Below are 100,769 nucleotides of genomic sequence, written 5' to 3'. Positions count from 1 at the left end.
GTCTTGTCTTGTCTTGTCTTGTCTTGTCTTGTCTTGTCTTGTCTTGTCTTGTCTTGTCTTGTCTTGTAAATTATTTAACATTTTCTTAATACCCAATTATTACTAAAAATTATTATAATATATATAATAAAAAACACAAGTTATTTAAGATAAATAAAACATATTAATGATAAAAAAGGAATACCAAAAATCAGCTTTTTAGTTCTACAGTAAAAAATGCTATATGTATTAATACAATGCATACATAAATAATTTTTTTATAGATAATTATTCCATTTCAGTATATAATCTGTAATATTTTTCATTTTTTTTACGAATTTAAAATTTTGATTAAAATATCATAATTTTATAATGATAAATAAATAATAAATAAAAGGAAAGTTTTTTAGTTATGTATAGTTTTAGTAATGATGATAAAGAATTTAGAAGTTTAACAAATGAAGAAATTGAATTCCTAAAATCTCAGGGATGTTCTTCTCAATCTTGGGATAAAATATTCATAAGAAATGTAGATTTAAACAGGATAAAAGATGTTCAGTTTCACGGCAGGGTTAAAATAAATGCACTTAATGGAATGGTAAAATATCATAATAAAGTAAAAGTACCCGCATCTATAAACAGAGCCACATTAATAGATGTAGCAATTAACGGAAATGTTTACATTAATAATGTAGGAAGATTTATTGCTAATTACAAAATAGAAAACGGAGCAATAATAGAAAATGCAGGCTCTATATATATGGAAGGAGAAAGCAGCTTTGGAAACGGAGTAGAAACTTCTCCTATAATGGAAGGAGATGGAAGAAGCGTAAAAATATTCAATAGACTTAATTCTCATATAGCATATATGGTAGCAATGTACAGACATAGATTTTTAATGCGAGCAAGAATAAATGCTATGATAGATGATTATACGGCAAAAAAGACTAGAAGATTCGGTAAAATAAAAGAACATGCAAAAATAATAAATGCAAGGCTTATAGTAAACTCTCATATAGACCCTTATACAACAATAGAAAATACGGACGAAATTAATAATACAACAATAATAAGTACAAAAGAATGTCCTTCATATATAGGAACATCTGTAATATTAAAAGACGCAATAGTATTAAAAGGTGCACATATAGTTGACAGCACGGTGATAAAAAAGGCATTTATAGGTGAAGGTGTTAAACTAGGAAGACAATTTTCATGCGAGGATTCTCTTCTATTTGCAAACTGCGAGGGAGAGCATGGAGAAATGTTTTCTATATTTGCAGGTCCTTATACAGTTACACATCATAAGGCAACACTTTTAATAGCAAGTCATTTTTCTTTCTTTAATGCAGGAAGCGGAACAAATCAAAGCAATCATATGTACAAACTAGGACCTTATCATCATGGATTTATGGAAAGAGGATGCAAAACAGGAAGTAATTCATATATATTATGGCCTTCTCATATAGGAGCTTTTTCTACAGTTATAGGTGCTCATTATGATAATGTTGATACCTCTGATTTTCCTTTCTCATATATAACTGAACATGGATATCATCAAACAAGACTTATACCTGCTTTAAATTTATTCGGCGTAGGACTTTGCCGCGATGAAAATAAATGGAAAGACAGAGATAGAAGGGTTGGTGATAAAAAAGATTTGATTATATTTGATGTATTTAGTCCCTATACTGTTTCTAAAATGATTAATTCTGAAAATATATTAAAAGAAATAAGAAAAGAGATAGAGAATATTGATAAATACGGAGATTATATATTATACAAAAACATGATAATAAAAAAATCATCTTTAGATAAATATTCTCAAAGATATTCAATAGCAATAGATTTATATTTGCATGATAAAGTACTTTCATATATAAAATCATCAAAAAGTATGGATGAAATAATAAAAAGATTAGAATATAATGAAGAGAGAGTATTTGAAAAATGGGCTGATGTCGGAGGGCTTATATGTGCCAAATCAAGAATAGACGGAATTATAAAAGATATAGAATTTAATAAAATAAATAGTCTTGAATTATTAATTAAATCTTTTGAACGTTTATATAATGATTATTCATTAGATGAAAAGGCTTGGGTTATCAATACTCTAAAAACTAGATATGCAGTTGATAATATAGACAAAGATACAATTATAAAATTACTAAAGGAACATGTTTTGCTTTTAAAAGAGGCATATAAAATATTTTATAGAGATGTAAAAAAAGAATATGATCTGTCAAAAATGGTAAGCTGCGGAGTTGATGATAAGAGCATTATGGAAAGAGATTTTGAGGCTATAAGAGGAACTGTAAAAGATAATTCTTTTGTTGTTAAATATAAGAATGATATAGAAGAAAAAATTAATGATATAAACAATATTATGAATATACTTTAATAAAAAACTGGAGTGATTATGCTGATACATTCATTATCTATAACATTAGAGAGAGGATTTGAGGATATAATAGAGGCTGTAATAGAAAACGGGGATTTAAATATACTTGGATTTAATATTGAGTTTCCAATAAATGATGATAAAATCGCAATAGTAAATATATATAATGAAAATAATAATATATTAAAAAGTAACTTATCAATTATAGAAAAAAACATTAATGATATTGCAAAATATACTTATGATATTAAAGAATTAGAATCAGAAGAGTATTTAACATCATATATGGAATTCTTAAAACCATTTGATATAGGCAGCGTAACAATAGTGCCTAACCTAAAAAATGATAATGAAAAATCAGATGATAGTATTTTATATATAGCAAAACAGTATGCATTTGGAACTGGTACTCATGAAACTACTTCTCTTGCTCTTGAGATGATTAGTGAATATTCTGATAATAATGATATGGCTTCAAAGAGTATTGCAGATATAGGATGCGGAAGCGGTATATTATCATTATTTGCATACAAGCTTGGTGCTAGAAATATTGCTTCAATAGATATAGACAATGACGCTGTTAATTGTACTCTTGATAATGCTTCATATAATGATATAAAAATAGATAATGTTATGCTTGGAAGTGCTAAAGATTTAATTAATATGAATTTTAAATTTGATTTGGTTATTGCCAATATAGAAACTGATATATTAATAGAAATACTTACAGACTTAAAGGCATTATTAAAACAAGATTCTGCTTTAATATTATCAGGTATTTTATTAGAAAAAGAATCATTTATGAAAAATGCTATAAGAGAAAATAAACTCAATATTATTTTAAGAAAATCAAAAAATGATTGGGTATCTTTGATGCTTAAACAATAAAGCATTAAACAATAAAATAAAAAATTTACGGAGTATATTATGGAATTAATAGATTTAGTAAAAAATGCAAAAGAAGCTACATATATATTACAATCGCTTGATACTGATATAAAAAATAAAGCCTTGCTTGAAATAGCAAACAAAATAGAAGAAAATAAAGATAAAATATTTGAAGCTAATAAAAAGGATTTAGAATATGCTCAAAAACTTCTTGATGAAAATAAAATTTCTAAATCAATGTTTAACAGATTAAAACTAGATGAAAATAAATTAATAGATGTTGTATCTGGTATAAGAGATGTTGTGAAACTTGAAGACCCTATTAATAAAGTATTATTAGAAACTGAGCTTGACGACAATTTATTATTAAAAAAAATATCCTGCCCTATTGGTTTAATTGCTGTAATATTTGAAGCTCGTCCTGATGTTATATCTCAAATATCTTCTTTATGCATAAAATCTTCTAATGCTGTTATACTTAAAGGAGGAAGCGAAGGCGAAAATACAAATAAAGCAATATTTAACATAATAGAAGAAACTCTAAATAGTATAAAGGAATTTCCAAAGCACTCTGTTAATTTAGTATTTACAAGAGAGGATATAAAAGAATTATTGTCAATGGACAAATATATTGATCTTATAATACCAAGAGGAGGCAACAGTTTAGTACAGTATATAAAGTCAAATACCAATATACCTGTATTAGGTCATGCTGACGGTATATGTCATTTATATATAGATGAATCTGCAAATCAAGAAAAAGCTTTAAAAATATGTTTGGACTCAAAGGCTCAGTATCCAAGTGCATGCAATGCTGTTGAAACTATACTTGTAAACAAAAATATAGCTTCAGAATATTTGCCAAAACTTTATAAGCTGTTCAAAGAAAATGATATAAAAATGAACGGCTGTGAAAAGGTAAAAAAAATACTAGATATAGGCGAAGTAAAAGAGTGGCATTTTGAATACGGAGATAAGGAAGTTTCATTAAAAATAGTATCAGACACAGAAGAAGCATACAATCATATAAACAAATACGGCTCTCATCATACAGACTCAATCATATCCGAAGATAAAAATAATATAGAAAAATTTATGACATTCGTTGATTCTGCTAATGTATACTGTAATGCTTCAACAAGATTTTCTGACGGATTCAGATACGGTTTCGGTGCGGAAGTAGGAATATCTACAAACAAAACTCATGCAAGAGGTCCTGTAGGTTTGGAAGGCTTAACAATATACAAATACAAAATTTTCGGGAACTATCAGATAGTTAATGATTACGTTACTCATAAATCTAGCTTCAAGCATAAGAGAATAAAATAAAATATAAAAATTGTTAGTACATGCTATTCGTTAGAATGGCAGGAGATATTTAACTAACAATTTTTATTAGCAATAATAAAAGATTATGTAAGCCATAGAATTAGTTTTAAGCATAAGAGAATAAAATAATACATAAGAAATTAAATATAAAAAAATAAGCCGATAACTTAAAAATTATCAGCTTATTTTTAAATATTATATTTAGTTTACTTTTTCATAATGATAAGTTATACCTGATATGCTTCCATAGCTTATTTCACATTCACTGTCGCTCATAAAATAAAACGTAATGTTTCCTAAAATTGGAAGATTAGGTATAACTAACTCATAATAACTTTTTTCATTATATTTCTCCCTATCCCAATTCTCAATATAATGACTGCTAGATGTACCATCAGCATTATAAAAAGTTAATACTCCATAAGAAGAAATAGTAAATCTTTCTCTGTAATTATCCATATTTCTCCAAGTAACTCTTAAATCATAGGGTCTGAATTTTGAAGCTGAGTTAAATAATGATGAGCATCCAGACAAGAATAAAGATGTTAATGAAAGAATCCCCATTAACAATATAAATTTTAGAATCCTTTTATTATTCATATAAACCTCCTATATATTGTTATAATACAATATACCCCTATAATATATGTTATAAAAATTTTGTCAATACAGTAAAAAAAATATATAATCTAAAATAATTATATTATTTAACATAAAAGCAAATATATATAATGTAAATATTTTATATATAAAACTTGATGAAAGTAATGATTTATATATATTAAGTTTGTAATTTTTTTATTCTTTTTTTTGTTAAAAGTCCTAATGACTAAAGTTAAACTATTGCATAATAATACTAACTATATAAGAACATAAAATAGCAGTATACATAATATAAAAACTATTAAAGGCAGAAGATTATTATTAAAACCCCTGCCTTTTTATTTTTTAACTTAAAAAGAATTATTTAAAAAACTTACCTATACCCTTAACTATACCAGAAACTATATCACTTCCTGAATTACAATTTTGAAGATTATTCCTAGCTAATTCATAATCTGGGTCTAACTCCAATGCTTTTCTATATGCTTCTTTTTCATCTTCTTTTCTTCCAACTCTTCCAAGAGCAACACCATAATCATTCCACAAATAAGGATTATCGTAATACCTGTCAATAGCTTTCTCATAAAAATATATTGCATTATCATAATCTTCTACATTTAAATAAGATGATGCTAAAAAACCATAATCATAAAAATCATCTTCATTCATCTCCATAGATTTATTAAATACTTCTATAGCATCATAATATCTATCATTAAAACAATATAGCTCTCCTAATCTTTCCATTCTATATGCTGTAATATATTCACTATCTTCTTTTTCTAAAGCTAGTTCATAAATTTCCAACGCCTCATCATATCTATATTGATCAGCTAAACGATCAGATAAAGTATATAAAGTATAAATACCATAATAATCAGTTTCCCTATATATTTTTAAAACTTTATATAATTCATCTATAGCTTCATCATATCTTTCTAATTTCCAAAGAATATCAGATAAAGAGATGTATAAATTAGTATTATTATCATCAATATCTATTCCTCTATAAGCATATTCTAATGCTTTATCATAATTTTCCATATAATAATAAGTATTTGCAATATCACATAAAACGCCTGAATTATTTGGATCTATTTCTAACATTTTATTTAATGTTTGAATTTTTTTATTATATTCATCAGCCATTCCGTAATTATGGGCTATACTTGATAATATATCTAAACTATCTTTATCTAAATCTAAAGCCTTTTTAAATGCCTCTATGGCTTTATAATATTTTTCATTTCCTTCCTCATCTGAATAGCTATATGAATTTCCAAGATAATACCAATCCATAGCATATTGATCATCGATTTTTATCACATCTTTAAAAACTTTAATTGCTTCTGTATATTCTGAACAATCATAATAATAAAATCCAAGTAAACGAATAGAGGCAGCACTGCCATTAAATTCTTTAATACATTTTTGGCATATATCAATAGCTTTATCTTTTTCACCTTTATACCTGTAAAAATCAACTAAAAAACCATAAAATCTATAATCTGATTTAAATAAATTATGTCCTTTTAATCCTATTCTCAATGCCTCATCATCTATATCATTATTATAATAAGCATAAGCAAGATTTAATAATAATTCAGGGTTATCAACATTAATTTTTAATAACTCTTTACATTTCTGTATTACTTTATCATATTCAGAATTTTCCATTAATGAATTAATTTCTTTTAACTCTAATTCTAAATTATTGCTACTACTATCATTATTAATACCCTTTACACTTTTTATATAATCCTCAAATTCTTTAGCTCTTTCATCTGATATACCGTATTTAGATTTTCTTTTATTCAATAAACTTCTTCCGCTTTCATCTATAGCACCATCTTCAAGCATATCTTCCAAAAGCTCATAATATTCTTCTTCGCCTTCTGTGTTAAACTTAGGTTTATTTTTATTTTGTATTTCTTGAAGTGCAAAATCTTCTATCTCTTTTGCTCTTGAATCGGATAATCCGTATCTACCCTTTTTCTTATCTAATAGATTCCTCTCGCTATCGTCTATAACACCGTCATCTAACATGTCAATTATAAGCTCATAATAGTTTTGTTCTTGCTGTGTTAAATTCATAATTATACTCCTTAATTATAATTGTCTTGAAATGCCAAAAGAAAGGCATTAATATGTTTTTAATTAAATATTGAAACTTTAACTTTAAATTGAAAGAATGATTAATAAAGTTTATTAAAATTCTTATTTGATTTGATTTGATTTGATTTTTAACATAAAATAAACCTTAAATTAATGTTTCATTATATTAGTATATATGATAATACTTGTTTGTCAAATATTTTATACATATAATAATAAAAAAACACATACCAATAATAATTAGTATGTGTTAATATTATAATATTATTTTTTAGTTCGCAGCTACTTTGAATACCAAAACAGCCAAAAGAACAACTATTAAAATACCTATTACCCCTACTATTAAAAGCCCCCATTTTATGAACTTAATTATTTTTCTTATGGAACTATTAGCTTCTACAACACCATTCTGTATGCCGTTAAGCCCTCCTACTAAAAGAAATAATGCATCCTCAAACCAGCCTATAACAGGCAATACATCAGGCACTAAATCTACAGGAGAAACTGTATATATAATCGCCAATATCAATGGTATCCAAGGAACTATTCCAGATTGAGCAGGCTTATTAGAATTATCATTGTATCCATTATATTCACTCATAAAAAACTCCTATTTAATTTATATATTTAGCAATATTTAATAACATAATTTAAAAAATATTAAATTAATATATCATTAAATTAGTATATATAATAATATACATTTGTCAATATTTTGATATAGAATTTAGATAATAAAAACTTGATAAAATACCCGATTTTGATATAATAATCTAATTTCATGAGATTTTTAGTTTTAAGGAAATAGAGATGTCTAAAGTTATAGCTATAGTCAATCAGAAAGGCGGAGTTGGAAAAACAACCACAGCCGTTAATTTAAGTGCCGTAATTGCATCAATGGGACATAAAACTCTTTTGATAGACGTAGACCCTCAGGCTAATGCTTGTTTAGGTGTCGGAGTTACAAGAGATAAAATGGAAAAAAGCGTATACGATCTGTTAATAGGTGAAGCTGAAACTAAAGAAGTAATAATGCCTACATATCAGGAAAACTTATTTCTAATACCTGCTGATTCCGATTTGGTAGGTGCTCAGATAGAATTGGTTAATGAAATAGCCAGAGAATACAAATTAAAAAAGGCTATAGAGGCTGTAAAAGATGATTATGAATATATTATTATTGACTGTCCGCCTACTTTGGGTATATTAACTCTTAATGCATTAACTGCTGCTGATTCTGTACTTATACCTATACAATGCGAGTTTTATGCTTTAGATGGTGTAGCTGAACTTAATAATACAATATCTCTTGTGAAAGAAAATCTTAATAAAGAATTAAAAATAGAGGGCGTGCTTCTTACAATGTATGATGCCAGAACGAAATTAAGTGCTGATGTTGTGCGTGAGGTTGTAAATTTCTTTAAAGAAAAAACATATAAAACTATGATACCTAGAAATGTACGTTTAAGCGAAGCTCCTTCATACGGCAAAGCTATAAGTGATTATGATAAAGACTGCATAGGAGCAAGAAGCTATAGGGAATTTGCTAAAGAGTTTCTTGAAAAATCTAAATAACTTGTAATATTTTAATACTTGGAGATTATTATATGAATAATATAATTTTAGAAAATGTTAAAAAAGATGATATTTCTATTTTTAAAAATAAATTAATAGAATCATTTGTATTTGCTGCAAAACATTATTTTAAAGATGATATTACGGATAAAGTACCAGAAGAAAAAGATATTGAAGAATCTTTAAATACAGAAGAAATATATTCATATCATTTAGTTCTAAATAATGAAAAAATAGGCGGAGCAATAGTAGAAATAAATGATAAAACAAAACATAATGAACTTCATTTCTTTTTTATTTATCCTGAATATCAAAATAAAAAAATGGGATATTTATCTTGGAAATCAATAGAAAATAAATATCCTCAAACTGAACTTTGGACATGTTATACACCTTATTTTGAAAAGCGTAATATAAATTTTTATGTGAATAAATGCGGTTTCCATATCGTTGCTTTTTATAATAAATATAATAAACTTGAAGGTATGAAGAGTTTTTTAAATTTGAAAAAGTTATGAATAAATAATATAATTGGCTATTGAATAATGAATTTTAATATATAAGAGGATTTTTATGAGCAGAAAAGGCGGTCTTGGCGGGCAAGGTATGAATGCCTTAATCAAATCTGGAGATAAAGAAATAAAAAGAGCTGTTGAAGAAGCAGAAAAAAACGGAGTATTAGAAATAGATGTTTCACTTATAGATGTAAACCCAGATCAGCCTAGAAAAATTTTTAATGAAGAAGAAATACAAGGGCTTGCAGAATCTATTAAAGAAAATGGTCTTATCAATCCAATTACTTTAAGAGAGAAAGACGGAAAATATCAGATAATATCTGGAGAGAGAAGATTCAGAGCTTTTAAATTTTTAAACAGAGATAAAGTACCTGCATTAGTTTTGCAAAATATTGCAGATTCAAAAATGCTTGAACTTACTTTAGTAGAAAATATACAAAGAGCCGATTTAAACCCAATAGAAATAGCGAGAAGCTATAAAAAATTAATATATGATTTAAATATTAAGCAGGAAGAATTAGCAAACCGAGTAGGAAAAAGCAGAAGCACAATATCAAATTCAATGCGTATATTAGAGTTAAGTGAAAATATACAGAATTTAATATTGGAATCAAAAATTACAGAAGGACATGCAAGGGCTATATTATCATTAACTGATGAAAATGAGAGAGAAGCATTTGCAAAAGAAATAGCAGAAAATGGATATTCTGTAAGAGAATGCGAAAGGATAGTTAAAGAAAAAAAAGGAAATGAAAGCAGTAAAAAAGAAGAAAATATCAGCGAAGTAAAAAAAGAAAATAAAAAAGACCCTAATATAAAAAAGTTAGAAAATGATTTAGAAAAAATATTCTCTACAAAGGTTAATGTTATAGATAAAAATGGAAAAGAAGGAAAAATAGTAATAGAGTATTACAATGCGGATGATTTATCGAGAATTATGGATATGCTTGAAAAAATACATGAAAAAGAAAACAGCATAAAACCAGCCCTTGAATATTAGGAGTAACTTTGAAAATAAAAACTTTCTCTCTATATATATTCATTATTATAATGTTTTTATCAGTTAATCTCTATTCAAGAGAAAGAATGTCTATAGCAACTATAGATGTAGATCATAGCCTAAGGGCAAATGAACCTTTAAGAAAGGAAATGGTGAGAGCTGTAAACAGATTCGTATATTTAAAACAAAAAACTTCAATATCAGTAGACAGACAAAAGAAAAAACTATTCGGAACTAATGAATTAAATTTAGAACAGGCTTTAACTGTTGCTTCTAATTTGAATGTAAAAATAGCTATAGTAATGAAAAGCGAAAAAATACTAAAAAATACTAATAACAATCAAAATAAAATAGAAAATTTAACAATAGAATCAAATGAAATAAACAATATAATGAGTAATTACAATATTACTAATGCTATATTAAGCAATGATATTGTACTTACAAATGAAACAAAAGATTTGGGAGATTTAATAGAATACGGAATAGGGAAGAAAACAGAAAATATGGATAAAGCAGGAGAAGAGAAAAAAGATGAAGAGCTTTATGATATAAAATATAGTTTTAAAGTCATTGATATAGAAACAGAAGAAACATTAAAAGAATATGATAAAAAGACATCTTCGGAAGCTTTGCTTGCTATGCAGGAAATATGCTTATATTTGGAATTTTATTTCTCAAATATTTTATTAAAAAATATAGAACATCAAATAAACGGCATTAATTTAAATTTAAGAATAGAAAGAACAACATTAGAAAATAAAACTAATGCCATATATGACAGCGGAGAAATAATAGAAGGAGAATCATTTACTTTAAATTTCAGATGCAATATGGACGGATATGTATATATATTTGCCTTTCAAAATGACGGAAGTGTTATATTGATGCATCCTAATGATTTTAATAACTTCATAAATAATGAATATCAAAATAAAACAGAAGGAAAGAAAAACTATATAATACCTCCAGAAAACTCAATATTTAGAATAAGAATAAGACCGCCGTTTGGAGAAGATTCATTTTATGCAGTTTATACCAAAAAAGAACAAAAATGGATTACAGGATTATACTTCAAAGGTGATGGATTTAAAATATGCGATAAAATTAAAATAGCCGAGTTTACAGCTAAATTAAAATCAACATTAAAATTTATGAATAATAATAATTGGCAGATATCAAAAATATACCTTAAGACTATATCAGAATCAGAAAATTAAAAAAGGCTTATAAATATTTTCTATTTATAAGCCTTTAGTTTTTATTTGATTATATTTTATTTATTATATGAAGCAACTGACTCCATAATATCTTTTTCTTCAGGAACCATTATAGTATTCATACTGTCTTTAGCAGAACGTACGAAGAACTCTAAACGGTTTACAGTGTTAACTTCACTAGCACCAGCATCCATATCCAAATAAAGAAGATTCAAATTAGGATATCTAGTTTTAAGTCTAGTTTCAATACCGCGTGCTATAATGTGATTAGCAATACATCCGAAAGGCTGAAGACAAAGTACATTATTAACACCCTCTTCAGCAAAAGTAGCTATTTCACCAGGTAAAAGCCAAGCCTCTCCGAATTGGTTAGTCATAGCAGTAACTTTAGCAGCATTTTCAGCTATTTGACGTATATGATGAGCAGGTCTGAAACCTTTGAATTTTGACATTATCTGATTTATAGCATCCACTCTTACATCAATAACTTTTTCTGAAAGTTTAGATCCATAATAGCCCAAGAATGAAACTTGTCTAGCATGAGTTTCTTTATTTACCTGTTCGCTTATAACTTTCTGTACAAAGAAGTCGAATACAGGAGGCACTATTACTTCAACCCCTTTAGCCATTAACCAATCGCAAACATCTCCATTAGCAAAGTTATTATATTTTACGTAAATCTCACCTACTAAACCAGCTTTAGGCATATCCAAATCATTAGTTTCAATAGCATTAAACTCAGCAACCGCCTGTTTTAATAATTTATCAGTAGGTTTAAGAGCAAAATCTTTAGGGTGTAATGCTATATATTTATTAGCAAGAGCTAAAGCCTCTCCTTTTCTAACCTCACGGGCTGCAATATAATAGTACATTGTAGATATAGCATCAGCATAAGGCATAGCTACAATACCTTCTTTCATCAAATCCATTTTTGATACTTCAAAACCAGGCTGATCATTAGCTACAGTAAGACCTACAGTTACTACTGGAACATCAGGATAACCAGCATTGATTAAACCTCTTTTTATAAGAGAAGCATAGTTACTAGCACGGCATTGACCTCCAGTTTGAGTAATACCAGCAGCTATTTCATTAGGATCATACTGTCCGCTTTGAACTGCTCTTATAATATCACCAACTACAATAGTAGCAGGGTAACATATATCCTGATTTGCATATCTTAAGCCTAATTCTACAGATTCAATATCTGGATCAGGCAAAGCTATAGGCTCATATCCGCTTCTTTCTAAAAGAGTCTGTATCATAGCATCATAGAATTGAGCGAATTTAGGAACAAGTATTTTACGTTTATCATTTTTCTCGTATCTTTTAATGATAGTTCTTTCTGGTTTTTCTTTAGGTATGAAATCACCTTTCATTTTCATACTTTCTATCATAGAACGTATTCTTAAACGTATACTTCCTGGACTTGATATTTCATCAACTTTTACCAAAGTAGGACTCTTACCATAAGCATTAAGTATAGATTTTATTTCATCTGAAGTAGTAGCATCAGGACCGCATCCAAAACTATTAATTTGAACAACTTCAAGCTTCATATCATTTTGTTTAGCAGCCCATAAAGCAGCTTTAAACATTTTATTAGGATAAGACCATTGAGTTAATACTTGTACATCAGCAAGAGATTCATCTATATCAAGACCGTCTTCTGTAATAACGTTAATACCAAATGAAGCAATAGTTTCAGGTATTTTATGGTTAATTAATGGGTCAATATGATAAGGTCTGCTTACTATAAGTATAGTAGGTGTCTGAGTTTCTTTAGCATGCTCAATTATTTTTTTGCCCTCAGCTTTTAACTCATCTTTTATTCTTACCTGTTCTTTTAAAGCCATTTTGAAAGCTCTGTCAAAATCTTTTTTATCTATTCCAAGTACTTTTACAAAATAAGCCTTACAGCCTTTGTATAATAAATCTTCATTTAAGAAAGAAATAGTCGGAGCATCAAAAGGTATGCCGTATTTACTTAAAGGACTAATAGAACTATCTATTACATCTGGATATCCTGTTACTACAGGACAGTTATAACTATTAAAACTTCCGTCATCTTCTGTTTTTTCAAGTACTACTGAAGGATAGAATATTCTGTCTACTTTAGATTCTATCAAATCATATATATGTCCGTTAGCTATTTTAGCAGGGAAACATATATTATCACTCATAACAGTACCAGAACCTTTTTCAGCTATAGCCATACTAGAAGGAGATGATAATTGTACTCTGTATCCGCATTCTACAAGTATAGTAGCCCAGAATGGGAAGTTTTGGTACATATTAAGTACCCTAGGTATTCCGATAGTACCTTTTATTTCATCTGAAGCAGGTGCTAAAGGTCTGTCAAAAAGAAGAGAAAGTTTTTTCTGTGTAATATCCATACCGTATTTCTTTTCGCCTGTACCTTTATTTGAGAATATTCTTTCGCATTTATTTCCTGTATAGAATGATTTTAAATCTTTGAATTTTAATCTTGTAACAGTACAAAGGTTTTCGCAGCCTTTACAAGTAAGCTGTTTTCTTTCATAATCATTAGCTTCTTGTAAATTATCCAAACCTACAAATGTTGTATCTTCTTTTTTAGTATTGAAAGTATCTAAAGCTAACAATGCACATCCGTAAGCTCCCATAAGTTCGGATATATCAGGACGTATAACTTTTCTATTTAAGAATTTTTCTACAGAGCGAAGTACAGCAGAGTTTTTGAAAGTACCGCCTTGAACTACTATATGATCTCCCAAGATAGAAGTGTCTGTAATTTTTAATACTTTAGTAAAACAGTTTAATGTAACACTCTTAGCAAGTCCTGCAGAAATATCAGAAACAGAAGAGCCTTCTCTTAAAGATTGTTTAACTTTACTATTCATAAATACTGTACAACGGCTTCCCAAATCACAAGGACTTGCAGATTCACATGCTATATTAGCAAAATCAGCAACTTTATAACCCATTCCGCGTGCAAATGTTTCTATAAATGAACCGCATCCTGAAGAACATGCCTCATTAATTTCGATATTTTCTATAATACCGTCTTTAATGAAGATAGCCTTCATATCCTGTCCGCCTATATCAAGTATGAAGCTTACATCTTTATCGAAAGCCTTAGCACCTCTATAATGAGCCATAGTTTCTACTATACCCTCGTCCATATTAAATGCTGCTTTTATCAAGTCTTCGCCGTATCCTGTAACAGCAGTTCTTGCTATATTTATCTTAATATTTTTTTCATCTAATTCTTTTTTAATCTCTGTAAGTCCTTCAGTAACAGCACCTACAGGATTACCATTATTATTTCTGTAATGTCTTAATACAACTTTTCCTTCATCATCAATGATAACAATTTTTGTAGTAGTAGAACCAGAGTCTATACCTAAGAATGTATTTTTACCATTTACTGTTGATACATCAGCTGATTTTACTTTATCTTTAGAATGTTCTTCTTTCCAAGATTCATATTCTTCCTGAGTATTAAACAATGCTTCTCTTGTTTTAGAATTAGTTATTTTTACTTCAGCCGAAATATTTTGAACTAATTTAGTAAACTCAGAAACTGTTATTATAGTTTTATCCTCTTTCTCTCCGAAAGCCGCTCCTATTGCAGCAGTTAATTCAGGATGGTCAACCGTATACATATCATCTTCTGTAGCATCTAATAAAGTTAAGAATGTCTTTCTCAATTCTGGGAGGAATGTTAAAGGACCGCCTGTAAATAATATTTTAGGCTTAATTTCAAAACCTTTTGCCAAAGTATTAACAGTTTGAACAGCAACTGCTTGGAATATACTTTTAGCAATATCAGCTTTAGGTATATCACGGCTTATAAGAGTTTGAACATCTGTTTTAGCAAATACACCGCATCTGCTTGCCATTGGATAAATAGATGTTGATTTTTCAGCTAATACAGAAAGATCGGAAGGCTGTACATTAAGAAGAGTAGCCATTTGATCTATAAAAGCTCCTGTTCCTCCAGCACAGTTTCCATTCATCCTTATATCAGCTTTGAAATTGTCATCAAAAACTATGATCTTTGCATCTTCACCGCCTATATCAATCAATGTTCTTCCATAAGGATAAATTTTTCTAATAGCCGTTGAAGAAGCAATAACTTCCTGTACAAAGCTAATTCCAGTTTTCTCGCATACCCCCATGCCTGCTGTTCCAGTCATAGCCAAAGAAAGTTTTAAATCTCCATGCATAGCTTGAAGATTTTCTAATATAGACAATAATGTATCTTTTATGTCAGCATTATGCCTAACATAAGTTTTAAATATCATATTATCTTTATCATCATATACAACCATTTTTGCTGTAGTTGAACCTATGTCAATTCCAGCTTTTAAGATTTTTTCCATAATATCTCTCCTTCATCATAATAAAAAATCAAATTTATTCAATTATCATATTATTCATATTTACAAATACTATTTTAGTTTTATGTTTTTTTATATTTTCTTCAGCTATATGTCCGTAAGAAAGTATAATTATAGTATCATCTTTCTTTGCATGATGAACATTATGCCCATTAATACCAATAATACCCGTATCACGTATACCTTTAATTGCAATGGTTTCAAATCTATCATTATTACTTAAATTAATAACTGATACACGCTCTCCTTCCATTATATCTGATTTATCCATTAAAGATTCATCTATTGTAATTGAATCTTTAAAATTCAAATCAGTTCTAGTTACTGTTAATCTGTGTATTTTAGATTTTATGATTTCCCTCATCATAAATGTATAAAATCCATAAAAAACTAAAAATTTTCTTTACATAAATATTTACAAATATTCTACTTATCTAACAAAAAATGTCAATATTATAATTTGAAATATTTATTAATAATAGTTATTATTAACCATATACTATATATACAATACGCTACATTTACTACATAATATGGGTTTAATTTATTAAAAAAAACTACAAAAATTAAAATCTGCCTACAAATGCATTAATAAAATTACCGCTTAAATCACCTTCTATAATAACATCAATATGAAAAACTTTTTTATTTCCTAACCTATAATTCACATAATTATCTATTTCATGAACTATAATCTCTATAAGATCAATTTTATTCATAAACTCTTTAATAAATGCATCTTCATCTACAATACTGCCTCCATTTTTTGCCGATAATTCATTGCCATCTTTTATTATTTTTCTAGCAGCATAATCTTTAATTCTTATATCCCAATCTTCTTTATCAGAAAATATATTTCTAAAAAAATTAATAGCTTTATTATTATTATATTCAGAAGAATCATCAAAAGCTATAAGAATATTTTTATTATTAGTCCAAGCAATATTTTTATCAAAAGAACCTAAAGCCCTATTATATAAAAAATCTCCAAGTGTTTCATCGTTATATATTATAGGCTTTAAATATTCTCTAAGCATTGGGGTTAAATCTTCATCTTCATAATTATTTTCTATAATATCAGAAAGCAAAAACTCAGCCAGCTCTTCACCCTGTTCTTTTTCATATCTAACCTTAAATTTAACAACTGATTCTCTTTTAATTATAGATTTATAATAATCCAAATCTTTTTCATCAATTTTCATTCTGACAACTATTTTTTTATTCTTTTCAATATAATTAGTTTCAATATCCTTATATGCTATACACATCATAAGAACATTAATTCTATCATCATCCTCACTCTTAGCCCCAAAAAACTCTGGAGAACCTATTATAAATGCCACATCTTTATATTCATCTAAAAATTCACTTTCTTTTTGCAAATAAAACATATTAACATCCGTAAGTAATATTTTGTTAATTGTAAAATAAATGAGAATAATTGTCAAAATAAAAATTATTTTATTAATATTGATAATTAATATTTTTTATTATAAAATCAATTATAAAATACATTAAAGGAGTTGAAAATGAAAAAAAACATTTTCACAAGCTCTATAGGCATTATAATAATTGGTGCTATTATAGGTGCCATAGCAGCTTGGCTCTCTGTAATGGGAAACCCTGCTAATATGGGAATATGTATAGCATGCTTCACCAGAGATTTAGCAGGAGGACTCGGTTTACATAGAGCAGCCGCGGTACAATATATAAGACCTGAATTAATAGGTCTTGTTATCGGTGCTACAGTTTCGGCAATGCTCTCTAAGGAATTCATTCCTAAGGGAGGAAGTTCACCTATTATAAGGTTCTGTTTAGGATTCTTTGCTATGATTGGTGCTTTAGTTTTCTTGGGATGCCCTTGGAGAACTTTACTTAGAGTAGCAGGAGGAGATATTAATGGGATATTCGGATTAATAGGTATCATTATAGGCGGAGGAATAGGTGTTTTCTTTTGGAAACAAAATTTCTCTTTAGGTCAGCCAAGAGCTTATAAAAATAAACTAGTCGGCTTCCTGCCTCTTGTTATATCAATAATACTTTTAATATTGTTATTACAGCATCCTAAATTTTCTGAAGGCGGGCCAATATTTTTCTCTGAATCAGGTCCTGGAAGTATGAGAGCTCCTATAGCTGTAGCATTAATTGCTTCAATAGTAATAGGATTTGTAGCTCAGAAATCAAGATTCTGTACTGTAGGCGGACTTAGAGATGGAATATTTATGAAAGATTTTCACATGACTAAAGGTGTTATTGCATTTATAGTTGCTGCTTTTATAGTTAATATAGCAACAAGCAGATTCAACTTATCTATGGAAAATCAGCCAATCGCCCATACAAATATTTTATGGAATACAGTATCAATGATTCTTACAGGTTTAGCTTTTACTTTAGGTACAGGCTGTCCCGGAAGACAAGTGATACAATCTGCGGAAGGCAACATGGACAGTTTCATTTTCGTTATAGGAATGCTTGTAGGTGCTGGATTTGCTCATAATTTTAATTTGGCTAGTTCTACTGCAGGTCCTACGGTATATGGAATGGGTGCCGTTGTTTTAGGTTTAGTATTTTGTATAATCATTGGATTTACAATGAAAGAAAATACTGCAAGCTGATATATTTCTTGTACAGCCGGGTGTTGTCATTATATAAAAAGAAATATACCGTATAAAATTTTTGGAAGTTATATAATGAACTCTGCCGTTACGCTATATTATTAGAACCAAATATGGTTATGGTAATATAAAGTAATGGCAGAGGTTATAATAAAAATATTTAGATATAAACTAATGCTTATTATAATAATTAATGCTTCTAAATAAATTTTTAATTATGCTGGCAATCTTAATGCCTTATAAAAATATTATTAGTATTAACTATAAAAGGAAATTCATTATGTCGGAAACTATTAAAGTAGATACAAGAGGAATGTCATGTTCTCAGTCATCATTTCATGCTAAAGCTGCCGCTATTAATAATACTGAATTAAATACTATAATAGAGGTTCTAGTAAGCGGACATTCCAGCTGTGAAAGCGTAATAAGAGGGTGTAAAAAATATGGATATGAAGGTACTTTTGAACATATAGAAAATGAAGATATACTTGTAACTTTAAAAAAAGTAAGATAATAACATATTAAATTATAATTAAGAATTATTATAAACCTTCAAAAGATTAGGCAAAATTTCTTCTGGTGTCAATTTTTTCAAACAATCTATAGTCTTGCATCCGCGTTTCATATACTCACAATGAAAACTTTTTAATGCTGTGCAGTATTTTTTCCTAGCTTCTATATTAATAGCTTTATCTCCCCTAGCCCCATAAATCAATGGCAAAGTATCGCCGAATATTCCTATAGAATATATATTGCAGGCATTAGCTATATGAAGAGGTGCACTATCTCCTCCTATAAGAGCATAAGAATGCTTAATTACCGATATAAGTTCTCTAATATTTAATTTTCCTGTAAAATCATCGCTTATTATATTTCCTAATCTATTTTTCATTTCATTAGAGAACTCCTCATCATCCTTTGAACCTATTAATATTATAGGAACTTGATACTCTTTATAAAACATCTCTATTAATCTTGAAAAATTATCAGCACCGTATCTTTTACTTATCCTTGTAGCTCCGCCATGCACAAGCAAAGCATTTTTATAATCTTTCATTTTATTAAAGCCAAAATTATTTTCTTCTTCGTTTAAAAATATTTCAGTATTAATACCGTCCTCTTTTATATTAAGAGGCTTTAAAATTGATAATATTGTATCAACTATATGTCTGCTGTGTTTTTTCCAAGAAGTTTTTTTAGTAAGCAAAAAACCTCTGCATTCGCTATTAACACCAACTCTAACAGGTATTTTTGCCTTATATAAAAGCGAAGCTCCGTAAAATGCTGTTGTTGCTGTAAAACCTATATCATAATTTTTATGCTTTATGCTTTCTATAATATTCTCATCTCTTATTATTACATTATTGATATAAGGGTTTTCCTTTAATATATCAAATCCTCTCACTCCATTCGCTACATCTATAATACATTCTTTATAATGTTTTTTAATAGCTCTTATGAGAGGAGTTATAAATATTGTATCTCCTATATAATTCATTCCTATAATTAATATTTTTGTCATATATAAAACCTATCAAAAATATATTACTGCTGTCTTCTTCTCTTTAAAAATCTTTCTTTTTTAGCTTCAAGTATTCTCTCTTCATTGTATATTTTCATTATTTCAAAGAATAATATAAAAGTTAAAGGACCAAGTAAAATTCCTGAAAGCCCAAAAAATAAAACACCTCCAAGTATAGAAAAGAATATAAACAGAGGATGAAGTTCTATTCTGTTTCCAAGAAGAAGAGGACGAACAAAGTTATCAGGTATAGTAATAAATAACCAAGAACAAACTATAAATATTATAGCTTTCACCAATTCTCCATTAATAACAAATAATATGCCTAAAGGAATCCATATAATAGTAGTACCTATTATAGGCATGAAAGAAGCAATAATAGTTAAAAATGCAAATGTGAACGAATTAGATACTCCGAATACTGTATATACTATAAATGCACAAAAACCTTGAAATATACCTGTAAAAAGATTTCCAAATACAATACCCTTTATTCCTTCAGATACCTGCTTAATCAATCTGTCAAGATACTTTCTGTCTATAGGAACCAAAGTTCTAACTTGATCTATCAAATAATCTCCGTCTACAAAAAAGAAAAATAGAGAAAACATCATAAATATGAATGAACTTACAAATCCGCCTGTACTTTTAAGCAATCCTGCCACATTCTGTGTAAGATATGAACTGAAAAAAGTTAAATTAGAAAGCGATGAGTCCTGTATTCTCTTCAATATTGTTTCCATAGAAACATCTAAAGGCAAAGATTTAAGAATATCATTAATACGGGAATTACTTAAAACCTCATTAACATCAAGATTCATAAAGTACTTTATACCTATATTAGAAATATCTATTAACTGCACTATTATAGTATATATTAAAATACTTGTAGGAACCAAGAATATAATCAATGATATCAAAGAAAATAATAACGCCAAAGTATTTCTCTTTATAATGGCTAATTTATTATTCTGCTTATAGCTTTTACCCATAGCCTTTATAAATAAAGGATTTAATACCACATAGAAAACCACAGCGAAAAATATAATCATTCCAAATGGTTTTAATAATTGATACATTATAAATATAGCTAGAAATATAAAAGCTATAAAGAAAATATAAGCAATATTATTTTTATTCATAAACTTCCTATTAAAAAATACTAAATATTATTAGAGTTTTTATCATAATATATATATAATATTTTTCAAGCATTTTAAATTTGAATTATTATTTTTTCATGTTATTATATAGTAATGGAATTCTCTTTAAATGCTAAACAAAAAGAAATATTAAACTGTTTCTTTAACAATGGAGTATGTTTCGTTAACGCCTCAGCTGGTACTGGAAAAACTAGTACTATAACAGAATTATATTTAGAATTATTAAGAAAAAAAGAAAAAGTATCCAGTATAGTAGTAATAACTTTTACAAAAGCTGCGGCTAATGAAATGCTTATAAGGATAAGGCTTAAAATCAGAAATGAAATAAAAAAAGCTCAATCTGAAAATGATAAAAAATACTGGCAGAATATTTACAGAGATATATTGACAAATGCTAAGATTTCAACTATAAACTCATTTGCTAATTCAATAGTACTTGAACATTCAATGGCTTTATCAATGCCGCCTAATATATCTATACTTGAAGACAGTTCGGAATTTAATAACCGCTTAAAAGATGAAATACTTAATGTACTAAAAGAGGCTGTATACACAGAAAAACTTAGAAAATTATACAGAATATACACTGAAGAGTCCAAAAGCGAATTTGCTGATAAAATATTAAAATTTCTAATAAAAATAAAGCCTAGATTAGAAAATATAGAAAACTTTGAAAAAAAAGCATTAGAAATAATAAATATAGATAAAAAAGAATATGATAAACTATACAATAATATATATAATTATAGTATAGATTTGCTCGATGATAAATCAAAAAGCGGAAAATATATAAATGAATGTCATAGCAGATTATCTATTTTAATAAATAAGCTAGATTTAATAAAAGATAAAGAAAAAGTAAAGAACTTACAAATAGAAGAATATGAATATATAATAAATGCTCTATATAATGTATCTCAGGCAAAATTAGGAAATACAAAGCATGATGATTTTAGAGCTTTACTGTCAGAATTACAGCCGTTTTGCGAAACTATGATTAATTATGTTAATATATTATATAATAAAGAAAATTACATAACAGTAGTAAATTTTATAAAAGATACTTATCTTAGATTTGAAGAGGTAAAAAAAATTATAGGTGCTTACTCTTATGAGGATATAATGCATAAGGCTATAGAGGCTTTGGAAAATGAAAACATTTCAAAAGAGATAAGAGAAAATATAAGCACATTAATATTGGATGAAGCACAGGATACAAGTTTACTGCAGTTTGGATTCATTAATTTAATAGCATTCGGAAAAAGAGAAATAAAAAGCGAAGAGAGAACAAATAAAAAAATAATGATAGTAGGAGATAGGAAGCAGTCTATATACAGATTTAGAAATGCAGATTTAAATGCATTTATGAAAACTCAGAAGATATTTGAAAAAAATGTAAGATATTTAAAAGACAATTATAGAAGCAATTCTATGCTTATAGACTTTTTTAATGAGTTTTTTCAGCAAACGGTATTTATAGATGATAAAATAGGATACATAAACGAAGATAATTTGGTACATAATAAAAAAACTAATGATAAATCTGTATCTATATTAGTATTAAATAATAATGTAAAAGAAGAAAATAAGGCATTAATAGGCGGCATAGAATACAAAACTGAATTGGAAGCATACAGCATAGCAAAATACATAAAAAAATATTATGATAATGATTATAAAAATGTTGTTATACTTCTACAGGCAACTAAAAGATTAAATATATATTTAAAAGCATTATCAGATTTTAATATACCATACTATATAGACGGCGGAAACGGATTTTATGAAAGAGAAGAGATAATTCTAATAAAAACATTTTTGGAATATTTAATACTAAGAGATCATGCTAAATTAACTATTCTTTTAAGAAGCGATTTCTTTGATATAGATATAAGCAGTTTATCAGATTTTCTATTCACGCTTCTTATTAATAATTTGGATATAAATGATTATTTCCCATTAAATGTAATAAATAAAAATAATTATAATAAAATACTGGAAATGGCAAAATCAAAAAGCTATTACAATCAATTAGAAAAAGCTAAAAATCTATTGAATACTATAGAAAATAAAATAATTACTATGAATACAGCAGAAGCAATAGAAACTATATGCACTGAAACAAATTATTATAATTATCTAATGACAAAAGAAGATGCTGAACTTGCTTATGCTAATATAGAAAAATTTAAAAATATAGCTTATGAATTTGAAAATCAAACAGGAAACAGCATATATGATTTTGTTTTATCTATAAAAAATGTAAGCAATGATATACCTTATTCATCAATACCAAAATTATCAGTGGAAGCAGTAAAAATAATGACTATACATAAATCTAAAGGATTGGAATTTGATAATGTATTCGTTGCTGGAATAGGACATGCAAGAAATCCGATAACTAATGATTTTGATTTTATAGAGGATGCTCCTTTAATAAAACTTCCTATATACGGACAAAATCATTATAAAACTTTGGAGTTCTGTTCATTTAATAAAGAAAACAATAAACAAAGTGACTCATCAGAGAAAAAAAGGCTTTTATATGTAGCTTTAACAAGAGCTTCAAATAATTTAATACTATCAGGAGAATGTTCAAAACAGTCTAAAAATAACAGCTATAGAACATATATAAACAATTACTGCAATGAAATAACTGATTATAAATCAGAAGTTCTAAGCGAAGAAAGTTATGATATAGAAGAAGTAAAAGATATAGATAATAAATTTATAAATATTTACACTTATGGATTGGCAATAAAACCTGATGATAAAATAAACAATCACAGCATAGATATAGAAATCATAAAAAAGAAAATAAAAAATAAAAAAAATAATACAAATATAAAAGAAAGCAAAACCAGATTAAATATTAACCCTTCTTTAATAAATAATAATGAAAGAAATTTTAATGATATTTCTGCAATACTCGATAAAAAAATATCAGAATTGGAAAATAATATTAATAATGATGCAGATTATGATGAAGAAATAGCATATATATCATATAAAGATATGGGTACTATAATACATAAAATATTAGAACATTTTGATTTTGAAAGATACAAAAAAGAAAAAGAAATATATTTAGATAAAATAAAAACGGATGTAGTAAAAAGTTATAATCATTATAATGAAAAGCAATTAACAAAGAACTTAAATACAGCATTCTCAAAATTATTTGAAAATCAGCATATACAAAATATAATGAACGGTAATGAAATAATAATATCCAGAGAACATACTTTTCAGCAATATAATAATGAAGAGAAAACTATAACGGGAAATATAGACCTTATCACTAAAAATGTTCAAAGCAATGAATATTTTGTATTGGATTATAAAACTTCAAAATACAGTAAAGAAAAGGAAGATTATTATAAACCTCAGCTGGATACTTATAAAAATATGGTTAAAAATGTGTTTAATATAGAAGATGAAAGCAAAATTAGTACTGGACTTATATTCTTAAAATAAATCAATAATTATTATAAATAAATAACAACATATAAAAAAACACTGTATATTAATATAAAACATTATATTTTTTATTAATTATATACTATATATATTAATAATTTCCTTTACTTTTTTCATAATATGTATATATTATAAAATGTAAGGAATATATAATGAAAATAATTTTAAAATATTTAATATTTACTCTATGCTTTTTGTCTTTAATATCATGCAATACCCAAGTTTTCAGCAATAGATTTAATTTAAATAGAGCCTACAACTTATATGAAAAAGGCAAAAATGAGGATGATGATAAAGCACTGCTTGAAATAACATCAATATATAATGATATTATCAATCAAAAAATATATGCTCAGGATAGATTGGCATCCGTTTATAGAGTATTAGGAGAAAGAAGTTTAGCTAAACAGCAGTACGCATACTCTGCAAAATATTTTACAGAAGCCTTAAAAATACTTCCAAACAGTCCATATTTAAGATACGGATTAGGAATATCTTATGCAAATCTAGCCGACAGTGCAGATACTCCAGAAAAGAAAACAGAGTTCATAAATAGAGCAGAAACGAATATAAATTTTGCCATAGGAAAAGACCCTAATAATGCAAATTATTATGCCGCATTGGCATCATTAAAAGGAATACAGCAGGATAAATATGAAGAAGCATTTGAAAATATAAAAAAAGCTGTAGAAATGAGCCCTGATAATATAGACTACTTATTTATACTAGCTAGAATACAATACAGCAGAGAAAATTATAATGAAGCTGTAGCAGCTTATAGAAAAATATCAAATCTTGCTACAGAAACTTCTATAAAACAAACTGCATTAAATAATATTAATCAAATTATAGGAAATCAAAATTGAGCAGCAATAATGATATAAAAACGTATTTGATTGCCCTGAATCAAATTGATAAAGTCGGCGATAGAAGAATATCCGAACTTATTAATCATTATGAATCTGTAGAAAATATTTTTGAAGATAAAGAAGAAAATATAAAATTATTAATAGAAAAGAAATTCAAATCTCAAATAGGAAAATTTGATAAAAATGAGATATTAGATAGAGCAAAAACCATAATAGAAAAATCAAACGATTATGGTATAGGAATACTTACACTATTTGATGATGAATATCCTTTTAATTTAAAGCAAATAGATAATCCTCCATATATACTTTATTATAAAGGGGATTTAAAAAAATTAAGACGTAATTCTATAGCTATAGTAGGTACAAGGAACCCTTCCAAAGAAAGCTGCAAATATTCTTTTGAACTTGCAAGCAAATTATCATCTTTAAATATAACAGTAGTATCAGGGATGGCTAAAGGTGTAGATAGAGAGGCTCATCTTGGTGCTATATCATCTCTTGTTAATACTGCTGCTGTTTTGGGCAATGGAATAGATACAGTTTATCCGTCTGAAAACTTAAAAATATATAATAGATTAGTAGAAAAAGGTATAATTGTAAGCGAATTTGAAATAGGAAGAAAACCAGACAGAACAAACTTTCCTAGAAGAAACAGAATAATATCAGGGCTTTCTTATGCTGTTGTTATGGTAGAAGCGGCAAGCAAATCTGGAGCATTGATTACTGTTGATTATGCTCTTAATCAGGGAAGAGATGTTTATATTGCACCTTATGATGAAAAAAATAGTTCATACTTTGGAAATCATAAATTATACAAAGATGGGGCAAAAATAGCTTATAATGTAATGGATATACTAGAAGATTTTGACTCTATATTCTCAAATGATGATGATTATGTAAAAATGAAATTAAAATATTTTGAAGGCGGAGATATAAGAAAAAATAATAAAAGAGCATCGGATGATTATATAGAAATAAATATCAAAGAAAATGAAAAAGAAACAAAAAAAGACAAGAAAGAAAAAAAGATTAAAGAATCAAAAAATAATGAAATCATAAGCAGTTTAAAAGAAGATGAATCTGCTCTTTATAATATAATAAGCGAATCTGACAAAATACATATTGATGATATTATAGAAAAAAGTAATATAAAAGTTCAAATTGCAACTTCAATATTAATGCAGTTAGAAATTAGAGGGATTATAAAACAATTAGCTGGAAAATATTATACTATAGAAAAATAAAATTATAACTTAATTAGGATATTAAAAGGAGATTTTTATTTATGGCTGATACAACTATAGAAGAAAAGGCAAAAAATACAAAGACAAAAAAATCTAAAAGTAAAAAAGAATCTAAAAAGAAAAAACTTGTTATAGTGGAGTCTCCTGCAAAGGCAAAAACGATTAACAGATATTTAGGCTCTGATTATTTAGTATTATCATCTATGGGGCATTTGATAGATTTGCCTAGAAGCAGACTGGCTATAGATGTTGATAATGGATTTGAACCAGAATATATCACAATAAGAGGAAGAGCCAAAATATTAAATGATTTAAAAAAAGAAGCTAAAAAAGCAGAAGAAGTATTGCTTGCAGCAGACGATGACAGAGAGGGAGAAAGCATTGCTTGGCATATAGGTAACAAAATAAGAGGGGTAAACTCTGCTGTACCTATAAAAAGAATAGTATTCCATGAAATTACAAAAGATGCCTTAAAAGAAGCTATTGATCAGCCTAGAGATATAGATATTTCTAAAGTTAATGCCCAAAAGGCAAGAAGAGTATTAGACAGACTTATTGGCTATAATCTAAGTCCTTTACTTTGGGAAAAGATTAAAAGAGGACTTTCTGCAGGACGCGTACAAAATGTTGCTTTACTTATAATATGCAACAGAGAAGATGAAATTGAAACGTTTGTACCTGTAGAATATTGGACATTCGGAGTATTTTTAAAGCATAAAAATAAAGAGTTTTTAGCAGAACTTCAAAAGTATAAAGGCGAAAAACCAGATTTAAAAACTAAACAAGATGTTGATGATATAATGGAGCATCTTAAGGATAAAACTTATACTGTTTCAAATATAGAAGTAAAAGACAGATTAAGAAATCCTACAGCTCCGTATACAACAAGTAAATTACAGCAGGCGGCAAGCAGTGCATTAGGATACAGTGCCTCAAAAACTATGCAGGTAGCTCAGTCGCTTTATGAAGGTGTTGATATAGCAGGGGACGCTACAGGTTTAATAACTTATATGCGTACTGACAGTGTGAGAATATCTCCAGTAGCTCAGGAACAGGCAAGAGAGTTTATAGGAAAAGAATATGGAAGTAATTATCTGCCTTCAGAACCTCCTGTATATTCTGTAAAAAAGAATGCTCAGGATGCTCACGAAGCTATAAGACCTACTAATGTATTTTTAACTCCAGATAGCATCAAAGAATATTTAAAAACGGATCAATATAAACTGTATAAACTTATATGGGAGAGATTCGTATCTTCTCAAATGCTTCCTGCAAAAATGAAAAATACAAGAGCTATCATAACAGCAGGCGACTGCGAGTTTTCATTATCTTCATCAAAAATAGAGTTTGACGGATTTATGAAAGTTCTTACAATAGATAAAGAAGATAAAGAAAAGGCTTCAAAAATGCCTAATTTATCAAAAGATGATGTATGCGATTTTGTTGAAAATAACCCTCAGCAGCATTTTACAACACCTCCTCCTAGATATACAGATGCTTCACTCGTTAAAATATTAGAGGAATCAGGCATAGGCAGACCTTCTACTTATGCTCCTACAATAAAAACTATTATATCAAGGCATTATGTACAGAGAAAAGGTAAGCAGTTAGTACCTACAGAATTAGGTAAATTGGTTAATGAACTTATAAGCGAAAATTTCCCTGAGCTTGTTAATATTAACTTTACAGCTGATATGGAAAGTAAACTTGATAAAATAGAAGACGATAATATAGAATGGAATAATTTATTAAAAGAATTCTATCCTCATTTTTTGGATACATTGAAAACAGCTACTGAAAATATTAACAATATGAAAGACTTTTTCAATGAAGAAACTGATTTTGTATGTGAGAAATGCGGTAAGAAAATGATTAAGCGTTTGGGAAGATACGGATATTTTATAGCTTGTTCTGGATTTCCTGAATGTAAAAATACAAAAGGTATATCTTTTGGTGTTTGTCCTAAATGCGGCGGTGATATAACTTTAAAACGTTCAAAAAGAGGAAGAGAATTCTACGGTTGTTCCAATTATCCTAAATGCGATTTTGTAAGCTGGGATAAACCTCTTCAAGAGCCTTGTCCTAAATGCGGCGGGCTTATGGTGGAAAGAAACATCAAAAACAAAGGATTGTTTAAAGTTTGTATCAAGGAAGATTGTGGTTATTCAGAGGAAATAAAAGAGGACGAAGAATAACATTATTTTTCATAGTAGTATTAATTCTATTTAATACATGCTTATTGTATAGTCAAAATAATGATAAGGTAAAGTTAAATAATTTAAATATAAAAATAGAAGACTTAAAAAAAGCTTTTAATCCAGCCGTTAATAAATTTAATGAAAAGACCATATCCACAATAATAATAGACCCAGGACATGGAGGAAAAGACCCAGGAGCCATTGGAGTAAACAGATTATTTGAAAAAGATATCGTTTTAGCTTTTTCATTAGAATTAAAAGAAGAATTGGAAGAAATACTGCCTAATGTGAAAATAGTAATGACAAGAACAGGAGATACCTACCCTACTCTTGAAAAGCGTTTTGAGATAGCCAATAATGCTGCCAAAATAAATACGGACAAAGCAAAAAATGCCCTATTTGTAAGCGTACATGCAAATGCTTCATTCAGTCCTAATGCTAGAGGTTTTGAGGCATATTTTGTAAGTGCTCAGGAATCAAGCGAATATGCTAGAGCAGTATCAATGTTTGAAAATGAGGCTTTAGTAAAATTTGATAATATAGACACTTCAAAATACGAAAATTATTCCAGTCAAATAACTCATAATTATATGCTTATAGAACAGTATCAAAAAGAAAGCAGGCTGCTTGCAGAGTCAATAACAAAAGAAGTGCATAAAGTTTCTGGTGTTGCAAGAAGAACTAAGCCTGTTCAAAATGCGTTATTTTATGTATTAAAAGGTGCTATAATGCCTTCAACTTTAATAGAATTAGGTTTTATTACAAATCCAGAAGATGCCAAACTTATGAGCACAAAAGAAACTAGACTAAAAATGGTAAAAGCAACTGCTGACGGTATAAAAAAATATATAGAAGTTTTTGAAGAAACTAAGAGTTTTACAAAATAAAATATTAACATTTCTCAAAGTCTTCAAGAACTTTTTTAAACTTTTCTAAATCTATAGAAAAATTATATCTATTCTTATCTTTTATATTATAAAAGTAATGTATATTTTTAGGGTTATCTTCTATATACTCAAAGTATTTCATGCCTTTTGTATTACATATATATTTATGACAATCCTCATAACTGATATTAGATACTATACCAAGAGGAAGTATTCTCATCACAGCATACTATATTAGTTAAACCGCTTCCCAAAACAGATATTATTTTTTTAGCTTTATAAAATAAACAAAATTGCTCTGTTATAGAATATTCTTCTGGATAAATAACTTTATATCCCAAAGGTATAAGTATATCAAGTAATTCTTTTTCATTAACTATATTTCTAGTTTTTACTTTTTTACGGCTAATGTATATTTTATCATAAAAATCAATACTGCATTTATTTAATAATTCTTTAGCAAACTCTAAAAACTTATCACATTCCCACTTAAAAGGTTTTGAAGGAACTAAACATGGGAAAGAACTGAAAAATAAATGTTCGCATTCTATCTTTTTCTCATCAGAAACATTTATAATATTTTTTGCTCCAAATAGTTCAAGAGATTCTCTATAAAATTTAGCTTTACATCCCTCACTTATAATAAAAGTATCTATTTTATCAAATAATCCTGAATCTTTTAATATAAATAATCTTGATAATATATCATGTATCCAATGTCCATAATAATTTTGCCATTAAGATTTTAATACAAAAACATTTCCTCCAATTTTTACTTTTCTTATAAACTTATAAAAAAAGAATCTACCAGTAAGTTCATTATGAAAATCTAAAATATTATCAGGTAAGTTATCCTTTACCAATTTGCCGTCTTTAGTAAATATAAATCCCCAATCTGAATAAACTACAGCATTATTTATAGAACATATATAATCAATTTTTTAGATGATTCATATTTTATAGGTATATAATTTACATATTCTGTATTTTTAGCTTCAATCTCTATTTTTTTTAAATTATCATATATATTCTTTGATAATTTAACTCTTATACTGGAATGAAGTAGTTTATTGAATATAGGCATTATTGCTCCCGCTTATAATAAAAATTAATTAATATTTCTATGATTAGATAATTAATACTTTTTGAATAAAAATATACATAAATTTTTCCGTTTGTCAATATATACATTTAATAGTTTATTTATTTTACTTTTATATAAAAAAACATAAAATATTTAATGGAGCTAAAGATATTACTTTAATATTTTTAATTCTTTCTATGATTTTAATATATACATAAGCATCAATAAATTTAGTTTAATATAATGCTTATAAAAAATTAACTGCCTAATTTTTCTTTAATTTTATCTAAAAATATTTTTGAGGCTTTAGAAAATACCTGATTTTTTTTCCATATTATGCTTGACTCTACATATAGCTTTGGTTTGAGAGGTATAAAGCATAAATCACTTTCACTTACAGTATTTATAAGTTTATCCATGGTAATAACGTATCCTATACCCTCTTCAACCATAATAGCAGCATTATAAATAAGATTATAAGTTAAAACGATATTTAATTTATCAATATCTTCACCTATCCACTCATAAAATTTATTGCTTTTGGATTTATTATTAAAAAACCTTTTTGGACATATTATTGGAATATTTAATAAATCATCTTTAGTTATAAACTTCTTTTTTGATAAATGAGAATCTTTTTTCATTAATAATCCGTATAATTCTTTATAAGGCATTTTTATATAATCGTATTTAGTTTCATCAAAACTTCCTATTAATAATCCAAAATCAGCAAGTCCTCTGTCTAATTTTTCTGTAATATCAGAATATACACTGCTATGAATATGATATATTATATTAGGATATAATTCTCTTATTTCTTTTATTATATTTGCTATAATTTTCATATAATACGTTTCTCCGCTTCCTATATAAATATCACCTGATACTAAATCTTCCGAAGACTTGAACTCCATTTTAGTTTTTTCCATTAAATCAATTATCTCTTCAGCCCTCTTTTTTAAAAGCACTCCGTCAGAAGTAAGTTTTATACTGTAATTACTTCTGACAAAAAGTTTCTTACCTATTTCTTTTTCCAAATTATTTATTTGCCTTGAAAGATTAGGCTGTGTAAGATTTAGAGTATTTGCTGCTTTTGTAATACTGCCTTCCCTAGCTGAAGTAAGAAAATATTTTAATGATTTTATATCCATATATTCCAATTGTTATTTTATGCTTATCATATCATAGATAACGATATTTAGTAATACTTTTTTATTATAACTAATTATAAGATATAAGTATTTGATATATTTAAATTAATACATTAATATAACAACATAATTAATAATAAGGAGTACATCATGACTATATCAGAAGTAAGCCAATTAACAGGATTAACTAAAGACACTTTAAGATATTATGAAAAAATAGGAATAATACCTGAAATAGGAAGAAACAAAAGCGGTATTAGAAACTATAATGAATATAATTTAAAATGCATAGAATTCTCAAAATCAATGCGTGATTTAGGCATATCAATAGAATCTATCATAAAATATATTAAACTTTCAAAAAAGGGAAAAAATACTCTAAACGAAAGAAAATCAATATTAATAAATGAAAGAGATTTGATGCAGAAGCATTTTAATGAAATGAAAATAAGATTAGAAAAATTAAATAAAAAATTAGAAGAAAAAGACTTCTTTAATTAAAAAATATTTTTTTATATTGAAGTTAGAGTTAACTTCAATGTTATAATTATAATTTATAAAAGGAGAATATTAATTATGAATATAAAAGAATTTTTAAAAGACTATAGTTCAGGTAAATCAATAGATATGTTTTCTGAGGAATTTATAAATATAGCAAATAAAATGCAGGAAACAGAAAAACTATTATGGCAGTATAATAATACTTTTCAAGCATATAAAAATAATAGAGAAATTTTAAATCAAATTTTTGAAACTAATTTAGATGAATCTGTAATTATAATGCCTAATTTTCATGTCGATATAGGAAATATAGAATTTGGAAAGAATGTATTTATAAATAAGAACTGCACTATAATGGATATAGGAGGAGTTATTATAGAAGATAATGTACAGATAGCACATAATGTAAGCATAATAACTCCTAATCATGATTTTAATAATAGAAATATACTTATTCCAAAACAAATTATAATAAAGAAAAATGTATGGATAGGAACTGGAGCTATTATACTTCCAGGTGTTACTATAGGAGAAAACTCAATAGTTGCTGCTGGAGCTATTGTAAATAAAGATGTGCCAGGCAATACTATAGTCGCAGGTAATCCAGCTAAAGTTATAAAAGAAATATAAACTTTATTTTAAATTCATATTGCATTATATAAAACACATAATGCAATATAAATTATTTTGCTATATAATTGTTATATAAAAATAAAATATTATTTCTTCACTACACTGGACAATCCATAACATACTAAATTTACGGCTAAATCTGTCACTTCATCTAAAGACAATTTCTTACCATCAGCAACCCATTGTCTATATATAACTGTTGAATTTGCACCATAATAAGCAAATATAATATTTTCATAAGCATCATCATCAGAAAAAGCCCCTTTATTAGTTTTTTTTCTATGAGTCATAATCTTTTTATTTATTTGATCACTTATATTTCTATAACTTCCGCTGCATAATATTTTCTCATAAACAGGTATATTCTTACTTGCACTTTCAAAAAACAATCTAATCAAATATTTCATATCCTCCAATTTTGTATATGATACCTGCTTCTCAATAAAATTATTTGCTATACTATTTTGAAGTTCTAAAAGCAAATCATCCAAACTTTTATAATGCAAATAAAAAGTTTTCCTGTTAATTTTAGCCCTATTTGTAAGCTCTTTTATAGTAATTTCTTCATAATCCATTTCAGAAATCATATCTTTAAATGTGTTTTTTATGATTTCTTTTGTTTTAACAACTCTTAAATCTTCTTTTTTTTCTACATTCATAATAAAAAATCTCCTTTTTTCAGCATTTATACCACACAAAAATACAATATGTGTAATAAACAACTTTAACCTATTTTAAAACCATTGATTTAATCAGGTTAAAAACTATAATATATACAAAAAGAATAAGCAACATAAGAGTAATAAAATACATTAATATAATAATCTACTATAGTAGAAAAAACAAGTATAAAAAGTTAAAAAGGAGAAATAAAATGAAAAAAATTAAATATCTAATTTTTATAATAATAATATGTGCCTCATGCAATGCTCAGGAAAGTTATATTCAAAACAAAGGAAAAATATTAATAACTTACTTTTCAATTCCAGAAGGAGATGGAATAGATACTGTTACAGGGGCAAGCAGAATAAATGATAACAACAGAATAATAGGGAACACTGAATTTTTTGCAGAAACTATAAAAGAGTATACAAAAGGAGAGTTATTTAAAATAGAAACAGAAAATAAATATCCAAATACCCATCAGGAATTATTAGAAATTGTACAAAATGAAATCGCCAATAAAAAATTACCTAAACTATCCCAAAAAATAAATAATTTTAATGAGTATGATATTGTTTTTGTAGGCTATCCTATATGGTATTATGATCTTCCTATGGCTATGTATAGTTTTTTTGAGGAGTATGATTTTTCCAATAAAATAATTATACCTTTTTCAACACATGGAGGAAGCAGATTTTCAGGAACTATAGAAAAAATAAAACAATTAGAACCAAATGCCAAAATCATAGAAGACGGTCTAACAATATCAAGAAATGATATTCTTAATTCAAGAAAAATTATAGAAAATTGGTTAAAAAATTTAAAATTATAATAATTAACTATTGACATTGGAGTCAACTCCAATGATACAATCAAAATACAATTTGTTAATATAAACGAAAAAAGGAGAAAAAATGAGAAATATTTTATTAATTTTATTTGTTTTGATTGCATCAATATCATGCAATTCAAATAACACAAATAATACTACTAATACTTATGAATACACTGCAGCACCAACAAATACAATTTTAATAAAAAATGGAGAAGGACAAAAATCAAAAGGTTCATCAGATTATTTTACAGGTGACGTTGAAGTAGAATATATCACTTCCCCAAATGAAACTTCAAAATTTTCTGTAGCTTATGTTACATTTCAGGCAGGTGCAAGAAGTGCTTGGCATACCCACCCTAAAGGACAACATTTAATAGTTATTGAAGGTATAGGACTTACTCAGGAAGAAGGAAAGCCTATACAAGAGTTTAGAGCTGGTGATACTTTATATTGTCCTTCTAATATAAAGCATTGGCATGGTGCTTCTCCTAATTCACCTATGAAGCATATTGCCATAATAGGAGATTCAAATGGAAACAGTGTTACTTGGATGGAACATGTTACTGACGAAGAATATTACAGCTACACAAATCAATAATTAGGAGGATTATTATTTATGAAAAAAACTATTATAACTTTTATACTATTTATAGGATTATTCACTATGAATGCATTTGCTCAAAACACAAGAATAAAATTAACTTTTGGAAGCAATGAAATCTATGCTTTAATAACAAATTCAAAAGCAGGAAATGATTTTTTATCACTTCTTCCTTTAAATATTAAAGCAGAAGATTTCAATAACACAGAAAAAATATTTTATTTAAGTAAAAAACTTAATACTCAAAATGAACCAGACGGAATAAATCCTAAAGCAGGAGATATTACTTACTATGCTCCTTGGGGCAACATTGCTATATTTTATAAAAATTTTAGGTATTCAAATAATTTAATTTATTTAGGAAAATTTGAAAATGCATCAGATATATCAAAACTTTCAAATATGAAAGGAGATTTTGATATACGCATTGAAAAAGCAAATTGATAATTTATTTAATGATTCGGAGATACTATGAATACTATAAAATTAAATAATAATGTTGAAATGCCTATTCTAGGATTTGGAGTATACAGAGTAGAAGATTATGAGGAATGCAAAAAAGCATGTCTTTATGCCATTGAAGCAGGATACAGACATATAGACACAGCATCAATATATATTAATGAAAAAGCTGTCGGAGATGCCATAAAAGAAAGCGGAATAAACAGAAAAGAAATGTTTATCACTACCAAATTATGGATACAGGATGCTGATTATGATAAGGCTAAGAAAGCATTTCAAATGTCTATGGAAAAATTAGGGTTGGACTATTTAGATTTATATTTGCTTCATATGCCTTTCGGTAATTATTATGCAGCTTGGAAGGCAATGGAAGAATTATATGAAGCGGGATATATAAAAGCTATAGGATGCTGCAACTTTTATAAAGAAAGATTAATTGATTTTGCAGCACATACTAAAATAATGCCTGCAATTAATCAAATAGAAACTCATCCATTTTTTCAAAGATGGGAAGATCAGGACTTAATGAAAGAATATAATATCACATTAGAATCTTGGGGACCTTTAGCAGAAGGAAAAAATAATATTTTCAATAATGAAATATTAAAAACTATAGGCAAAAAATACAATAAAACTATAGCTCAAGTTATTTTAAGGTGGCTTACTCAAAGAAATATACCTATTATTCCAAAGAGTATAAACAAAGAGAGAATAATAGAAAACTCTAAAATATTCGATTTCTCATTAGATGATAATGATATGAATCTTATAAAAACTTTGGATAATAATAAAAACATAATATTTCTTAATGATGATGCTGACTTTATAAAGCAATTATTAAAATTGAAATATTAAAAATTAAGGAGATTATTAAATGAAAAAACATATAAAAAATTTTATTTTAATTATTTCTTTTGCATTAATATTGTCTTGCAATAATCAAAGTAATAATAATACACAAGAAAGCAATACTTCAAACATTCAAAATAATAATAAAGTATATGTTACAAATAATTATGAAGGAAAAATACCGTCAAAAGGTTTTGCTGCATTTTCAGAAAATGGAGTGTTTGAACCTTATGAGTTTACAAGGCATGCAGTAGGAAGCAACGATATATTAATAGATATATTATACTCTGGAATATGTCACAGTGATATACATTCAGCAAAAAGTGATTGGGGAACTCCAAACTATCCTATAGTACCGGGACATGAAATAGTAGGCATTGTAACTCAAGTAGGAGAAAATGTTACTAAATTTAAAGTAGGAGATTATGCTGGCGTTGGCTGCATGGTTAATTCCTGTGGGGAATGTGAAAATTGTCTGAACAATCAGGAACAATATTGTTTAAACTCTTTTGTAGGCACCTATGATAACCCAGATAGATTCCATAATAATGAAATAACAAGAGGAGGATATTCTGATAATATAGTAGTATATGATAAATTTGCTGTAAAAATACCAGATAATGCAGATATTAAAAAAGTTGCTCCATTATTATGTGCCGGAGTAACAACATATTCTCCTATAAAAGTTATGAATGTATCTAAAGGAGATAAAATTGGAATAGCAGGTTTCGGAGGATTAGGACATTTAGCTGTAAAATATGCTGTTAATTTAGGAGCAGAAGTTACAGTATTTGATATCACAGAAGAAAAAAGAGAAGATGCTTTAAATATGGGAGCTGTTAAATATGTAAATGTTAATAATGCTAATGAACTTACAAATTTAAATAATACATTAGATTATATAATAAGTACAATACCTGCCAACTATGATATTTCAATGTATATGAATATGCTAAAAAGAGGCGGAGAAATGGCTATTTTAGGAATACCTGCAATAGAAAATATGCCTAGTGTAAATGTAGGAACTTTAATACTAGGAAATGGAAGCAGAAAATTATTTGGTTCTTTAATAGGAGGAATGAAAGAAACTCAAGAAGCTTTAGATTATTCTGTAGCCAATAACATATATCCAGATGTTGAAATAATCAATGCTGATGCTCAGGCTATTACAGAAGCATACAATAAAGTGATTAACGGTGAAGTAAAATTCAGATATGTAATAGATATGAAAACTATAGATAATCAATAAAAAAACTAAAAAGCGAGGTTATTAAGAAATGAAAAAAACTTTAAAAACTATTTTATCTTTATCTATCTTAGTTATAGTATTTTCATGCATAGCAAATTCACAAAGTAAAGGAGGAAATTTAACTATGACAGAAAAAGCAAAAAACAAATATAATGAATTACTCAAAAGAGATGCAAGTCTAACTAAACCTAATGATCCAGATTTAGAAAGCATATTTAATAATTTCTTATATGGAGAAGTTTATAATCATGGAACATTGGATCCTAAATTAAGAGAACTTGTAGCATTAGTTTCTTTAACTGCCTCACAAGGTACTGACATGATAAAACCTCATGTAGAAACAGCTTTAAATATTGGAGTTAGTCCTATAGAGATAAAAGAAGCATTGTATCAATGTTCGCCTTATGTAGGATTTCCTAGAGTATTTGCTGCATTAGAAAAAGCAAATGAAGTGTTCAAAGAAAAAAATATTTCTCTTCCTATAGAATCTCAATCAACAGTTACAGAAGAAACTAGATTCGATAAAGGACTTGAAATACAAACTAATACATTTGGCACAAGAATATTAGACGCTCATAATAATGCCCCAGCAAATCAAAAACATATTCAAAATTTCTTATCAGCTAATTGTTTTGGAGATTTTTATACAAGAAATGGACTTAATATGAAAGAGAGAGAGTTATTAACTTTCATAATGATAGTATCTTTAGGAGGAGCTGAGCCTCAGGCAGCTTCTCATGCAAGTGCTAATATATCTATAGGAAACAGTAAAGATATGTTAATAGAAGCTGTAACTCAATGCATACCTTACATAGGTTATCCAAGAACATTGAATGCTATAGCTATAATTAACAATCTAAAATAATTAAGATTAAAAATTTACATTAATTATACTCTATCATAATAAAAATATAATGAAAATTAAAAATGCAAGATAGGTATATATTTTTCAAAATAAAACTTTAAGAATAATAAAATAGGAGGATCAAAAATGAAAAAAATAATTAAAAGAATATTAATGTCATTGCTTCTTTCAAGTACATTATTGATCGGAGGTTTAAATGCTCAAAGTTCTAAAACTTTAATAGTATATTTCTCTTGGGGCGGAAATACGAGAACAGCTGCCAATATGATAAAGAACATGACGCAGGCAGATATATTTGAAGTAAAAACCGTTGAAGCATATCCAAGTTCTTATAATGATACTGTAAATCAGGCAAGAAAAGAACAAAATGATGATTTTTTACCAAAGTTAAGTGCTAATATAAATAATTTAGCTAACTATGATACTATAATATTATGTTACCCTAATTGGTGGGGCACTATTCCTCAGGCAGTGAAACAATTATTATCAACTCATAATTTCAGCGGTAAAAAAATTGCTCCTTTATGTACTCATGGAGGAAGCAGAATGGGAAGAAGTGTTACTGATATAACTTCATTATGTCCTAATTCAACTATACTAGAAGGTTTGAGTATATCTGGAGGAAGCGTTAATAATTCAGAAAATAATATAAAAACATGGCTTCAAAATATAAATATATTATAAAATTTTATTATTATCTTGCCATTGATTATTTTAATTAATGGCAGATAAATAAAATAGGAGAAATATAAATGAATAAAATTAAACTATTATGTATATTAGCTATTATTGGTCTATTAAATTCATGCAATGTAAATCAAACAGAAAAGGAGAATAAAATGAATGCAGAAGAAAAATATATAGTAAATCCAAGTGAAGAAGCAAAAAGAAACGCAGAAAAAAATCCGTTTGGTCTAGTTTATGATGGAGCTATAGAAAAAAATGAACAAGGTAAAGTAAATATACAAACCGTTTCATATAATATAGGAGGAAATAAAGCTGTTGCCAATGTATATACACCTGCAAATTTTGATTCTAATAAAAAATATCCTACTATAGTAGTAGCCCACCCTAATGGAGGAGTTAAAGAACAAGTATCTGGTCTTTATGCACAAAGATTAGCAGAACTTGGATATATTACAATAGCTTTTGATGCTTTATATCAAGGAGGAAGCGAAGGTTTTCCAAGAAATATTGATACACCAAATAACCGTGTAAATGATATAAGAGCTGCAGCTGATTTTATATCAACTTTTAAAGGTGCTGATATAAATCGCTTAGGAGTATTAGGAATATGCGGAGGCGGTGGATATACTATAAAAGCTGTACAAACAGATAAAAGATTTAAAGCTGTGGCAACTTTAAGTATGTTTGACAGCGGACTTGTAAGGAGGAACGGATTTTTAGATTCTCAAATTGATTCTATAGAAGAACGTTTAAAAGAAGCGAGTCTAGCTAGACAAAAAGAAGCATTAACTGGAGAAGTAACATATACAAGTTCAGCACCTGTGAAATTGAGTGATGAAGAATTGGCAAAAATACCTACAGATTTATACAGAGAAGGAGCAATATATTATGGTGATACTTATGCCCATCCTCATTCAAGCTTTGCCTATACAACAAGTTCATTATTAGATCTTATGAGTTTTGATGTAATAAATAATATAGAACTTCTAAATCAGCCGCTTTTAATGTTAGTCGGAGACAAAGCAGATACAGCATATATGAGCAGAAGAATTTTTGAAAATGCTTCAGGAACAAAAAATAAAGAACTATATGAACTTAAAGATGCCACACATATACAAACATATTTTAAACAGGATGCTGTAAATGAAGCTGTTAGTAAATTAGATGAATTTTATAAAAATAATTTAAAATAATATTAATTATCAAATATAAATATATTAGAAAACTTTTTTTATTCTCCTGTTTTCCTGCTGCTTATTATAATTAATAGGCAGTAGGAAATAAAAAATATTTTAAGGATTATATAATGAAAAAATTATTATTAGTGTTTTTAACAATATCTTCTATTTTAACTATATCATGCAGCAATATATCTAATAATACACAAAGTAAAATTATTATAGATAAACAAGGAAGTTTCACATTTGGCGGTAAAGTATCATCTGCAGATGGAGAATTTGAAAAAGATACTTTATTTCCAAGTTCAAACGGACAAACATATCATAGCGACCACGGATATACATTTTATCAAATACCTGTTAATGCTAAAAAATACCCTATAGTATTTTTGCATGGAGGCGGACAATCTGCTAAAAGTTTTGAAACTACTCCAGATGGCAGAGAAGGTTTTCAAAATATTTTCTTAAAAAAAGGATATAGTGTATATTTGGTAGATCAGCCAAGGAGAGGAAGAGCTGGAAGAAGTTCTGTACCTATAACTATTAATCCTACTCCTGACGAACAATCTTTATTTAATTGGTTTAGAATAGGTTCTTGGCCTGATTTTTTTGAAAATGTGCAATTTAAAAATGATGAAGAAACTTTAACTCAATACTTTCAGCAAGTTACTCCTAATACAGGCAGTTTTGATGAGGAAGTAGTATCTGATAGTTTATCTGCATTATTTGATAGAATAGGAGAAGGAATTTTACTAGCACATTCTCAAGGAGCTGGTCCTGCATTTTTTACAGCAATAAAAAATCAAAATGTTAAAGCATTAGTTTTATATGAGCCTGGCGGATGCAGTTTACCTTTTCCTGAGAATACTTCACCTACTAATATTACTATGCCTGCATATTTTCCTATAAAAGAAATACCTGAAGATGATTTCAAAAAATTAGCAAGTATACCTATAGTAATTTATTATGGGGATAATATACCAAAAGAAAAATCTGATAATCCTTATTTGGAAGAATGGAGATTAAGAGTAGAATTAGTAAAAAAATGGGAAGAAACTTTAAAATCTTATAATGCTGATGTCAATGTTGTAATTCTTCCAGAAATTGGAATATATGGAAATACTCATTTTCCTTTTTCAGATTTAAACAACTTAGAAATAGCAGATTTGCTTGAAAAATATTTAAAAGAAAAAAATTTAGAATAATATAAAAATAATATTCAAAAGGATTTATAAATGAAATACGTAAAATTAAATAATGGTTTAGAAATGCCTATTTTAGGTTTTGGAGTTTATCAAATTCAAGATTATGATGAATGTAAAAAAGCAGTATTAAATGCTATTGAAACAGGATACAGACTAATAGACACTGCAGCCTCATATAAAAATGAAAAAGCTGTTGGAGATGCTATAAAAGAAAGCGGTATAAACAGAAAAGAATTATTTATAACAACAAAATTATGGATACAAAAAAACGGTTATGAAGATACAAAAAAAGCATTTAATAATTCTCTTGAAAAACTTCAATTAGATTATTTAGATTTATATTTAATACATCAGCCTTTTGGGGATTATTACGGAGAATGGCGTTGTATGGAAGAGCTATACAAAAATGGAAAAATTAAAGCTATTGGAGTATGCAATTTCTTTGCTGATAGATTGGTTGATTTAATAATGCACAATAAAATAGTACCTGCAGTAAATCAAGTGGAAGTAAATCCATTTTATCAAAAAAATGATTATCAAACTATTATGCAGGAATATAATGTACAAATGCAGTCTTGGGCTCCTTTTGCAGAAGGAAGAAACAATATGTTTAATAATGAAATATTATTAGGTATAGCTAAAAAATATAATAAATCAGTAGCACAAATAATTTTAAATTGGCTTGTAAAAAGAAATATTGTAGTAATACCTAAAACTATTAGAAAAGAAAGAATGGAAGAAAATTTCAATATTTTTGATTTTGAATTAGATGAGAGTGATATAAAATTAATTTCATCCCTTGACAAAAATGAAAGTTCTTTCTTCTCTCATCAGGATCATAAAATTGTAAAACTCTTATCAGAAAGGGTTCTTGAATAATTTAATAAATATGAGGATAATAGAAATGAATAATAGTAAAGATGTTCTAGTTTTAACAGGGGCTGGTTCCATAGGAATTGCCATAGCAAGAAGAATAGGTATAGGAAAACATATTGTACTTGCCGATTTCAATATAAAAAATGCTGAAAGAGAATCTAAAACATTATACAATGCAGGATTTCAAACTTCTGTATGTGAAACAGATATTTCTTCAAGAGAATCAATTTTAAAACTTATAGATTTCTCAAAAAGCTTAGGAAAAATAAAATATTTTGTTAATGCTGCTGGAGTTTCACCTTCTCAAGCACCTATTCAAGATATTTTAAAAGTTGATTTATATGGAACTGCCGTACTTCTTGAGGAATTCGGTAAAGTAATAGAAGAAGGCGGAAGCGGAGTAATAATATCCTCTCAATCTGGATATCGTTTAGGCTCTTTGACTGATGAAGAAAATAAAATACTCGCAACTACTCCTACTGAAAAATTATTATCTTTGCCTATACTTGATAAAGCAGCAGATACTTTAAAAGCATATCAATTATCAAAAAGATGCAATTGCTTAAGGGTAATGTATGAATCTGGTAATTGGGGTAAAAGAGGAGCAAGATTAAATTCAATAAGCCCAGGTATAATAATTACGCCTTTAGCAAATGATGAATTAAACGGACCAAGAGGAGAAAGCTACAGAAAAATGCTTGAACTTTGCCCTTCAAAAAGAGCAGGAACTCCAGATGATGTAGCAAATGTGGCTGAGCTTTTAATGAGTGATAGAGGTTCTTTCATTTCTGGAAGCGATTTTCTTATGGACGGAGGCGTAACAGCTTCTTGGTGGTACGGAGAATTATCAAATAATAAATAATATTTTAAGCCGCTTATTAAACTAAATACTTACCAAAAATAATAAGCGGCATAAAAATAATATCAAATATCAAAGGAGATTATATTATATGAAAAATTTAATATTAATTTTTTTACTATTATCAATAATTATATCATGCAGTAACAATAATACTTCTAATATAGAAAGTACAAATGATAATAATTATAATACTCAAAATAATTATGTTAATATTAATTATACTCAAAGCAATTCAAAAATATTAATAGCATATTTTACTTGGGCAGACAATACTGTAGTAGAAAATCATTCATCTATAGACCCAGATGCTGAAACTTCTGCAAGCGTGCTTCCTCCCGGTAATGCAGCATTAATTGCTGAATGGATACAAGAAGAAACAGGAGGAGATTTATTCAGCATAAAAACACAAAATAAATATTCAAGCGATTATAATGAATGTCTTAATCAAGCTAGAAAAGAAAGAGATAATAATGAAAGACCAATACTTACTGAAAAAATTAATAATATAGATGATTATGATGTTATATTTTTAGGCTTTCCTAATTGGTGGTATACTTGTCCTATGGCTATTTTTACATTCGTTGAAAGCTATGATTTATCTGGAAAAACTATAATACCATTTTGTACGCATGGAACAGGAGGACTTTCAAGAACTATAAGAGATTTGAGAAACTTACTCCCAGATGACTGCAAAGTATTAGAGCCTATAGGAATATACAGACCAGAGGTAAAAACATCAAAAAATAAGGTTTTAGACTGGCTTAGAAAGTTGGATTATTAAAAAATTATGATGAATATAAATAATACAAAAGGAGCAAAAATATATATGACTAAAAAAATAATAAAAATAATCGTTGACATAATAATGACTTTACTATTTTTTATTTTGATGGCTTATCATTTCACAGGAGATGCCGTACATGAATATTTGGGTTTTCTTCTATTTGTATTTTTCATACTTCATCATATACTTAATTTTAATTGGTACAAAAACCTGCCTAAAGGAAAATATAGCTTTAATAGAATTTTAAGTACATTTATTAATACTATGCTTTTTTTATGTATGATAGGATTAATGATAAGTGGAATACTCTTTTCTCAAAGGGTGTTGGGATTTTTAAATATTCATAACAGCGGAATGTTTACAAGACGCCTTCACATGATTTCAAACTCTTGGGGATTTATATTTATGTCAGCACATTTGGGAATGCATTGGGGTATGTTTATCAATATGAGTAAGAAGTTTATCAATATAAAAAAACAAATAGCATTAATAATAGCTTCATTAATTGCCGTATATGGTATTATTGCATTCATTAAAAGAGAATTATATAATAAAATGTTTTTGCTTGTAGAGTTTGCTTTTTTTAATTATGAAGAGCCTGTAATACTTTTCTTTATGGATTATTTATCTATAATGGGTTTATTTATATTCATAAGCTACTATTTACCAAAAATAAAAATTAGAAAAAATAATAATATTTAAAAAATAATATAATAAAAATTAATATATCAAAAGGAGCAAAATAAAATGAAAACACTTATAATTTTTTCACATACCTATTGGAATGATTCAAAAGTTAATCGTAAATTATTAGAATCAATAAAAGATTTCAAAGATATTACAATTCATAATTTAAATGAAAAATATAAGGATAATAAAATAACTAAAGATAATGTAAAGTCAGAAATATCTTTATTAAAAGAGCATGATAAAATAATATTTCAGTTCCCATTATTTTGGTTCAGCACTCCAAGTCTATTAAAAGAATGGCAGGATACTGTTTTAACTGATATACTTTATGGAAGTGAAAGCAAATGTTTAGAAGGCAAAACTTTTCAAATAGTTACTACAGCAGGAGGAGAAAAATCTTTTTATGATTCTTTAGAGTTCGGTATTAATACTCTTCTATCTCCTATAACAACAAGTTTTAAATATTTAGGATTAAAAATAGAAAATCCTTTCTGTATATATCAGGCTAATGCTGATAATTTGGATTTGAATGAATATCATAAGCATTTGCAGCAAAATTAATATAAGAACACTTAATCAATATCACTTTTGATAATATTCTTTATTATCAAATTATATGTTTCAGCATTTTAAATATTAATTATTTTTTAATGCTGAAACATTATATTATTATATAAATATAAATAAAACTAATAATGTTAATAATATAGTAAAAAATACCGTTACTTATAGTATTGATAAAAATTTTTTGTTAGTATAATATTACTTATATTAATAATAATTCTTAGAAGGTAAAAGGTTTATACATGAATTTTTTAGAAATAGAATTAAATAAAGATAAAAAAATCATAAGTGAAGATTTTAAATATAGAAAAAAATTAATAGTAGTTTTTGCAATTTCAATATTAGTATCAGTGCTTTTGCTGATAAGATTATTTTATTTGCAGATAATACAAAATGAACATTATGATAGTTTGGCAAGGAATAATAAAGAACAAATAATACCAATAGATGCATACAGAGGAGAAATCTATGATAGAAACGGTATTATAGTTGCTGAAAATATAAAAACATACACAATGTATATGATACCTGTTTATTTACCTAAGAATTATTTTGAAAGAGAAGAATTATTGTACAGAGTTTCAAAAGTATTTAATATAGATTTGGGACATATAAAATCAAGTTTAGAGAAAGTATCAAAAAACAGCTATGAATCTGTAGAAATATCAGAAAGTATAACAATGCCGCAAATGAGCTATTTGGCTGAAAGGTCTGAAGAATATCCAGGGGTATATTATGGAAGCAAATCCATAAGACATTATCCTCTAGGCGAAACTATGACTCATATATTGGGGTATATAGGAAACATATCTCAGGAAGAATTTGAAAGCAAACAAGCAGAAGGCTACAGAAGAAACAGTATGATAGGTAAAGAAGGTGTAGAACAATTCTATGATAAAGAATTACGCGGTATAGACGGCTATGTTCAATGGATAGTAGATTCAAGAAACAGGGTAAAAGAAACTATAAGCCCAGCAATAGGAAAACCTATACCTGGTAAAAAACTTATATTAAGTATAGATTCAAAAATACAAAAGGATGCTGAGGATTTAATAAAAGGACAAGTTGGTACTGTAATAGTATCAAAACCTACAACAGGAGAGATACTTGCTATGGTTAGTTCTCCTTGGTATGATCCTAATATATTTATAGGTAAAATAGACAGAGAAAAATATGCTGAACTTATAAATAATCCAGCAAATCCATTCTGGAATAAAGCCATAAGGGGAAGATATCCTCCAGGTTCTACATTCAAATTAGTAACTGCTGTAGGAGCATTGGCTGAAAAAAGAATAGGAGTTAATACAACAAGATACTGCGGCGGCGGTATGCTTCTTGAAAATAGATTCTACAGATGTACTGGACAGCATGGATTTGTAAATATGTATAGGGCTATTCAGTTTTCATGTAATACATATTTTTATAACTTAGCTTATGAACTTGGTCCTAATTTCATAAAAAGATATGCAGAAATGCTGGGATTTGGAGATATTACTGGAATAGATTTACCGGGTGAAAAAGTTGGAGTAGTTCCTAGTGCCGATTGGAAAAGAAGAAAAATCGGAGAATATTGGTGGGACGGAGACACTATTCAATATGTTATGGGACAAGGTTATATGTCCGCTACACCTATTGCTGTACACATGTCTACTTCTGCTATAATAAATGACGGTATCATGTACAGACCGCATGTTGTAAAAGAAATAAGAAGCTCTCAAACTGATGAGGTTATATACAATAATGATAAGGTAATAATAAAAAAATTGGATATAGATAAAAATATATTTACAGTAGTAAAAGAAGGTATGAGAATGGCTGTAACTGGAGGTACTGCTAGAAATGGTGCTTGGTCGCCTAATATAAAATTGGCAGCTAAAACAGGTACAGCCCAAAACGCACAAGGTAAAGACCATACTTGGGTTACAATATTCGGACCTTATGATCAAAGACCGTCAGATGATATGATAGCTGTTACTGTTATGTTAGAACACAGCGGAGGCGGAGGCGGTACTACTGCAGGACCTATTGCTACTGCTATGCTTCGTTCTATATTAGGCGGAGAAAATGTTATGGAAGCTAGAAATGCTATATATAATAGAATGCAGTATATTTATCAGCAAATAAGGCTTGCAAGAGAACAGGCTGCCTTAGAAAATGGAGAAGCTAGTATTGATGCTGATGAAAATCAAAAAGAAGAGAAAAAATCCAATGAAGATGAAAGGATAAAATATGAATGAAAAAAAAGAATTAAAAAAGCTATTTATATTCGATTGGAAAATATTAGCAGCTATTATATTCTTAATGATTGCAGGGGCTATAGCTGTTTATTCATCTACATATTCTCCTGAATCGGGTAAAACCAGCTGGATGTTTTTGAAATTCTTATTTTTCTGTGCAACTGGTTTGGTGTTAATATTTATTAGTATGTTCATAAACTATACTAAATTAGCTGAGCATAGAATGTCTTTATATATACCTATGCTTGGAGTTCTTATACTTGTTTTAATTCCTGGTGTAGGTACAACTGTTAATGGAAGCAGCAGCTGGTTATTTGGTATGCAGCCTTCCGAATTTGGAAAAATAGTTGTTATAATATTCCTTGCAGGATATTTAGATCAAATAGGAGATAAAATAAAAGAGGTTAAATATTTTGCATTAGCTGGTTTTTTTATTGCTATACCTATAGGATTAGTACTTCTTCAGCCAGACTTAGGTACTGTATTAGTATACTGTTTTATAGTATTTATAATGCTTTTTGTAGGAGGTGTTCCTACCAGATATATTATAGCTTTAATAAGTATAGGGGTAATAGGATTGTCTATACCAATGTTTTTAGAGTATAAAAGAATGTCTGATGATATAGATAATATACTTTTTAACTTTTTATCACAAAGAATATATATAGGATATTTAGCTGGAATATTTTTATTTATAGCAGCACTTCTTCTCACACTAAATTTCTATATGAATAGTAAATATGTGAGTTTATTATCATTCTCATTCTTTGTATTATTTTTATGTATGGGAGCTGCCTTAGTATTTGATATAGGATTAAAAGAGTATCAGAAACAAAGGCTTCTTGTATTTATGAATCCTCAATTAACCAGATTAAGTTCAGGATACAATATCATACAATCGCTTATAGCGGTAGGAAGCGGAGGACTATTTGGAGAAGGTTTCTTAAATGGAAGCCAATCACAATTAAACTTCATACCGCAGCAGGTTAATGACTTCATTTTTTCTAATATATGTGAAGAATGGGGATTTATAGGAAGTGCATTAGTGGTTTTGGCATATACAACTATATTTATTAGAGGAACTATGGTAGCATATTTTGCTAAAGACAGACTTGGTGCTTTAATAGTATCAGGCGTTATTGCTATGTTTTTATGCCATGTAATAATAAATATTGGTATGGTTGTTGGAATGATGCCTATTACTGGTTTAACATTGCCTTTTATAAGCAGCGGAGGTTCATCTATATGGACTTTTTCTATATCCATAGGGCTTATATTTAATGTAGAAGCCAGAAGATATGTTCATTAGATAAAGATATTGATATGAAAAGTAATATTTTAACAGAAAAAGTTTTAATAGTAGATTCAAATATAGATTATGCTAAATTTATACAAAATTTATTAAAAGAATCTGGATATTTATCATATATAGCAACATCCTATGAAGAAGCTATACAAATGTCTTATGATAAAATACCAGACTGCATACTTGTTGATTATATGCTTCCTAATGCAGGTGCATGCAGACTTTCGCAGCATATAAAAAAAGATAATATACTAAAAAATATAGCTGTATTATTTTTAACTGCCACTGATAATAAAAATGAATGCTTAAAATCTTATGAATGCGGTGCTGACGGATTCTTTTTAAAATCTATAGATACAGATATATTCCTATCAAAAATGAAGGCATATATAAGATTAAAAAAAGCCATAGAGTCTAACATAATGTACATGAATATTTTAAAAAAAGATATAGAGTATGCATCTAGGCTTCAAAAAAGTATACTCTCTTATGGCAATACCTCTATTCCTAAAAATGACATATCAATATACCATTATGCCCCAAATGAAGTATCTGGAGATTACAGCGGTATAAAAGCAATCAATGACGGATGGTATGCCATACTTCTTGCGGATGTTTCAGGACATGGAGTGGCAGCAAGCATGCTTACCATACTTATAAAATCTTTCTTTGATTCTCATGTTATTATTGATAATCAAAATACTTCCCCTTCTCAATTTTTAAAAGAATTAAATAACTTCTTTATAGAAGAAAATTTTGATAAAAATTTATTTGCTTCTGTGTTTTATGCTGTATACAATAATGATACAGGAGATTTTATATGTTCATCAGGCGGATCACCAAAACCTTTCTATTATTCTAAAGACAATATAGAAGAGTTAGAAACCGAAGGTCCTTTAATTGGAATGACAGAAGAAAGTGAATATTATGAATCAAAAATAAAATTAAATCATAATGATATGCTGTTTATATTTACAGATGGTGCTTATGAAATATTTAATGAAGAAGGAAAAATGCTTGGGGATGATGAATTAAAAAATATATTTTCAAAGCATGTAAAAAAAGATATTAAAGTGATAAAAGAGAATATTATAAAAGAATTGAAAACATTTTCCAATAATAATTTGCAGGATGATATAAGCATGATAATGCTTAGAAGGACAGAATAATAGTATAAATTAATATTTGTATTTTGTAATAAAAATTCAAATATATCACAATATATTAAATTTTTTGTAAAAAAATCGTAATTTTATTTGACATATAGGAATTTTTTACTATACTCTATAATAAATACAGTATAGGAGTATATATGAATAATGAAGTAAAAGTAACACAAACACTTGCAGATCCTTCACCTTTTGGTTTATTCGGACTTGCAGTAATAACATTTGTAGCTTCAACGCAAAAATTAGGACTTACATCAGGATTTGCAGGTCTTATTCCTTGGGCTATATTTCTTGGATGCATCACTCAATTTGTTGCCGCTATTATTGACTTCAAAAAAGACAATGTTTTTGGTGCTACTGTTTTTGGTTCTTTTGGATTATTCTGGATAGCTGTTGGTTTTATTTGGCTTACTACTTTAGGAGTTTTTGGAGAAGAGATGAAAAATACAATTGACTTTAAACAATTTGGCGTTGTATGTATAGCTTATCTATTCCTTGTAGGACCTTTAACTTTTGGTGCTGCTGAAGCTCATAAAGTTTTATTCTTCATATTTGTTGCTGTTGATGTATTATTAGTAGCTATGGCGTTAAATTATTTAGGAATAGCTCAAAAAGAAACTCAAATTGTATCTGGTATTTCTGAACTTATTGCTGGATTATTAGGTTTCTATGGAGCTGCTGCTGGAGTATTAAATAAAAATTTAGGAAGAGTTGTACTTCCTGTTGGAAAACCATTGGGGATATTTAAAAAAACATCATAATTAAAACATAATAATTTTCTGAAGGGACTATATATAGTCCCTTTTTATTTGCATAAATAAAAAAAATATGATAACTAAATATTTGATTATTACGATAATAATTATGATAACAAAATTTAGTTGACATATTACAGTTTTTTCTATATTATGTTATAATAATATTATAAGGTGATAAAAAGTTATGAGATTAAAAATAGCAATTTTAACTATAGTAAATTTAATAGCATTTATAGCATTGCTCTATATGTTTGATATATTCGGAGTTGTAAATTACTATACATTAATGCGTACTAAAATAGCTCCTAATGTTCCCGGATTTTTAACTAGGTTCACACAAAAACCTAGAGTTGAAGATATGTCTCTTTTAGCTAGAGATGATTTAAATAAAATGAGGGAATCATTTAATTTAAGAGAAAAAGATATACAGGCTCAGGAATCTCTAATAGCAAGCAAAGCTATAGAATTAAATACTCAGTCTGAATTAATAGAACAAGACAGACAAAATCTATTGAATGCATGGTCAAATTATCAGGCAACTATGGATGAATCATCACAGTATCAGTTGGTTCTTGCTGATTTAGCAAATAAAGTTAATAGCATGCCTCCGCAAAACTCTGTGGCATTACTTAATCAATTAGCAGCAAATGGTTCTGATGATTTAGTTATAGATGTATTATTAGAAATGGATTCGATTGCTGCTGCTGAGGGAAGAAACAGTACTACTTCTTACCTATTAAGTTTGATGGATCCTACTGTGGCTGCTAGAATATTAGAGAAGTATGAAGCAAGGTCCAACCCAGGTAATAATACAGTACCTTCTTCACCTAATGATTTCCCTAATTATTTACCTGACAACAATGACGCTATGTTAAATGAAGGCATAATGGATATGGGAGCATAAAAATATAAATTAATATTATTATATACAATATAAAAGCCCTTCTTAAATTTTTAAGTTGGGCTTTTTTATTATAATTATTGACAAATAAAGAGTTATAGGGTATAAATTAATTTATCATAAATTGGAGTTTTATATATGCTAAGAATAATAGCAATATTTTTTATTTTATTTTCTTTTAATCTTTATTCTCAAAATATTAATGATAAGCCTATAAAAATAAATAAAAATTATTTCACTGATGACGGCAATTTAAAAAATAAAAAAGATTTATCAGTTTATGCTATTAGAAAAATAAGATTTACGGATAACTCAGCCTATGAGATGATAATATTAAAAAATAATTATTGGTATTACTATTCTCTATTTCAAATAGAACAAAATAATGAATACAATTACATTGGAACTATTGCTTTAAAAAGTTTCAATAATAATATAGAAGGACTTATAGGTAATATAGTTTATAAAGATAATTTTTTCACTATAGAACATAGTGTTATGTCAACTTTAAAGATGTATGTAACATTTAAATATAATGACGATAAAAAAATATATTTAGATAAGGCTAGTATGATTATAGAATTTATTGATAACAGCACAGTAATAAATACTAATGAGGCGAAAACAAATACTAAACAAGTTAATGGCAATGTAGTGCCTAATAAAATTTTATATGAAAATGTTACAATGGATATGATATCTAAATTATTAAGTCTTGATATATAAAATTTAAGATTATTAAATATGAAAAAATTTGTATTGATATTTATTATTATATTTTCTTTTAATCTTTATTCTCAAAATATTGATGATAAGCCTATAAAAATAAATAAAAATTATTTCACTGATGACGGTAATTTAAAAGAAAAAGCAGATCTAAAAATTAATATTATAAGAAAAATGAGATTTAAAGATAATAGTGCTTATGAAATGATAATATTAAAAAACAAATATTGGTATTACTATTCTCTATTTCAAATAGAGAAAAATAATCAATATAAATATATAGGAAATATATCATTAAATACTGCTATATTTAATATTGACGGACTTACTGCAAATGTGGTTTATAAAGATGATTATTTTACTTTAGAACATCATATAAGAAATAACCGTAAATTGTATATAACATTTAAATACAATGATGATAAAAAAATATATTTATACAAAATCAGTATGCTTGAAATAAGCAATATAGAAAATGAAACATATACAAATCAATATAACGGAAATGTAATACAAAATAAAATTCTCTATAAAGATGTTACAATGGATACAATATATAAATCATTAAATATAGAACTATAAATATTATGAGAGCATTTTTAGCATTAAACTTAAATAAAGAAATAAAAAATAAATATTCTGATATTTTGAGAATAAATGAAAATACTGCTGAATTAAAAAAGGTATCAAAAAATAAAATGCATATAACATTGGTATTTTTTGATAATATAAAAGAAGAACAAATAGAGTTAATAAAAGAAAAAGTAATAAACTCCTCCCCTGCTCCATTTAATATAAACTTTGAGAATATTTCCTATTTCACGAATAAATTCAAAGATATAAATGTGATATTTGTAAAAGCTGTAAGTGAAGAATTAGAAAGCTATGTAAAAACCTTAAGAGAAAATCTAAACAATATAGAGAATCTTAAATATGATAAAAAAGATTTTAAATCTCATATCACATTAGCAAGAGTAAAAAGAGTTTATGATAATAAAAAATTAAAAGAAAAAATTGAAGAGATAAATGATTTAGATTTTACTCCATTATCATTTACTGCTCATTCAATAACACTATATTCAAGCGATTTTGTTAATTATACAGAAATTGTTACTATTAATTTTTAATAATAATTTTTATTTAATAAGCCGCAATAGCAGAATCAGTCCTTCCATCGCACCCTGCAAAATAAACATCATTATCATTTTTTAATATCACCTGTCCGCGTCCGAAATATCCAAAGTATGTAATATGATCTTTTTTTGTTATATTATGCCCAAGTGATGAAAGCTCTTTATAGATATTATTGTCAAAATTATATTCCAACTCTATATTTTTATCACCCACCCATTGCCATCTAGGTTTATCTAATGCCGCCTGAGGATTTAAATCATAATCTATCAAATTGCTTATAACCTGAACATGTCCCTGAGGCTGCATAAAAGCTCCCATTACTCCTAAAGCTCCGTAAGGTTTTGAATCTTTGCATATAAAGGCTGGTATTATAGTGTGATAAGGCTTCTTATGAGGTGCTATAAAATTGTCAGAATTAGGGTCTAATGAAAAATTAGCTCCTCTGTTTTGCAAAGCTATGCCTGTTTCTGGAATTACTATGCCAGAACCAAATGCTGTATAATTACTTTGTATATATGAAACCATATTTCCGTAACTATCTGAAGAAGCCAAATAAACTGTATCTCCTGACGAGAATATATGATTTATAGGCTCTAATGATTTATTTTTATTTATAAGTGAAGCTCTTTTTTTAGCATAATCTTTTGAAAGCATTTCTTCAATAGATGTTTTCATGCAATTGATATCGGCTACATATTTTTTTGTATCTGTAAAAGCTAATTTTAAAGCCTCTATTTGATAATGTACTTTTTCTAATTCGCTTAAATTATTAAAATCAAAATTAGATAAAATATTTAAAGCCATAAGCACGGTAATGCCATGTCCGTTTGGAGGAATTTCATAAATATCATAGCCCCTGTAATTAGCAGTTATAGGAGTAACAAACTCGGGATAATATTCATTTAAATCTTCTTTAGATAAATAACCTCCGTATTTTTTCATAAATGCATCTATCTTTTCAGCATATTCTCCTCTGTAAATGCACTCCGCATCTGTTTTTCCTATATCATATAAAGTCTTTGCATGATATGGAAGTTTTACTATTTCACCAAGTTCAGGAGTTTTACCATTAAAAGTAAAAGTATCAAACCAATATTTAAACTCTTCTTTTTTTAAATTATCAGAAGCATTCAAATACATATTATAAGCCTCTTTCCAATCGAGAACTACTTGAGGCTGAACCGCATAACCTTCTTTTGCATATCTAATAGCAGGTTCTAGCACATCAATAAGTTTTAATTTACCGAATTTTTTTATAAGAGCAGCCCAAACTGATGGAATGCCTCCAACAGTTACAGGCAGAACTCCGTATAAAGGCATTTTATCAAAATTATATGATAATACTTTATCAACATCCAAACTTTTAGGAGAAAACCCGCTTCCATTAATAGCGTATATTTTATTCTCAAAATTTATTACAGCAAAAGCATCGCCTCCAAGTCCGTTTGAAGCAGGCTCAACAACGGTAAGTGCAGCAGCAGAAGCAATTGCCGCATCCACTGCATTACCGCCTTTTTTTAGAATCTCTATCCCTGCCTCAGAAGCAAGTATATTGCTTGTAGAAACTATATTCCTTCCAAAAACCACATTGCGTTTAGATGTGTAAGTATTATCATAAAAATTCATAATAAAATCCAATACTTTATTTTTATTTAATCAGTTAATTATACTAGCAAAAATATAATTGTCAAAATATTTTGTATCAATCATTCAAGTTTTTAAAATAATCTGCAGCCTCATCATCATAAGGGTTAATCTCTAAAATTTTTCTATAGCATTCTTTAGCATTTTCTTTATCATCAATTTTTAAATATAATTCAGCAATATGTTTTAGAATATCACATCTGTATGGACGATCTTCAAAATATTTTTTATTAATATCTATAGCCTTTTGATAATATTCTTTTGCTAACTCTTTTTCATTCATACCATCATAAACTTCAGCAATAGAAACATAATACTCTTTACTGTTAGGCTCTAATGAAACGGCATGTTTATAGCACTTTAATGCCTTATTTTTATTGCCTATTTTTATATATAAATCACCTATCTCTTTTGAATAAAAACCTTCAAACTCTTCTCTATCAAATCTTTTTTCTCTGCTGAACATACAACTAGCACTTTTTATTTCAAGTTTTATAGCTTTTTTATATGCTTCAATAGCTTTGTTTTTATTACCTATAGAATTATATAAATCACCTATCATATCTAAATCCCAATAATTTTTATCTTTTTCATTTTCATAAACCTCTATTGCTTTTTTATAATATTCTTCTGCGTTTTCCTTTTCTCCTAAACTCTCATAAATCTCTGCAATACCTGCAAAATTATATCTATAATTTTTATTATCATCTAAATTGACATATTTTTTATAATATTCAATAGCCTTATATTTTTCGCCTATATGCAAATATAAATCAGATAATTTTTTATAATCATTCTTATCAATGTAATAATTAACAGCTTTATCAATAAGTAAATTTCTTTTTTCATGTTTTGAAAGTTTATCATACAAATCTAATAATTTTATGATATTATAACAAGTCTTTTCATTATCTTTATCTTTGTTTTTAAATTTATAATCCAAATATTTTTCGTACATATCCAAAGCCTTATCATAATTTTTAATTTTTTTATAAATATCACCTAAAAAACAATAATCATAATTGTCAAAATGATTAATTTCTATAAGTTTATTATACATTTCAATAGCTTTATCATATCTGTAAATATTTTTATATAAATAAGCCAAAGTTTTATAAACTCTATGATTAATATTCTCTGTATTATTCAGTAAATATTTGTCAAGTACATTAGCCGCTTTATCATATATATTCAAATCATAAGAATATATAGTTTCTAATCCGTCATAATATTCAAAATTATTAGGCTCTTCCTCTATAAGCTGATTAAATGCTTCTATCAAATATTTATAGTCTTCAATATCTTTATTATATAGATCTCTTATCCAACGCCACTCATGTTTTTTAATATATTCTTTATATGCATCAATACCTTTCTGATACTCTCCTAAAGCCATATAAGATTTAGCTAATGCATTTATTGCACTGGTATTTTCTATATAATCAAAAGAAGGATGAATTTCTAATACCTTCTCATAATTTTCTATAGCCTTATCATATTCTTTTTTCTCAAAATATGATAACCCTAAATACATAAAATCGCTTTCATCATGACGAGGAAGTTTTATTATTTCTTTGAATATATTTATTGCTTCATCATATTTACCCAATTTAAAATATGATTCTCCTATCACAGTAAGATAATATTCCATATAATTACTACCATCAACAACATAGCTTTTATTTAACTTAACTGCTTTTTGAGAATACTCTATTGCCGCATAATAATTTTTATTTTTCTGATTAATATATCCTAAAAGATGCCAATATGCTGAATCATTTTCATTTAATTCTATAGCTTTTTTAATAAGTTTTAATGCTTCATTATATTTTTCATTTCCTCTAAAATTATATATATAATTGACTGCTGTATAGTATAATACTTTATCATCATTAGGATTTAGCAGCAAAACTTTTTTAAATAGCTTTTCTGCTTTTTTATTATCATGAGTAGAATAATATCCCCTATAATAATATGCCCTTCCTAATAAAGTTAAAGCTTTTACATTATTTCTATATTTTTTAATATACTCTTTTAATACTTCTATAACTTGATAAATTATATTTTCATTATTATTCTCATAATTATTTTGATAATCTTCATCATTTTCTTTATTATCTGATTGATTATCAAATTCATCGGGTTCATAAGAACACTCTTTGTTTATTATATTTTCGATTTCTTCTAAACTGTATGATTTTTTCATAGTGTAGCTCCTATATTTTTATTTTTTTTAATTATATAGAGGAACAAAAAACGGCTTCACGGTAGGTTTTTAAATAATAAATCAGTATAAATAATTACAGCTTATATAAAAATCTCTTATCACCTTTAAAATACTTTTCTATAAGTTTATCCCTGTCTAAATGTCTTGTATAATTCATAATGTATCGAAGTGACAAATCAATATACTCTTTGTAATTGTCTTTGTAATTCTCTTTGATGTATTCTTTTAATACATAAAGAGCTTTATTAGGAGCAAATCTATGATTAGTACTGTATCCTAATATATAATCATATAAAAGCCTGTCGCATTTCTCTTTTATGTCATCATTTATAGAATTATTAACTTCTTCTCTGTCATTCATTAGTTTTTTATAAAAATGTTCAAATAATTCATTGTATCCTGTTATAAAAAAAGGAAATGAAAATAAATCTCTATTTTCAAAATAATAATCAATATCTTCTTCGTCGTATACAATATAACTTTTCATACAGTCATCATCATCTGTAATATTATATTTATCCAATTCTCTCTGGTATTCTTCTTCCCAATGTTTATCAATCCTTTCTTTAAAATATTTCATCGCTTCATTCTTATTTTCGCTCCCCCATTCTCTAAACCAAGTTCTTGAATCAACTTCCCCGCTTTCAAAAAACTCATCAACCAATTCTTTAGTTTCAAAATATATATAACCGTTCTTTCTATACTTTTCAGAAATAATTTCTTTTTTATCTTCTTCATCATACTCTTTTCTTTCTTTTTCTATAAAATCTCTGTACTCTCCGTCATCATATTCATAATACCAAGAAGGAATTAATAGTTCATACATTCCGTCATCTTCTTCATATACATGCAATTCTGAAAACTCATCATCTAGTATAGGAAATTTATCATTATGATACTTTTCATAAATATCTGGAAATTTATCCTTTTCTAATAAACATTTATATTCACCCCAATCCAATAAATCTTTCTGAGTTTCAGGGTCTGGATGCACAAACTGTTCAAAATTAATTCTTATTAAATATTTTTCTAATACTCTTATAAAAGTATATACTGAACAATTATGATGATCATTTATTATGAGTTTATCTGCTTCTTCTATTTTTATATTATTTTTTTCTATAAGTTTATCAAGTTCTTTTAAAAAATAATTTAATGAATGTTTGCTATAATAGTAATCGTTTTTATCTTGTATAATATATTTTTTATTTTGTCTGCCTAATTCTTCCATAAGATTATGTCCTTTAAAATTTTTAATTTAATTATAATATGCATGTATGACAAATTCTGACGCTTTTTTGGCATATATACTAAAAATTTTTAAGTTTATAATTTTTTCATTAGTAGCTATAAATAAAATAATAGACATATCATTTTAGTTTTAAAAAACTTCTATTTTTAATTTTTTAATATATAATAGCTTTCACAAATAAAGCAAAAGGTTTATTAAATGATACTCAAAGAACTTACAATCCGTTCTTTTAGAAATTATAATGAAAATGTGTTTGAATTTTCTGATAAAATCAATGTACTTTACGGACATAATGGATGCGGCAAAACTAATATACTTGAGGCAATATACATGCTCGGAAACGGCGTATCATTTAGGACAAGACTTGACAGAGAGCTTGTAAAAAATGGAAATGATAACTATTTTTTAAGAGGCGTTTTCAGAGAAGATGAATTAAATTATGACACAAATATAGAAATAGCATATCAAAAAAAATTAAAAAAAGTATTTATAGATAAAAAAGAAGTTTCATCAAGAAAAGATTTAATAGGAAGAATACTTTATGTTATATTTATGCCTAATGATACAGACTTAGTAATATCTGAGCCAAAATTAAGACGAGATTATTTTAATATGCTTATATCAACAATATCATTGGAATATTTAACAGCATTAATAAAATATAATAAACTATTAAAAATGAGAAATATTTGCTTAAGCACAAAACCCAATGAAGCGTATATTTATAATAATGATATAGCCAAATTATCACTATATATAGCAAATGAAAATAAAAAATATTCTTCTATTTTAGAAGATAAAATGAATGAAATATACAAAAATATTTTTAATGATGAAAACCCTTATGCAATAAAGTATCAGTCAACTATAGAAGATATTTTAAATGAAAATGAATACGTAAAAAAACTAGAAAGCACTTTAAACGAGCAAATAAGAATGCGTACAACATATTTTGGAATACACAGAGCAGAGTATCAATTTTTTTATAAAGATTCACTTTCAAAAAAATTCTCCTCTCAAGGCGAGAAAAGAATGTTTACCCTTATAATGAAACTTGCAAGCGAAAAGATATTATCAGAATACAGAAAAAAATCACCTATTTTACTCATTGATGATGCTATGCTTGAACTTGATAATACAAGACGCGATAATATACTTGAATACATAAAAACATTAGGGCAGGTATTTATTACTGTTACAGAAAAAGAAAAAGTGAAAAACTTTGAAAACGGAAAAGTTTTTGATATACCAAATATAAGAGTTTAAAAAATCAAAATAAAGAAAACTATAAAATGAATAAAAAATACATAGTAAAATATAAATATGCCTTGCTTGATTTACTAAAAGATGAAAATATAAATCTCTCTGAGATAGATACAAGCAGTATGATTGACATGTCATACTTATTTCAAGATAGTAAAAGAAAAAATTTTGACGGTATTGAAACTTGGGATGTATCTAATGTTGTAAATATGGAAAGTATGTTTGAAGGAGCTATTAATTTTGATAGTGCTTTGGACAAATGGAATGTATCTAATGTAAAAGATATGTCATTAATGTTCTGCTTTACTAAAAGTTTTAATCAGCCTCTTAATAATTGGAATGTTTCTAATGTTACGAGTATTAGTCAGATATTTCATTATGCTTCATCATTTAATCATCCTTTGGATAATTGGGACGTTTCTAATGTAGAATATATGAATGCTATATTTTATGAAGCTGAAAGTTTTAATCAGAATTTAGAATTTTGGAATGTATCTAATCGTATGAGAGATGTATTTAATAATTCAGCAATGAAAAATAATACGCCTTCTTTGGTATAAAAATTAATTACATAGTTTATATAATTACAATATATAATTGTGAAACTTTATTCGCATAGCATGCAATTTACATTTTTATGAATTAAATATAATATTAATTGCTGATAAAACAAAGTGAATTAAAGGAAATTTTATGAAAAGATATTTAACAATTAAAAATTTTAGAAATATTAATCCAATAATAATCAATGAAAATTCCTCAAATAAAAAAGAGCATGAACTTAAATACGGAAGATTATATCTCAATGGAGATATGGATCAGGGGACATTGATAAGTATTATAGGCGCCAATGGAACAGGCAAAACAAATGTGCTTTCTGCTATTGAAAAAACATTTACTGGTAATATAGATTATAAAAAAGATAGCCCAAAAATAGATGGATTTATAAACTGTCAAACTGAATTAAATGTATTTATTGAATCTTATAATGGTATCATATATAAAGGAAAAGCTGAAGATAATGATATTATATGGGATATATCAGAAACTAATAATATAATGGATATTATAATAAATAAAAATTATATATACAAAATATTAGATAATATTTTTAAGTTTAGAAATAATAATGATAATTACTATAATCAGCTTTTTTATGTTTATGAAAATAATTATAAAATGGATAGCGATAATCTATTAATTGAAAATAATGATATTATAGAGAATAAATATAACAATGAAGATAAAAAAGAAAATATGCATTATGATATAATATTAAATTATGCAGTATCAAAAACCATGCATATAATTGATAAATATAAAGAATACGATGATATAAATAAATTAAAATTAATAGCATCTATTATCGACTCTAAATTCTATGAAATAGATAAAGACAATAATTATTATAATTTAATTTTAGATGAAAATGAAATCAATAATAATAATTTAAGGCACTTATCAAGTATATTAGCTAAAATTGACGGTATAAAAAATACAAAAATATACGTTCACAGAAAAAATATAAAAAGCGATGAACTTACAATATCCTGCTACTCAAAAAAAGCAAGTTATAATGTTAATACCCGCAGAGATAATAATAATAGTTTTAATTTTATTAGAGAATCCAATTTTTTATACTCATTATTCAAATCAACTAATAATATGGAAATTTATGAATATTTAATAAACATATATAGAAACTCTCCATTAGATGTAGCTTTTGTAAAACAAATAGAAAAAGAAATAAATAAACTTTTTGAAAATACCATATCAAAGAAATTTAATAAATTATACAGATCAAATAATGAATACATTTTTAAAATATCATTAGAAGAAAATTTTATAAAAATATATTTTGAAACCAAAAACGGTCTTACGAATCTTGATAATGAATCAGACGGATTTAATTGGTTCTTTAGCCTATTTTTTAATACATTGAATTCTGATGAATTAAAAAAAGGAGATATAATTATAATAGATGAGCCTGAACAGCATTTATCTGTACCTCTTATAAGAGAGCTTAGAGAATTTTTGAAACAGTTTGCAAAAGATAATGGAGTTACTATAATAACATCTATACAAATACCGTATTTTGCTGATATAAACTACTTAGATGAATTAAAGATAGTAGAATCAAAACAGGATAATATAGGAGTAAAAATAGAAAATGACTTCTCGGCAACTTATGGAAAAGTTGATACATTGGAAAAAATTATCAATGCATTCGGAGTAAAACATATAGATATTACCAGAGATATAAAAATAATATATGTAGAAGGAATTACAGATTATAATTATCTTACTGCTTTTAAAATATTAATGGAACATATTGAAAATAAAGAAACAAATATTGCATTTATGCCTATTAATGGTGTTGGAAGGGAAAATGATGAAGATAAAAAAAAGATAATAATAGATTCTCTATGCAAACTATCAAAAAATCCTACATTATTAATTGACGGAGATAATTCTGCTAATCAATTCGATAAATTGGCTGAAGGAACAAATTTAAAAATTACTCAGCTTACGGATATAAATAAAAATTTCATTACAATAGAAGATTTATTCAATGAAAAAGATAAAGAAACTTATAAGATAGATAATAAAAATAAAGATGCTCTATATTCTAGTTTATTTAAAAATAATATAATAGATTATTATGAGAAAGAACTAATATCTGATAAAACTATCAATAACTTCTTTAAAGTTATTAAAGAGATAAGCTAATATTTATTAAACATTCAAAAAATTAAAGGGGCTATTTTTTATAGCCCCTTTTTTAATTATTTTTTATTTTTCAACTTCTTTTTTATATTTGATTAAACCTTGTTTCAAAATTTCCATAGCTCTTTTTAAATCTTTAGCATCTAAAGCATAGCACATTCTAACTTCATCTACTCCAAGACCAGGTGTAGCATAGAAACCTTCTCCCGGAGCAAACATAACAGTTTCATTATCAATATTAAAATCTTTAAGAAGCCAAATAGCAAAGTCCTCAGCATTTTTTACTGGAAGTTTAGCTAATACATAGAAAGCACCTTCTGGCTCTTTCATTACTACTCCGTCCATCTTTATAAGCTCTTCAAATAATATTTTTCTTCTATTATCATATTCTTTTCTAGCAGCTTCAAAATAATTCTCAGGCAAATCATATAAAGCAGCGGCCCCAACCATTTCAAGCGTAGGAGCTGATAATCTTGCCTGACATTCTCTGAATACAGCACTTATAAATGGTTTATTCTTACTTATAACGCATCCTATTCTTGCACCGCATGCAGAAAATCTTTTTGATATGGAGTCTATTATAATAACATTATCTGCCAAATCTTTATAAGTACCAAAACTAATAGCTTTTCTATCTCCGTATACAAACTCTCTATAAACTTCATCGCTTATAATAAACATATCATGTTTTTTAGCAAGATAAGCTATATCATCAAGCTCTTGTTTAGTAGCAACAACACCAGTAGGATTTGAAGGGTTAGAAAACATATATGCTTTTGTTTTCGGAGTAATATGTTTTTCTATTTCATCACGGTTAGGAAGATGAAAACCATTTTCTGCATAAGTTCTAACAGCATTACGTTTTATATCTAACACATCGTAAAAGCTGTTATAATTAGCATAATAAGGTTCCCCTACTAAAATCTCATCGCCTTCATCGAAAATAGCAAGCAAACTGAATAATATTCCTTCACTGCCTCCATTAGTTACAGTGATTTCATCCTCTTCATAATGAACACCTAATTTATCATAATATTCCTGAATCTTGTTTATAAGCGGCTTCATACCTCTTGAATGTTCATATTTAAGTGTTTTTCCATTATATTTAGAAATAGCTTCTAAAAATACACTAGGGGTTTCTATATCAGGCTGCCCTATATTAAGATGATAAATTTTTATTCCTCTTTTTACAGCATCTTCTGCATGAGGATTCAACTTTCTTACAGGCGAAGTTTTTAACCTCTGAATTCTTTTGGATATATCCATAATACTTCTCCAATAAAATTAATAATAATCTAACGAAATAGGATATATCAAACTGTAAAATTGTCAATATAAATAAAAAATCAACTTTAAAAAAAGCAGCCTTATATTTACAATATTATTTTTCTACCTCTTTATATTTAATTAAAGCCTCTTTTAGTATGTTCATAGCCTTTTTCAAATCATTGCTGTCCAAAGCATAAGAAATCCTTACCTCATCCTTGCCTAGTCCAGGAGTAGCATAAAAACCCTCAGCAGGTGCAAACATAACAGTTTCCCCATTAATATTAAAGTCTTTTAAAAGCCATATAATAAAATCTTCAGCATTTTTTACTGGGAGTTTAGCAAGAACATAAAAAGCTCCCTCAGGTTCTCTGGCAACAACTCCTTCCATTTTATTAAGTTCTTCAAATATTATTCTTCTTCTATAATCATACTCTTTTAAAGCGTCATCAAAATAGTCATCAGGAAGTTCATATAAAGCAACTGCTCCAAGCATATCAAGTGTAGGAAGAGATAATCTTGCCTGACATTCCCTAAATACAGCAGTCATTAATTTTTTATTTTTACTTATAAGACATCCTACTCTAGCACCGCATGCAGAAAATCTTTTAGATATAGAGTCTATTATTATAACATTCTCTTCTAAATCTTTATAAGTGCCAAAACTGATAGCTTTTCTATCCCCATATACAAACTCTCTGTAAACTTCATCGCTTATGATAAATAAATCATATTTTTTAGCTAAATATGCTATATCATCCAATTCTCTTTTGGTATATACAACACCTGTAGGGTTTGAAGGATTTGCAAGCATAAATGCTTTTGTTTTCGGTGTAATGTGCTTCTCTATTTCTTCCCTGCTAGGCAAATGAAATCCATCTTCTGCATAAGTTCTAACAGCATTGTATTTTATATCATACACATCGTAAAAACTTTTATAATTAGCATATAAAGGCTCAGATACAAGTATTTCATCCCCTTCATCAAATATAGCAAGCATTGCAAATGATATAGCCTCGCTTCCTCCGCTAGTTATAACTATATCTTCAACATCATAATGAACGCCTAGTTTATCATAATATTTTTGTATTCTATCAATAAGCAAAGCTAATCCCCTTGAATGTTCATATCTAAGGGTAGTACCATTATATTTAGAAATTGCTTCAAAAAAAATCTTAGGAGTCGCTATATCAGGCTGCCCAATATTAAGATGGTAAATCTTAATTCCTCTCTTTAATGCATCTTCAGCATAAGGGTTCAATTTTCTCACAGGTGAAACTTTTAATCTCTGAATTCTTTTAGATATATCCATAAAACTTCTCCGTATTATTATATATAGTAATCTAACTAGATAGGATATATTAAACTGAAAAAATTGTCAATATATTTATTAAATAATAATCAAAAAATAAATAAAAAAAATTAGATAATATACTAATATAAAACATTATTAAATAAAAAATATGATAATCTTTTATAAAAATATAGCATATAAAGTGATTATTTTTAGTTTAAAATATATTTAAATATTCATAATTTAATTAAAAAAATATAAATATAATCTATTATATGTTGTATTTTAGTATCTAAATTGCAGTCTTTCGCCAAGGCTTACTTAATATTCTTTTTGCCGCATCTAAAATAAGCGGAGTACTTTATCGGTACACATTTCATGTAGGCTAGTCCGCACTATTATAAATAAAATTAGTTTTGAAACAAGTCTATTGATAAAAGATGCTTTTTAATATAGAATTAATAATAAAAATTAGAATAGGATTTATGTATATAAAACAAATTGCTAAATTATTATTGCTGATGCTCTCCGCTGTTTTATTATATTCGCCTCTATATTCTTTCGGAGGAAAGCCCATTAGGATACAAGAAGTAAGACCTTATTATACAAGCTCTGAAACTGCTAAAATAGATATTTATATATATACGAATATAGGAAACAATACGAATTATAATTATTTATCATTCGCCATAGCAGATGCCGTTGCAAATCAGATAGAGTATAATAAAACTTTGAAACTGCAGTCGGAAACTAATTATACAATTACTCCTAAAGATTTTGAAAGAGCTTATAACTATAAAGTATTTCAATTTACAAATATAACGTATACAAGCAGGCAAAACGGCACAAATATTTCTATAGTAACGAATTATGAAAAAACATATTATACAAATTGGGGAGATGTACGAAGCAATGTAAGATTAATAACCCCAGAAACTAAAGGATTTGTTTTAGAAAAGGATGAAATATTATTTGATTATAATGGCAGCAATGTAATATTAAAAAGCACAAACAATTTTATACAAAAAGTTGATATAGGAAAAAGCTATTATGAATACTTCGGAGATGATATAAAAAAATATGTATTCACTAGAAATGCAGACATAGCAATATTTGGTACAGTAGAATATAAAAGACCTAATATAAATGTAGTAACATATATAGCATATATAAAAGACAGAAAAATTAACTCATACTCTGTTACAATACCAGAAGCGAGAATAGATGAGCAAATACCAAACTATGCATTAGAAATAGCAAATAGAATAAGTTATTTAGACAAAACAGGAATAATAGCTATAGATGTAAGTCCTGAAGATGCATTTGTTTATGTGGATGATGTATTTATAGGAAAAAGCGGACAAACCTTGTATGTTCCAGCATTAACTACAAACAGCCATAGATTTACAATACAGAAAGAAACTTATGAAACAATAGATACAATGCTTTCATTTGAAGAACCTAATGAAAATATATTATTAAATTTTAAATTAAAAGAGCTTACAAACAGAGCCAGAGTTCAGATAAATATACAGGGAGAAGATTCAAGTTCAGTTGTTATAAACGGTATAAAAGAAAAACCTACAAATACAATAGACAGATACTTTGGATTCGGAACATATTCTATAAAGATAACCAATACAAATTATATAGATTATTACGGAACATTTACTGTAAATAGTACGAATACTTTGCTATTAACACCTACTATGAAAAGATTTAAAGAACCTACATTGGCAGATAGAATATTCAAAAATTATGAAAGAAATACAAAAATATTTTTGGGATTAACAATAGCAAGTGCAATATTTGCAGCTGGAACATATATATATGCAGGAGAGATATTAGATTCAACTATGGTTAAATACTATGATCAGTATAAAAATTCTCCTACAAGACCTCCTATAGATTTAAGGCATTATAATACGGCAATGAATGTATATATAGCAGGTATGGTTCTTACAGGGGCTTTTGCTTTAACTACAGGTATATATTATATGCTTTGGGTAAATGAAGAAAACTTTTCTGTAGAAAGATTATCATTCAATGCTGGTTATGGCGGAGCTAATTTAACATATTCGTTACGGTGGTAATAATACATATTGTACATATAATACTATATATAAAACTTTTTTACAATAATATTTGACAAAACAGTATTATTTACTATACTGCATATAATAACATCTTATTGGAGTTTTAATATGCTTAATATAATTTTCATAGGAGCTCCTGGCGTAGGTAAAGGAACTCAATCTGCTTTAATAGAGAAAGATTATTCAATAGCCCATATTGCTACAGGCGATATGCTAAGAGAAAACATTTCTAATGGAACAGAATTAGGAAAAACAGCAAAATCTTATATGGATAAGGGAGAATTAGTGCCTGACAGTTTAGTTATTGATATGCTGACGGATAGAATCAAGAAAGATGACTGCAAAAATGGTTTTATGCTGGATGGATTTCCTAGAACTATGGAGCAGGCAAAAGAACTTTCAAAAATATTGGATAGTTTAAACTATAAAATAAGTGCTGTTATAGATATATACGCATCAGAAGAAATCATTATAGAAAGATTATTGAAAAGAGGACGTGCTGATGATAATGAGGAAACTATAAAAAACAGATTAAAAGTATTTGAAAGCCAAAGCAAACCTGTACTAGACTATTATAATGATAAAGCAAAAATTATAAAAATAGAAAGTGTAGGAACACCTGAAGAAGTTTATGCTAGAATCAAAAAAGAATTAGATGCTATAAAATAAATTAAAAAAAATTAATAGAAATCAATATATAAAAGGCTGTGGATGATAAATCAAATTTTCCATAGCCTTTTTGCCGTTATCACCTTATATAAAAATAAATATCACACAAAATTATTTTTATGATATATATTCCGATAATTATCAAGTACTAAATAGTTTGTGGATTTATAAATATGCCTGAAGAAAAAGATATGAATAATACATCTGAAAATAATGAGTCTACACCTAAGAAGGCTGTTAAAAAGAAAGTTTTAGTAAAAACTAAAAACAATATAAAAAAAGATGTGGATTTATCATCTTATGGGGCTAGAAGACAGGCTAGAATATATGCTGTAATGTCATTATATTCTTATGAAATTAATGACAGAAAAGCTGATATTAATGAAATTTTGAATTTTGATTATGATAAAAAAATACCTGAAAATATATTTGTATTTGCTAAGAATCTAGTAGAAGGTACTATAAAAAATTTAGAAAGAATAGATAATTTAATAGAAAAATATTCTAATAACTGGGATATAAAGAGAATACAGTATGTAGACAAGTCAATTATAAGAATGTCTATATATTCTTTAATATTTTTAAAAGACATACCAAAATCTGTAGTTATAGATGAGGCTGTAGAAATCGCTAAAATATTCAGCGATAAAGATTCTTATAAATTTGTTAATGGGATTTTAGATGGCATACAAGAAAGCGACATACAATAAAAGAAAAGAAAAATATAAAAATATTCAAACAATAGTTTTCATATTGTGTATAGGTGCTTTGGGATTCATTGCTATAATATCATTAAATGTGGCTATAATTCAGGGAAAAGTTAGAATGAACTCACAGATAGTTGATGAATATACTTTGGCAAAAGAGTATTATAAAAATAAAGACTACGGAAAAGCTAAATCTATTTTACAAAAAGAAATCAAAGACACTATAGACCCAAAAAAACAGTATGAAGCAAATATACTTCTAGGAAAAATATATAATGAAACAGAAGATTATGATTCTGCAATAAAAGTATTCAATAAAATGACAAATTCATTATATTTGGATGAGCAGCTAAAACATAATTTGGGAATTTCATATTTAGAAAAAGAAATGTATGATGAAGCATTAACATCATTAGAAAAATCATTATCAATAAACAGCAATTATATACCTAGCCTTCTTACTTTGGGACGCTTCTATATGGAAAGAGATTTACCTCGTTTGGCTAAGGGGTACTATGAGAGAGTATTATCATTAGAAGAAAATGATGAGGCATTATTTTATGTAGGTCTTATAGCACTTAATGAGGGATTTCAAAGCATAGCTTATGATACATTAAGCAAATTGGTTAGAAGAAGCAAAAGCGAATATGCTGATAAAGCTGCTACAATACTTGGAGATATATATGTAATATCAGGAGATACCGACAGTGCTATAGAAATGTATTTAAAAAGTTTGGTTAATTCTGAAACTAAGCCTGATTCTGTAAGAAGGCTTGTAAAAATATATGAACAAGTTGAAGATTATGACGGAATAAAAAAAGTATATGAACAGATATTAGATCAAAATCCAAATGATGTAGATACTATACTTGCATTAGGCGAATTATATGAAAAAGAAAATGCTTATGACAGAGCTATCAAATATTATTTAAAATTAACAAAAATGAAAGATTATACAAATACTTATGAGGCTACTGGACTTCTTGCCAATGCTTATTATAAGGGAAGCATGCTTAAAGAAGCTGAAGCAAATTATAAAAAGATTATAATGGCTGATAATAAGGATGATTTGTATAAAACAGCATTGGAAAGACTTGGGGATATAACATACAGACAAAAGAATTTCATTCCATCTCTAAAATATTATCAGGAAATATATAAAATAGAAACTAATAATGCAATATTTATGCCTAGACTTGGAGAGTTGGAACTATATTATGGAAACTCTGACAGAGGTATAAAATTATTAAAACAGTCTATTGAAGAGGATATTGGTAATGCATTTCCTAGCAGAACGCTTGCCATCTACTATGAAAGCATAGGAAATAATGTTGAAGCATTAAACTATTATAATTATACTCTTTCAAAATATCCTAAAGACAGAGAAAGTATATACAGAGGAGGAATGCTTTATTATAAGACAAAAGATTATGAAAAGGCAAAAGAATCTCTGCTTATAGCTGCTAATGATGAAAATAATACAACTTTAGTTAGGGAAAATGCTTGGATTACACTTGCTACTATGATGGAGGAGATACGTTCATATAATGATGCAGCTGCATACTATAGACAGCTTGTAGAAATGTCCCCTAGTGTTGAAAATTTTATGATGTACGGTGCTTTCTCATACAGAAGACTTCAGTATAATGACGCCATATATGCTTATAATGAAGCTTTGAACACTGCAACATCTAAAAGGGATTTATTTGATATTAATTTAGCTTTAGGAAAATGTTATTATAGGATGAATGAACTTGATAATGCTGAAGAAAGCTACAGAAATGCTTTAAGTTATAATGGAAGTGATTCTCAAGCTAAGGAAGGATTAAGACAAGTATTAACTAAAAAAGAACTTATGTACAATAATTAAATTCTCAAACCTAAATTTTAAGGGGCTTTATGCCCCTTATTTTTTTGTAAGGAACTGCATGTCTATAATAGAAATAGATAAAAAAGCTAAAAAAATATTATTCAATTATTTCTGGAAAAATGGCTGGATAGATGATAAAAAAATGTCAATAAATGATGATGATTTTTTGTATGCCAAAGAAAAGGGATTAATGTTTGATTTCTCTGATGAAATTATTAAACATGATGAGCTTATAAAAAGTATTAAAAATTTACTAGATGAAATTGATTTTAATAATACGGTTAAAGCATTTCTATGCAGTTTATCATCAAGATCATTGCATTTAAGAAGTTTTATATCCAGTTATTATTTAGCTAAAAAAATAAAGCCTCATAATTTTACTGGAGATAGAAATAAATCATATTGTGAAGAATGTTATAAATATTATATCCTTGGAGATGATTTCTATTTAAAATATAAAAATGTATACAACTTTGAAAAGTTTAAATGGGGAGGAGTAAGACTAGATAATTTGTCATATATTTATTTTGATTTATGCGAGTTTAAAAAGATTAACTTTAATAAATATGAATTAAATCCAACTCAAGAAGACATAAAAATTTTTAATAAAATACTAAAGCAAATAGATTCTTACAATATAAAAAATCATTCTGTGAATAAAATGGAAAAAACATTAAAAGATATATTACCATCATCAAAATATGAAAGAATTATACTTTTAGAAATATTATCATATTTAGATATTTTAGAGGCAAAAGAAGAGAGAGAATATAGAGATACAGAATTATCAGAAAAATTAATGAATTGGAGAGGCGGAGATTCTTATAATAAAATAAATGCTTCAAATATTTTTAATGAATATATTTTTTATAATTAAAAAATTTAATACATAAAAAACCGCCCTAATCAAGAGCGGCATTAAATGAACCGGTGACGGGTTTCGAACCCGCGAATGCAGGAATGAAAATCCTGTGTGTTAAACCTCTTCACCACACCGGCATATACAAATAGAAAGTGATTTCTATATGAGCCAAGAAGGGTTCGAACCTTCGACAACCGCCTTAAAAGGGCGATGCTCTACCGACTGAGCTATTGGCCCGTGATTTTTATATCAATCAAATGTTTGTACATTATACAATATTAATTTATTTTGTCAAGTGCATAACAAAAAATAATATTAAAAAATATCCCAAGGATTATATTTAGGCAAATCAGCTTCAGCATAAACCATTTCATCTTTAGTAGGATGAGGAAATTTCAAACTTTTAGCAAATAAAGCTAGAGGAACATCATCTCTGTCATATTTTATATAACTTCCGTATTTCCTGTCCCCATATATAGCATGCCCAATATTAGAAAGCTGAACTCTTATCTGATGAAATCTGCCTGTCTCAAGCTCTATTTTTAATAAACTTAAATTTTTTGCTATATTCTCGTTTATAACATTATATTTAAGTTTAGCTATCTTAGCATTCTTAGTATTTTCAAAAACTACCTGAGCAATATTTCCTAATTTATTTGTTTTTTTTATAAGATAATTTTCAAGCATGCCCTCTTTATCTAAAAGTATGCCTTTTACAACAGCATAATAAGTCTTTTCAAATCTTCTATCTCTTATAGCCTCACTTAATCTTGAAGCAGCCTTAGAAGTTTTAGCAAAAACCATTATTCCAGATACTGGTCTGTCTAATCTATGAACAAGACCTAAAAATACATTGCCTTTTTTATTGTATTTTATTTTTAAATAATCTTTAATATTATCAAAAAATGATATATCACCTGTAATATCGCTTTGAGTGGGAACATTAGGAGGCTTAACTGCTACTATTATATGATTATCCTCATAAATGGGATTAATATAATTTGTTATTTCTTTTTCTATATTCATATTTTTATCTCTATGTATTTTAATAATATTTTAAAACATTAAAAGCTATTGTCAAGTAAACAAAACTGATTATTAAAGCAGCGAATAATTTATTAATATATTTTGATTAGGAAATAAAAGGAATGTGCCGAGTCAGGGAATCGAACCCTAGACACAAGGATTTTCAGTCCTTTGCTCTACCTACTGAGCTAACTCGGCAAGTGAAAATTATTATAGCATAGCAATAAAAAATGTCAAGTACTATTTAATAATTTTATTACAAAAAGCATATTTAAAGGTTTTATTGCATAATCAAATTTTGACAAATAGGATTATTGAATATATAATTAATAATCAATTTTCATTAATTACAGTGGGTAAAGCATGACAAAAAAAAAAGACAGAATCATCACTTTTATACTAATACTAATAATAATATTTTTAATAAATGCAATAATAAATCAATTTACGCCAGCAATAGATCTAACTAGAGATAAAGTATACTCTCTAAGTAAAGAAAGCAAAACATTAGTAAGAAATTTAAAAGAACCTATGACTGTAAAGTTCTTTGTAACACCTAACCTTCCTCCCCCATTCTCTGCTTACGAGAAATATATAAAAGATATATTTGAAGGCTATAAATCAGCAGGCGGAAAAAATTTGAGTTTTGAAGTAGTAGATGCATCAAAAGATTCTGCTCAGGCTAGTCAGTATGGAGTAAGCCCTACACAAATAAGCGTATTAGAGAAAGATCAAACTCAGACAAAGGTTGCATATATGGGATTGGCATTTATATATGGAGATTCCATAGAAACAATACCATTTATACAATCAACAGAAGGCTTAGAATACAATATAGATACTACCATAAGAAAGATGATGGATAAAAATGATAAGCTGACAAGATTAGAAAATAATTTAAATGTTTATTATGTTTCATCGCCTGAAATATATGATCTTCTACCTATAGGTGCTGTTGAACTTATACCTGATTCCATAATGAAAGCTGTTGCAAGTGCAAATAAAAACCTTATGAATAAAGTTCAATTTATAAATGTTGATATGACAAATCCTTCAAAAGAAAATGAAGATTTACTAAAAAAACTAAATATAAAAAAAATAGAATGGAATGATATAAAAGACCCTAACGGAAATATTGTAGCAAATAAAGGAAGTGCATACTTTTCATTAGTATTAGAAAACGGAGATGATATAAGAGAGCTTTCAACATCATATATATTATATGGTGCTTTTGATGAAATTGAAAATGAAATATTAAAAAGCATAGACAGTATGCTTGGATTAAAAGCAACAATAGGATATATACAAGGACATGAAGAGGCTAATTATATAACTATACCTCCTCAATTTGGCGGAAATCCTAATGATGCTTATGATAGTGTCAGTGAATATGTTTCTGAAATAGAAGCTAATTATAATTTTGAACCTGTAGATATTTCATTAAACGATATACCTTCAAATATAGACGCTTTAATAATAGCAGGAAGTAAAACTGCATTCAGCGACTATGAACTTTATAAATTAGATCAATTCATTATGAGCGGAAAGCCTGTACTGTTTATGCTTAACGGCGTACAAATTAATCAGGATGATCCTAATGCACAAATGTATGGTCCTACTCTTATACCTGTTACAAACAGACTTAATGAAATACTTACTAATTATGGATTTACTGTAGCAGAAAATATGATATTTGATGATAATGCATACAAAGCACAATTACAGCAGGGAATGCCTGAACAGAAAATGTATTATATACCTTTGATAGCTTCTGAAAATATAAATGCTAAAAATGATATAACTAAGAGCATTAATATTCTGCTTACTCCTATATCATCAGAAATCATAACAAATACAAATAATACTGATATAAAAGTTACACCTCTTATTTATACTAGTGATAAAAGCTGGACTGAAACAGAGAACTTCGCTGCTTCAATGACTGGAATACCTACGGATGAGAGCAAATTATCAAAAAGGCTTTTAGCTGCTTCATTTGAAGGAAAAATGAATAGTGCATTTGAAGGAAAAGAGATACCTTCATCAATAAATGCTCAGAATAATATTAACAGCAGTATAAATAGAATTAATTCTACTACAAGCGGAAGAGTTATAGTTGTAGGTTCTTATGAAATGGCTAAAAACAGTGCATATAATGTTAATAAAATATTCTTAATGAATTTGGTTGATTATATGGTTGGCGATACTGGACTCATGAGCATAAGAAGAAAAGGGGCTATATTTAATCCGCCTTACACTGTACCTGAAAGTATTAAATTATTTGTAAGAGTTATAAATATAGTTATGCTTCCTATTGCTGTTATAGTATTCGGGCTTATGTTATGGAGTTCAGACAAAAAAAGAAGGCAGAAAATATTTGAAAAGTTTAATAGTAAGTAAAAATAGGGTAAACTATATAATAATAAATATGGCTAAAAAGAACAATACTATATTTGTATGTGATAATTGCGGAGAAAGCACAATTAACTGGATGGGTAAATGTCCTTCATGCGGTTCTTGGAATACATTAAAACCATTTACAGAACCATCGCAGGATACAAATAAAACTATAAGAGAAAGATCAAGCATATCATCTGATAAGGCACAATTAACATCTATAAAAAAAATAAAAACTAATGAAAGTACAAGAATATCTGCAAATATAGATGAACTTAATAGAGTATTAGGAGGCGGAATAGTACAAGGAAGCGTAATACTTATAGGAGGAGAGCCTGGTATAGGTAAATCTACCCTTCTTCTTCAAGCAGCCTCAAATATTGCTAAAAATGAAAAAGTTTATTATTTTACAGGCGAAGAATCTCTTGAACAGATTAAATTAAGAGCTGACAGACTCGCATTAGAAGATTCTGACTTTTTAATATCATCAGAATCAAACTGCGACAATATAATAAATACTTTACTAGATAATACGCCTACACTTGCGATAATAGACTCTATACAAACAGTATACAGTCCTTCAACAAACAGTATAGCAGGCTCCCCAGCACAAATAAAAAACTGTGCATGGGCATTAATGCAGACAGCAAAGCTTAAAAATATAACAATATTTTTAGTAGGACATATAACAAAGGAAGGCACTATAGCAGGACCTAAAATACTAGAGCATATTGTTGACTGTGTATTATATTTTGAGGGAGATGATAAAGGAATATACAGAATACTAAGAGCTGTAAAAAATAGGTACGGTGCAGTCGATGAGGTTGGTATTTTTGAAATGGCTGAAAAAGGATTAATGGAAGTAAAAGACCCTTCAAGAGTATTTACCAGAGGAATTAATGATGCAGTATTTGCAGGAAGTATTATAGCTCCCGTAATAGAAGGCAGCAGAGTATTTTGTGTTGAACAGGAAGCTTTAGTTGGAAGCAGTGCATTCGGATATCCTAGAAGGCTTACTATAGGGTATGATCAGTACAGACTTCTTATTATAATAGCCATACTTGAAAAAAGAGCACATTTAAATCTTTCAAATCAGGATGTATATATAAATATAGCAAACGGACTTAATGTTAAAGAAACAGCAAGCGATTTTTCTATAGCAATGGCAATAGCTTCTAGTATGTCTGGAATATCCATTCAAAGATCTACAGCATATATTGGAGAGCTTGGGCTTTCTGGAGAAGTAAGACCTGTGAGATTTATAGAAAGACGTATAAAAGAAATGAAAAAATTTTATTTAAAAGAAGTATATATTTCTAAAAGAGCATTAAAAGAAATAAAAAATATAGAAGATGTTAAAATTATAGGAGTAGATCATATTTCTGAAGCCATAAAAAAATTGGGTATATCATAACTAATAATATAATTGAAAAATATAACTTTATAGTTTATAATATACTATATACAAATAATTTTAAGAGGAAGACATTGAATAATAAAATAAGCGAATTTTACAATACATTTCAATTTTGTATTCCGTCTGATTCACAGAGAGCAAAGGAAGAAGAGAAAATACTTGAAAACATTATAAACATGTCTAATAAAGAAGTTACAGCATACATAAGGCAGTATGTGGCAAAACTAACTCATTATAATAAAAATTTCTTAGATTCTAAAACTGCTGAAGAAATAGTAAAAATACTTATAGAATTAGGTTTTATATTAAGAATACAATATACAGATTATTTATATAAAAAAGAACATCATACTTTGAGCAATGATGACGAAATAAATTCATTATCAAAAATGATTCAGCTTCTCATAGCAGAAATAGCAATGATAATATATGCTAAAGAATATGAAAGTGATAATATGTTCGATAATATGAAAGAACTAAAAACAGACAGTACAATAGGACATATTAATAGAGTATTTATAATGGCAGTTGAAGCTATTGCATATTTCAATGAAAAATTAAAACAGGGTGCTGCCAATAAAATGAGAATAGATTTTAAGAAAAGTTATTATAAGTACTCAGAGAGAATATACCAAAGATATAATTTAACAGATAGTGTCAATACATTAGATTCAAATGTAAAATTGGGTGTTAGAAAGATAGAAAATAATACAATCACAGACACAGTTATTGGTATTTTGATGCATGACATATCATTGAATAAAAACAGGGATTATATACCAATAATGACTGATGAAAAAGATAATCATTCTTTGCAGGATTATGCTTTTGCAAAATATTTTATGAGAGGAAGCGAGGGAGTAGCACTAACTGTTTCACTGCATCATGAATATTACAGTCATGGATACGGACTTTTTACCGAATTATATAAAGCAGCATTAAGAAGAAATCCAAAACAGAGAATAGAATATATAGTATCTTATGATTATAAAGACATATTAACATTGCAAAGCCTTACATATCTGCCTGCTAAAATATTGGAAGTTATTGATGTGTACGATACATTGATAAATGGGTTAAAAAAATCTCATAAAGAAACTATACAATTTATGACAGAAAATTTTTTAGAAAAAGAAATAATGCTTGATCCTATAATGACGGATATATTTATTCAATACATTAAAGATAAAAAGAAAATTAAATTATAAAATAATTGCTAATAATATCTTTCAAACCATCTTTATCTAATTTGTATATTTTTAAAAGTTCATTTCTAGTAGCAGTTTCAAAAAATTTATCAGGCAAAGCATGGACTTTTATAGTCTTATATATTTCATTATCAGACATTAATTCCAATATGGCACTCCCAATACCGCCTTTTTTCATACTCTCCTCGATAATTAAAATTCTATCAGATTTTTTTACCATATTTAAAATAGTTTCTTCATCAAGAGGTTTTAAAGTAGAAAGATTTATTACAGACGCATCTAAATTAATTTCATCTAAAGCATCAGTTATATCAATTAATGTTTGACCATAACTTATGATAAGATTCTTAGTATTCTTAGCTTCTCTTATAATATGAGCTTTTCCTATCTCAAAATTATCAGATACAATATTTTCTTTTAAATCTCTAACAGCAGATTTATTATACCTTATAACAGTAGGTCCCTTATATTCTATAGATTTTTTTACCATTTCTTTAAAATCTTTTTCTCCTACAGGAGCCATGATTGTAATATTTGGTATAATTCTTAAAAAAGATACATCAAAAACTCCCTGATGTGTATCACCGTCTTCTGGCACTAATCCTGCTCTGTCTATCATAAGTTTAACATTAGCATTCATTATACCAATATCATGTATTACCTGATCATAAGCCCTTTGTAAAAAAGTAGAATACAAACAAACAAAAGGTATTATGCCATTTTCAGCAAGCCCTACAGCAAATGTAACAGCATGCTGCTCAGCTATTCCTACATCAAAAAATCTGTCTGGAAAAAGTTCTGCATACTCAGTTAAACCTGTACCTGATTCCATAGCAGCAGTTATAGCAGCTATATTTTTATTTTCTCTTGCAGCATTAACTATACATTCTCCAGCAAGATTAGAAAAAGTTTTTGAACTTGATTTAGATTTTAACTCTCCAGTTTCAATATTAAACGGAGCTATTCCATGAAATTTAGAAGGATTCTCCTCGGCTATTTTATAACCTTTTCCTTTAACAGTATTAACCTGAACTAATCTAGGACCTCTTATAGATTTCACCTTCTGAAATGTGCTTATAAGTTCATCATAATTATGACCATCAACAGGACCGAAATACTTAAATCCCATCTCTCTGAAAGCAATACCTGGGGCAACAAAAGTTCTAATAGCCCCTTTGCCTCTGTCTATAAATTCATTTGCAATATCTCCAAAAGGCAAAGAAGAAACTAATCCCCTAACCTTTTCTGAAGCCTCCTGAACTAAATTATCATTTAATGTAGTATTAAGAAACTTTGATATAGCCCCTATATTTTTACCTATAGACATTTCATTATTATTCAATACAATAATTATATCAGTATCAGTATTAGCAATATTATTCATAGCCTCCAATGCCATGCCTCCAGTCATAGCACCATCACCTATAACTGCTATAACATCTCCCCTATATCCTAATATATTTTTTGAACATGCAAGACCATAAGCAAATGATAATGAAGTGGAAGCATGCCCCGTTTCTTCTATGTCATGTTCAGATTCATTTCTTTTTGGAAAGCCTGATATTCCTCCGAGAGTTCTTAATGTATTAAATCTATCTTTTCTTCCAGTTATAATTTTATGAGTATATGACTGATGCCCCACATCAAATATAAAAGCATCTCTAGGCGAATCAAATAAATAATGCAAAACTAAAATTAAATCAACTACACCCAAATTACTGCCTAAATGTCCTCCAGTATTTGAAACATTATTTATTATAAACTCCCTTATCTCTGAAGATAGTGATTTTAATTCCTCTGTTGTTAATTTTTTTAAATCTGACGGACTATTAATTTTTTCTAAATACATATATTGCCTTATACTAAACTATTACAAAGCAATTATAACTGTAAAAGATTTTATTTCAATAATTAAAAAATATAAATTAGAAATTTTATTCTTGACTTTTATTATATTTATGATATAATCCCTTCAATTTATAAATAGTAGGTGAAAATATGAAAAATATATTTTTGGAAAATAAAATAATTTTTTATTTATTACCCTATTTGATTTTTAAATTAACGAATTTTGGAATTTCTAAAAAGGAATAAAGTTACTATTTAGTGATTTTATTCCTTTTTTTTATGCCAAAATCAAAAAACTTACAACAACAAAATTATTTAAAAAAAGGGGAAAACAATGAAAAACTTTATATCTATCAAAGAGTTATCAAAAGATGAAATTATTGAGGTATTGGATGTAGCTAAAAAACTAGATAACACTGATAGTGAAAAGAGAAGAAAAATGATGGAAGGAAAAATAATGACTAGCATATTCTTTGAACCTTCCACAAGAACAAGATTATCATTTACTTCTGCAGCATACAAAATGGGATGTCAGGTATTAGGCTTTGATAACCCTGATATAAGCTCTATAAAAAAAGGAGAATCATTAAGAGATACTATAATAATGGTTTCTGCTTATTCTGATGTTATAGTTATGCGTCATAATATTGACGGTGCTGCTAAATTTGCTGAAGAAGTTACTGACTGCCCTATTATCAATGGAGGAGATGGAGCTAATGAACACCCTAGCCAAACTTTACTTGATTTATATACTTTAAGAGATGAGCTTGGAAGTCTTGAAAATAAAAAAGTAGCATTCGTAGGAGATACTAAATATGGAAGAACGGTTCATTCATTATCAAAAGCATTAATGATGTTTAATGGAGAGTTTTATTTCATATCACCTGATATTATACAAATACCTGATTATATATTAAAGGAACTAGATCAAGCAGGAACAAAATATAAAAAACTTAATAAATACGAAGAAATATTAAAAGATATAGACTGCCTATATATGACTAGAATACAAAGAGAAAGATTCGATGATCCTAATGAATATGAAAAAGTAAAACATGCTTTTAATATATCAAGAGAAACTATACTTGGAAAATGTAAAGATAATATGATAATAATGCATCCTCTTCCTAGAGTTGATGAAATAAGCATAGATTTGGATGATACAAAACATGCTAAATATTTTATACAAGCTAGAAATGGTGTTCCTACAAGAATGGCTATGATATCGCTTGCTACTGGAATTATAGAATCAAAGGCTAAAAAGAAAGATATTGATTATGAACTAATAGAAAATAAAAATGTAGTTTGTACCAATAAAAAATGTGTTACTCATTTTGAAGAAACAAAAAATAAAGTTGCTAGAAGAAGCTATGGTGATTTCTGCTACTACTGCAATAAAGAAATTGAAAAATAAATAAATAAGATATATGGATTATATTTAAATAATATAATCCATATAAAAAGATTAAAAACTATGATAATAAAAAATGCCAAAATTATAAATAATGACAAAATAGTTTCTATCATAATAGAAAATGAAATAATAAAAAAAATAGATGCTGATAATAATTTTTCAATATATAAAGATAATAATATAATAGATGCAAATTATAATTATGTACTATGCGGCATAATAGATCCTCATACTCACATGAGAGATCCAGGGCTTACTCATAAAGAAGATTTTAATTCTGGAAGCAAGGCTGCTGCCAGAGGAGGAGTCACAGTATTTTTTGATATGCCTAATACTATACCAAATACTATTTCAAAGGAAAACCTTATTGCCAAAAAATCAATGATGATTGGGAAATCTTATGTTGATTATGGTTTTCATTTTGGAGGAAGTAAGTCTGATAATAGTGATGACATAAAAGATGTAATTAATGTATCTGCTTCTACAAAAATTTTCTTTAATGCCTCTACTGGAAATATGCTTGTAGAAAATGATAAAGTATTAGAAAAATTATTTGAAAGCTCAAAAATAGTAACAGTTCATGCTGAAGATAAAATGGTTGATAAAGCAATTAATATAGCCAAAGCAACAAAGACACCGTTATATTTATGCCATTTATCATTAGCAAGTGAAATTGATTCATTAAAAAGGGCTAAAGATTCTGGAATGATAATATATGGAGAAGCTACACCCCATCATTTATTTTTAAATACTGAAGATGTAAATAAAAATGAAAAAAATAAAATGCTTCTTAGAATGAAACCAGAATTAAGAGAAAAATCAGACAATAAAGCTTTATGGGATGCTGTATTAGACGGCACAATAGATACAATAGGGACGGATCATGCTCCCCACTTGATAAGCGAAAAACTAGAAAAACTTACATTCGGTGTTCCTTCTGTAGAACATTCATTAGAATTAATGCTTAAAAAAGTAAATGACGGTACTATAGATTTAAAACTTCTTACAAAAATAATGAGTGAAAATGCATCTAAAATATTTGCTGTAAAAAATAAAGGACTGCTTAAAGAAAATTATGATGCTGATTTGGTTATAATAGATTTAAATGACAGATCAGAAATAGAACAAAAAGATATAATCACAAAAGCAGGCTGGTCCCCTTATATAGGTTTTGAAAGAGGCGGAAAAGTATTAACTACAATAGTACGCGGAAATATAGCTTATAATAAAGGCATATTCTCAGATAAATGTATTGGAAAGGAAATAGAATATTAAAAGTGTGTGATAGATATTAAAAAAAGCTAATATCTATCACAATAAATATATAATTAATTTTAAGGAAATGTTATAATCTAAATATGGCTGTTGCTACTTTAAAAGCAGTTTCTAAGTCTAAAAGATATATTGTATTATTATCTACATCCTGCCCTTTAAGCCATTCATTCATATCATTCTTTGACCCAAAGAAATTCATAATATTTCAGCATGTACTAGCCCAATTCTTATTTTTATTCAAATCAACATGAATTACATGAATATCCTTAGGATAATATTCGGCTATTTGTCTATCTTTAATTTTAACAAATATTTTATTTCCAGTTTGGCTGCATACAGAATTGATTTCAGTATCCTGATGAAATAAACTATAAGAACCAAGTGCATCTATTGCACACATAGAACAGAACTCTCTGCCGTCAGCAAGTTTTACTCTGTGATTGGTTTCCATAGCAGATACAGGATAAAGAAAAGCCACATCATTTCCACTCATAGTTATAATTTCTTTTTCTATTAAAGTTCTGTATAATTCTTCATCGCCGCATATCTTTATAGCTTCGTCTTCTGAAATAGTGCATCCAGTATCTATAACTCTATTCATTAATCTCAATCTGGCATTTTGTATATCCTCAGACAGATTATGATACTTATCTGATACACCATATTTATCCATAAAATTTGAATCAAACATCATAAACAAATCCTTATAAAGTTATAACCTGCTCAACCCCGCTTCCTTCCAAAGCCTTATATAAGTCTGGGAAACAACCTATACAAGCACCATCAATGAGTTTGTCATCGATACCCCTCTCTATAGCACATATATTGCATGCCATAAGAAGAATTTTTTTGCTTTCCAATACTTTTGCAAGTCTATCTCCTACACTGCTTCCTTTAGTTAGCAAAAAAGTATTGTCAGCAAAGAACATCATACCTACAACCTCAGCTCCATGCTTATCATTTAAAAGCTGAGGTACTATCATTTTATCCAAAATCATATGTGAATTTTGGCTGCTAAAAATATAAGCTACTTTCATTTGTTTTACTCCTATAAAATATTTATATGTTAAAGAAAACTACTTATATTTAAACAGGCACTTTATTGATAAAAGCCTTTTTAACACTATTAGTAAGTTCTCTAACAGCTTCTATATACTGGGAACTATCTCTCTCCCTAGGATGTTTAATACCTATCCTTATATCAGCAACGATCTCCCCCTTATTCAAACTCATAACTATAACTCTATCGCTCATATAAACTGCTTCAGACACATCATGAGTAACCATAAGTATAGTGCTGTTGCTTTCTTTAACTAATTGTAAAAGCTCATTTTGCATATGTTCTCTCATCTGCAAATCTATTGCACCAAGAGGCTCATCTAAAAGCAGTATCTTAGGGTTAGGTGCCAATGCCCTTACAACAGCTACCCTCTGCTGCATACCTCCAGAAAGCGATATAGGATATTTCTTTTCATGTCCTTTAAGATGCGACATTTCAAGAAGCTCCTCTAATCTTTTTTTCTTCTCTTCTCTAGTCATCTTTGAAAATTTTAAAGGATAGAGTATATTCTTTTCAACATTCATCCATGGGAACAAAGCATAATTTTGAAAAACATATCCTCTCTCGGAAGAAGGCTTTTCTATTTTGTTTCCTTCAAGCAATACCTCTCCTGAAGTAGTACTTTGGAAACCTCCTATTATAGTTAAAAGAGTAGTTTTTCCGCATCCTGAAGGACCAAGTAATGTAACAAATTCTCCCTTTTCTATTTTAAAGTTAATATCTTTCAAAACCTCAACTTCAGGAGATTTTTTTGAAGTTTTAAAAGATTTGCATACATTATTTACCTCAAGAATTGCCATTTTTAAATCTCCAAGAAGTAAGCAGTTTTTCTAAAATAATTAATATTCTATCCATACTAAAACCGATTATGGCAGATACTATCATAAGAGCATAAAGTTTTGGAGTTTCAAGTCTTTGCTGAGCTTCAACTAATATAAATCCAAACCCCTTACTTGTAGCTATAAACTCCGCACATATAACACTCATCCATCCTAATCCTAAAGCAAGCCTGCATCCCGTCAGAAATGCAGGCAAAGCACCAGGCAATATTATATCAAGCATTATATCTATATTTTTAGCCCCCATACTTCTTGCAGCATTGATATAGTTAGGATCTATTCCTCTAACTCCGTCTATAGTATTGATTATAAGAGGAAATATTGCACTCATAGTTATTAAAAATATAGTAGGTCCGTCGCCAAGACCAAACCATACTATAGCTAAAGGTATCCAAGCCATTATAGGTACTTGTCTTATAGAGTTTATTATAGGCGAAATGGCTAATAGTATAGGCTTAGAATACCCCATAAAAAGCCCAAGCGGCAAACCTATTAAACAAGCTATAAGAAATCCTCTGAATACCCTCTCTAATGTTATAAGTAAATTTTTAACCGTATAAGGATCTACCCAAGATTTAAAAAACTCTTTACAAGTTGTAATAAAATCTGGAAGAAGCAAATTATTATCTATCTTTTTAGCAAGAAAATACCAAACTATCATTATAAATATAAGCACAGAAACACTGTAAAATTTCATAAAAATACTATTTCCAGCATTTCCCAAATTTATAACTCTGCTTTTATTTTGCGGAACTTGACTCCCATTGTTTTCCATATATTCATTTCTCCTTCAGAATTTGAAATATCTAAATAACTAATAAGTACATTGGACAATATAGTATCATTTTCAATATCATCAACTGCCTCATTATAAACTTTTATGAAATTATTAAGAATAACAGTGTCTTTCAATTTTTTTGATGCAACAAGATAATAATCAGCCTTATCCGTATCTATTTTTTTAAATCTAGTATTCTTAGTTTTTAAAGCCAATATAATATCAATAAAAATAGCATCAACAGTTTTCTTTTCCAAAGCATAAGGTAAAGCTGTAGCCAACATAGGATAATAATTAGAATTGGAATATCTTTCTTTTAATAAAGCTTCCTGCAATAATCTCTTATTCATATATCCAATATTTTTAGGTTCTATATTTTTATCATAATTTTCATCATAATATACTAAAACATTAGAACCATTAACTATAGAATCAACTATATAATAGTTAGTATCTATAGATATTAACTGAAATGCAGCATCAGGACATAATACTGCCATATCAACTCTTCCAGATATAAAAGCAAATTCAGCCTGAGAACCGCAGCAGTCTAAAAACTGTATATAATCAACATCAGATAATTCTATATTAGAATCTTTATCATTTATAATATAGTCAAACAGCATCCCTGAAGCATCATTACCGCATGCTATTGTCATCTTATCCTTTTTACTGCCCAAATTATTCTTATAATTTTGAAATAAAATGAAGCATAATATAAAAATCATGGTAAATATAATAACATATTTATTACCTTTTATTATATGCTTCATCTTTTACCTTTATTTATTAATCACTATATATAATAATCAAACTTTAGGTTCTTCTTTTATGTTATCTACTTCTACAGCTTTAGCTCTCCATTCTTTATAACTCATACCAAGAGGGAATATAGGATCAACTTCTTCTTTTATAAATTCATCAAAATCTCTAGCACCGCAATTATCAAAGTATGATAAATCTATATAATCATCTATATCAAGAGAGTTAATATCATCTCTTACACCTAATCTCCTCATAGTTTTCATTTGATTATGAACATAATCTCTGTTTAATTTCCAAGTAATAGTTCTTCCTTCCTCATTGAGTTTTTTCCATAAAGTCATAAGACCAACTTCCAAAGGAACATTATAATTTTCAGCAAATATTTGAGCTGCTTTATAAGGATGAAGATACATATATTCTATAGACATAGCATGAGCAAGAAGTATGCGTTCAGCCAATTTTGGGTGAGCTTTTGCAAAGTTATAATTCATACAAACTTTACAGCAAGTTCCATGTCCGTCTATTTCTCTGTCAGTATTTTGTCTTTTTAATACTTTTCCTGTATCTTCGTATTCAGCCATAGAACCCCAAGGATCGCAGGCACCATAGCCGTCTAATTGACCTAATTTAAATGCAAAATAAGCATCAGAATCGCTCATAGAGAAGTTTTCATAATAAGTAATATCTCTAGGTATATTTAACTGCTCTGACCATTCTGCCCAGTTTAAATTTTGTGTTTCAGGATTAGCACCCATAGATATTCTTTTGTTTAATAAGTCCTCTGGTTTTTGAATATCTTTAGAAACAACAAAATACTCAGCACCGCCTGTATGATTTTCTGCCGCTATAAAAAGAGGTACTTTATTCTTTACAGCATTCAATGTAGTAGCAAAACCAGCATAAGCCATATCCATCTGTCCAGCACTCATAGCTTCAGGAACATTTCCATTACCTGTAACTGTAACATTCAATCCTAATGCTTTATATATTCCAGTATCTTCTCCTACACAAGCAGCAGTCATGTGATCGCAATTATAATAGCCCAAATTAATTTTATATTTTTTATCTTCATCACTTAATTCTTCCAAATTATAATCAGCAACTATAGCCTGTACATCTTCAGGTATTTGAGCTGCATCTTTAGATGAATTATCACCGCTTCCGCATGAAACAGCAAATATCATCATTAAAAAGATAATCATACTTTTTTTCATTATTGTTCTCCTTAAAAAATTAATTATATATATTTTAAAAATTTAACAGCAGTTTTCCATTCCATTTTCAAATAAACTTATAAACACTCCATTTTCAAGCCTGTAAACAGCAAAACCTATATGAGCACCCTTCTGACCAGATACCAAAATTTCATTAGGTACTTTTTCATCAATATTATAGAATTTGATAATATAGTTTTCTATTGGTGCAGGTATTGGATCAGTCATCAATATCTTACCATTAGAGTCCTTATATATTCCTACTAATTTATTTGAATATTCTGATTCCCTATAAATTATTATCAAATCATCTATATCATCTCCGCTGAAATCTCCCTCCAAAAAAGTCAGCAACTCTTTGTCAGCATATTTATTTATATAAACTTGATAAAGATCATTATTATTTATTCCATCAGCACTTTTGATATTCTCTGTTCTATTATTACAAGATATCAGTATAAAAATAAATAAAGTACACAATATTTTCAACATTGAACTTGTTTTTCCCTATTTACTAATACCTTTATCTTCTTTATAAAAATCATAAACCATGAATATAAGCCCATAAATAACACTATAATTGCACATACATTTTTAAACCAATTGGGGAAAGTAATATTAATATTATTGGCTATTTCCATTTGCTTTTGGGAATTTGATAAATCAAAGATGGGCGTAAAATTGTCCGTTAATAAAATATTTGTAATGTAACCTATCAAGATACCAAAAAAAAGCATAGAAACGAGATATATGATTAAAGTCCTTTTACCTATGAGCTTATACATGCTAATTAATTCAGAGATATTTGTGGCAACTCCTGTAATTAAAAATGTTATTGCCACACCTGGAGAAGCCCCAGCAGATATTAATGCTGCAATTAATGGTATATGACCTAAAGCACATACATACATTATACAGCCTACTGCTGTTATACCCAATATTGACACTAATTTAGGATTACTTAAATACTGCATAACAAATGACTGAGGTACAATCGTTATTAAAATAGTTCCAAATAAAGTGCCTATCAATATAAATCTGCTGATTTCTATTCCAAGATTATTAAACCCCCATAAAACACCATTGTACAGTTTTTTATACCATGGAGTTTTATCAACATAAGTTTGTTCAGGAATTTTAATATTCATACTTTGCAATTTTAAAACTTCAGGAGCTATTAATTCTTTACCACCAAAAGTGTTTCCTAATATTCCTATAATTATAGGGAGCAATATCCCGCATAATATATATATAAAAGTAATCTCTTTACCTAACATAGCAAATGACATTATTATTGCAGCAGGGTTTATTATTGGTGTTGCCACCAAAAAAGAAAGAGTAGGTCCTAAATAAGCACCTGTTCTATATAAACTTAATGCTAAAGGCAAAACTCCGCAGCTGCATATCGGTAAAATAGCACCCGATATTGTTGTTTTTAATAAAGAGGATATCTTTTTATTTCCTATTGATTTTTGTAATACTTGAGGACGTACAAAAGCATGTATTATACCAGATAATAATAAACTTATAATAATCCATTCAGAACTTATAAGAAGAAAGTCCCAAAATACATACAAAAAACGCATAAGCATATTATTCTATATCAATCCTCGTTTATAAAGCTTCTACAGCTTTTTTTATCTCTTTTTCTATTAATTTTTTGCTTAATACATCATATCTATCTTTTCCATTTATAATTAATGTGCCTCTGTCTACCATTCCATATTTCTCTAAATAATCAAAGTCTTTGCCTGCATAATATAATTTTACTTCAATCTTACCATCATACTCTTTTTGAAGTTCATTTAAATATGATGAATAACCATCGCAAGTAGGACATGTATTTATAAATTCTACTAATACTTTAGACATATAAAAAACCTCTAATAAAATATTAAATTCATAAAACAAATTGTTTATTATTTTAATTACTTATGATTATTAATAGATGTAAAAATGGAATATACGCACGGTATATTATAGAGAACGAATCTCGGGAAAAGTATCCTGATTTAAGAAAATTATTAATCGAAAATTATTAATTAAATACATATTATCACCCTATGCCTATATTATATATTAATAAAAAATAAAGTAAAGTATGTTAATCATTTTTTATAACTATTTTTTATATATTGTAAGCTATTTATTAAAATAAAATACTTGCTTTGTGATTCAATTTTTATATTTCCTACATATATAATATTAGATATTGATAATATATAAAAAATAATAACATAACTCATTTAAATTATTTATAACTAATCTTTTTGCGATTCAAATAAGCATACTAATTAAAACTATTGAAAGAGATGCTTTTTTATATCTTATATTATTAGCATAAAAATAAAGTTATCATAATATTGATATAAAGTTTTTTTAATGTATAATACTATTATGGAAGTTAACATATTTACAAACGGTTTGAAAAGTAAAATATACGGAAAAAATACTATATTATTTGAATCATTAGAAAGTACAAATAAAAAAATGATAGAAGATTTAAATAATAAAATAATATTAGATGAAGGAACCGTTTATATAGCATTAAAGCAGACATCAGGTAAAGGCAGTTACGGAAATGCATGGCAGTCTGATAATAATTTAGGATTATGGTTCAGCGTGCTTGTATATTCTCCATTTAAAAAAGAAGCATTAAGTTTTTTGCCAGGTATTGCTTTGAGTAAATATTTAAGAGAAAAATATAATATAGATGCCCATGTTAAATGGCCTAATGATGTTTTAGTTGGAAATAAAAAAATATCAGGAACACTTATACAAGTTACACCAATAGATAACAATAAAAATGCATGTATAATAGGTACTGGTGTTAATCTATACCATAAAAAGGATGATTTTCCTGATGATATACGTGATAAGGCAGTTTCATTATTCATAGAAACAAATAAAAAAACTGAAATAGAAAATTTTTATAAAGATTTAATTTATTATTTTGAAGAAATATATACTAGCAGTAAAAGTTTAACAGAATACTTTAGAATATACAGTAAAATGATTGGTAAAACTATAAAAGCTGTAAAAGATAAAGAAGAAATAGAAGCAATAGTAAAAGATATTACAGAAGAAGGATATTTAATAGTGGAAGTTGATAATAAAACTGAAACTTGGATATCAAGAGCTTCTTTAGATATAGATACAAATTATTAAAAAAATTAATTAATGGATGTAAATATATGAGAAAACCGATACCATACAAAAAACCAGAAGAGAAGAAACCAACTGATAAAAAAAGAATAATATTTCTCGTTATAGTAGAGATAATAGCTATTATATTGGCTATAGTTACAACTGCTATTATATCATTATTATTCGGAATCACGCCATATATAAGTGCGGGTATAAGTGCTGTTATATTAGTGGTATTCAGCATATTTATAGCTAGGGAGTTTCTTTTGGATAAAAAGTGATAGTAAAAAAATTACCTACCATATTAAAATGGGGTTTATATGGTAGGCACTTAAGAAAACATATGATAAAAAATAAAAACAATCTGATATATAGTATACGATGTATGGAATTATTGTCAATAGTTAAATTTAATTTATATAAATAAAATTATGAAAACGATAACTATAAAAATAATATAATAATACATTTCATACATTCAATATATAGTAAACTATTTTTTTAATATAGCATACTATAAAAAAAGGGACTGCTTTAACAGCAATCCCTTTTATTTTATAACAATTAAATTACAATTTAAGCATTAATTTACTCATTCTGCCTGCAAATAGTTTAGGGTCTTCAAGAGGAAGTCCTTCAAGTATGCATGCTTCATCATATAAAAGCTCGCTGTACTCTTTGAATAAATCAGATATTTTATTTGCATTATATTCTTTCTCTATTGCTTTGAAAACTTCATGTGAAGTATTAATTTCAAGCACTCTTTCTGGCTTCATACCAAATATATTGTTACCAGTTTCAGCAAGAACTTTAGCCATATTAAAACTTATAGAATTTTCTTTATTAGACAAACAAACCACACTTTCTTTAAGCCTATCAGTTTCTCTAACCTCTGCTACCCTATTTTCGCCTAGAACCTCTTTTATAGCGTTAAGTACATCTTTATTAGCAGAATCTTCATTATCATCTTTATTTTCAGCACTTTTTTCATCAGCCTGAAGTATGGAATGAAGTTTAGTACCATCAAATTCCCTCATCATGCTTACCATAAACTCATCTACTCTGTCTGTAAAATATAAAACTTCATAACCTTTATCTTTCATGCCTTCCATGTGAGGTAATTTTTCTATTGCCGATTTATCTTTAGCAGCAGCATAATATATAAACTCCTGACCTTCTTTCATTCTTGATTTATATTCTGCTAATGTAGTATATTCGCCTTCTGCTGTGTTAGAAGATTCAAATAATAAAAGATTAGCAAGTTTATCTTTTTTACTGAAATCAGAATATATGCCTATTTTTATAGACTCTCCAAACTCCTTGAAAAAACTTTCATATCTTTTTCTATCATTTTTAAGTATATTTTCCAAAGCCTCGAGAACTTTCTTTTCAACATTAGATGCTATTCTCTTTAATTGAGTACTATGCTGTAAAATCTCTCTTGAAATATTGAGTGAAAAATCTGGAGAATCAACCAATCCTCTTACAAATTTTAAATACTCAGGAAGCAAGTCTTTACATTTACTCATTATAAATACATTTCTTGAATAAAGTTCAAGTCCTCTTTCAAAATCAGGATGAAGGAAATTAAAAGGTGCTTTTGAAGGTATAAACAAAAGTGCTGTATACTCTATAGTACCTTCTGCTCTAGTATGTATAACCTCAAAAGGATCAGCATAATCATGGAAATGCTCTTTATAAAACTCATTATACTCTTCTAGTTTAACATCATTTTTAGATTTCTGCCATATACTTATCATAGAGTTAATAGTTTTCTCTTCATACTGCTGAATATCTTTCTCATCTTTTTTAGGTATAGGCATATCCATAACTATAGGATAATGAACATAATTAGAATATTTATGTATTAAACGCTCTAATGTATATTTATTGCAGTAATCATCATCAACAAATCCATCTTCTTCTAATTTTTCATCTTTGCCTTTTAATTTTAATATTATCTTAGTTCCTCTATCCTGCTTATCAATATCTTCTATAGAATAAGAACCATCTCCGCTGCTCTCCCAACGTACGCCTTTCTCACTATCAACATGTTTTGTTTCTATTACAATATTATCAGCAACCATAAAAGCAGAGTAAAAACCAACTCCGAACTGCCCTATTAAATCGATTCCGCTTTCTTTAGATGCTTCCTTATCCTTTTGTATTCTTTCCAAAAACGCTTTAGTGCCGCTTCTTGCAATAGAGCCTATATTATTGATAACATCCTCTCTTGTCATACCTATACCGTTATCCTGAATGGTTAGAGTTCTGTTTTGCTCATCCGTATCTATTTTTATTCTTAAATTATCTATATCAGTATATTTATCGCCGTGAGTTATGGATTCAAATCTGGCCTTATCCAAAGCGTCGCTTGCATTTGAGATAAGCTCTCTTAAAAATATTTCTTTATGAGTGTATATAGAATGCACCATTAAATTTAATATTTGTTTAGTTTCGGCTTCAAAATTTAGTATTTGTTTTTCTGCCATAATATAAACTCCTTCATTTATAAAAAATTCTTTATAGGTTAAAGATTAAATATAAAAGTATTAAAGTGAATATATAAAGTCTAAATATATAAAAGTTAAAAATCAAAAAAGTAAAAAGTCTATGAATATTTTATAATTATAATAAAAATTTAAAAAAAAGCAAATATTTAATAAAATAATAATCAATAAAAAATTAAGATAAATTATATTATATATTAATATATAATATTGATTTTTTTATTTTATTATTTATTATATATAGACTATATAATGGATTATGAGTTATAATATGAGAGGTAATTTAGTAAAGGTATTAATATTCTTAGGAATAATTTTTATTTCCTATACTTTAATTGAATTTAGCATTTTATTATCTATAGTAGTATTTATAGTATCCTCAATTTTATTTATTACAATAATTTCTGAAACAAAAAAATATAGTGCTAAAAATGTTTTATTAGAAATTTTGGCATATTTAGTTGTGATTATTATATCATACAGCATAAGTCAATCTAAAATGTGGTTTGGTATAATATTTTTTGTTGTATCATCATTTGTATTTTTAACAATAGCAATAACCATCAATAAGGAATATGATAATAAAATTAAAGAAAAAAATTTTCTGATGGATTAGATGATGATTCATATTACAAAGATTTTGATATAGGGACGGAAAAAGATTATAAAGATAAAGATAAAGCTGCATCAATATTCAGAAAAATAAAAAAAGAAATAGATAAATTAAGGGAAAAAGAAATAGAATTAGAAAAAAGAGAAAAAGAACTGGAAGAAAAAGAGAGAGATGCCTTAAATAAAGCTGCAGAAGCTGAGGCTATGAAAGAAAAATTAAAAGAAAAAGAGCAAAGAATAGAAGAAATGCTTGAAAAAATAAAAATGGAAGAGGAAGAAGAAACTAAAAAAGATAAAATAGCTGTTACAACTGCAATTAATATAGGCATAAAATTGGTTGAAAAATTCTTAAATAAACTAAAAGACCTAAATGAAAAATATTCTGAAGGTACTCATCTGCATTTTGCTGTTACTCTTTATGAGTTTGGAGAAATAGAGGAAGAATTAAAAAATAATTACAATATTGTAAAGAATAGTATTGAAGAATTTGGATATCCTTTTACTATATGGCTTGAAGAAATTGACAAATATATAAATCTTTATTCTGAAAATAGAGAATACTATGCATATGATAAAGCATACAAAAACTGTTTATTAGCATTAGCCTATTGTTATAGTTATGCTGTTATGATAGATATAATAAAGATACTTGGAAGCGGATCATCTTCAGAAGAAAGCAGAACAGAATATAAAGAAGAAAGTTCATATAGTGATATTCCAGATGAATTTAGAAACGAAGACGGAAGTTTAGTTAATTACTATAAAATTTTATGGGAAGATGAGTATATAGAATCAGAATATGAGAAATATGTAAAATATACAAGAAAAGATATAGACAAGCAATACAAAAAAATGGCAAAAAAATATCATCCTGATAAGCATGCAGATGATAAAGAAAAAGCTGAAGCTAAATTCAAAGAAATACAAAACGCCAAAGATATTTTGTTTGAATATAGAGATAGATATGATGAAATATATTTAGAATATTTTAGAAGAAAATACAAATAATTTTAGGAGATTTATATGTCAGATAAAAAGAAATTAATTATACCAGAATTAAAAAAAGGAAATTTATCCATCAATACAAATAATAAATTAAAATCAGTAAATTTGAATAAGCCTAATATATCTAAAATTTTCAGTGAAGAAAACAGCATAAAAAAAGAAATAGAAAAAAGTACAGCATTTGATTTACTTTTAATAGGAGATCTTACAGGTTCTATGGAAATGTATAGAGAAGTATTAAAAAATAAATTCAAAGAAATTTCAAAAACTTTATTCAAATTAATAAATAATTTACGTATAGGAATAATATTTTATTTAGATCATGGAAGCGGAGATCCATATATAACAAAAATACATGAACTTTCTAAAGATACAAATTCTTTATTTGATTTTATCAAAAATACTCCAAATGGATGCGGAGGTGATGAGGATGAAGCTGTTGAAGATGCTTTATACGATGCTCTTAATATTAATTGGAATAAAGAAGGTATAAAGTCTATAGTCTTATTCGGAGATGCCAAACCTCATAATCCTCATGAATGCCCAGAAAATCTTGATTATTTTCAAATAATGGAAAAACTTTACAAAAATAAAATTGCTGTTAATACGGTTTATTGTGAGAATGCAGATGATGTTGAAAAATTGTATAGAGTTGATATAGGAGATTTTTCTAAAAGACCAGTAAATTTAAATAACGGAGAATTTTTTTCTTGGGCTGCAAATGTTACAGGCGGTATTGCTATTGGCATAAATAATATTGATGACATAGTAGATATAATACAGGCAATGGCAGCAAAAGATGCAGGAAAAATAGATGAATTAGAAAAAGAAGTAAAAAACAATACTGCATCAATAAAAATACCTGTACTTAAAAAAATAAAGGAGCAGTCCACAAAAATAGAAGAAAAGAAAAAAATTCTAGGTATATCAAACAAATAATACAAAAAATATAATTATTTTATAAATAAATGTTTCATATATAAAAAATCAAATACCTTATAATATTTAAGAATTATAATTTTTTATTTTTTCCATCCAATTTTTATATTCTTCATCAGATATTTCATCCAGAATTTTCACATAAGGATTCAATTTTTGATGCACCTTAGAGAAATATTCCATCCCCCATTTTATAGGCTTATTCCACATTCCTTCACTGTCCATAATAATTATATGAGTGCCTTCTATATCAGGTATCTCTTCAGGCGACATATCTCCATATACTATATTATTTAAATCCAATTCGCCATTCTCATCTTCTACATTATACTTTCCGTCTTTTTGAACAGCATAAATTGTATAATACTGCTGATGTGCCTGTGCTTCTACTATTTCTCTAGCATGCTCCTCACCTATTGCTATATTATATACATGTTCATCAAATTCATAATTATCTATTCCATATCTTTTAAGCAAATTTTTCTTATAAAGTTCGCTTTCCAATAAAGTTATAAGATAATATCCATTGCTCATATCTGAAGCTTCTATATAAAAACCTCTTTCCATCTTTGGGGATAATACCAAAATTTTAGTTTTACAGCATGCTTCTATTCCTACATATATATAAGATAATGCATTTATATATGGCTCCAAATATTCAATATGATCTTCAAAATTAAAGCTATTAAAATATTTTCTTAAACTCTGATTGGAACATATTATAGTCATAATAGGTGCAATCATCATATCAATACCTATAAATGCTTCCAATGGCTTATAATCTAATCTATACATAATATCTATATTGATTTTTGCTATATCATCTTCTGTAAGATCATCCTCATCTACATTATATAGCTGTGCTGCATTTTCTATAAATCTGCAGGCATTATCTATATTAGTATAAAATAAATCTATAATTCTCTTTCCAATATCTTCATCAATATTTTTGCAATGATAAAGAAAATGCCCTATAAAATTAGCGGCATAATACGATTTTAATATATCCATATTGCTCAATTCTAAAGAAATTTCTCTGCATATATCTGCCTCTTTTTCAGGATTAATTTTAACATATTCCTTCAAATTTAAAAATTTCTCATTTTGAGATACTAATTTTTTATTTACAACTTCATCAATATTAGATTTTTCTTTAGCATAATCAAGATATTCTTTTACAACACTTTCCATAAATAAATCTCCTAACATTTTTACTATCATACATATTATATCATAAAAATTGAATATATGGTATAAGTAAAACAAGCAATATAGAATAAATTAAAGCAGGCAGAAAATCTCCAGTTTTTATTTTAGCAAGCTTTAGCAAATTAATACCAATCATCATAACAGTAGCACCTCCTACAGCAGAAACTTCTGTAAGCATTGTCTGTGATACATAAGGTTCCAAAAATGATGAAAGTATGGTTAAAGTACCCTGATATAGAAGTATGCTTATTATAGAAAAAGATACTCCGACACCATAAACAGTAGACATAAATATTGCTACAAATCCGTCTATAACGCTCTTAGTAAATATTAAATCATATACTCCCTGAGTACCAGCCTGAAAAGAACCTACTATAGACATAGAGCCTGAACAAAAAAGTATGGATGAAGTTAAAAAACCCAAAGCAAAATTACCTGAATTCTCTTTAAGGGTAAATTTTCTCTTTAAAAACTCTCCGAAATATTCAATTTTTTCCTCAACTCTGATAAAAGTACCAGTTAATCCTCCAAGCATCATGGATATAGCAAATATTAATATATGTTTTGTAGTTATTGCCATCATAATACCTATAGTAAGCGATATAATACCAGCCGATACAAATACGGGACTTTCATATCTTTTGGAAAGTTTATTCTTAAATATAAGCCCTATAAAAGAGCCTATCAATACAGCTGCCATATTAACGAAAACGGCTATCATAATAAATCCTAAAATTTTAATCAGTGATAATATAATACTTGTTTGTATTTTTATCAATAGTACTTTTGTATACCATTGACTATTAATTTTTTTTATATAAACTATAAAGTATCAGGGTTATTTATGTTTAATACGGTTATTTATTTTAATAAAATAAGTAATTTCTATGTTATATTTTCTATAATATTATATTCTTTTATATCATATAACCTATATGCACAAAATAATAATGCAAAACCTACATTTGAAGAATTTATGAATAAGTATTCTGTTTATGATAAATACATAGCAGGTGATATTGATTTTTTAGCAAAAGTCCCATCAATACAAAAACTGTGGGGAAATACATATCAATATATAGAAAATCTAGGCTCAAGTAACTGGATTGCTATAATGAAAGATCCTTCTAAAATATATAGATATACGGATAATAATGATGTTGCTCTTCTCTTGGGAGCTTCAAGCGGATTAGCATATTTATATGAAGGAAATATTGATAAAATGAATACACTTGTAAATAAATTAAAAAGAAAAATAAACATGAACGTAGCTTCTGGTGATAATTACGGACTTATAATCCCTCTTCATTATCCTCTTGGAACTATAGGATTAAGTACGTATGTTAATTTTCAGCTTCCAGACAATAAAATAGAAGGAATTGGATATTGGAATGATATGCTTAATGCTTTAGATCATATACCAATACCATATATACAATTATCTACCCAAATAAACTGCTGGACAGCCCCAATGTCTATAGGGCTTAGATTTGCATTTGCACCAGGATTTAAGGATTTGTACAAACCATTTATAGAAGATATAGAAGTTGATTCTATAGCATATCATGCAGGTTTAGATTTAAAATTTTTTATTTATAGAGATAAATATTTTTTCGTAGATACTAGAGCTGATTTTAATTTTGATATGGGAGAAATTAATTTAAATGTAGCAAACAAAAAATTATTTTTTGAAGTGCCTATAGAGAATGCCGCAAACAGCGGAGTTTTATTTAATTCAAGCACATATATGGGAGGAAAATGGACATCTTTTTCATTGACGCCTAAAATAACAGGCGGATTTAAATTTCAGGAAAAAGTGCCTATATAGATTATTTTGCTATATATGGAATGCTTGGAGTTGATTTAATATATGCATTTTACAATGGCGAATATAATATAAATGTAGGAGATATGTATTTAATATCTCCAAATAATAAAAATGACCCAAATTATATAATAAAAACATCTTATCATGATAAGAATTCAAGCAGCGGACAATATTTTGCTTATGATATAAGAGTTGGACTAAATATAGATATTTTTTATCAGTCATTATCTATTGAATATGCTTTTTTATCAAAGAGTTTTTCAATAATGTTTATGCCGTTTGTATACAGATTTGCAGGCGAACCTGAAATATAGGAGATTTTATATATGAAAAAATATATAGTATTATTATTTTTAATTACATTAACCTCATGTAAAATTAAATTTTTGGAACCTGATGTAATATCTGATATGCCAAATTCATATTATCTTACAAAAGACTATATTGACTTGTCAAATACTGCCTTAACTACACAAGTTATGGATGAATACTTAGCAAATGGAAACGGATATATGCTGTGTTTCTGCGGAAATTTAACAGATGCTATTATAAGAACAATAAAAAATTATATAAATAATTGCGGAAAGGATATTTATCTTGATTTAAAAAACTGCACTGGTTTATCTACAATACCAGAATCTATTTTTTCTGGAGTAAATAATTTGGTAGGTATAAAACTTCCCCATGATACAACTACAATAGGAAAATACTCATTTCAAAACTGCACTAAATTAACAAATGTACGATTACCTTTATCATTAAATTCAATAGGAGATTATTCTTTTAAAAATACAAGAAGCCTAAAAGAAATAGAAATACCTGATTCTTCAATAGCAATGTATCAGGAAACATTTAAAAACTCAGGTTTAGTTCAATTTATAATGTCAGACAGTTTTGAACGTATAGGTATAGAAGCTTTAGGTTCATGTCAAAGTTTAAAAACATTGGTTGTAAATGCCTCTTTTGCTTTATTTAGAATGAATGCATTATCATATTCTTCAAATTTAGAAACAATAATATATTATGGAGATAAAGTAAATACTGTACGATTTGAATCAGGAATATTCAATGGCATACCTGCAAATAAAATAACATTATACCTGCCGAATGTTGTAAAAGGTCAGGCTGATTTTAGTACTTGGGGCGGATACAGCTGGAAAGATATAAAATATAAAGGAGAATTTGATATAAACAGTTTACTGCAGTAATACTTCGAATAATTTTCTATATTAAATTTTACTCTATTGATAAAAAAACATATTTTTAATACTATAATTGAAATTTTAATCATTTTAATTTATTATACAAAAATAACAATACATACAGAGGGTAAAAATATGAAAAATTTTATTTACATTATTTCTATTTTTGTTTTAATAGTTTCGATAATTTCATGCGGCGGCGGTAATAAAAAAAGAGAACAAACAGAAAATACTCAAACTAATCAAACAGAAACTAATAAAGTATATGTTAATCCTACAACTACAAATGAAAATCATAATACAGATATTGATATTAATAAAACTAAACATACTAATGAATATATTCAAGGTACAGAGTTAGATCCTATGCCTACAGGATATAGCAAAATAGATGAAATACTTAATCAATATAAATATAAAGCACCAATATATGAAATATCAAAATTATTAGCAGAGGAAGGACTAGAAGGAAAAATCACTGAAATGACAAATTTTGGTGATAAATATATATATAAAGATTCTACTCCTTTGTTTTTGGCAGTACAATTCGGATACAATGATTTGGCAAAAGAGCTAATAAAAGAAGGTGCTGATGTTAATGCCAGAGCAAGCGATATGGAAACAGAAGATGGTATTGATATGCTTTATTATGCTGTTGAAAATAATAATGTTGAAATGAGTAAAATATTAATTGATGAAGGACTTGATGCAGGCAGAGAATATGGTTATGAATATCCTTATTATTTAACAGATGCTGCAATAAACAATAATAATCTTGATATGCTTAAAATACTTGTACAAAGCGGAGATATTGATTTGGAATCAAGCTTAATTCCTGATGCCATAGAAGAAAATAATATAGAAATGGTTAAATATTTAATATCTATAGGACAAGATGTAAATGCTCAAATATTTGCAGATGGAGGTTGGATTAACTCTCCTATGAAAGTAGCAGCTCAAAATGGCAATATAGAAATAGCTAAACTTTTAATTGATGAAGGTGCCAATTTAAACTCAAGCGATGATTATATATATAATGCAATAGATTATGGTAATTATGATATAGCTAAATTATTAATAGATAATGATGTTTTTAATCTTAATACTAATACAACTATAGAACAAGCTATAGAATTAGCAAAGAAGCAAAAATATTATGAAATGGAAAAATTATTATCAAGCGAAGATTCAAACAATATAGACGGATATGATGAATTAATGAATGCTGTATCTAAAGG

92 protein-coding genes and 3 tRNA genes are annotated in these 100,769 nt (G+C 27.4%); 60 read left to right on the top strand and 35 right to left on the bottom strand.

Annotated features, from left to right (window positions below):
* Positions 1 to 391 precede the first annotated feature (391 nt).
* From Q0J69_RS07150 to Q0J69_RS07140, 3 genes are read left to right on the top strand one after another with little or no spacing between them, the layout of a single operon-like run.
* Positions 392 to 2,380, top strand: coding sequence for a DUF4954 family protein (locus Q0J69_RS07150; RefSeq protein ID WP_297205500.1), 1,989 nt, complete (start codon positions 392 to 394; stop codon positions 2,378 to 2,380).
* An 18-nt stretch (positions 2,381 to 2,398) separates the two neighbouring features.
* Positions 2,399 to 3,268, top strand: a complete 870-nt coding sequence (locus Q0J69_RS07145) for a 50S ribosomal protein L11 methyltransferase (RefSeq protein ID WP_297205497.1) — start codon at positions 2,399 to 2,401, stop codon at positions 3,266 to 3,268.
* A 39-nt stretch (positions 3,269 to 3,307) separates the two neighbouring features.
* Positions 3,308 to 4,597, top strand: a complete 1,290-nt coding sequence (locus Q0J69_RS07140) for a glutamate-5-semialdehyde dehydrogenase (protein WP_297205495.1) — start codon at positions 3,308 to 3,310, stop codon at positions 4,595 to 4,597.
* A 201-nt stretch (positions 4,598 to 4,798) separates the two neighbouring features.
* Here Q0J69_RS07140 and Q0J69_RS07135 read toward each other — a convergent pair whose 3' ends face one another.
* The 3 genes from Q0J69_RS07135 to Q0J69_RS07125 form a co-directional block, all read right to left on the bottom strand.
* The gene (locus Q0J69_RS07135) at positions 4,799 to 5,197 is read right to left on the bottom strand and encodes a hypothetical protein (protein ID WP_297205492.1); all 399 of its coding nucleotides are present in this window, start codon (positions 5,195 to 5,197) and stop codon (positions 4,799 to 4,801) included.
* Between the two features lie 363 nt (positions 5,198 to 5,560).
* On the bottom strand, positions 5,561 to 7,294 hold the full coding sequence (locus tag Q0J69_RS07130; RefSeq protein WP_297205489.1) for a tetratricopeptide repeat protein: 1,734 nt from the start codon (positions 7,292 to 7,294) through the stop codon (positions 5,561 to 5,563).
* Between the two features lie 292 nt (positions 7,295 to 7,586).
* A complete protein-coding gene (locus tag Q0J69_RS07125; protein ID WP_297205486.1) occupies positions 7,587 to 7,916 on the bottom strand; it encodes a DUF1232 domain-containing protein in 330 nt (109 codons plus the stop codon).
* Between the two features lie 209 nt (positions 7,917 to 8,125).
* Between Q0J69_RS07125 and Q0J69_RS07120 the strand changes: the two genes are divergently transcribed.
* The 4 genes from Q0J69_RS07120 to Q0J69_RS07105 are packed head-to-tail and all read left to right on the top strand — an operon-like array spanning position 8,126 to position 11,625.
* The gene (locus tag Q0J69_RS07120; RefSeq protein WP_297205484.1) at positions 8,126 to 8,890 is read left to right on the top strand and encodes an AAA family ATPase; all 765 of its coding nucleotides are present in this window, start codon (positions 8,126 to 8,128) and stop codon (positions 8,888 to 8,890) included.
* A gap of 32 nt (positions 8,891 to 8,922) precedes the next feature.
* Positions 8,923 to 9,408: a GNAT family N-acetyltransferase gene (locus Q0J69_RS07115; RefSeq protein ID WP_297205481.1), complete on the top strand. Its 486-nt coding sequence runs from the start codon at positions 8,923 to 8,925 to the stop codon at positions 9,406 to 9,408.
* 55 nt (positions 9,409 to 9,463) lie between these two features.
* On the top strand, positions 9,464 to 10,405 hold the full coding sequence (locus tag Q0J69_RS07110) for a ParB/RepB/Spo0J family partition protein (RefSeq protein ID WP_297205478.1): 942 nt from the start codon (positions 9,464 to 9,466) through the stop codon (positions 10,403 to 10,405).
* A gap of 14 nt (positions 10,406 to 10,419) precedes the next feature.
* Complete coding sequence (locus tag Q0J69_RS07105; protein ID WP_297205512.1) at positions 10,420 to 11,625, top strand: DUF4384 domain-containing protein; 1,206 nt, start codon at positions 10,420 to 10,422, stop codon at positions 11,623 to 11,625.
* 56 nt (positions 11,626 to 11,681) lie between these two features.
* Here the strand turns inward: Q0J69_RS07105 and Q0J69_RS07100 are convergent, their stop codons facing one another.
* From Q0J69_RS07100 to Q0J69_RS07090, 3 genes are all read right to left on the bottom strand, one after another.
* Entirely contained in the window at positions 11,682 to 15,992 is a 4,311-nt protein-coding gene (locus Q0J69_RS07100; RefSeq protein ID WP_297205476.1) for an acyl-CoA dehydratase activase-related protein, read from the bottom strand.
* 34 nt (positions 15,993 to 16,026) lie between these two features.
* Positions 16,027 to 16,377, bottom strand: coding sequence for an aspartate 1-decarboxylase (locus Q0J69_RS07095; RefSeq protein ID WP_297205474.1), 351 nt, complete (start codon positions 16,375 to 16,377; stop codon positions 16,027 to 16,029).
* Positions 16,378 to 16,576: 199 nt separating this feature from the next.
* Positions 16,577 to 17,401 carry a DUF2262 domain-containing protein gene (locus Q0J69_RS07090; protein WP_297205471.1) on the bottom strand — a complete coding sequence of 275 codons (825 nt, stop codon included), beginning with the start codon at positions 17,399 to 17,401 and terminating at the stop codon, positions 16,577 to 16,579.
* Between the two features lie 138 nt (positions 17,402 to 17,539).
* On the opposite strand from Q0J69_RS07090, the gene yedE reads away from it, so the two are divergent.
* Positions 17,540 to 18,625, top strand: coding sequence for a YedE family putative selenium transporter (yedE, locus tag Q0J69_RS07085; RefSeq protein ID WP_297205469.1), 1,086 nt, complete (start codon positions 17,540 to 17,542; stop codon positions 18,623 to 18,625).
* Positions 18,626 to 18,905: 280 nt separating this feature from the next.
* The gene (locus Q0J69_RS07080; protein WP_297205466.1) at positions 18,906 to 19,139 is read left to right on the top strand and encodes a sulfurtransferase TusA family protein; all 234 of its coding nucleotides are present in this window, start codon (positions 18,906 to 18,908) and stop codon (positions 19,137 to 19,139) included.
* Positions 19,140 to 19,157: 18 nt separating this feature from the next.
* Here Q0J69_RS07080 and Q0J69_RS07075 read toward each other — a convergent pair whose 3' ends face one another.
* Positions 19,158 to 20,147 carry a glycosyltransferase family 9 protein gene (locus Q0J69_RS07075; protein ID WP_297205464.1) on the bottom strand — a complete coding sequence of 330 codons (990 nt, stop codon included), beginning with the start codon at positions 20,145 to 20,147 and terminating at the stop codon, positions 19,158 to 19,160.
* A gap of 23 nt (positions 20,148 to 20,170) precedes the next feature.
* Positions 20,171 to 21,289, bottom strand: coding sequence for an AI-2E family transporter (locus Q0J69_RS07070; protein ID WP_297205461.1), 1,119 nt, complete (start codon positions 21,287 to 21,289; stop codon positions 20,171 to 20,173).
* Positions 21,290 to 21,403: 114 nt separating this feature from the next.
* On the opposite strand from Q0J69_RS07070, the gene Q0J69_RS07065 reads away from it, so the two are divergent.
* The 5 genes from Q0J69_RS07065 to Q0J69_RS07045 all read left to right on the top strand — a co-directional run bounded on the left by Q0J69_RS07065 (position 21,404) and on the right by Q0J69_RS07045 (position 29,991).
* Positions 21,404 to 24,787 carry a UvrD-helicase domain-containing protein gene (locus Q0J69_RS07065; RefSeq protein ID WP_297205458.1) on the top strand — a complete coding sequence of 1,128 codons (3,384 nt, stop codon included), beginning with the start codon at positions 21,404 to 21,406 and terminating at the stop codon, positions 24,785 to 24,787.
* A gap of 155 nt (positions 24,788 to 24,942) precedes the next feature.
* Complete coding sequence (locus tag Q0J69_RS07060) at positions 24,943 to 25,656, top strand: tetratricopeptide repeat protein (protein WP_297205456.1); 714 nt, start codon at positions 24,943 to 24,945, stop codon at positions 25,654 to 25,656.
* Positions 25,653 to 26,906, top strand: a complete 1,254-nt coding sequence (gene dprA, locus Q0J69_RS07055) for a DNA-processing protein DprA (protein WP_297205454.1) — start codon at positions 25,653 to 25,655, stop codon at positions 26,904 to 26,906. Before Q0J69_RS07060 ends, dprA begins: the two co-directional genes overlap by 4 nt.
* 41 nt (positions 26,907 to 26,947) lie before the next feature.
* A complete protein-coding gene (topA, locus tag Q0J69_RS07050) occupies positions 26,948 to 29,101 on the top strand; it encodes a type I DNA topoisomerase (protein ID WP_297205451.1) in 2,154 nt (717 codons plus the stop codon).
* Positions 29,047 to 29,991: an N-acetylmuramoyl-L-alanine amidase gene (locus Q0J69_RS07045; RefSeq protein ID WP_297205446.1), complete on the top strand. Its 945-nt coding sequence runs from the start codon at positions 29,047 to 29,049 to the stop codon at positions 29,989 to 29,991. The genes topA and Q0J69_RS07045 overlap by 55 nt, the downstream gene beginning before the upstream one ends.
* Positions 29,992 to 29,995: 4 nt before the next feature.
* Here the strand turns inward: Q0J69_RS07045 and Q0J69_RS07040 are convergent, their stop codons facing one another.
* The 4 genes from Q0J69_RS07040 to Q0J69_RS07025 all read right to left on the bottom strand — a co-directional run bounded on the left by Q0J69_RS07040 (position 29,996) and on the right by Q0J69_RS07025 (position 32,226).
* Positions 29,996 to 30,211: a hypothetical protein gene (locus Q0J69_RS07040; protein WP_297205443.1), complete on the bottom strand. Its 216-nt coding sequence runs from the start codon at positions 30,209 to 30,211 to the stop codon at positions 29,996 to 29,998.
* Entirely contained in the window at positions 30,180 to 30,677 is a 498-nt protein-coding gene (locus tag Q0J69_RS07035; protein ID WP_297205509.1) for a glycosyltransferase family 61 protein, read from the bottom strand. The genes Q0J69_RS07040 and Q0J69_RS07035 overlap by 32 nt, the downstream gene beginning before the upstream one ends.
* A 230-nt stretch (positions 30,678 to 30,907) precedes the next feature.
* Complete coding sequence (locus tag Q0J69_RS07030) at positions 30,908 to 31,075, bottom strand: hypothetical protein (protein ID WP_297205439.1); 168 nt, start codon at positions 31,073 to 31,075, stop codon at positions 30,908 to 30,910.
* Positions 31,076 to 31,332: 257 nt separating this feature from the next.
* Positions 31,333 to 32,226: a LysR family transcriptional regulator gene (locus Q0J69_RS07025; RefSeq protein ID WP_297205436.1), complete on the bottom strand. Its 894-nt coding sequence runs from the start codon at positions 32,224 to 32,226 to the stop codon at positions 31,333 to 31,335.
* A gap of 150 nt (positions 32,227 to 32,376) precedes the next feature.
* Here Q0J69_RS07025 and Q0J69_RS07020 point away from each other — a divergent pair, with 150 nt between their 5' ends.
* Together Q0J69_RS07020 and Q0J69_RS07015 are read left to right on the top strand one after the other, a co-directional pair.
* Positions 32,377 to 32,727 (top strand): MerR family transcriptional regulator, encoded by a 351-nt coding sequence (locus tag Q0J69_RS07020; RefSeq protein ID WP_297205434.1) that lies wholly within the window; start codon positions 32,377 to 32,379, stop codon positions 32,725 to 32,727.
* A gap of 75 nt (positions 32,728 to 32,802) precedes the next feature.
* Positions 32,803 to 33,357, top strand: a complete 555-nt coding sequence (locus Q0J69_RS07015) for a sugar O-acetyltransferase (RefSeq protein WP_297205433.1) — start codon at positions 32,803 to 32,805, stop codon at positions 33,355 to 33,357.
* Between the two features lie 89 nt (positions 33,358 to 33,446).
* Here the strand turns inward: Q0J69_RS07015 and Q0J69_RS07010 are convergent, their stop codons facing one another.
* Positions 33,447 to 34,019, bottom strand: a complete 573-nt coding sequence (locus tag Q0J69_RS07010) for a TetR/AcrR family transcriptional regulator (protein ID WP_297205431.1) — start codon at positions 34,017 to 34,019, stop codon at positions 33,447 to 33,449.
* 215 nt (positions 34,020 to 34,234) lie between these two features.
* Here Q0J69_RS07010 and Q0J69_RS07005 point away from each other — a divergent pair, with 215 nt between their 5' ends.
* The 22 genes from Q0J69_RS07005 to thpR all read left to right on the top strand — a co-directional run bounded on the left by Q0J69_RS07005 (position 34,235) and on the right by thpR (position 53,954).
* Positions 34,235 to 34,855 (top strand): flavodoxin, encoded by a 621-nt coding sequence (locus Q0J69_RS07005; protein ID WP_297205428.1) that lies wholly within the window; start codon positions 34,235 to 34,237, stop codon positions 34,853 to 34,855.
* An 82-nt stretch (positions 34,856 to 34,937) separates the two neighbouring features.
* The gene (locus Q0J69_RS07000; protein WP_297205426.1) at positions 34,938 to 35,456 is read left to right on the top strand and encodes a cupin domain-containing protein; all 519 of its coding nucleotides are present in this window, start codon (positions 34,938 to 34,940) and stop codon (positions 35,454 to 35,456) included.
* A gap of 18 nt (positions 35,457 to 35,474) precedes the next feature.
* Entirely contained in the window at positions 35,475 to 35,903 is a 429-nt protein-coding gene (locus tag Q0J69_RS06995; protein WP_297205423.1) for a cyclophilin-like fold protein, read from the top strand.
* Positions 35,904 to 35,930: 27 nt separating this feature from the next.
* The gene (locus tag Q0J69_RS06990; RefSeq protein WP_297205421.1) at positions 35,931 to 36,776 is read left to right on the top strand and encodes an aldo/keto reductase; all 846 of its coding nucleotides are present in this window, start codon (positions 35,931 to 35,933) and stop codon (positions 36,774 to 36,776) included.
* Positions 36,777 to 36,795: 19 nt separating this feature from the next.
* Positions 36,796 to 38,019 carry an NAD(P)-dependent alcohol dehydrogenase gene (locus Q0J69_RS06985; RefSeq protein WP_297205419.1) on the top strand — a complete coding sequence of 408 codons (1,224 nt, stop codon included), beginning with the start codon at positions 36,796 to 36,798 and terminating at the stop codon, positions 38,017 to 38,019.
* Positions 38,020 to 38,047: 28 nt separating this feature from the next.
* Positions 38,048 to 38,884, top strand: coding sequence for a carboxymuconolactone decarboxylase family protein (locus Q0J69_RS06980; RefSeq protein WP_297205416.1), 837 nt, complete (start codon positions 38,048 to 38,050; stop codon positions 38,882 to 38,884).
* A gap of 126 nt (positions 38,885 to 39,010) precedes the next feature.
* Positions 39,011 to 39,568 carry a flavodoxin gene (locus tag Q0J69_RS06975; protein WP_297205413.1) on the top strand — a complete coding sequence of 186 codons (558 nt, stop codon included), beginning with the start codon at positions 39,011 to 39,013 and terminating at the stop codon, positions 39,566 to 39,568.
* Between the two features lie 68 nt (positions 39,569 to 39,636).
* Positions 39,637 to 40,764: an alpha/beta hydrolase gene (locus Q0J69_RS06970; RefSeq protein WP_297205410.1), complete on the top strand. Its 1,128-nt coding sequence runs from the start codon at positions 39,637 to 39,639 to the stop codon at positions 40,762 to 40,764.
* A 113-nt stretch (positions 40,765 to 40,877) separates the two neighbouring features.
* Entirely contained in the window at positions 40,878 to 41,954 is a 1,077-nt protein-coding gene (locus Q0J69_RS06965) for an alpha/beta fold hydrolase (RefSeq protein ID WP_297205408.1), read from the top strand.
* Positions 41,955 to 41,984: 30 nt separating this feature from the next.
* Complete coding sequence (locus Q0J69_RS06960; protein ID WP_297205405.1) at positions 41,985 to 42,833, top strand: aldo/keto reductase; 849 nt, start codon at positions 41,985 to 41,987, stop codon at positions 42,831 to 42,833.
* A 25-nt stretch (positions 42,834 to 42,858) separates the two neighbouring features.
* The gene (locus tag Q0J69_RS06955; protein ID WP_297205403.1) at positions 42,859 to 43,692 is read left to right on the top strand and encodes an SDR family oxidoreductase; all 834 of its coding nucleotides are present in this window, start codon (positions 42,859 to 42,861) and stop codon (positions 43,690 to 43,692) included.
* Between the two features lie 88 nt (positions 43,693 to 43,780).
* On the top strand, positions 43,781 to 44,473 hold the full coding sequence (locus Q0J69_RS06950) for a flavodoxin (RefSeq protein WP_297205400.1): 693 nt from the start codon (positions 43,781 to 43,783) through the stop codon (positions 44,471 to 44,473).
* Between the two features lie 45 nt (positions 44,474 to 44,518).
* On the top strand, positions 44,519 to 45,178 hold the full coding sequence (locus Q0J69_RS06945; RefSeq protein WP_297205397.1) for a DUF4405 domain-containing protein: 660 nt from the start codon (positions 44,519 to 44,521) through the stop codon (positions 45,176 to 45,178).
* A gap of 45 nt (positions 45,179 to 45,223) precedes the next feature.
* A complete protein-coding gene (locus tag Q0J69_RS06940; RefSeq protein ID WP_297205395.1) occupies positions 45,224 to 45,727 on the top strand; it encodes an NAD(P)H-dependent oxidoreductase in 504 nt (167 codons plus the stop codon).
* Between the two features lie 245 nt (positions 45,728 to 45,972).
* Positions 45,973 to 47,967 (top strand): penicillin-binding protein 2, encoded by a 1,995-nt coding sequence (mrdA, locus tag Q0J69_RS06935; RefSeq protein ID WP_297205392.1) that lies wholly within the window; start codon positions 45,973 to 45,975, stop codon positions 47,965 to 47,967.
* Entirely contained in the window at positions 47,960 to 49,276 is a 1,317-nt protein-coding gene (locus Q0J69_RS06930; protein WP_297205389.1) for an FtsW/RodA/SpoVE family cell cycle protein, read from the top strand. The genes mrdA and Q0J69_RS06930 overlap by 8 nt, the downstream gene beginning before the upstream one ends.
* Positions 49,277 to 49,290: 14 nt before the next feature.
* Positions 49,291 to 50,442 (top strand): fused response regulator/phosphatase, encoded by a 1,152-nt coding sequence (locus Q0J69_RS06925; RefSeq protein WP_297205386.1) that lies wholly within the window; start codon positions 49,291 to 49,293, stop codon positions 50,440 to 50,442.
* Between the two features lie 143 nt (positions 50,443 to 50,585).
* Positions 50,586 to 51,203, top strand: coding sequence for an acetate uptake transporter (locus Q0J69_RS06920; protein ID WP_297205383.1), 618 nt, complete (start codon positions 50,586 to 50,588; stop codon positions 51,201 to 51,203).
* 181 nt (positions 51,204 to 51,384) lie between these two features.
* Complete coding sequence (locus Q0J69_RS06915) at positions 51,385 to 52,104, top strand: flagellar protein FlbB (RefSeq protein WP_297205381.1); 720 nt, start codon at positions 51,385 to 51,387, stop codon at positions 52,102 to 52,104.
* A 135-nt stretch (positions 52,105 to 52,239) separates the two neighbouring features.
* Positions 52,240 to 52,827 (top strand): hypothetical protein, encoded by a 588-nt coding sequence (locus Q0J69_RS06910; RefSeq protein ID WP_297205379.1) that lies wholly within the window; start codon positions 52,240 to 52,242, stop codon positions 52,825 to 52,827.
* Between the two features lie 18 nt (positions 52,828 to 52,845).
* Positions 52,846 to 53,409, top strand: coding sequence for a hypothetical protein (locus Q0J69_RS06905; RefSeq protein WP_297205377.1), 564 nt, complete (start codon positions 52,846 to 52,848; stop codon positions 53,407 to 53,409).
* Positions 53,410 to 53,414: 5 nt separating this feature from the next.
* The gene (gene thpR / locus Q0J69_RS06900) at positions 53,415 to 53,954 is read left to right on the top strand and encodes an RNA 2',3'-cyclic phosphodiesterase (RefSeq protein ID WP_297205376.1); all 540 of its coding nucleotides are present in this window, start codon (positions 53,415 to 53,417) and stop codon (positions 53,952 to 53,954) included.
* Between the two features lie 13 nt (positions 53,955 to 53,967).
* On the opposite strand, the gene Q0J69_RS06895 is transcribed toward thpR, so the two are convergent.
* From Q0J69_RS06895 to Q0J69_RS06885, 3 genes are all read right to left on the bottom strand, one after another.
* Positions 53,968 to 55,587, bottom strand: a complete 1,620-nt coding sequence (locus Q0J69_RS06895) for a gamma-glutamyltransferase family protein (RefSeq protein ID WP_297205374.1) — start codon at positions 55,585 to 55,587, stop codon at positions 53,968 to 53,970.
* A 76-nt stretch (positions 55,588 to 55,663) separates the two neighbouring features.
* Positions 55,664 to 57,811 carry a tetratricopeptide repeat protein gene (locus tag Q0J69_RS06890; protein ID WP_297205373.1) on the bottom strand — a complete coding sequence of 716 codons (2,148 nt, stop codon included), beginning with the start codon at positions 57,809 to 57,811 and terminating at the stop codon, positions 55,664 to 55,666.
* A 94-nt stretch (positions 57,812 to 57,905) separates the two neighbouring features.
* Complete coding sequence (locus tag Q0J69_RS06885; protein ID WP_297205371.1) at positions 57,906 to 59,063, bottom strand: hypothetical protein; 1,158 nt, start codon at positions 59,061 to 59,063, stop codon at positions 57,906 to 57,908.
* A 219-nt stretch (positions 59,064 to 59,282) separates the two neighbouring features.
* Between Q0J69_RS06885 and recF the strand changes: the two genes are divergently transcribed.
* From recF to Q0J69_RS06870, 3 genes are all read left to right on the top strand, one after another.
* Entirely contained in the window at positions 59,283 to 60,350 is a 1,068-nt protein-coding gene (recF, locus tag Q0J69_RS06880; RefSeq protein WP_297205369.1) for a DNA replication and repair protein RecF, read from the top strand.
* 26 nt (positions 60,351 to 60,376) lie between these two features.
* Positions 60,377 to 60,907 carry a BspA family leucine-rich repeat surface protein gene (locus Q0J69_RS06875; protein ID WP_297205368.1) on the top strand — a complete coding sequence of 177 codons (531 nt, stop codon included), beginning with the start codon at positions 60,377 to 60,379 and terminating at the stop codon, positions 60,905 to 60,907.
* 133 nt (positions 60,908 to 61,040) lie between these two features.
* Positions 61,041 to 63,077, top strand: coding sequence for an ATP-binding protein (locus Q0J69_RS06870; RefSeq protein ID WP_297205366.1), 2,037 nt, complete (start codon positions 61,041 to 61,043; stop codon positions 63,075 to 63,077).
* A gap of 63 nt (positions 63,078 to 63,140) precedes the next feature.
* On the opposite strand, the gene Q0J69_RS06865 is transcribed toward Q0J69_RS06870, so the two are convergent.
* Positions 63,141 to 64,340 carry a pyridoxal phosphate-dependent aminotransferase gene (locus Q0J69_RS06865; RefSeq protein WP_297205365.1) on the bottom strand — a complete coding sequence of 400 codons (1,200 nt, stop codon included), beginning with the start codon at positions 64,338 to 64,340 and terminating at the stop codon, positions 63,141 to 63,143.
* Between the two features lie 115 nt (positions 64,341 to 64,455).
* Positions 64,456 to 65,652, bottom strand: a complete 1,197-nt coding sequence (locus tag Q0J69_RS06860) for a pyridoxal phosphate-dependent aminotransferase (RefSeq protein WP_297205364.1) — start codon at positions 65,650 to 65,652, stop codon at positions 64,456 to 64,458.
* A 467-nt stretch (positions 65,653 to 66,119) separates the two neighbouring features.
* On the opposite strand from Q0J69_RS06860, the gene Q0J69_RS06855 reads away from it, so the two are divergent.
* The 5 genes from Q0J69_RS06855 to Q0J69_RS06835 all read left to right on the top strand — a co-directional run bounded on the left by Q0J69_RS06855 (position 66,120) and on the right by Q0J69_RS06835 (position 71,853).
* Complete coding sequence (locus tag Q0J69_RS06855) at positions 66,120 to 67,727, top strand: PEGA domain-containing protein (RefSeq protein WP_297205363.1); 1,608 nt, start codon at positions 66,120 to 66,122, stop codon at positions 67,725 to 67,727.
* Between the two features lie 111 nt (positions 67,728 to 67,838).
* Positions 67,839 to 68,399 (top strand): adenylate kinase, encoded by a 561-nt coding sequence (locus Q0J69_RS06850; RefSeq protein WP_297205362.1) that lies wholly within the window; start codon positions 67,839 to 67,841, stop codon positions 68,397 to 68,399.
* Between the two features lie 173 nt (positions 68,400 to 68,572).
* Complete coding sequence (gene nusB / locus Q0J69_RS06845; RefSeq protein ID WP_297205360.1) at positions 68,573 to 69,109, top strand: transcription antitermination factor NusB; 537 nt, start codon at positions 68,573 to 68,575, stop codon at positions 69,107 to 69,109.
* Positions 69,081 to 70,976: a tetratricopeptide repeat protein gene (locus Q0J69_RS06840; protein ID WP_297205359.1), complete on the top strand. Its 1,896-nt coding sequence runs from the start codon at positions 69,081 to 69,083 to the stop codon at positions 70,974 to 70,976. Before nusB ends, Q0J69_RS06840 begins: the two co-directional genes overlap by 29 nt.
* Positions 70,977 to 71,034: 58 nt before the next feature.
* The gene (locus tag Q0J69_RS06835; RefSeq protein WP_297205357.1) at positions 71,035 to 71,853 is read left to right on the top strand and encodes a hypothetical protein; all 819 of its coding nucleotides are present in this window, start codon (positions 71,035 to 71,037) and stop codon (positions 71,851 to 71,853) included.
* A gap of 48 nt (positions 71,854 to 71,901) precedes the next feature.
* On the opposite strand, the gene Q0J69_RS06830 is transcribed toward Q0J69_RS06835, so the two are convergent.
* The 4 genes from Q0J69_RS06830 to Q0J69_RS06815 all read right to left on the bottom strand — a co-directional run bounded on the left by Q0J69_RS06830 (position 71,902) and on the right by Q0J69_RS06815 (position 73,062).
* A tRNA-Glu gene (locus tag Q0J69_RS06830) sits at positions 71,902 to 71,975 on the bottom strand.
* Positions 71,976 to 72,002: 27 nt separating this feature from the next.
* A tRNA-Lys gene (locus tag Q0J69_RS06825) sits at positions 72,003 to 72,075 on the bottom strand.
* A 78-nt stretch (positions 72,076 to 72,153) separates the two neighbouring features.
* On the bottom strand, positions 72,154 to 72,864 hold the full coding sequence (locus Q0J69_RS06820) for an RluA family pseudouridine synthase (protein ID WP_297205355.1): 711 nt from the start codon (positions 72,862 to 72,864) through the stop codon (positions 72,154 to 72,156).
* Between the two features lie 125 nt (positions 72,865 to 72,989).
* Positions 72,990 to 73,062 (bottom strand) — tRNA-Phe (locus Q0J69_RS06815).
* Positions 73,063 to 73,227: 165 nt separating this feature from the next.
* Between Q0J69_RS06815 and Q0J69_RS06810 the strand changes: the two genes are divergently transcribed.
* The 3 genes from Q0J69_RS06810 (at position 73,228) to Q0J69_RS06800 (ending at position 77,886) form a co-directional block, all read left to right on the top strand.
* The gene (locus tag Q0J69_RS06810; RefSeq protein ID WP_297205354.1) at positions 73,228 to 75,264 is read left to right on the top strand and encodes a Gldg family protein; all 2,037 of its coding nucleotides are present in this window, start codon (positions 73,228 to 73,230) and stop codon (positions 75,262 to 75,264) included.
* Between the two features lie 28 nt (positions 75,265 to 75,292).
* A complete protein-coding gene (gene radA / locus Q0J69_RS06805; protein ID WP_297205506.1) occupies positions 75,293 to 76,675 on the top strand; it encodes a DNA repair protein RadA in 1,383 nt (460 codons plus the stop codon).
* Positions 76,676 to 76,749: 74 nt separating this feature from the next.
* Entirely contained in the window at positions 76,750 to 77,886 is a 1,137-nt protein-coding gene (locus tag Q0J69_RS06800) for a hypothetical protein (RefSeq protein WP_297205352.1), read from the top strand.
* Here the strand turns inward: Q0J69_RS06800 and dxs are convergent.
* The gene (dxs, locus tag Q0J69_RS06795; protein ID WP_297205350.1) at positions 77,876 to 79,735 is read right to left on the bottom strand and encodes a 1-deoxy-D-xylulose-5-phosphate synthase; all 1,860 of its coding nucleotides are present in this window, start codon (positions 79,733 to 79,735) and stop codon (positions 77,876 to 77,878) included. The two genes, Q0J69_RS06800 and dxs, sit on opposite strands and share 11 nt — an antisense overlap.
* 333 nt (positions 79,736 to 80,068) lie before the next feature.
* Between dxs and pyrB the strand changes: the two genes are divergently transcribed.
* Together pyrB and Q0J69_RS06785 are read left to right on the top strand one after the other, a co-directional pair.
* The gene (pyrB, locus tag Q0J69_RS06790) at positions 80,069 to 81,148 is read left to right on the top strand and encodes an aspartate carbamoyltransferase (protein WP_297205347.1); all 1,080 of its coding nucleotides are present in this window, start codon (positions 80,069 to 80,071) and stop codon (positions 81,146 to 81,148) included.
* A 60-nt stretch (positions 81,149 to 81,208) separates the two neighbouring features.
* Positions 81,209 to 82,423: a dihydroorotase family protein gene (locus tag Q0J69_RS06785; protein ID WP_297205344.1), complete on the top strand. Its 1,215-nt coding sequence runs from the start codon at positions 81,209 to 81,211 to the stop codon at positions 82,421 to 82,423.
* A gap of 70 nt (positions 82,424 to 82,493) precedes the next feature.
* On the opposite strand, the gene saoL is transcribed toward Q0J69_RS06785, so the two are convergent.
* Genes saoL through saoT form a run of 9 tightly spaced genes read right to left on the bottom strand, consistent with a single transcriptional unit; the run spans position 82,494 to position 88,951 of the window.
* Complete coding sequence (gene saoL / locus Q0J69_RS06780) at positions 82,494 to 83,114, bottom strand: MerB-like organometallic lyase SaoL (protein WP_297205503.1); 621 nt, start codon at positions 83,112 to 83,114, stop codon at positions 82,494 to 82,496.
* Between the two features lie 13 nt (positions 83,115 to 83,127).
* On the bottom strand, positions 83,128 to 83,460 hold the full coding sequence (gene saoD, locus Q0J69_RS06775) for a DsrE-related protein SaoD (RefSeq protein ID WP_020003905.1): 333 nt from the start codon (positions 83,458 to 83,460) through the stop codon (positions 83,128 to 83,130).
* A gap of 49 nt (positions 83,461 to 83,509) precedes the next feature.
* Positions 83,510 to 84,283 carry an ABC transporter ATP-binding protein SaoA gene (gene saoA, locus Q0J69_RS06770; RefSeq protein WP_297205340.1) on the bottom strand — a complete coding sequence of 258 codons (774 nt, stop codon included), beginning with the start codon at positions 84,281 to 84,283 and terminating at the stop codon, positions 83,510 to 83,512.
* Positions 84,270 to 85,097 carry an ABC transporter permease subunit SaoP gene (gene saoP / locus Q0J69_RS06765; protein ID WP_297205338.1) on the bottom strand — a complete coding sequence of 276 codons (828 nt, stop codon included), beginning with the start codon at positions 85,095 to 85,097 and terminating at the stop codon, positions 84,270 to 84,272. Before saoP ends, saoA begins: the two co-directional genes overlap by 14 nt.
* Positions 85,049 to 85,873, bottom strand: a complete 825-nt coding sequence (gene saoB / locus Q0J69_RS06760) for an ABC transporter substrate-binding (seleno)protein SaoB (RefSeq protein ID WP_297205336.1) — start codon at positions 85,871 to 85,873, stop codon at positions 85,049 to 85,051. Before saoB ends, saoP begins: the two co-directional genes overlap by 49 nt.
* A 36-nt stretch (positions 85,874 to 85,909) precedes the next feature.
* Positions 85,910 to 87,079: an ABC transporter substrate-binding subunit SaoX gene (saoX, locus tag Q0J69_RS06755; protein WP_297205334.1), complete on the bottom strand. Its 1,170-nt coding sequence runs from the start codon at positions 87,077 to 87,079 to the stop codon at positions 85,910 to 85,912.
* A 42-nt stretch (positions 87,080 to 87,121) separates the two neighbouring features.
* Positions 87,122 to 87,571, bottom strand: coding sequence for a Cys-Cys-COOH (seleno)protein SaoC (gene saoC / locus Q0J69_RS06750; protein WP_297205332.1), 450 nt, complete (start codon positions 87,569 to 87,571; stop codon positions 87,122 to 87,124).
* Positions 87,565 to 88,671: an efflux transporter SaoE gene (saoE, locus tag Q0J69_RS06745; protein WP_297205330.1), complete on the bottom strand. Its 1,107-nt coding sequence runs from the start codon at positions 88,669 to 88,671 to the stop codon at positions 87,565 to 87,567. The genes saoC and saoE overlap by 7 nt, the downstream gene beginning before the upstream one ends.
* 22 nt (positions 88,672 to 88,693) lie before the next feature.
* On the bottom strand, positions 88,694 to 88,951 hold the full coding sequence (saoT, locus tag Q0J69_RS06740; RefSeq protein ID WP_297205328.1) for a thioredoxin-like (seleno)protein SaoT: 258 nt from the start codon (positions 88,949 to 88,951) through the stop codon (positions 88,694 to 88,696).
* Between the two features lie 525 nt (positions 88,952 to 89,476).
* Between saoT and Q0J69_RS06735 the strand changes: the two genes are divergently transcribed.
* Positions 89,477 to 90,247 carry a biotin--[acetyl-CoA-carboxylase] ligase gene (locus Q0J69_RS06735; protein WP_297205326.1) on the top strand — a complete coding sequence of 257 codons (771 nt, stop codon included), beginning with the start codon at positions 89,477 to 89,479 and terminating at the stop codon, positions 90,245 to 90,247.
* A gap of 26 nt (positions 90,248 to 90,273) precedes the next feature.
* Complete coding sequence (locus Q0J69_RS06730; protein WP_297205325.1) at positions 90,274 to 90,507, top strand: hypothetical protein; 234 nt, start codon at positions 90,274 to 90,276, stop codon at positions 90,505 to 90,507.
* Between the two features lie 288 nt (positions 90,508 to 90,795).
* On the opposite strand, the gene htpG is transcribed toward Q0J69_RS06730, so the two are convergent.
* Positions 90,796 to 92,718: a molecular chaperone HtpG gene (gene htpG / locus Q0J69_RS06725; RefSeq protein ID WP_297205323.1), complete on the bottom strand. Its 1,923-nt coding sequence runs from the start codon at positions 92,716 to 92,718 to the stop codon at positions 90,796 to 90,798.
* A gap of 289 nt (positions 92,719 to 93,007) precedes the next feature.
* Here htpG and Q0J69_RS06720 point away from each other — a divergent pair, with 289 nt between their 5' ends.
* From Q0J69_RS06720 to Q0J69_RS06710, 3 genes are all read left to right on the top strand, one after another.
* Positions 93,008 to 93,352: a hypothetical protein gene (locus Q0J69_RS06720; RefSeq protein ID WP_297205321.1), complete on the top strand. Its 345-nt coding sequence runs from the start codon at positions 93,008 to 93,010 to the stop codon at positions 93,350 to 93,352.
* Between the two features lie 200 nt (positions 93,353 to 93,552).
* Positions 93,553 to 94,356 carry a DnaJ domain-containing protein gene (locus tag Q0J69_RS06715; protein ID WP_297205319.1) on the top strand — a complete coding sequence of 268 codons (804 nt, stop codon included), beginning with the start codon at positions 93,553 to 93,555 and terminating at the stop codon, positions 94,354 to 94,356.
* Positions 94,357 to 94,371: 15 nt separating this feature from the next.
* Positions 94,372 to 95,292, top strand: a complete 921-nt coding sequence (locus Q0J69_RS06710; protein WP_297205318.1) for a vWA domain-containing protein — start codon at positions 94,372 to 94,374, stop codon at positions 95,290 to 95,292.
* 66 nt (positions 95,293 to 95,358) lie between these two features.
* On the opposite strand, the gene Q0J69_RS06705 is transcribed toward Q0J69_RS06710, so the two are convergent.
* Together Q0J69_RS06705 and Q0J69_RS06700 are read right to left on the bottom strand one after the other, a co-directional pair.
* Positions 95,359 to 96,483, bottom strand: coding sequence for a hypothetical protein (locus tag Q0J69_RS06705; RefSeq protein ID WP_297205316.1), 1,125 nt, complete (start codon positions 96,481 to 96,483; stop codon positions 95,359 to 95,361).
* A gap of 40 nt (positions 96,484 to 96,523) precedes the next feature.
* Positions 96,524 to 97,222 carry a DUF554 domain-containing protein gene (locus Q0J69_RS06700; protein WP_297205315.1) on the bottom strand — a complete coding sequence of 233 codons (699 nt, stop codon included), beginning with the start codon at positions 97,220 to 97,222 and terminating at the stop codon, positions 96,524 to 96,526.
* A gap of 123 nt (positions 97,223 to 97,345) precedes the next feature.
* Between Q0J69_RS06700 and Q0J69_RS06695 the strand changes: the two genes are divergently transcribed.
* The 4 genes from Q0J69_RS06695 to Q0J69_RS06680 form a co-directional block, all read left to right on the top strand.
* A complete protein-coding gene (locus tag Q0J69_RS06695) occupies positions 97,346 to 98,329 on the top strand; it encodes a hypothetical protein (RefSeq protein ID WP_297205313.1) in 984 nt (327 codons plus the stop codon).
* Between the two features lie 20 nt (positions 98,330 to 98,349).
* Entirely contained in the window at positions 98,350 to 98,643 is a 294-nt protein-coding gene (locus tag Q0J69_RS06690; RefSeq protein ID WP_297205311.1) for a hypothetical protein, read from the top strand.
* Between the two features lie 12 nt (positions 98,644 to 98,655).
* Positions 98,656 to 99,537 (top strand): leucine-rich repeat domain-containing protein, encoded by an 882-nt coding sequence (locus Q0J69_RS06685; RefSeq protein ID WP_297205309.1) that lies wholly within the window; start codon positions 98,656 to 98,658, stop codon positions 99,535 to 99,537.
* A gap of 129 nt (positions 99,538 to 99,666) precedes the next feature.
* Positions 99,667 to 100,769 (top strand): ankyrin repeat domain-containing protein (locus tag Q0J69_RS06680; protein WP_297205307.1); only part of this gene is annotated, 1,103 nt, incomplete at its 3' end.

This window comes from uncultured Brachyspira sp. (assembly GCF_944388875.1).
Lineage (GTDB): Bacteria > Spirochaetota > Brachyspiria > Brachyspirales > Brachyspiraceae > Brachyspira.
Note: the sequence above shows the minus strand (reverse complement) of the source record. Positions and strands in the feature narration are given on the sequence as shown.

Bases quoted from the DNA above. Each gene is read 5' to 3' on its own strand.
- Q0J69_RS06695 (WP_297205313.1), top strand. From the start codon at position 97,346: ATGTTTAATACGGTTATTTATTTTAATAAAATAAGTAATTTCTATGTT.
- Q0J69_RS06985 (WP_297205419.1), top strand. From the start codon at position 36,796: ATGAAAAAACATATAAAAAATTTTATTTTAATTATTTCTTTTGCATTA.
- Q0J69_RS07080 (WP_297205466.1), top strand. From the start codon at position 18,906: ATGTCGGAAACTATTAAAGTAGATACAAGAGGAATGTCATGTTCTCAG.
- Q0J69_RS07130 (WP_297205489.1), bottom strand. From the start codon at position 7,294: ATGAATTTAACACAGCAAGAACAAAACTATTATGAGCTTATAATTGAC.
- Q0J69_RS06895 (WP_297205374.1), bottom strand. From the start codon at position 55,587: ATGAATTTTTATGATAATACTTACACATCTAAACGCAATGTGGTTTTT.
- Q0J69_RS07115 (WP_297205481.1), top strand. From the start codon at position 8,923: ATGAATAATATAATTTTAGAAAATGTTAAAAAAGATGATATTTCTATT.
- recF (WP_297205369.1), top strand. From the start codon at position 59,283: ATGATACTCAAAGAACTTACAATCCGTTCTTTTAGAAATTATAATGAA.
- Q0J69_RS07150 (WP_297205500.1), top strand. From the start codon at position 392: ATGTATAGTTTTAGTAATGATGATAAAGAATTTAGAAGTTTAACAAAT.
- Q0J69_RS07075 (WP_297205464.1), bottom strand. From the start codon at position 20,147: ATGACAAAAATATTAATTATAGGAATGAATTATATAGGAGATACAATA.
- Q0J69_RS07025 (WP_297205436.1), bottom strand. From the start codon at position 32,226: ATGGATATAAAATCATTAAAATATTTTCTTACTTCAGCTAGGGAAGGC.
- Q0J69_RS06735 (WP_297205326.1), top strand. From the start codon at position 89,477: ATGGAAGTTAACATATTTACAAACGGTTTGAAAAGTAAAATATACGGA.
- Q0J69_RS06920 (WP_297205383.1), top strand. From the start codon at position 50,586: ATGAATAATGAAGTAAAAGTAACACAAACACTTGCAGATCCTTCACCT.
- Q0J69_RS07010 (WP_297205431.1), bottom strand. From the start codon at position 34,019: ATGAATGTAGAAAAAAAAGAAGATTTAAGAGTTGTTAAAACAAAAGAA.
- saoP (WP_297205338.1), bottom strand. From the start codon at position 85,097: ATGGAAAACAATGGGAGTCAAGTTCCGCAAAATAAAAGCAGAGTTATA.
- Q0J69_RS06715 (WP_297205319.1), top strand. From the start codon at position 93,553: ATGAAAGAAAAATTAAAAGAAAAAGAGCAAAGAATAGAAGAAATGCTT.
- Q0J69_RS07070 (WP_297205461.1), bottom strand. From the start codon at position 21,289: ATGAATAAAAATAATATTGCTTATATTTTCTTTATAGCTTTTATATTT.
- saoD (WP_020003905.1), bottom strand. From the start codon at position 83,460: ATGAAAGTAGCTTATATTTTTAGCAGCCAAAATTCACATATGATTTTG.
- Q0J69_RS07140 (WP_297205495.1), top strand. From the start codon at position 3,308: ATGGAATTAATAGATTTAGTAAAAAATGCAAAAGAAGCTACATATATA.
- Q0J69_RS06930 (WP_297205389.1), top strand. From the start codon at position 47,960: ATGAATGAAAAAAAAGAATTAAAAAAGCTATTTATATTCGATTGGAAA.
- saoC (WP_297205332.1), bottom strand. From the start codon at position 87,571: ATGTTGAAAATATTGTGTACTTTATTTATTTTTATACTGATATCTTGT.
- Q0J69_RS06950 (WP_297205400.1), top strand. From the start codon at position 43,781: ATGAAAAATTTAATATTAATTTTTTTACTATTATCAATAATTATATCA.
- nusB (WP_297205360.1), top strand. From the start codon at position 68,573: ATGCCTGAAGAAAAAGATATGAATAATACATCTGAAAATAATGAGTCT.
- Q0J69_RS07120 (WP_297205484.1), top strand. From the start codon at position 8,126: ATGTCTAAAGTTATAGCTATAGTCAATCAGAAAGGCGGAGTTGGAAAA.
- Q0J69_RS06915 (WP_297205381.1), top strand. From the start codon at position 51,385: ATGAGATTAAAAATAGCAATTTTAACTATAGTAAATTTAATAGCATTT.
- Q0J69_RS06965 (WP_297205408.1), top strand. From the start codon at position 40,878: ATGAAAAAATTATTATTAGTGTTTTTAACAATATCTTCTATTTTAACT.
- Q0J69_RS06865 (WP_297205365.1), bottom strand. From the start codon at position 64,340: ATGGATATATCCAAAAGAATTCAGAGGTTAAAAACTTCGCCTGTAAGA.
- Q0J69_RS06955 (WP_297205403.1), top strand. From the start codon at position 42,859: ATGAATAATAGTAAAGATGTTCTAGTTTTAACAGGGGCTGGTTCCATA.
- Q0J69_RS06840 (WP_297205359.1), top strand. From the start codon at position 69,081: ATGGCATACAAGAAAGCGACATACAATAAAAGAAAAGAAAAATATAAA.
- Q0J69_RS06970 (WP_297205410.1), top strand. From the start codon at position 39,637: ATGAATAAAATTAAACTATTATGTATATTAGCTATTATTGGTCTATTA.
- Q0J69_RS06945 (WP_297205397.1), top strand. From the start codon at position 44,519: ATGACTAAAAAAATAATAAAAATAATCGTTGACATAATAATGACTTTA.
- Q0J69_RS07065 (WP_297205458.1), top strand. From the start codon at position 21,404: ATGGAATTCTCTTTAAATGCTAAACAAAAAGAAATATTAAACTGTTTC.
- Q0J69_RS06990 (WP_297205421.1), top strand. From the start codon at position 35,931: ATGAATACTATAAAATTAAATAATAATGTTGAAATGCCTATTCTAGGA.
- Q0J69_RS06890 (WP_297205373.1), bottom strand. From the start codon at position 57,811: ATGAAAAAATCATACAGTTTAGAAGAAATCGAAAATATAATAAACAAA.
- Q0J69_RS07110 (WP_297205478.1), top strand. From the start codon at position 9,464: ATGAGCAGAAAAGGCGGTCTTGGCGGGCAAGGTATGAATGCCTTAATC.
- Q0J69_RS07135 (WP_297205492.1), bottom strand. From the start codon at position 5,197: ATGAATAATAAAAGGATTCTAAAATTTATATTGTTAATGGGGATTCTT.
- Q0J69_RS07090 (WP_297205471.1), bottom strand. From the start codon at position 17,401: ATGTTTTATTTGCAAAAAGAAAGTGAATTTTTAGATGAATATAAAGAT.
- saoX (WP_297205334.1), bottom strand. From the start codon at position 87,079: ATGAAAAAAAGTATGATTATCTTTTTAATGATGATATTTGCTGTTTCA.
- Q0J69_RS06960 (WP_297205405.1), top strand. From the start codon at position 41,985: ATGAAATACGTAAAATTAAATAATGGTTTAGAAATGCCTATTTTAGGT.
- Q0J69_RS06860 (WP_297205364.1), bottom strand. From the start codon at position 65,652: ATGGATATATCTAAAAGAATTCAGAGATTAAAAGTTTCACCTGTGAGA.
- Q0J69_RS06690 (WP_297205311.1), top strand. From the start codon at position 98,350: ATGCTTGGAGTTGATTTAATATATGCATTTTACAATGGCGAATATAAT.
- Q0J69_RS06910 (WP_297205379.1), top strand. From the start codon at position 52,240: ATGCTAAGAATAATAGCAATATTTTTTATTTTATTTTCTTTTAATCTT.
- saoA (WP_297205340.1), bottom strand. From the start codon at position 84,283: ATGGCAATTCTTGAGGTAAATAATGTATGCAAATCTTTTAAAACTTCA.
- Q0J69_RS06835 (WP_297205357.1), top strand. From the start codon at position 71,035: ATGTCTATAATAGAAATAGATAAAAAAGCTAAAAAAATATTATTCAAT.
- pyrB (WP_297205347.1), top strand. From the start codon at position 80,069: ATGAAAAACTTTATATCTATCAAAGAGTTATCAAAAGATGAAATTATT.
- Q0J69_RS07020 (WP_297205434.1), top strand. From the start codon at position 32,377: ATGACTATATCAGAAGTAAGCCAATTAACAGGATTAACTAAAGACACT.
- Q0J69_RS06850 (WP_297205362.1), top strand. From the start codon at position 67,839: ATGCTTAATATAATTTTCATAGGAGCTCCTGGCGTAGGTAAAGGAACT.
- Q0J69_RS06730 (WP_297205325.1), top strand. From the start codon at position 90,274: ATGAGAAAACCGATACCATACAAAAAACCAGAAGAGAAGAAACCAACT.
- Q0J69_RS06720 (WP_297205321.1), top strand. From the start codon at position 93,008: ATGAGAGGTAATTTAGTAAAGGTATTAATATTCTTAGGAATAATTTTT.
- Q0J69_RS07030 (WP_297205439.1), bottom strand. From the start codon at position 31,075: ATGCCTATATTCAATAAACTACTTCATTCCAGTATAAGAGTTAAATTA.
- Q0J69_RS06685 (WP_297205309.1), top strand. From the start codon at position 98,656: ATGAAAAAATATATAGTATTATTATTTTTAATTACATTAACCTCATGT.
- yedE (WP_297205469.1), top strand. From the start codon at position 17,540: ATGAAAAAAAACATTTTCACAAGCTCTATAGGCATTATAATAATTGGT.
- Q0J69_RS06705 (WP_297205316.1), bottom strand. From the start codon at position 96,483: ATGGAAAGTGTTGTAAAAGAATATCTTGATTATGCTAAAGAAAAATCT.
- saoT (WP_297205328.1), bottom strand. From the start codon at position 88,951: ATGTCTAAAGTATTAGTAGAATTTATAAATACATGTCCTACTTGCGAT.
- htpG (WP_297205323.1), bottom strand. From the start codon at position 92,718: ATGGCAGAAAAACAAATACTAAATTTTGAAGCCGAAACTAAACAAATA.
- Q0J69_RS07015 (WP_297205433.1), top strand. From the start codon at position 32,803: ATGAATATAAAAGAATTTTTAAAAGACTATAGTTCAGGTAAATCAATA.
- Q0J69_RS06810 (WP_297205354.1), top strand. From the start codon at position 73,228: ATGACAAAAAAAAAAGACAGAATCATCACTTTTATACTAATACTAATA.
- Q0J69_RS07100 (WP_297205476.1), bottom strand. From the start codon at position 15,992: ATGGAAAAAATCTTAAAAGCTGGAATTGACATAGGTTCAACTACAGCA.
- Q0J69_RS06710 (WP_297205318.1), top strand. From the start codon at position 94,372: ATGTCAGATAAAAAGAAATTAATTATACCAGAATTAAAAAAAGGAAAT.
- Q0J69_RS06905 (WP_297205377.1), top strand. From the start codon at position 52,846: ATGAAAAAATTTGTATTGATATTTATTATTATATTTTCTTTTAATCTT.
- Q0J69_RS06870 (WP_297205366.1), top strand. From the start codon at position 61,041: ATGAAAAGATATTTAACAATTAAAAATTTTAGAAATATTAATCCAATA.
- saoB (WP_297205336.1), bottom strand. From the start codon at position 85,873: ATGAAGCATATAATAAAAGGTAATAAATATGTTATTATATTTACCATG.
- topA (WP_297205451.1), top strand. From the start codon at position 26,948: ATGGCTGATACAACTATAGAAGAAAAGGCAAAAAATACAAAGACAAAA.
- Q0J69_RS06980 (WP_297205416.1), top strand. From the start codon at position 38,048: ATGAAAAAAACTTTAAAAACTATTTTATCTTTATCTATCTTAGTTATA.
- Q0J69_RS06940 (WP_297205395.1), top strand. From the start codon at position 45,224: ATGAAAACACTTATAATTTTTTCACATACCTATTGGAATGATTCAAAA.
- Q0J69_RS06785 (WP_297205344.1), top strand. From the start codon at position 81,209: ATGATAATAAAAAATGCCAAAATTATAAATAATGACAAAATAGTTTCT.
- Q0J69_RS07000 (WP_297205426.1), top strand. From the start codon at position 34,938: ATGAGAAATATTTTATTAATTTTATTTGTTTTGATTGCATCAATATCA.
- mrdA (WP_297205392.1), top strand. From the start codon at position 45,973: ATGAATTTTTTAGAAATAGAATTAAATAAAGATAAAAAAATCATAAGT.
- Q0J69_RS06975 (WP_297205413.1), top strand. From the start codon at position 39,011: ATGAAAAAAATAATTAAAAGAATATTAATGTCATTGCTTCTTTCAAGT.
- radA (WP_297205506.1), top strand. From the start codon at position 75,293: ATGGCTAAAAAGAACAATACTATATTTGTATGTGATAATTGCGGAGAA.
- saoE (WP_297205330.1), bottom strand. From the start codon at position 88,671: ATGCTTATGCGTTTTTTGTATGTATTTTGGGACTTTCTTCTTATAAGT.
- Q0J69_RS06820 (WP_297205355.1), bottom strand. From the start codon at position 72,864: ATGAATATAGAAAAAGAAATAACAAATTATATTAATCCCATTTATGAG.
- Q0J69_RS06875 (WP_297205368.1), top strand. From the start codon at position 60,377: ATGAATAAAAAATACATAGTAAAATATAAATATGCCTTGCTTGATTTA.
- Q0J69_RS06925 (WP_297205386.1), top strand. From the start codon at position 49,291: ATGAAAAGTAATATTTTAACAGAAAAAGTTTTAATAGTAGATTCAAAT.
- Q0J69_RS07040 (WP_297205443.1), bottom strand. From the start codon at position 30,211: ATGAGAATACTTCCTCTTGGTATAGTATCTAATATCAGTTATGAGGAT.
- dxs (WP_297205350.1), bottom strand. From the start codon at position 79,735: ATGTATTTAGAAAAAATTAATAGTCCGTCAGATTTAAAAAAATTAACA.
- Q0J69_RS06995 (WP_297205423.1), top strand. From the start codon at position 35,475: ATGAAAAAAACTATTATAACTTTTATACTATTTATAGGATTATTCACT.
- Q0J69_RS07060 (WP_297205456.1), top strand. From the start codon at position 24,943: ATGAAAATAATTTTAAAATATTTAATATTTACTCTATGCTTTTTGTCT.
- Q0J69_RS06855 (WP_297205363.1), top strand. From the start codon at position 66,120: ATGTATATAAAACAAATTGCTAAATTATTATTGCTGATGCTCTCCGCT.
- Q0J69_RS07005 (WP_297205428.1), top strand. From the start codon at position 34,235: ATGAAAAAAATTAAATATCTAATTTTTATAATAATAATATGTGCCTCA.
- thpR (WP_297205376.1), top strand. From the start codon at position 53,415: ATGAGAGCATTTTTAGCATTAAACTTAAATAAAGAAATAAAAAATAAA.
- Q0J69_RS06885 (WP_297205371.1), bottom strand. From the start codon at position 59,063: ATGGAAGAATTAGGCAGACAAAATAAAAAATATATTATACAAGATAAA.
- Q0J69_RS07125 (WP_297205486.1), bottom strand. From the start codon at position 7,916: ATGAGTGAATATAATGGATACAATGATAATTCTAATAAGCCTGCTCAA.
- Q0J69_RS07095 (WP_297205474.1), bottom strand. From the start codon at position 16,377: ATGATGAGGGAAATCATAAAATCTAAAATACACAGATTAACAGTAACT.
- Q0J69_RS06700 (WP_297205315.1), bottom strand. From the start codon at position 97,222: ATGATAGCCGTTTTCGTTAATATGGCAGCTGTATTGATAGGCTCTTTT.
- Q0J69_RS07145 (WP_297205497.1), top strand. From the start codon at position 2,399: ATGCTGATACATTCATTATCTATAACATTAGAGAGAGGATTTGAGGAT.